Genomic DNA, 115343 nt, shown 5'->3' on the forward strand with positions numbered 1-115343 from the left:
ACGCTCGTAAGCAGGCAGCGGCAGCGGAGTCTCCAGCGCCAGCAGCTGCTGCGCTTCTTTCTCATACTGCTCGAAGCAGGTGAACAGGAAGTCCACGTCCGCGTATTCGAAGTTATAGGTGGATTGCTCCACTTCGTTCTGATGGAACACGTCGCCGTAGGTGGTTTTACCCAGCGGGCCGTCGCTCCAGACCAGGTCGTAAACGCTGTCTACGCCCTGAATGTACATCGCCAGACGTTCCAGACCGTAGGTGATTTCACCGGTGATCGGCTTACATTCCAGACCACCCACCTGCTGGAAGTAAGTGAACTGGGTCACTTCCATGCCGTTCAGCCACACTTCCCAACCCAGACCCCAGGCACCCAGCGTTGGGTTTTCCCAGTTATCTTCCACGAAACGGATGTCGTGGATGGTTGGATCCATACCCAGCTCTTTCAGCGACCCGAGGTACAGTTCCTGAATGTTGTCGGGTGATGGCTTAATCACCACCTGGAACTGATAGTAATGCTGCAGACGGTTCGGGTTTTCACCGTAACGACCATCGGTCGGACGACGAGAAGGCTGCACATACGCGGTCGCCATTGGCTCAGGCCCCAACGCGCGCAGGCTGGTCATCGGGTGTGAAGTGCCGGCGCCGACTTCCATGTCCAAAGGTTGAACAATGGTACAGCCCTGACGAGCCCAGTAATCCTGTAAGGTCAGGATCAGGCCCTGGAAGGTCTTGGTATCAAACTTTTGCATAGTATTTCGTGCTGGATACGTGTGGTTTTAAATGGAAGGGACCAGTATACCCGCTGGCTGCAAGATATACAGTACGAAACGGGGTTGTTTAGGGAAAATTGGGAAATAAGCCTTGCGGCCAGAGCGCTGGCGGCGTCTGGCTGTTGATTATGCGAGCAGGCTAGCGCATGGAGAGGTGTAAAAACTGACCGTCCGCATCAAACGAGCAGACAAAGCCCTCTTTGCGCGACGTATGGCCCCGCAGTTCGTAGCTTCCCTGAAAACGCTCAAACCCGGTGACATCAATTTTCTGCACGTCCGAGTTATAGCGGCGAGCGGCCCGATCCTTACAGAGCGCTTCCATATCCAGTGAACGTTCCGGGCTCATTTTACCCTGCTGCGCTTTTTGCACAGGTGCTTCTTGCGGCGCACTGCATCCTGCCAGACTCAACAGCAGAAAGAGTGACGCCACACGCTTCATCATCATTTTTATTACCGCCCTGGTCAGTGGCTGTTATTTTTAGTATCAAAGCTTTTATAGATTACGGTCCGGCATTCTGCGAATCTCGCGGCCTCCCTACAAGCCTGCTGAATAAAACTCAGAATTTTCCAAGCGAAGACTTTTGGACAATGGCAGTCACACTCAATTTACAGGGAATACGAGGAACTGATGCAGTCAAAAATTAACTGGATTGATAACCTGCGAGGAATAGCGTGTCTGATGGTGGTCATGATCCACACGACGACCTGGTACGTCACAAATGCCCACAGCATCAGCCCCGTTAACTGGGATATCGCCAATATTCTCAACTCTGCGTCACGCGTCAGCGTGCCGCTGTTCTTTATGATTTCTGGCTTTCTCTTTTTTGGCGAGCGCAGCGCGCAGCCGAGGCACTTCATTCGCATTGCGGCCTGTCTGGGGTTCTACAGCGCCGTTGCCCTGCTCTATATCACCCTGTTCACCTCGATTAACGCCGGGCTTTCGCTGAAATACGTGCTGCAAAAACCGGTGTTCTATCACCTGTGGTTCTTCTTCGCCATTATCGTTATCTATCTGGTCTCCCCGCTCATCCAGGTAAAAAACGTCAGCGGTAAAATGCTGCTGGCCCTGATGGTGGTGGCTGGCATTATCGCCAACCCGAATACGCTCTCGCAGAAAATCGACGGATTTGAGTGGCTGCCGGTCAATCTCTATATCAACGGGGATACTTTTTACTACGTGCTTTACGGCATGCTGGGGCGCGCCATTGGGATGATGGACACGCAAAAACGCGGTCTGAACTGGCTCTGCGGGGCGCTGTTTATCGCTGGCGTGGCGGTGATTTCACGCGGGACGCTGCACGAATTGCAGTGGCGCGGCAATTTTGCCGATACCTGGTATCTGTACTGCGGGCCGATGGTCTTTATCTGTGCCGTTTCGCTGCTCACCCTCGCCAAAAACACCCTGAACGCGCATCCCCTGCCCGTACTGAATCTTATCTCGCGGCACTCTCTCGGGATTTACGGTTTTCACGCGCTGGTGATCCACGCGCTGCGCACGAGAGGCATTGAGCTAAAAAGCTGGCCGGTGCTGGATATCGTCTGGATTTTTGCCGCCACGCTGGCGATCAGCCTGCTGCTGTCGATGCTGCTGCAAAAAATAGACGCTCGCCGCTTCGTCAGCTAATGCTTCGCTGTCGGGCGCGATGATACTGGCGCGGGGAGGAAAACCCTGCCGCCAGTGAAGCCTGCTCCACGCCGCGCCCCTGCAATAGCCACTGCTCCGCCACCGCCAGACGCAGCTGCTCAAGATAATCGCGAACGCTAATCCCTAAATGTGACTGGAAAAGCCGGGTGAGGTGACGCGGGCTGACGTGCGCCAGGGCGGCAATGTCAGGCAAGCTCCACGTTTTTTGCGGCTCGGCGGTAAGCGCATCCTGCGCCCGATGAATCGCCGGATGAAGATGATTGCGGTAGCGTAGCCACGGAGATAGCTGGGGATCGTCACCGGAACGGCGGAACCAGACCACCATTTCACGCGCCACGGTCAACGCCTTTTCGGGGCCGCACAGGCGGTTAATCATGTGCAGCGCCAGATCGATGCCTGACGTGATCCCCGCGCTGGTCCAGATATTCTCATCTTGCACAAAGATGCGGTTTTCTTTAATCGTCGCCGTGGGGGCCGCAGTGCGTAAACGGCTAATAACGTCATGATGGGTCGTGCACTGTCGGTTGTTCAACAGGCCCGATTTCGCCGCCAGTAAAGCCCCTGAACAGACGCACATCACGGCGATCTCCTGGCGCTGGATCTGCGGCTGCAGGCGCATCAGCCAGTGCTGGATCTGCTGCGCCTGTGGCGTTGAGAACTGAAAGCGGGAGTCGCTCACCCCCGGCAGTACAAGCAGGCTGCCCGGAGGCAGGCTTTCCGGCAGCGGCTGGATACCGCTCATCGTCAGGCCTATCGACGTCGGAACCTCCGGCTGCGGGCCAATGTAATGCAGGCGAAACGCGTCGCCAGCCAGCACAAAGGTCTCCGCCGGGCCGGTCATGTCTAATGACAGCACCCCGGGCAACATCACGAACCAGACGTCGATGCTCATTACAGGGACTCCAGCGTCTCCGCTACCGTTTTAATCTCGGCAAAACGCCCGGACAGTACCGTCTCGGTACGATGGCGAATTTCCGCTGCGCTCAGGGTAATGCCCTTGTACGTCATGGGAAACGTCAGCGTTGCCTCACTGACAAAGGTCACAGCATAACCCAGATCGGATGCCACCCGGGCGGTGGTTTCGCAGCACTGTTCAGTGCGAATACCGCAGATAATCACACTGTTGATATCACGCTCGCGCAGCCAGCGGTCAAGCCCGGTATCCGTAAATGCATTATGGACGTGTTTCTGGAAAACCACATCCGGCTGATGACGCAAAAAGGCCATCGGTTTGACATAGCCGCTTTCCAGGGTGAAAGGTCCATCTTCATCCACATGAAAAATATCAACGACCGGAATATTGCGCGCCTGGCAGCCTTCAATCAGCCCCAGCATCGCCTGCTGAAACGCAGGGATCTCGCCTTCCTGCCAGTAATTGCGGTGGTGAAATGACTGCTGCGTATCGATGTTGATTAATGCAGTGCGTGACATGATGGATCTCCTCGCCAGTGGGTGTAACACCATACTGGCAAGGAAAGGAAGCCACGCACAGACCAAAAAAGGACATCCTCGTGCCTCTCCCGGACAAGCGTATTTACGACATCAGCGGCAGCAGCTGCTGGTAGATTTTGCGGAACACATCGCGCCTTTCCGTGTAGCGCGCATGGCGCACCGCGTCAGGCACATGCGCCTGTTCAAGCGTAAGCTGCGGCAACAGCTGCGAAAGCGGTTGTTCCGGATGAATAGCTATCTGCGCCAGACGCGCGGCGCCGAGCGCGGGCCCGACATCCCCGCCGGTGCGGAAATCCAGCTGCAACCCGCTGATATCCGACAGCATCTGTCGCCAGTAAGGGCTTCGCGCACCGCCGCCAATCAGGGTGACGCTCGTCGGTTTCAGGCCGCAGTCGTGCACCACGTCCATCCCGTCGGCCAGGGCATAGCCCACGCCTTCCAGAACCGCACGGGCCAGTTCTGCCGGGCCATGCTGATGGGTTAAGCCAAAGAACACCCCTTTCGCTTCCGGGTTGTTGTGCGGCGTACGCTCGCCGGAAAGATACGGTAAAAACCAGACGGTACCCGCAGCTTCATCCGCCTGCTGGGCTGCGGAAATGAGCGCCGGAACGTCGGCCATGCCGGTGAGTTTTGCCGCCCAGTCCAGGCAGGACGCCGCGCTGAGCATCACCGACATCAAATGCCATTTCCCGGGAAGGGCATGACAGAAGCTGTGCACGGCGCTTTCTGGATTACTGCGATACCCGTCGCTGACGGCAAAATAGACGCCAGACGTTCCCAGCGACAGCATCGCCTGGCCCGCCTCAACCATGCCAACGCCGACAGCGCCCGCCGCGTTATCGCCGCCCCCGGCCACCACCGGTACGGCAGGCATATTCCAGCGCTCAGCAACAGCTGGCAGCAGCGCGCCTGTTACCTCACAGCCTTCGTACAGCGCGGGCATATGCTCCCGGGTCAGATGGCAGGCATCCAGCATCGCCTCGCTCCAGTCGCGCTTCGCCACGTCGAGCCACATCGTGCCGGCGGCATCGGACATGTCGCTGGCGAAATCGCCCGTCATGCGAAAACGGAGATAATCTTTCGGCAGCAGGACTTTCGCCACCTGACGGAAAATCTCCGGTTCGTGGCGCTGCACCCACAGTAATTTAGGCGCAGTAAAGCCGGGCATCATCAGGTTGCCGGTAATCTTGCGGGAGGCAGGTACGCGCGCCTCGAGAAGCGCACACTCTTCAGCACAGCGGCCGTCGTTCCAGAGGATCGCAGGACGCAGCACGCGATGCTGGCTATCGAGCAGCGTAGCGCCGTGCATTTGTCCGGCAATCCCCAGCGCTTTCACGTCACGCAGGCGGTGCTGCTCACCTAAAGCTTTGATTGCGCGATCCGTCGCCTGCCACCACTGCTCCGGATCCTGTTCCGACCACAGCGGATGCGGACGTGAAACCTGCAGCGTTTCCGTCTGCGTGGCTAACACGTCGCCCTGCTCGCTCAACAGGATGGCTTTCACACCCGATGTGCCAAGATCGATCCCGATATACATTGTGGTGACTCCTTTGACAGAAATGCCCGGTGGCGCTGCGCTTACCGGGCCTACGTGCATCTTCAGCTAAATCACTTATCAAACAGATAGTGGTTTACGAGGTTTTCCAGCAGTTCCTGGTGCCCGCTCTGATGCTGCGGCGCCAGCTGATGTTGTTCAGCGTACTTCGCGATTTCCGCAAGCGATAACTGCCCTTTCAAAATTTGCTGGCCCAGCTCACTGTTCCAGCCGCTGTAACGCTTCGCTACGCGTTTATCCAGCTCGCCGTCTTCAATCATTCGAGCCGCCACTTTCAGCGCCAGCGCCATGGTGTCCATCGCGCCAATGTGGCCGTAGAACAGATCGTATTTGTCGGTGCTCTGACGACGCACCTTGGCGTCAAAGTTCAGGCCGCCGGTGGTGAAACCACCCGCTTTGACGATCTCGTACATCACCAGCGCATTCTCTTCCACGCTGTTCGGGAACTGGTCGGTGTCCCAGCCCAGCTGTGCATCGCCGCGGTTCGCATCGACAGAGCCGAAGATACCCAGCGCAATCGCAGACGCGATCTCGTGATGGAAAGAGTGGCCCGCCAGCGTGGCGTGGTTGGCCTCAATGTTCACTTTAATCTCTTTTTCCAGGCCGAACTGCTTCAGGAAGCCATACACCGTCGCCACGTCGTAGTCATACTGATGTTTGGTTGGTTCCTGCGGTTTCGGCTCGATCAGCAGCGTGCCGCGGAAGCCGATTTTGTGCTTATGGTCGACAACCATCTGCATAAAGCGGCCAATTTGTTCGCGCTCCTGGCGCAGGTCGGTGTTGAGCAGGGTTTCATAGCCTTCACGGCCCCCCCACAGGACATAGTTTTCACCGCCCAGCTGATGCGTGGCGTTCATTGCCGTCACCACCTGCGTGGCCGCCCAGCTAAACACGTCCGGATCCGGGTTAGTTGCCGCGCCCGCGCCGTAGCGAGGGTTGGTGAAGCAGTTTGCCGTGCCCCAGAGCAGCTTCACGCCGCTTTGCTGCTGTTTCGCCGCCAGCACATCCACCATCTGCGCGAAGTTGTTCAGATACTCTTTCAGCGACGCGCCTTCCGGCGATACGTCCACGTCATGGAAGCAGTAGTACGGCACGTTCAGCTTGTGGAAGAACTCAAACGCCACATCGGCTTTGCGTTTTGCCAGCTCGATGGCCTCACCCGGCTGCTGCCACGGGCGGTCAAATGACCCCACGCCGAACATATCGGCGCCGTTCCAGCAGAAGGTATGCCAGTAACAGGCGGCAAAGCGCAGATGATCTTCCATGCGCTTACCCAGCACCAGCTCATCCGGGTTGTAGTGACGAAATGCTAAAGGATTGGTCGTTTTTGGGCCTTCGTAACGAACACGATCGAGTTGGTCGAAATAAGCTTGCATATTGAGCTCCATAATCAGGGTATGCGGCGAGTCGTTGATACAGGAGTAATAGTGAATAGACATTTTGGGTTGCTCAATTACGTTATTTCACACTGCTATTGAGAGAATGCACAACTGTGCGCTGGCTCGCAAAATAATGCGCAGACAAACTATTTTTCGGCGCGTATTCCAGAATCAAATGTAATTAAGACGTTACGTATTTTAAAATCCGATCGCGGTCATAAATTCAGAAATAAACCAAATATCATAATGAGAAGATAAAAATCTGTAATTGCCAGCCCGCCTTTCCGCGTTAAAAATTTGCTGCGTCTCAGCAGTGAATGTTTCTTTTATCTCAGCAACACATACCCCTACAAAAAGGCCTAATAATTATGAAGATAAAGAACCTGACTCTAACGCTTTGCACTACGCTCCTCCTTGCAAGCTTTGCAGGACATGCCAAAGAGGTCAAAATTGGCATGGCGATTGACGACCTGCGTCTGGAGCGCTGGCAAAAAGATCGCGATATTTTTGTTAAAAAAGCAGAATCCCTCGGCGCCAGCGTGTTTGTTCAGTCGGCTAACGGCAACGAAGAAACACAAATGTCGCAGATCGAGAATATGATCAACCGTGGCGTCGATGTCCTGGTCATTATCCCCTATAACGGCCAGGTATTAAGTAACGTGGTGAAAGAAGCCAAACAGGAAGGCATAAAAGTCCTGGCCTATGACCGTATGATTAATAATGCGGACATTGATTATTATATTTCGTTCGACAATGAAAAAGTCGGGGAATTACAGGCGCAAAGCCTGATCGATAAAGTGCCTCAGGGCAATTATTTCCTGATGGGCGGCTCTCCGGTGGATAACAACGCCAAACTGTTCCGCGAAGGGCAAATGAAAGTCCTTAAGCCGTACATCGACAACGGGAAAATTAAAGTGGTTGGCGATCAGTGGGCCGACGGCTGGCTGCCAGAAAACGCGCTGAAGATTATGGAAAACGCGCTGACGGCCAACAACAACAAAATTGATGCGGTTGTGGCCTCTAACGATGCCACCGCAGGCGGCGCTATCCAGGCCCTGAGTGCCCAGGGTCTGGCCGGTAAAGTCGCCATTTCAGGACAGGATGCCGATCTGGCTGGCGTAAAACGCATTATCGCAGGCACCCAAACCATGACGGTCTACAAACCGATTACCCAGCTGGCCAATACGGCGGCGGAAATCGCCGTGGAGCTTGGTAATGGCCAACAACCTAAAGCAGACGCGACCCTGAATAACGGGCTGAAAGACGTTCCGGCTCGCCTGCTCACACCGATTGAAGTCAACAAAGAGAACATTGACGCAACCGTGGTTAAAGACGGTTTCCACAAGAAGAGCGAACTGTAATCCAGCGCGGCCCCTGCTCTGCGGGGGCGCATCACGTTGTACTGTTCTTCCCTCGGGTTATGTGGAGCGGTTATGCCTTATTTACTTGAAATGAAAAGCATCACCAAACGCTTCGGCACGGTGAAAGCCGTCGACAACGTCAGCCTCCGGTTGAACCCCGGCGAAGTGGTTTCGCTGTGCGGTGAGAACGGTTCGGGCAAGTCGACGCTGATGAAAGTGTTGTGCGGGATCTACCCGCACGGCAGCTACGAAGGCGAAATCGTCTTTGCCGGTGAAGTTATTCAGGCGACACACATCCGCGATACCGAACGCAAAGGCATCGCCATCATCCACCAGGAGCTGGCGCTGGTGAAGCATCTCACCGTGCTGGAGAACATCTTCCTCGGGGCCGAAATTTCCCGCCACGGCGTGCTGGATTACGACACCATGACGCTCCGCTGCGAAAAGCTGCTGGCGCAGGTGAGCCTCAACATTTCACCGGATACCCGCGTGGGGGATCTGGGCCTCGGGCAACAGCAGCTGGTCGAAATAGCGAAAGCGCTAAATAAACAGGTCAGGCTGCTGATCCTTGATGAGCCCACGGCCTCGCTCACCGAACAGGAAACCGCGGTTCTGCTCAATATCATCCGCGATCTGCAAAACCACGGCATCGCCTGTATCTACATCTCGCACAAGCTGAACGAGGTCAAAGCTATTTCGGACACCATCTGCGTGATCCGCGACGGGCAACACATCGGCACGCGTGAAGCCGCCGGGATGAGCGAAGATGACATCATCACCATGATGGTGGGCCGCGAGCTAACGGCACTTTACCCGAATGAACCCCACGCAACGGGCGATGAAGTGCTGCGCGTGGAAAACCTGACCGCGTGGCACCCCGTTAACCGCCACATTAAGCGCGTCAATAACGTCTCGTTTTCCCTTCGCCGTGGCGAAATTCTTGGGATTGCGGGCCTCGTCGGTGCCGGGCGCACCGAAGCCGTACAGTGTCTGTTTGGCGTGTGGCCGGGGCGCTGGGAGGGCACGATTTATATCGACGGTCAGCCGGTGAAAATCGACAACTGCCAGCAGGCGATTGCCCGCGGCATTGCCATGGTCCCGGAAGACCGTAAAAAAGACGGCATCGTGCCGGTCATGGCGGTGGGTAAAAACATTACGCTTGCGGCGCTCGATCGGTTCTCCGGCGCGCTGAGCAGCCTGGACGATGCCGCCGAGCAGCAGTGCATCCTCCAGTCGCTTGCCCGGCTGAAGGTCAAAACCTCCTCGCCAGAACTGGCGATTGGCCGCCTGAGCGGCGGCAACCAGCAGAAGGCGATTCTGGCGCGCTGCCTGCTTCTCAATCCACGCATATTAATCCTTGATGAGCCCACGCGCGGGATTGATATCGGTGCCAAATATGAAATCTACAAACTGATTAATCAGCTTGTACAGCAAGGGATTGCCGTCATTGTCATTTCGTCTGAGTTACCCGAAGTGCTCGGCCTGAGCGACCGCGTGCTGGTCATGCACGAGGGAAAACTGAAAGCCAACCTGATTAACCAGAACCTGACGCAGGAGCAGGTGATGGAAGCCGCTTTAAGGAGCGAACGTCATGTCGAAAAGCAATCCGTCTGATATCAAAGTCGCTGTTCCGACGCCCGGTGCGTTTGCGGGGCTAAAAGCGCTTAACCTGCAGGTTTTCGTGATGATCGCGGCAATTATCGTCATCATGCTGTTCTTTACCTGGATGACCGATGGCTCGTACTTAAGCGCGCGTAACGTCTCCAACCTGCTCCGCCAGACCGCCATCACCGGTATTCTGGCCGTGGGCATGGTGTTCGTGATTATCTCCGCGGAAATCGACCTGTCGGTCGGTTCGATGATGGGGCTCCTCGGCGGCGTGGCGGCGATTTTTGACGTCTGGCTCGGCTGGCCGCTGCCGCTGACCGTGGCGGTCACGCTGGTGCTGGGTCTGGTTCTGGGAGCCTGGAACGGCTGGTGGGTTGCCTACCGTAAGGTGCCATCGTTCATTGTCACCCTGGCGGGGATGCTGGCCTTCCGCGGGATCTTAATCGGCATCACCAACGGCACCACCGTCTCCCCCACCAGTGCGGCCATGTCGCAGATTGGCCAGAGTTACCTCTCAGACAGCATAGGCTTTACGATCGGTGTGATTGGGTTGCTGGCGTTTGTCGCGTGGCAGTGGCGTGGACGCATGCGTCGTCAGGCGCTGGGGCTGGCTTCTCCAGCGTCAACGTCGGTGGTGGGGCGTCAGGCGCTCACGGCGGTCATTGTGCTGGGCGCCATCTGGCTTTTAAACGATTATCGCGGTGTCCCGACACCCGTCCTGCTGCTGGCGCTTTTACTGCTGGGCGGCATGTTTATGGCCACGCGCACCGCGTTTGGCCGCCGTATTTATGCCATCGGCGGCAACCTTGAAGCTGCCCGCCTCTCGGGTATCAATGTTGAGCGCACCAAGCTGGCGGTCTTCGCCATTAACGGCCTGATGGTCGCTATCGCCGGGCTGATCCTCAGCTCGCGTCTCGGAGCTGGATCGCCCTCCGCCGGTAACATTGCCGAACTGGATGCTATCGCCGCCTGCGTCATTGGCGGCACCAGCCTCGCAGGGGGTATCGGTAGCGTGGCGGGCGCGGTCATGGGGGCATTTATCATGGCGTCGTTGGATAACGGGATGAGTATGATGGACGTCCCGACGTTTTGGCAGTATATCGTCAAGGGGGCCATTCTTTTACTGGCAGTCTGGATGGACTCGGCCACCAAGCGACGGGCCTGATAACCGTATTGTGACTTAATTGGGAAGTGAGCCATGTTTGAAAAGCGTCACCGCATTACGTTGTTATTCAATGCCAATAAAGCCTACGACCGTCAGGTGGTGGAAGGTGTTGGTGAATATTTGCAGGCGTCGCAATCCGAATGGGATATTTTTATTGAAGAAGATTTTCGCACCCGTCTGGAGAACATCAAAGACTGGCTGGGCGATGGCGTCATCGCCGACTATGACGATCCCGTCATCGAGCAACTGCTGACCGACGTCGACGTCCCGATTGTGGGCGTCGGCGGCTCCTACCATGCGCCCGAACACTATCCGCCGGTCCACTATATTGCCACCGATAACCATGCCCTGGTCGAGGCCGCCTTTCTTCATTTAAAAGAGAAAGGCGTCCATCGCTTCGCGTTTTATGGGTTACCGGCCACCAGCGGCAAGCGCTGGGCCGTTGAACGCGAACACGCGTTTTGCCAGCTGGTCGCGAAGGAAAAGTATCGCGGTGTGGTGTACCAGGGGCTGGAGACCGCGCCGGAAAACTGGCAGCACGCGCAAAACCGCCTGGCGGACTGGCTGCAAACGCTGCCGCCGCAAACCGGTATTATTGCCGTGACGGACGCCCGCGCGCGGCACGTGCTGCAGGTCTGCGAACACTTACACATTCCGGTGCCCGAAAAGCTGTGCGTGATTGGCATTGATAATGAAGAACTGACCCGCTATCTGTCTCGCGTGGCGCTCTCCTCCGTTGCACAGGGCACGCGTCAGATGGGTTATCAGGCGGCGAAGCTGCTGCATCGTCTGCTAGATAAAGAATCTCTGCCGCTTCAGCGCTTGCTCGTGCCTCCTGTCCGCGTCGTGGAACGTCGCTCAACCGATTATCGCTCCTTAAGCGACCCGGCCGTCATTCAGGCCATGCACTATATTCGCAACCACGCCTGCAAAGGGATTAAGGTCGATCAGGTGCTGGATTCGGTGGGTATTTCGCGCTCGAATCTGGAGAAGCGTTTTAAAGAAGAGGTGGGCGAAACCATTCATGCCGTCATCCATGCTGAAAAGCTGGAGAAAGCACGCAGCCTGCTCGTTTCCACGTCGCTGTCGATCAACGAAATCTCGCAGATGTGCGGTTACCCGTCTCTGCAATATTTCTATTCGGTGTTCCGCAAAGAGTATGACACCACGCCGAAAGAGTATCGGGATCGCCACAGCGAGGTGCTGATATAGAAAAGAAAACGCCTTCCAGTGGAAGGCGTTTTTTTTGAGATTACATATGAGCGGCGATTAAGCGCTGGTTATCCTGGTACATGGCGAACAGATAGTTGTTATAGCTCTGTCCCTTTGTCGAATAACCTTTCAGCTTGTGGATCATCGTACTGGCCGTCACTTCCTGGTCCGCTTTACGCAGCTGAGCGCGTGATTTACGGAACGATGAGTAGGCCGGGTGCGTGTTCAGATTTACCACGTAGGCGCTGACGGAATCTTTCACAGATTCAAACTGCGAATAGCCTTTCACCTTGCCAGGGGCATTGTTACAACGACCTTTCACACATTTCATGCCGAAAAGGTTGTTGTTGCTACGCGCAAGCTTAGACGTTCCCCAGCCGCTTTCGGCAGCAGCCATGGTCGCAACCATGCTGCCCGGGATGATATCTACACGCTCAAGGAGAGCATTCCACGGCACACGGCGGGTGTTACCGTTCCAGCTCAGCTTGTAGCGCTTCGTGATATCTTTCAGACGCGCGCGTTCAGACGGCGACCAGCGGCTATCGTACTGTTTGGAAATCAGCCAGTTACGATCCGCAGTAATCGCGGCATTTTGACTCGTGATGTAAGGCATTACCGTCCGGAGAAACGCTTTTTTCCTTGGTGTTCCGGAAGGGTATTTTCGCAAATCAGGAAGTGAACTACTCTTTGCACTATTGCGAGAATACTCTTGTTTACTGCTAACCTTACTACTTGTCGTCTTTATTACGTGGGCTTTCTTACTCGTTGTATCCGTGTGCGTCTTCGCAAGCACCTCACCCGAAAATGCCGTGGTGAGTAACATGAGTATCGCAGCCCCATATCGTCGAATGGGAGTCGATATCATTAGGTCTCCTGGTCGGATGTAATCATCCCAACACCTTATTTTTTTCACAAATTTGAGAGCGGAATCTCAAATCATATCAAAAATAGACTTCAAGAGCACGTATAGAAATAGTCCAATTCCGAAACTATGTCACCTGAAACTTGCTCATAAAAAAATCATTCCGCAGAAACTGTGTGCGCTATCGCAGATAACTGCCTAATTTTGCGCGAGATCACTCATCCTCACGCATCCTCCTGGCAGAAAGCGGCAGGGGATGAGTTTCAGCTCCCCGCCTGATGGCACACTGGTCAAAAATGCCGCGACAGGAAAAAGGAATGAAACGTACCGCATTAGCCTTTCTGATGTTACCCGCACTGGCGCATGCCGACTGGTCATCGCCGGGGTTTAGCGCGTTTAGCGCCGAAGGCACCGGGGTCTTCACCAGCCAGGCAAAGCTTGCGAAGGGTACGCGTCCTCTGACGCTGAGTTTTGACAAGACGTGCTGGCAGCCTGCGGACGCGATAAAACTCAATGAGATGCTATCGCTCAAGCCCTGTGACGGCGCACCGCCGCAGTGGCGCCTTTTCCGCGACGGTGACTACCAGATGCGGATTGATACCCGCTCCGGCACGCCCACCCTGCTGCTGACGATTCAGAGTGCCGCAGAACAGCCGGTTGCAAACGTCATCCGCCAGTGTCCGAAGTGGGACGGCAAACCACTGACGCTGGACGTCAGCAATACCTTCCCGGAAGGCTCCGTGGTGCGCGACTTCTACAGTAAACAGACGGCGACGGTGCAGAATGGAAAAATCACCCTGCAGCCAGCCGCCAACAGCAACGGCCTGCTGCTGCTTGAGCGCGCCGAAACCGACAAGCCTGCGCCGTTTAGCTGGCAAAACGCCACCGTCTATTTTGTACTGACCGACCGCTATGTGAATGGTGACCCGGGCAACGACAACAGTTACGGTCGCCATAAAGACGGCATGCAGGAGATTGGCACCTTCCACGGCGGTGACCTCAAGGGACTCGCCGGCAAGCTCGACTACTTACAGCAGCTGGGGGTGAATGCGCTCTGGATAAGCTCTCCGCTTGAGCAGATCCACGGCTGGGTTGGCGGTGGCACCAAAGGTGATTTCCCGCATTACGCCTATCACGGCTACTACACCCAGGATTGGACAAAGCTCGACGCCAATATGGGCACTGAGGATGACCTGCGCCAGCTTGTCGACGAAGCGCATAAGCGCGGGATCCGCATTCTGTTCGATATCGTCATGAACCACGTTGGCTATGCCACGCTGGCAGACATGCAGGAGTATCAGTTTGGAGCCCTGTACCTGCAGGGTGATGAGCTGAAAAAGACGCTGGGAGAACGCTGGACGGACTGGAAGCCGGGCGCGGGCCAAAGCTGGCACAGCTTTAACGACTACATCAACTTTAGCGACAAAGCCGCATGGGAAAAATGGTGGGGTAAAAAGTGGATCCGCACCGATATCGGCGATTACGACAATCCTGGCTTCGATGATTTGACCATGTCGCTGGCATTTCTGCCGGATCTGAAAACGGAATCCACGACGCCTTCCGGATTGCCAAACTTTTACCAACACAAGTCCGATACCCACGCGAAGGCCATCCCGGGATATACCCCGCGCGATTATCTGACCCACTGGCTCAGCCAGTGGGTCCGCGACTACGGCATCGACGGTTTCCGGGTGGATACGGCTAAACACGTTGAGCTTGCGGCCTGGCAACAGCTGAAAGACCAGGCAAGCCAGGCGCTGGCCGCCTGGAAAGGGGCGAACCCGGACAAAAAGCTCGACAACGCACCGTTCTGGATGACCGGGGAATCCTGGGGCCACGGGGTGATGCAAAGCGATTATTACCGCCACGGTTTTGATGCGATGATCAACTTTGATTATCAGGAGCAGGCGGCAAAAGCGGTGGATTGCCTGGCCGACATGGATCTCACCTGGCAGCAAATGGCGGAGAAGCTGCAAAGCTTCAACGTGCTGAGCTATCTCTCATCACACGATACGCGTCTGTTCCGCGAAGGGGGCCAGCGCGCGGCGGAGCTGCTTCTGCTGGCGCCGGGCAGCGTACAAATCTATTACGGGGATGAATCCGAACGTCCGTTTGGGCCAACAGGCTCCGACCCGCTGCAGGGCACCCGTTCGGATATGAACTGGCAGGACGTCACGGGCAAGCAGGCCCTAACCGTCGCCCACTGGCAAACGCTGGGCCAGTTCCGCGCCCGCCATCCGGCGATCGGTGAAGGCAAGCAAACCACGCTGTCGCTGAAAGAGGGGTACGGCTTCGTGCGCGAGCACAATGGCGATAAGGTGATGGTGGTATGGGCAGGTAATCAGTAGACCACACCCCTCACCCTAACCCTAACCCTCTCCCCACAGGGGAGAGGGAATTGCACTGTGCGGTCTTTCCCCCTCGCCCCTTTGGGGAGAGGGCCGGGGTGAGGGGCGCTCACCAGAACTATTCACTACCCAAATCAAACTCTGCCATACAAAACAACAAATCCGACCACATCACCCGATTTGCACCAGCACGGTGCTAGCGTTATGGTTACCCACTTTCAAAATAAGCTCGACAGATCACCTGCTATGACGTTTTCACTTTTCGGCGACAAATTTACCCGCCATTCAGGCATTACTCGCCTGATGGAGGACCTCAACGACGGGCTGCGCACACCGGGCGCAATCATGCTCGGCGGCGGAAACCCGGCTCAAATCCCGGAGATGACGACCTATTTCCAGACGCTGCTCGCTCAGATGCTGGAAAGCGGCAAAGCAACCGATGCGCTTTGCAATTACGACGGCCCGCAGGGTAAAACCGAGCTGCTGGCACTCCTCGCCGAAATGCTGCGTGACGAGCTGGGTTGGGATATCGAACCACAGAATATTGCACTAACAAACGGCAGCCAGAGCGCGTTTTTCTACTTGTTTAACCTGTTCGCAGGGCGTCGCGCCGACGGCACCACCAAAAAAGTGCTGTTCCCGCTGGCACCGGAGTATATCGGCTACGCTGATTCCGGCCTGGAAGAGGATCTGTTCGTCTCCGCGCGCCCGAATATTGAGCTGCTGCCGGAAGGCCAGTTCAAATATCACGTCGATTTTGAACACCTGCATATTGGTGAAGAGACGGGCATGATCTGCGTATCGCGTCCGACTAACCCAACGGGCAACGTGATCACCGACGACGAACTGATGAAGCTGGATGCGCTCGCAAATCAGCACGGCATTCCGCTGGTGATCGATAACGCCTACGGCGTGCCGTTCCCGGGCATTATCTTCAGCGAAGCACGTCCGCTGTGGAACCCGAACATTGTCCTGTGCATGAGCCTCTCTAAGCTGGGTCTGCCGGGCAGCCGCTGCGGCATCATCATCGCTAACGAGAAAATCATCACCGCCATTACCAATATGAACGGCATTATCAGCCTTTCACCGGGCGGCATTGGCCCGGCGATGATGTGCGAAATGATTAAGCGCAACGACCTGCTGCGTCTGTCCAATGACGTGATCAAACCGTTCTACTACCAGCGCGTTCAGGAGACAATTGCGACAATTCGCCGCTATTTGCCGGAAGAACGCTGCCTGATCCACAAGCCTGAAGGGGCGATTTTCCTGTGGCTGTGGTTTAAGGATTTGCCGATCACCACCGAGCTGCTTTACCAGCGCCTGAAAAAGCGCGGCGTGCTGATGGTACCAGGCGATTATTTCTTCCCGGGGCTCGATAAGCCGTGGCCGCATACTCACCAGTGCATGCGCATGAACTATGTGCCCGACCCGGAAAAAATCGAAGCGGGGGTTAAGATCCTCGCCGAAGAAATCGAAAAAGCCTGGCGCGAAGACGGTTAGTAAAACCCTACGCCAGATAACGTTGCCGCTCGGCGCGTAATCTGGCGGGATCGACACAGCTTAACGCGTGGGTTGGACAGGCCTCCACGCAGGCCGGTCCGCCTTCGCGATGCACACATAAATCGCATTTCAGCGCCTGCGCCCTATTTCCCTCCTGACGAACCTGCATCGCCCCAAACGGACACGCCACCACACAGCTTTTGCACCCAATGCAGCGCGTCTGTTCAACAAGCCAGGCTCCCGTCGTGCGGCTGATGGCATGGGTTGGACAGACGTTAGCACAGGGCGCGTCCTCGCACTGATGGCAACCCACGGCCGTAGTGTAGGCGCTCCCCTTAACCACCCGAAGGCGGGGGGTAAAGGCATGAGCGGAGACAGTGCTCTGATGCGACACCGCGCAGGCCACTTCGCAGGTGCGACACCCAATGCATTTTTCCGCATCCGCCATGATAAATCGGTTCATCTGTTACGCCTCGCGCACGTTAAAACCCAGCTCTTTTGAAATAGCCTCTGCCGTTTCGCGCAGCGGCTTGAGCAGGTTCTTCTCACCCACCTGCTTCATGCGCGACGTTGATAGCGAAATGGAGATCGCATACGGGACGCGGCCGTGGATATCAAATACCGGCACGGCAATGCAGGAAACGCCCAGCTCGTTCTCTTCTTTGTCCATCGCCATGCTGCGATCGCGAATTTCCGCCAGCTCATCATACATCGCACTCAGCTCAGTGATGGTGTTGCGCGTCAAAGGTTGGATCTGTTCCTGATGGCTTTCCCAGTAGCTCGCCACGTAATCCTGATGACCAAACGCCATGTAGATCTTGCCCATTGCGGAGCAGTAGAGCGGCATATGCTGACCGATATAGGCGCGCGTGCGCAGCATACCGGTTGTCGGTTCGAGCTTGTAAATCAGGATCGCGTGGTCATCTTCCCGGCTGGAGAAGTTCACCGTCTCGCCGGTCGCAATGTTCAGCGCTTCGAGGTGCGGAGCGGCCACGTGGATGATATTCAGCGACGACAGCGCCTTTTGCCCGACGGCGATAAATTTGGTGGTCAGGCGATAGCTGCCCGCCGCGGGTGCCGGGGTCACGTACCCGCACGACTGTAGTCCCTGCAGCAAGCGGTGCACGGTGCTCTTATTCAGCCCCGCCAGTTCCGATAAATGCGCAAGCGGACATCCGTTCGGATAGTTGCTGAGGATCTCAATCAGCATCAGGCCGCGAAACAAGCTCTGGCTGCCTGCTGGCCTCTCTTTTTCTTGCGTCATTTCGCTCTCTTTCATGCTCATTAAATGGCTCCTTTTTGTCGCGCCCTGATGGTAGCGCAAAGTGTGGCTCAGTTCACGATCTCAACAGAAAAAACACAACCTTTTGATTTTAATCGATTTTGAAAAACATGAATGTCGTTGATCTGACAAAATTTGATCGCTATATTTGAAATCAGATTTCGCATAGTGAAATTTAGCGATAAAAAAGCACTCGCACTTGCCCCTTAAAAGAACAGGAGAACAGGGATGAAAGTGACCTTTGAAGAGTTGAAAGCGGCGTTCAATCGGGTCCTGCTCGATCGCGGCGTGAAAGCGGAAACCGCAGACGCCTGCGCCGAGATGTTCGCCCGCACCACGGAGTCCGGCGTCTATTCACACGGCGTTAACCGCTTCCCGCGCTTTATTCAGCAGCTTGATGCAGGCGATATCATTCCCGACGCACAGCCAAAACGGGTGATGACATTAGGGGCTATCGAACAGTGGGACGCCCAGCGCGCCATCGGCAACCTGACGGCGAAAAAGATGATGGATCGCGCCACCGAGTTGGCGTCCGACCACGGCATCGGTCTGGTGGCACTGCGCAACGCGAACCACTGGATGCGCGGCGGCAGCTATGGCTGGCAGGCGGCGGAGAAAGGCTATATCGGCATTTGCTGGACCAACTCTATCGCCGTGATGCCCGCATGGGGATCAAAAGAATGCTGCATCGGCACCAACCCGCTGATCGTGGCTATTCCTTCTAACCCGATCACCATGGTCGATATGTCGATGTCGATGTTCTCCTACGGCATGCTGGAAGTGAATCGCCTGGCCGGGCGCGAGCTGCCGGTCGATGGCGGCTTCGACGACGAGGGCAATCTCACCCGAGAGCCGGGCGTGATTGAGAAAAACCGCCGTATTCTGCCGATGGGCTACTGGAAAGGGTCCGGCTTATCCATCGTGCTCGATATGATCGCCACCCTGCTCTCCAACGGATCCTCCGTCGCGGAAGTGACCCAGGACAACAGCGACGAGTATGGCGTGTCGCAGATCTTTATCGCCATCGAGGTTGATCGCCTGGTCGACGGCCCAACCCGCGATGCCAAACTGCAGCGCATCATGGACTTCGTCACCACCGCAGAACGCGCTGATGAAAACGTCGCCGTCCGTCTCCCGGGGCATGAGTTTACGCGCCTGCTGGAAGAGAACCGCCGCGACGGCATCACCATCGACGACAGCGTGTGGGCGAAAATCCAGTCTCTGTAAGGAGTGGACCATGATATTCGGACATATTTCCCAGCCAAATCCGTGTCGCCTGCCGCGGGCGATTGAAAAAGCACTTAATTTTCTGCGCACTACGGATTTCACCACCCTGGCGCCAGGCGTGGTGGAAATTGAAGGCCGCACTATTTTTGCCCAGGTTCTCGACCTGACGACAAAGGAACCGCACGAGAACCGTCCTGAAGTGCACCGCCGCTATCTGGATATTCAGTTTTTGGCATGGGGTGAAGAGAAAATCGGTATCGCTATTGATACCGGCAATAACGAAATAAGCGAATCATTACTGGAACAGCGGGATATTATTTTTTATCACGACAGCGAAAATGAATCCTTTATCGAAATGACACCTGGCAGCTATGCCCTATTTTTCCCGCAGGATGTGCATCGTCCTGCCTGTATTAAAAACAAGGGATCCGCAATTCGTAAAATTGTGGTGAAAGTGGCAATCAGCGAATTAGATTAATTTTCTGATATACCCTAAATAATTCGAGTTGCAGGAAGGCGGCAAGAGAGTGAATCACCAGGAGCTTACATAAGTAAGTGACTGGGGTGAACGAGCGCAGCCAACGCACATGCAACTTGAAGTATGACGGGTATAAATACAGGAACGCGAAATGACCAATACCGGTTTTATTATTGGTGCGTACCCCTGCGCACCCTCGTTTCACCAGAAAGGGGAACAAGAAGAACAAACTTTCTGGCGGGAACTTTCCGACACGCCGAATATCCGCGGGCTGGAACAGCCGTGCCTTGAACATCTCCATCCGTTTGGGGATGAATGGCTGTTCCGCCATACGCCGGGTGACTGGCAAATCGTCGTTACAGCAGTGATGGAAACCATGCGCCGCCGCGGCAGCAGCAACGGCGCGTTTGGCCTGGCCTCAGCCGACGAAGCGCAGCGTAAAGCTTGCGTCGAGTTCTACCGCCACCTGCACCAGAAAGTTAACGCCGTGAACGCCCGTTTTCCTGGCAAAGTGATTGCCATGGAAATGCAGGCAGCCCCGCAGGCGGGCAATGCTTCCGTCGAACAGGCCACCGAGGCGTTTTCCCGCTCGATTCGGGAAATCGCGGGCTGGGACTGGGACTGCGATCTGGTGCTGGAACACTGCGATGCCATGAACGGTCCTGTACCGCGCAAGGGCTTCCTGCCCTTAGAGCAGGTGCTGGAGGTGGTGAAAGAGACGGATATCAGCGTCTGCATCAACTGGGCGCGGTCGGCCATCGAAGGTCGTAATACGACGCTCCCGCTGGAACATGTTCAGGCCGCGCTCAAAGCCGGAAAGCTGGGGGCACTGATGTTTTCGGGCACGACTACCAGCGGTGAATATGGTGAATGGCAGGATCTGCACGCGCCGTTTTCTTCATTCTGCGCCGACAGTTTGATGTCAACTGAACACGCAAAATCACTCTTTACTGCGGCGAGCGCCGCAACGTTGAAATTCTCCGGTATTAAATTACTGGAAATAAATGCTAATGCTGACGTCAGCCATCGCATCGCTATTTTGCGTGACGGTATTAGCGAAATGAATAAAGCAACGCAATAACAATAAAAATATCCCTATTCCGGTTACATTGACTGAGACAGTAAATATGAACACTTACTCGAATACTCTACAAGCGGACATTCCGCGCCAGCGCTGGCTAAGAATCATTCCTCCCATTCTTATCGCCTGCATTATTTCATATATGGACCGCGTGAATATCGCGTTTGCGATGCCGGGTGGTATGGATGAAGAATTAGGTATTACCGCAACGATGGCAGGCCTGGCGGGCGGGATCTTCTTTATCGGCTATCTGTTCCTGCAGGTTCCCGGCGGCAAGATTGCCGTGCACGGCAGCGGCAAGAAGTTTATCGGCTGGTCGCTGGTTGCCTGGGCGGTGATCTCGGTGCTCACGGGCCTCGTGACGAATCAGTATCAGCTTCTGGTGCTGCGCTTCTTACTCGGCGTGGCGGAAGGCGGGATGCTGCCCGTTGTGCTCACCATGATCAGCAACTGGTTCCCGGACGCCGAGCGCGGTCGCGCCAACGCCATTGTGATCATGTTCGTGCCCATCGCCGGGATTATCACCGCCCCGCTGTCGGGCTGGATTATTACCGCACTCGACTGGCGCTGGCTGTTCATCATTGAAGGTCTGATGTCCGTCGTTGTGCTGGTGCTGTGGGCGTTCACCGTGTACGACCGACCGCAGGAAGCCCGCTGGATTTCAGAGGCGGAGAAAAACTATCTGGTGCAAACGCTGGCGGCGGAGCAGCAGGCCATCGCCGGAAAAGAGGTAAAAAACGCCTCGCTCAGCGCCGTACTGTCCGACAAAACCATGTGGCAACTGATCGCCCTGAACTTCTTCTACCAGACTGGGATTTACGGCTACACCCTCTGGCTGCCGACCATTCTAAAAGAGCTGACGCACACCAGCATTGGTCAGGTGGGCATGCTCGCCATCCTGCCTTACATCGGGGCCATTGCGGGCATGTTCCTGTTCTCTACGCTCTCTGACCGCACCGGCAAGCGCAAGCTGTTTGTCTCCCTGCCGTTGATTGGCTTCGCGCTCTGCATGTTCCTCTCCGTGGCGCTGAAAGAGAGTACCTGGCTGGCGTATTCCGCGCTGGTGGGCTGCGGGTTCTTCCTGCAATCCGCCGCAGGCGTGTTCTGGACCATTCCGGCGCGACTGTTCAGCGCAGAGATGGCGGGCGGCGCGCGCGGCGTGATCAACGCCCTGGGCAACCTTGGCGGGTTCTGCGGCCCGTATGCGGTTGGCGTGCTGATCACCCTCTATAGCAAAGATGCGGGCGTTTACTGCCTGGCGGTGTCGCTGGCGCTGGCGTCACTGCTGGCCCTGCTGTTACCGGCGAAATGCGATGCCGGCGCAGAGCCTAATCCCACGGTGACTCCGCATAAGCGTGCGGCCTGATGCCCTCACCCCAGCCCTCTCCCACGGGGAGAGGGAGAAAACCGAACCGTAGGCCGGGTAAGCAACGCGCCACCCGGCAAGTAAGCGCACCGAACCGTAGGCCGGGTAAGCGAAGCGCCACCCGGCGAATAAGTGAGATGAAGATGAGTGAAAAAGAGCCCTTCTGGCTGGGTATCGATTGTGGCGGTACTTATCTGAAAGCCGGTTTATACAACAGCCAGGGCAAGGAAGTTTGTATCGAGCGTCGCTCCGTTGCCACGCTAAGCCCGCGTGCTGGCTATGCGGAGCGGGATATGCCCCTGCTCTGGCAGCACTGCCACGCAACCATCGCCGCGTTGCTTAAGAATTCAGGTGTAAACGGCAACCAGATTAAAGGGGTCGGCATTTCTGCACAGGGTAAGGGACTGTTTCTGCTCGATAAACAGGACCAGCCGCTGGGCAACGCCATACTCTCCTCTGACCGCCGGGCGCTGGATATTGTTCAGCGCTGGCAGCAGGACGGCATTCCCGAAAAGCTCTACCCGCATACGCGCCAGACGCTGTGGACCGGGCACCCGGCCTCGCTCCTGCGCTGGGTGAAAGAGAACGAACCGCAGCGGTACCAGCAGATTGGCAGCGTGATGATGGCGCACGACTATCTTCGCTGGTGTCTGACCGGCGTGAAGGGCTGCGAGGAGAGCAATATCTCCGAGTCCAATCTCTACAACATGAATACCGGGAAATACGACCCACAGCTTACGCGCTGGCTCGGTATCAGCGAAATTGACGGCGCCCTGCCGCCGATTGTCGGTTCAGCAGAAATTTGCGGGGAAATCACCGCTCAGGCAGCCGCACTTACCGGTCTCGCGGCGGGCACGCCCGTCGTTGGTGGACTGTTTGATGTGGTTTCCACCGCAGTCTGCGCCGGGCTGCAAGACCAGCACACGCTGAATGCCGTGATGGGCACCTGGGCCGTCACCAGCGGGATCGCCAGTGCGCTTCGCGATAACGAACCCTTCCCGTACGTCTATGGCCGCTACGTTCACCCGCAGCAGTACATCGTTCACGAAGCCAGCCCCACCTCATCCGGCAATCTTGAGTGGCTCACTGCCCAATGGGGCGATATGTCATTCGATGAGATCAACCATGCCGTCGCCAGCCTTCCGAAAGCGGAAAGCGATGTGTACTTCCTGCCATTTCTCTACGGCAGTAACGCCGGGCTGGAGATGACCAGTGGTTTTTACGGCATGCAGGCGCTACACACCCGCGCGCACCTGCTGCAGGCGGTTTACGAAGGCGTGGTGTTCAGCCACATGACCCACCTTAACCGCATGCTCGAACGCTTTACCCAGGTGCAGGCGCTGCGCGTGACGGGTGGCCCGGCCCATTCGGACGTGTGGATGCAAATGCTCGCCGACGTCAGCGGGCTGGCCATTGAGCTGCCGCAAGTGGAAGAGACGGGGTGCTCCGGCGCGGCGCTGGCGGCGATGGTGGGTACCGGTGCGTTCACCGACTTCCACTCAGCGCAGCGCGCGCTCAAACATGACATCCGGGTGATTGAACCGGACATGCGCGCCCATGCGGCCTACCAGCGCAAATATCACCGTTACCAGTTACTGATTTCAGCACTACAGGGCTATCACGCCCGTGTTAAGGAGTACGACCTATGAGCCGACCATTACTGCAGCTGGCGCTCGACCACACTTCACTGCAGGCCGCGCAGCGCGACGTCGCGACGCTTTCAGATCACGTCGATATCGTCGAAGCGGGCACCATTTTGTGCCTGACAGAAGGGCTGAACGCCGTGCGCGCCCTGCGCGAGCAGTGCCTGGATAAGATCGTCGTTGCGGACTGGAAAGTGGCCGACGCCGGAGAAACGCTGGCAGAACAGGCGTTTGGCGCGGGCGCGAACTGGATGACCATCATCTGCGCCGCGCCGCTGGCCACCGTTGAACGAGGCCACGAGGTGGCGCTGCGCTGCGGAGGTGAAATCCAGATGGAACTCTTTGGCAACTGGACGCTGGACGACGCGCGCGCATGGCATCGCGTCGGCGTGAAGCAGGCAATCTATCACCGCGGGCGCGACGCACAGGCGAGCGGTCAGCAGTGGGGCGAAGCGGATCTCGCGAAAATGAAAGCGCTCTCCGACATCGGTTTACAGCTTTCGATTACCGGCGGCATTACCCCCGCCGATCTGCCGCTCTTTAAGCAGATCAACGTCAAAGCCTTTATTGCCGGGCGCGCGCTGGCAGGCGCCGTCAATCCACCGCAGGTGGCGCAGGCATTCCATTCGCAAATTCGCGACATCTGGGGAGCATAACTATGCGTCAGCATCCGTTAGGGATTTACGAAAAAGCGCTGCCGAAAGATCTCTCCTGGCCGGAACGCCTGGTACTGGCGAAAAGCTGCGGGTTCGATTTTGTTGAGATGTCTGTCGACGAGACCGACGAACGATTATCACGCCTCGACTGGAGCACCACGCAGCGTGCCTCTCTGGTTGAAGCGATGCTGGAAACCGGCGTGGCGATCCCGTCGATGTGTCTTTCTGCCCACCGTCGTTTTCCCTTTGGCAGCCGGGATGAAACCGTGCGCCAACGCGCCCGCGAGATCATGACCAAGGCCATCAGGCTGGCGCGCGATCTGGGCATTCGCACCATCCAGCTTGCCGGGTATGACGTCTATTACGAAGAGCACGATGAGGGCACGCAGCAGCGCTTTGCCGAAGGGCTGGCGTGGGCGGTAGAGCAGGCCGCCGCCGCGCAGGTGATGCTGGCGGTGGAGATCATGGATACCGCTTTTATGAACTCCATCAGCAAATGGAAAAAGTGGGACGACATGCTCGCCTCGCCGTGGTTCAGCGTTTACCCGGACGTTGGCAACCTGAGCGCGTGGGGCAACGACGTCACCGCCGAGCTGACGCTGGGCATTGACCGCATTGCAGCTATTCACCTGAAAGATACCCAACCCGTCACCGCGCAAAGCCCCGGACAGTTCCGCGACGTGCCGTTTGGTGAAGGCTGCGTGGATTTTGTTGGCGTGTTTAACACGCTGAATAAGCTGAACTATCGCGGCGCGTTTCTGATTGAAATGTGGACTGAAAAAGCAAAAGAGCCGGTGCTGGAGATTATCCAGGCGCGCCGCTGGATTGAAGCCCGTATGCAGGAAGGAGGCATGACATGTTAGAACAACTCAAAGCCGAAGTGCTGGCAGCAAACCTGGCGCTGCCCTCCCACCAGCTGGTGACCTTCACCTGGGGCAACGTCAGCGCGGTTGACCGCGAAAGCGGCCTAATGGTGATCAAGCCCTCCGGCGTAGAGTACGACGTGATGACGGCGGAGGATATGGTGGTGGTGAATATCGCCACGGGTCAGGTTGTCGAGGGTAATAAAAAACCCTCTTCAGACACGCCCACCCATCTTGCGCTGTACCGTCGTTACCCGGAGATTGGCGGCATCGTGCATACCCACTCTCGCCACGCCACCATCTGGTCGCAGGCGGGGCAGGATTTACCCGCCTGGGGCACAACGCACGCGGACTATTTCTACGGAACCATTCCCTGCACGCGCCTGATGACCTCGGCAGAAATTGCCGGGGAATACGAATACCAGACGGGTGAAGTGATCATCAAAACCTTCGAGGAGCGCGATCTCAGCCCGATGCAGATCCCGGCGGTGCTGGTCCACTCCCACGGCCCGTTCGCCTGGGGTAAAGACGCTGCCGATGCGGTTCACAATGCCGTAGTTCTGGAAGAGTGCGCGTACATGGGCCTGTTCTCGCGCCAGCTCGCACCGCAGCTACCGGTTATGCAGCAGGAGCTACTCGACAAGCACTATCTGCGCAAGCACGGGGTGAATGCCTATTACGGCCAGTGATCAGCCGGAATTGATATGCTCTTTACAGTACCGCCGTTTCCAGACGGCGGGTGTTAGCCACGTTTGTTTGAAAAGGCCTACCGGAGTTGGGCAAATCGTGGAGAAGAGGCAATGTGGACCTGGTGGAAATAAAGCATAAACAAGAAAAATAAAACATAACGATATATATAATATACTTAATAATCCCGACAGCATCGGCCTTATTTATCTGTTTTCAGTTTAACGAGTCTGTGATCTAAACCTCGGAAATATTTTTTTGCTGCTAATTAATTCTGGCTAGCATTGAATGACATGCATTTTAATGCTATTCCATCAAGACACACAGTAGAAAAATAAGGGTATCCAATGGAATTTACAGAAAGATTAAATGCATTATCTACTAAAATCAGACAACAAATTGAAGTAATCAATACCGAAGAAGCAACAAAAACTGCGTTTGTGATGCCTTTTATTCATAATGTTTTAGGTTACGATGTTTTTGATCCCTCTGAAGTCACACCCGAATTTGTATGTGATATAGGCACTAAAAAGGGCGAGAAAATTGACTATGCAATAATGAAAAATAATGATGTACAGATACTGATTGAATGTAAAAAAATTGGTGAGCCGTTAAATATAAACCATGCATCGCAGCTTTTTAGATACTTTCACGTTACAAATGCACGGATATCAATCTTAACAAACGGGCAAATATATAGATTTTATACCGATCTTGATGCACCTAATAAGATGGATGAGAAACCATTTTTGGAAGTCGACCTACTTGATATTGATGAAAATGTTGTCCCTGAATTAAAAAAATTGACAAAATCATCATTTGATCTTGAGTCAATTATTAATGCTGCTGGAGAATTGAAATACGTCAGTCAGATTAAAAGAATACTACATTCACAACTTAACAATCCTGAGGACGACTTCGTTAAATTCTTTGCATCCAGAGTATATGACGGGATGCTAACCCAAAAAGTAAGAGAATCTTTTCTAAATCTTACGAAAAAGGCCGCAAGCCAGTACATAAATGATCAAGTTAATGAGAGGCTTAAATCAGCTATTACTGGTATTGCTCCAACCCCCATCGAACCTCCAATGGAAACACAGCCTCTCGAAGAAGATGATCATAAAGATGAAAATGATATCATTACAACTTTAGAAGAGTTAGAAGGTTTTCATATTGTAAAAGCAATTACTCGGACTGTACTGGAGGCTCCTCGCATTACCCATAGAGACACAAAGAGTTATTGTGGAATCCTTGTAGACGATAACAACCGCAAACCCCTTTGCCGATTGCATTTTAATCGCTCACAAAAATACATCGGTCTTTTCGATATAGAAAAAACGAAACGCGCCACCCCATAGCGACAGTAGATGATATTTATTCCTTTGCCGATATTCTGAAAGCAACCGCAGCTCTCTATAGTTAATCTTTACCCAGGCAGCACGCGACGTGCTGCCTCGGCCAGAAATGCGCTTCGATTACCGAACTGAGGATGCTCGCTGACAAAGGAATCAATTTTTACCAGCAAACGTCGAGGCATCGTGATGTTGATACGCTCGGCCCTGCCGTCGAACTGCTTCATATTAATATCTACCAACAGCCATTGCCCGCCTGTGAAATCCTCTGGACGACTTTCCAGATGCGCTTCCACATTACCCGGAAGAGGCAGTGCATTATCCATTTCAAATAGCGCTTCGAAGTGTGCTGTGAGCGCATCACGCGCATCCTGAAAAGCGTCGTCCAGGGAATCACCTGCAAAAAAACAGCCTGGAACGTCAGGGAAAAAGCCGCTGGCGCTACCGTCGGAGTCAGAATGAATGTAAGCCGGATAAAACATAACTACTCCTGATATCAGTGTTTAATTCCCGCCTGTCGCCAGATCTGGGCGAGAGTGCCCGGTTTAATATCCTTCTTGGGATGTGGGACAGTAACCAGCCCTTTCTGTTCGGGATGGCGAAACTGATGATGGCTTCCTTTCGTTCTGACACATTTCCAGCCATGGCTGATCAGAACAGTAATGACATCCGCACTTTTCACATCCCAATCCTTCCATGATTATACACATGATACACACTATTGCTATCGGGTCGAATCACATTAGCGCATAAAGAACATCAGTGCAGCCGTGTTTTGGCGGAACAGGAAGAAGCATCGATAAATGAAAAAGGAATACGTTGTATTGCAGATAAAAATGCAGGCACGATCGTAGGCCGGGTAAGGCGAAGCCGCCACCCGGCTTTACCGCATCAGAAACGCCAGGTCAGGCCGGTCATCAGCGCGAAGCTGTCGTCGCGGTCGATCATTGGGCTGTTCTTCACGTCGTCAGGCAACACGGTGTAGACCGCGCTGGCGTTGAGGTATAGCTTCTGCGTTAACTGGTATTTAGCTGCCAGGCCAACGTATGGCGTCCAGCTGTCACCGGCGGTGTATTGCTCCAGACCTGAGCGGCGAGACTCGCTGCCGGATACGCCGTAGTAGTAGTCGTTATAGCTTTCGTCGCTGTAGAACACACCAACAGAAGGCGTCAGGGTCAGGCGCTCCATTCGGATCGGACGGAAGTACGATACCTCACCGATCACGCCGCCGCTTTCATCCGTGGCATCACCTGAGACCGCCACTTTCAGCGAGCCCCAGCTTTCATGGCGGTAGTACGCGCCGCCGAGGAAGGCTGACGCTTTGCGCTCATCAAGCTGCTTCATCTGATGGTCGTCGTTGTCATCAGGATCGAAATGCAGTGGCATCCACGACGCGGTCAGGCTGAATTCATTTTTTGCGTCTTTCCACAGGATCCATCCTCCGGTGGTCTGGCGAACGTAAAAGCGATCGCCTTCGTAGCTAATTAACGGTACTGCGGTCGTATTTTCGTTATAGCCTTTGTAAGGAGACTCATTAAATACAGCCCCCGCTCCAAGTGAAAAGTCTCCGGCCATTGCTGAGGATGTTGCAAATAACGTGGCAGCGATGAGTAAATTGTATTTAATAGTCATTACATGTAATCCATTAAAATGCCAAACAAGCGAGGCGCATAATAATGGTTACAAATTTGCCAATGCAACGCTGCGGTTTATATAATATTATATATAAAATCATATAGATGGGTGCGCATGATGAATAAATTACAGCTAAAGCCACGCGAATTAAAAATTATATCCGTCATCGCAGCCACCCACAGCATTGGTGATGCCGCCGCCCTGCTGGGCATGGCGCAGGCCAACGTCAGTAAATACCTGTCTGATTTTGAAACGCGGGTTGGACTGAAGGTTTTTGAGCGCACCACGCGCCAGCTGGCCCTGACCCAGTTTGGTGAAGCGTTACTCCCTTACGTTAACGCCACGCTGGATAAAAACAGTCAACTCGTTAATTTCATTGCTGATTATAAGCATGAGAAGCGAGGAAAGGTCACAATCTATGCCCCTACAGGTATCGTAACCTATCTCGCGCGCCACGTGATCCATCAGATAGAAGACATCGGTGACATTCGCATCTCCCTGAAAACCTACAACCTGGATCGGAATGAATTTTCAGAAGGCGTTTCCTTCCCGGATGATTGCGACATTTTAATTACCTATGCGCAACCGAAAGACGAAAGCCTGGTCGCCAGCGTGTTGACAAAATATTCCGTTACGGCATTCGCAACCGTTGAGTATTTAAATAAACACCCCTTAACGGGACCTGAAGATTTAATTAACCACTCCTGCATTCTCATTGACTCTATGCTGGTCGATGATGCAAACATCTGGCGTTTCCGCGTGCACGGCAGTGATAACGTGCATGACTACCGGGTGACCGGGAATTATATTTGCGACAATACGCAGACGGCCCTGGAGCTGGCAAGAAATAATCTTGGAATTGTTTTTGCGCCAAAAGAGAGTCTGAAGAAAGAATTAACAAACGGGATGCTGGTTCCCTGCTTCCCGCATCAGGAAGAGTGGTGGCTCGATCTGACGGCCATCTTCCGCAAACGTGAATACCAGCCCTGGCGCGTGCAGTACGTTCTGGATGGCGTTCTTAACTGCCTGCGCCAGCAAATTGCTCAGGCCGCCCATGGACGGCCTGAGCTGGGCGATTAGAACAGCCCCAGCGGTTTATCGGAGTAGCTGACCAGCAAGCATTTCGTCTGCTGGTAATGCTCCAGCATCATCTTGTGGGTTTCACGCCCGATGCCCGACTGCTTATAACCGCCAAAGGCCGCGTGCGCCGGATAGGCGTGGTAGCAGTTGGTCCAGACGCGCCCGGCCTGAATGCCTCTGCCCATTTTATAGGCCAGATTACCGTTGCGGCTCCAGACGCCTGCCCCCAGGCCATACGGCGTGTCGTTGGCAATCTCCAGCGCCTCCTCCATGGTTTTGAAGGTGGTCACGGCCAGCACCGGTCCGAAAATTTCCTCCTGGAAGACGCGCATGTTGTTCTGACCGAACAGGATCGTCGGTTCAAGGTAATACCCTTCCTGCAGATCCCCTCCCAGCACCTTACGGCGACCACCGGTCAGAATATCCGCCCCTTCTTTCTTGCCGATATCAATGTAGTTGAGGATAGTTTCAAGCTGTCCGTGTGAGACCTGCGCGCCCATCTGCGTGACGTTATCGAGCGGGTTACCGCTGCGGATAGACTCAACGCGACGAATAGCCCGTTCCATAAAGCGCTCGTAGATGGACTCCTGCACCAGCGCGCGGCTTGGGCAGGTGCAGACTTCGCCCTGGTTAAACGCAAACAGCGCAAACCCTTCCAGGGCTTTATCGAAGAAGGCATCCTCTTCCTCCATCACGTCCGCGAAGAAGATGTTCGGGGATTTCCCGCCCAGCTCCAGGGTCACCGGAATAATATTCTGCGTGGCGTACTGCATGATCTGCTGGCCCACTTCCGTCGACCCGGTAAACGCCACTTTGGCGATCCGTTTCGAGGTCGCCAGATATTCTCCAATCTCACCGCCCGCACCGTTGACCACGTTAATCACGCCCGGCGGCAGAAGATCGCCAACGATTTCCATCAGCAGCAGCACCGAGAGCGGGGTCAGACGCGCCGGTTTCAGCACAATGCAGTTCCCGGCCGCCAGCGCGGGCGCCATTTTCCAGCTCGCCATCAGCAGCGGGAAGTTCCACGGAATAATTTGCCCGACGACGCCCAGCGGTTCGTGGAAGTGATACGCCACGGTATCGCTGTCTACCTCGCTTATCCCGCCCTCCTGAGCGCGAATGCAGGAGGCAAAATAGCGGAAGTGGTCGATGGCCAGCGGCACGTCTGCCGCCATCGTTTCCCGGATCGGCTTGCCGTTATCCCAGGTTTCCGCCGTCGCCAGCAGCTCCAGATTCTGCTCCATCCGGTCGGCGATTTTGAACAAAATGGCCGCGCGGTCCTGAACGGAGGTATGGCCCCATTTATCTTTCGCTTTGTGCGCCGCATCCAGCGCCAGATCGATATCGCGCCTGCCGGAGCTGGCTATCTCGCACAGCGGCTGGCCGGTAACGGGGGTCAGGTTGGAATAGTATTCGCCGTCGACGGGAGCTACCCAGTCGCCGCCAATAAAGTTGTCATAACGAGGCTTCAGCTTGAGGGGAAAACCATACTCGCCGGGCTGGATACGCGATGAGGGAGGATTGTTTGTCATGACCGTCTCCTTGCTGTTGGTGTACAACAAGGGTAGTTCCGGCTGGCGATTTTCTCGCCAACCGGTAACGGCGTTTACGACGGGGGTCACGGAGTTTCAGGAAATAATAACGAATCTCGCAATAAATGATCGTTACCGCGACGGCGGGTAAAGCCGATGCGGTTGAAATACTCCAGGATCTGAATCGCCAGCTTGCGGCCCACGTTCAGCCGGTCGCGGAAATCGGCCGCGCAGGTAGAGCCCCGCTCCTGATCCAGCTCGCGGATCAGGTTGGCAAACGCCACAATACGATCGTTACGGTAATAACGATCTTTCACGATCGCGACTATCAGCCCCTGCTGCGCCGCATGGCGCAATACCTGACGCATCACCTGCTCGTCGGTGCTCGTTTCGCGGGCCAGATCGCGAACCCACCACGGCTCATCGCCAAACAGCGAGGCCACTTTTTGCCATACTGCCTCTTGCTCTGCGGTGAACCCGGCCTTGTGATCCGGCAGATGCAGCCAGCCGTGGTGGCTTTTAATCACACCGCTTTCGCGCATGTTTTCAATCAGCAGCAGCACCAGCGCATCGTCTTCCATCGGCAGCGCCATGCGTCGCAGACGCTCACGGCCCGGGCCAGGCTCGTCCTGATGCTGTTCATGGTACGTCGCCAGCGTGTTCAGTATCTTACGCTGCCATTGCGCAGCAACCGGTGCATTGAGCAGGCTGTCGCCAGCCTGTATAAAGCCCGGCTCTTGGGTGAGCTGGTGTAGGCCTTCCCCGCTCAGCTGGCGTGCCCATGCAAAATCACTCAGGCTCACCGCACCGCGATCGAGATGCACCCGCAGCGCGGCGCTATCATCGCTGGCCTGCACGAGCGCTGCCAGCCACTGCAGATATTCAGGTTTACGCTTGCCGCGTCGCGGTGGATTCAGCGCGACGACCCGTGCCCCGGCCAGCGTTTCCCGCGCGGAAATATCACGCAATACCAGACGATCGTTGTCAGCAAGCCAGAGCGGAGAATCGAATACCAGTTCGGCAAGGTCGTTTTCCAGCAGCGACACGCGCCCGGTGATATGGCTCGCCGCATGGTGAATATGCAGCGGCTGCCATTGGGTCAGGGGCACGTTTGTCTGCAGAGAGACAATGACGCGTTCAGACGGTTCAGGTGGGGCATCGGCCAGCAGCCAGTCGCCGCGGTTAAGCTGCTCTTTTTCCGCATCCCCGGCAATGTTCAGCGCGATCCGCTGCCCGGCATGAGCATGCTCTGCGGGCTGGTTTTGCGCATGCAGGCCGCGCACGCGCATCGGCTTGTTAACGCCCGTCAGCCACAGGCTATCCCCCACTTTCACTTCGCCGCTCAGCGCCGTACCGGTAACCACCAGACCCGCGCCTTTGACGGTAAACGCCCGGTCAATGGCCAGACGGAAGCGGTGGTGGCTGGCGTGGTCACGCGACGAAAGCTGCTGTAAGTGGTGGCGAAGTTCATCGATACCGCGCCCTTCTGTCGCCACGGTGACAAAAAGCGGCGCATCGGCAAAACCATATTCCCGCAGGGTCGCATGCACCGTTTCGCGCACCTCGCTGACGCGCGCGTCGTCCACGCGATCGGCTTTGGTCAGCGCCACGGTCAGCTGCGGGTTGCCGGTCAGCTGCAGGATCGCCAGGTGCTCACGGGTTTGCGCCATAACGCCGTCATCGCAGGCCACCACCAGCAGGGCATGATCGATGCCCCCCACGCCCGCCAGCATGTTGGACAGAAACTTTTCATGCCCCGGAACATCAATAAAACCCAGTACGCGGCCGTCCGGCTGGGGCCAGTAGGCATAGCCCAGATCGATGGTCATGCCGCGCTTTTTCTCTTCCGGCAGGCGGTCGGCGTTTATGCCGGTAATCGCCTGCAGTAACGTGGTTTTTCCGTGGTCGACGTGACCGGCGGTGGCAATAATCATTTCAACAACATCTCCAGAAATCGCTCTTCATCTTCAAGGCAGCGCAGATCCAGCCACATTCGGCCATCGTAAATCCGCCCGATAACCGGCGCAGGCAGGCCACGCCAGCGCGACGACAGGGCTTCAAGGTGGCTGCCGCGCCCGTCACGCGGGGTGAACGTAAGCGCTTCACTCGGCAGCCTGTCCACCGGCAGCGAACCGCTGCCAATCTGCGACTGGCAGGGTTCAATGCGAACGTCAAAATCGGGGTAGTGCGGGGCAATGCGCGGCAGCAGCAGTTCGGTCTGGGCGCGAATCGAGGCGGCATCGCGGGTTAACAGACGCAGCGTGGGCAGGCGGTCGGCCAGTTTCTCCGGATGGAGATAGAGCCGCAGCGTTGCCTCCAGCGCGGCAAGCGTCATTTTATCGGCTCGCAGGGCGCGCTTGAGCGGATGCTGCTGCAGCTTCGCAATCAGCTCGCGCTTGCCGACAATAATCCCGGCCTGCGGCCCGCCCAGCAGCTTGTCGCCGGAAAAGCTGACCAGGCTGACACCCGCGGCAATCATCTCTTGCGGCATCGGCTCCTTCGGCAGCCCGTAAAGACTCAGATCCACCAGCGAGCCGCTGCCGAGATCGGCAATCACCGGTATATTCAATTCGCGGCCGATCGCCGCCAGCTCCGCCTCTTCAACCGTTTTGGTGAAGCCTTCAATATGGTAATTGCTGGTGTGGACCTTCATCAGCAGAGCGGTATTTTCATTCACCGCCGCGCGATAATCTTTCGCATGGGTACGGTTGGTAGTGCCCACTTCATGCAGCGTGCAGCCCGCCTGGCGCATCACGTCCGGAATGCGAAACGCCCCGCCAATCTCCACCAGCTCGCCGCGTGACACCACCACCTCTTTGCCGCTGGCGGTGGCCGCCAGCATCAGCAGCACCGCTGCGGCGTTGTTATTCACAATGCAGGCATCTTCCGCGCCGGTCAGCTGGCACAGCAGGTCCGCCAGCGCCCGGTCACGATGCCCGCGCCCGGCGCCGTCCAGATCGTACTCCAGCGTCACGGGCGCTCGCATGGCCTGCGCGACCGCCGCGATAGCCTCTTCCGCCTGCTGCGCGCGGCCCAGGTTGGTATGCAGTACGGTACCGGTCAGGTTAATCACCGGGCGTAACGCGCTTTGCGCTTTCTCATCCAGCCGGCGTTCAGCTTCCTGCTCCCACGCCGCGCACCAGCCGGGCAAGGCGTTTTCTGCCTGAATTGCGCATCGGGCTTCGTCCTGAAGCAGGCGTAACATCTCCACCGTCGCGGTATGGCCGAAGCGCTCAACAACAGCATGCATGCGGGGCTCGCGAAGGAGACGGTCGGTAGCGGGGATCTGGCTGTACAGCGAATGATGAGTAGTCATGAAAGCGCCTGGCGAGTAAATATCTTCCCCCCTCCCGACGGGAGAGGGAGTTAACATGTGGAGGGATTGTAACGCCTCCGACGCCGAAGTGTTATATACCCTAAATAATTCAAGTTGCATGAAGGCGGCGACGCAGTGAATCCCCAGGAGCGTACATGAGTACGTGACTGGGGTGAACGAGGAAAGCCAACGCACATGCAGCTTGAAGTATGACGGGTATAACCCGCGTCAAGCCTTTGGCGGTTCTGTCCGGGCAAAGCTCTCGCGGCTAAAAAGCGTGTCTGCCAGTTTCACCAGCAGCGGACGGTCGACGCACCAGCCGGGGGAAACGCGGCGGAAGTTGAGATAGCCGATGGCGCAGGCGATGGCAATGGTTGCCAGGTTCAGGCTGTCGGTTTGAATCTTTCCCTCTTGGATAAGCTGCTCGCACCTGTCCAGGCTGCGGCTGATTTTTTCCCGCTGGCGTAACAGTTCCGTTTCCGACTGCTGGGCGGCGGGCCTTGCCTGTTCACGCACGGAGGTTAACGCCGCATCCATAATGCCATCGGCCAGGGCTTCGACTTGCTTCACTGCCAGCGCCGCTTTTGGGTCAGCCGGAAGCATGGCCGGGGCAACGCCCAGCAACTCGATATACTCCGCAATAATCGGGGAATCGAACCAGTATTCGCCCTCGTCCGTCACCAGCGCCGGGACTTTCCCCAGCGGGTTGTACTGCGCGACGCCGTTTTCGGCGTTGTAAGGCTGTTCATTGATGAATTCAAATTCAATCCCTTTCTCCAGCAGGAGAATCGAGATCTTTCGCACGAAGGGACTGGTGTAGCTACCGATGAGTTTCATTGCCTGATCCTTGATGCCGGAAAAAGCTCAGTATGGATCAAGCGATGAAAAAAGGGCAGGTATGCGTGTCGCATTCCTGCCCTGGAAGGATTAGTGATCGAGGTAGAGGTAGTGCATCCAGCTGGTCATGCGCAGCAATACTTTACGCATCACCGAGACGTGGGCGAAATGGTCCGAGTAGACCGCCACTTGGGCATAGATACCGTCCGGCAGCGCATCGACTTCGGCATTCGGATCCAGTTCGATAGTGCCCAACACGCCGTCCGTTCCCGGAACCACCGTCAGCGACTGCAGCGCGCCCTGCGCCTGATAGGAGCCTCCCGGCACCACCGGCAGAATCGCGGTGAGCTTCCCGGAGAATACCTGGCCCGGCAGCGCGTTAAACACCACTTCCGCTTCATCGCCCGGCTTCAGGCGCAGCAGCGAGTTCTGACGGAACTGGGCCACGATCTGACGCTTCTGTTCAGGAATAAAGACCATCACCGGACGCAACGGCAGCGCGGCGGCGTACGTCCCCGGACGGATCAGCACCTGGGTGATGTAGCCATTGCTTGGCGCACGCACCACGGTCTGATCCAGGTTGTATTTGGCTTCGGCAAGCTGAGCGCGTAAGGAGGCAATCTGCGACTGCTCGCCGTTCACCATGCTGTCCAACTGGCTTTGAATCTGGGTCTGTTCAGCAACGGAGCCTTTTACCAGCGCATCCTGCGCGAGATAGTTCTGCCGCGCGTTGTCGATATCGCTTTCAGAGAACGGATTCACCTTCGCCTGGCTGCCTTTCAGGTAGCGCTGATAATCTTTATACAGGCGGTCGCGCTCTGCTGAGACGCGCGTCGTATTAGCGACGGCCTCCACCAGCTGCGCTTTCAGATTGTCGATATTGTGCGTCGCGGTCACCAGGTCAGCCTGGAGTCTGTCAACGCGCGCCTGATAGCGGCCCGGATCCAGTTTAAATAACACTTCACCTTTTTTAATAAGCTGGTTATTTTTATCGGTCACTTCACTGACCACCCCGGTAACCTGCGGCGTAATCGGAATAGAAATAACCGCTTTTTGCGCCGTAAAGGTGTACGGATGGTTATAGTTCATTAACAGAATAAGACCGGCAACAATAAACACCCCGCCTAATGTCGCGGTGGCAAGCGTCCACTGGTTTACCGGAATACGGAATATTTTAAAAATCACCCAGGCAAATGCCACATAGGTCAAAATAATTAACAGATCCATGATTAGCGCTCCAGCGTGTTCTTATCAGCAGCAGGCTTTACCGCGGCCAGCTTTTGTTCGAGTTCCGCCACGCGTTTGGCGAGCGCATCCATGCCCGGCACCTCATCAGGCTTTGTGATGTGGTTCTGCATACCCCAGCCGCGATCTTCACGGTACAGCGTGGCCCAGATCCACAGGAACGGCCAGATGGCATGGAGCGTAAAAAGGCTAATCCAGCCTGCCGTATGAATCGCATCGGCATGGGGATGGTTACGCTTTTTGGCCATATTATAAGGGATGTCATGGATGGCGATGATTCCGTAAAAGAGAACCAGAAATACAAAAATCAATACGCCCAGCGCAAAATAGTTGAGAAACATATTCTCCTCACTTAAACAACGTCAACTCATTAAATTAATATAATGGTATGCAACCTAATTAATTTTTATAAGCACGGGGTTGTGCTTACTATTTCCGAGCCGGGGAGTATGGGTTTTTATAATATCTCCATGCAAGTTTATAAGCGTGTCAAAATATATCCTGAATAATAATAGACTTAACCTTACAATATGAGCGTAATCCACCTTTTAACTTTTTGCCATACCACAGATCAAAAGTGGTTTTTTAGCTTAACGTGTCGTGCTAAGTCATCCTGACGCCGAATCGCCAGGCAGAGTTTGCCGCCGATCGCAGCCGGAGAAATCTGCATAAAAATATTTTGTGAAATCAGTCACAATCCAGAAACAAACACACAAAACCAAAACGTGAACAACATCACAGAAAAGGGTGGTTTTTGCTTTATTTCTCGCCATCGTATTTTTTTTGCACATCCATTTTGTGATTCAGATCACCTCATTAATATCCACACCCCCTACATTTACGTGACATGCGTCACACAAATTTTCGCTGTCTGGACAGTTGAACGATTCAGTGCCAGATTTCACAGCATCAGAACAGGGTCCGGCTACCTCTGCCGCCTCATTAACAATAAACCTCGGGCCGCAAGCCTAAGCGCAAACAGAAGAAGGGGTGTTTTATGTCATCCGATTTCAAGATCAAAGTTCAAAGCTTTGGTCGTTTCCTCAGCAACATGGTGATGCCAAATATCGGCGCGTTTATCGCGTGGGGTATCATCACTGCATTGTTCATTCCGACAGGGTGGTTGCCTAACGAAACGCTGGCGAAACTTGTTGGCCCAATGATTACCTATCTCCTGCCGCTGCTCATCGGTTTCACCGGTGGTCGTCTGGTGGGCGGTGACCGTGGTGGCGTAGTGGGTGCCATCACGACCATGGGTGTTATCGTCGGCGCGGATATGCCGATGTTCCTCGGTGCAATGATTGCCGGTCCTCTGGGCGGCTGGGCGATTAAGAAATTCGACGTCTGGGTTGATGGTAAGATCAAATCCGGCTTCGAAATGCTGGTGAACAACTTCTCTGCGGGCATCATCGGGATGATCCTCGCGATTCTGGCGTTCCTCGGCATTGGCCCTGCGGTTGAAGTACTGTCCAAAATTCTGGCGGCAGGCGTTAACTTCATGGTTGCGCACGACATGCTGCCGCTGGCGTCTATCTTCGTAGAACCGGCGAAAATCCTGTTCCTGAACAACGCCATCAACCACGGTATCTTCTCGCCGCTGGGTATTCAGCAGTCTCACGATCTCGGCAAGTCCATCTTCTTCCTGATTGAAGCGAACCCAGGTCCGGGTATGGGCGTTCTGCTGGCGTACATGTTCTTTGGTCGCGGCAGCGCGAAGCAGTCTGCTGGCGGTGCGGCAATCATTCACTTCCTGGGCGGTATTCACGAAATTTACTTCCCGTACGTGCTGATGAACCCACGTCTGATCCTGGCCGTTATCCTTGGCGGTATGACCGGCGTGTTCACCCTGAGCGTGCTGGGCGGCGGTCTGGTTTCTCCTGCTTCTCCGGGTTCTATCCTGGCGGTGCTGGCGATGACGCCAAAAGGGGCTTACTTCGCGAACATTGCGGCCATCTGTGCGGCCATGGCCGTCTCCTTCGTGGTCTCTTCCATCCTGCTGAAAACCAGCAAAGTGAAAGAAGACGATGATATTGAAGCGGCGACCCGTCGTATGCACGACATGAAAGCTGAGTCCAAAGGCGCTACCCCACTGACGGCGGGCGACGTGTCTAACGACCTGAGCCACGTGCGTAAAATCATCGTTGCCTGTGATGCCGGTATGGGTTCCAGCGCAATGGGTGCAGGCGTGCTGCGTAAGAAAGTGCATGATGCGGGCCTGACCAACATCTCCGTGACCAACAGCGCGATTAACAGCCTGCCGCCGGATGTTGACCTTGTCATCACGCACCGCGACCTGACCGAACGCGCCATGCGTCAGGTACCGCAGGCACAGCACATCTCGCTGACCAACTTCCTCGACAGCGGCCTGTACACCAGCCTGACCGAACGTCTGGTTGCGGCGCAGCGTCACGAAGACAACGAAGTGAAAGTGCGCTCCAGCCTGCAGGACAGCTTTGACGAGAGCAACGCCCACCTGTTCAAACTGGGTGCGGAAAACATCTTCCTCGGTCGTACAGCGGCAACCAAAGAAGAAGCGATTCGCTTTGCCGGTGAGCAGCTGGTGAAAGGCGGTTACGTCCAGCCTGAATACGTTGACGCGATGCTGGAACGCGAAAAACTGACGCCAACCTACCTGGGCGAATCCATCGCGGTGCCGCACGGTACGGTTGAAGCGAAAGATCGCGTGCTGAAAACCGGCGTCGTATTCTGTCAGTATCCTGACGGCGTTCGCTTCGGTGAAGAAGAGGACGACATCGCCCGTCTGGTGATTGGTATCGCCGCTCGCAACAACGAGCATATTCAGGTGATTACCAGCCTGACCAACGCGCTGGATGACGAAACGGTTATTGAGCGTCTGGCCAACACCACCAGCGTTGAAGAAGTGCTTGCACTGCTCAACAAATAGCAGCGACTCTTCCCTCTCCCCCCCGGGGAGAGGGCTAGGGTGAGGGGAAACGTTCCTCACCCCAGCCCTCTCGGGTAAAAACATTGATGAAGGTTAATACTATGAAAGCATTACATTTTGGCGCAGGTAATATCGGTCGTGGTTTTATCGGTAAACTGCTGGCAGACGCGGGCATTACGCTGACATTCGCCGATGTGAATCAGGTTGTCCTGGATGCCCTGAATGCGCGTCATAGCTATCAGGTACACGTGGTCGGTGAAAACGAGCAGGTTGAGACGGTATCCGGCGTCAACGCGGTCAGCAGCATCGGTGAAGACGTTATCGACCTGATCGCCAGCGTCGATCTGGTGACCACGGCGGTCGGTCCGGTTGTCCTTGAGCGTATCGCTCCTGCGGTCGCGAAAGGCCTGGCAAAACGTAAAGCGCAGGGCATCGACACCCCGCTGAACATCATCGCCTGCGAAAACATGGTGCGCGGCACCACGCAGCTGAAAGGCCACGTTCTTAACGCTGTAGCAGATGAAGACAAAGCCTGGGTTGAAGCGCACGTCGGGTTTGTGGATTCCGCCGTGGACCGCATCGTTCCGCCGTCTGAATCCGCCACCAACGACCCGCTGGAAGTGACCGTGGAAACCTTCAGCGAGTGGATCGTGGATAAAACCCAGTTTAAAGGCGCCCTGCCGACCATTCCGGGAATGGAATTAACCGATAACCTGATGGCATTTGTCGAACGCAAACTCTTCACGCTGAACACCGGGCATGCTATAACCGCGTACCTCGGAAAATTGGCCGGTCATCAGACCATTCGTGACGCGATCCTCGATGAGAAGATCCGCGCGGTGGTAAAAGGGGCAATGGAAGAGAGCGGCGCGGTGCTGATCAAACGCTACGGTTTTGATGCTGATAAACACGCAGCATACATCCAGAAAATCCTCGGTCGCTTTGAAAACCCGTATCTGAAAGATGACGTTGAGCGCGTGGGCCGTCAGCCTCTTCGCAAACTGAGCGCGGGCGATCGCCTGATTAAGCCGCTGCTGGGCACGCTGGAATACGGCCTGCCGCACGCCAACCTGGTGAAAGGGATTGCCGCTGCGATGCACTACCGCAGCGAGCAGGACCCGCAGGCGCAGGAACTGGCTCAGCTGATTGATAACAAAGGCGCGCAGGCTGCGCTGGCGCAGATTTCCGGTCTGGACGCCAACAGCGACGTGGTTGTGGAGGCGGTTAACGCATACAACGCAACCAAATGATGCACAGTGAGGCGCAGGTTAACCTGCGCCCAGATAATAGATTGTCAGATATGCAGGCAATAATGGAACAAACCCAGGCCTTTGAAAATCGTGTGCTTGAGCGTCTGAATGCTGGCAAAACCGTACGAAGTTTCCTGATTGCCGCCGTCGAGCTGTTAACCGAGGCGGTGAATATCCTGGTGCTTCAGGTGTTTCGCAAAGACGACTACGCGGTAAAATATGCTGTAGAACCGTTACTGGACGGAGACGGACCGCTGGGCGATTTATCCGTGCGTCTGAAGCTGATTTATGGTCTTGGCGTGCTGAACCGGCAAGAGTATGAAGATGCGGAGCTGTTAATGGCGCTGCGCGAAGAACTCAATCATGACGGTAATGAGTATACCTTTACCGATGATGAGATCCTGGGGCCCTTCGGCGAGCTGCACTGCGTCACCGCGCTGCCCCCTGCTCCCCATTTTGATAACAGCGACCCTGAACTCTACGCGATGCAAAAGCTGCGTTATCAACAGGTTGTCCGTTCCACGATGGTTCTCTCCCTGACTGAGCTGATTTCCCGAATCAGCTTAAAAAAAGCGTTTCAGAAGTAAGCCTGCTCACATTGGTGTATCCTTCCCTGTAAATTCCCCGTTTTCAGAGTTATTTGTCATGAAAGAAGTCGAAAAGAACGAAATTAAACGCCTGAGCGACCGCCTGGATCTGATCCGCCACCAGATGGCTGGCCTGTCACTGGTTGATTCCGCCGAGAAGTACGCCGAGCTGGAAAAAGAAGCCGCCACGCTGGAAACAGAAATCGAGCGCCTGCGCGAAGTGAAAGGCCAGAAGCTGAGCAAAGAAGCGCAGAAGCTGATGAACATGCCTCACCGTCGCGCGATCACCAAAAAAGAGCAGGCCGACATGGGCAAGCTGAAGAAAAGCGTCCGTGGTCTGGTGGTAGTACACCCGATGACCGAACTTGGCCGCGAAATGGGCCTGAAAGAGATGACGGGTTTTTGTAAGACGGCGTTCTGATACTTTTCCCCTCACCCTAACCCTCTCCCCATAGGGGCGAGGGGACTGTACGGTACTGTTTTCTCCCTCTCCCCGTGGGAGAGGGTCGGGGTGAGGGCACCAGGCCCCACCCCGCTTCAAATTGGCCCAACCAATCCCCCTTTTCTTTCTTCCCCGGTTCACAATTCCATTAATTCCGCTCACAAAACCATTGCTAGCTTATAACATCTGGTTAACCATTCATTGTCATTAACCCTACAACACAACATTGGCAGGACCACTTTTACACAACCTGTGACGCAGAGTTGAGCGGAGACTCACCCGCAGCGCAGGCTGTCTGGTCCCCAGGAGACCTGCATGAGCCTCTGGCAACAAAACTACGACCCGGCCGGTAATATCTGGCTGTCGAGCCTGATCGCATCGCTTCCGATCCTGTTCTTCTTCTTTGCGCTGATTAAGCTCAAGCTGAAGGGCTACCTCGCCGCGACGTATACCGTTGCTATCGCCCTGATGGTGGCGCTGTTCTTCTATAAAATGCCGGTCGATCGCGCGCTGGCCTCCGTCGTCTACGGTTTCTTCTACGGCCTGTGGCCGATTGCGTGGATCATCATCGCGGCGGTCTTTGTCTATAAAATCTCGGTAAAAACCGGGCAGTTCGACATTATCCGCTCGTCGATTCTCTCCATCACGCCGGACCAGCGCCTGCAGATGCTGATTGTCGGCTTCTCCTTCGGGGCGTTTCTGGAAGGTGCGGCAGGCTTTGGCGCACCGGTGGCGATCACCGCCGCGCTGCTGGTCGGTCTGGGCTTTAACCCGCTGTATGCCGCGGGACTGTGCCTGATTGTGAACACCGCGCCGGTGGCGTTTGGCGCGATGGGTATTCCGATTCTGGTAGCCGGACAGGTTACCGGGCTGGACAGCTTTGAGATCGGCCAGATGGTTGGCCGCCAGCTGCCCTTCCTGACCATTATCGTCCTGTTCTGGATCATGGCGATTATGGACGGCTGGCGCGGCGTGAAGGAGACCTGGCCTGCGGTGATGGTGGCGGGCGGTTCGTTCGCTATCGCCCAGTACCTCAGCTCGAATTTCCTTGGCCCGGAGCTGCCGGATATCATCTCTTCCCTGGTGTCCCTGGTCTGTCTGACGCTGTTCCTGAAGCGCTGGCAGCCGGTACGTATTTTCCGCTTCGCCGACATGGGCGCCTCGCAGGTTGATCAAACCCTGGCCCGCACAGGCTATACGGCAGGACAGGTGATCCGCGCCTGGTCGCCGTTCCTGTTCCTGACCGCAACGGTCACCCTGTGGAGCATCCCGCCGTTTAAAGCCCTGTTCGCGCCGGGCGGGGCGCTGTACGACATGGTGATTAATATTTCCGTGCCGTTCCTCGACAAGATGGTCGCCCGTATGCCGCCGGTGGTGCACGCCGCCACGCCGTATGCCGCGGTCTATAAATTCGACTGGTTCTCCGCCACCGGTACCGCCATCCTGTTTGCCGCACTCCTTTCCGTGGTGTGGCTGCGCATGAAGCCTGCGGCCGCGGTGCAGACCTTTGCGGCGACCATTAAAGAGCTGATGCTGCCGATTTACTCCATCGGCATGGTGCTGGCGTTCGCGTTTATCTCGAACTACTCCGGCCTCTCATCAACGCTGGCACTGGCGCTGGCCCATACCAGCCACGCCTTCACCTTCTTCTCGCCGTTCCTCGGCTGGCTGGGGGTGTTCCTGACCGGTTCCGATACCTCGTCTAACGCCCTGTTTGCCGCGCTGCAGGCAACGGCAGCCCAGCAGATTGGCGTATCGGACGTCCTGCTGGTGGCCGCGAATACCACCGGCGGCGTGACCGGGAAAATGATCTCTCCACAATCCATCGCCATTGCCTGTGCGGCGGTGGGACTGGTCGGTAAAGAGTCGGATCTGTTCCGCTTTACCGTGAAACACAGCCTGATATTCACCTGCATGGTGGGGGTGATCACCACCCTGCAGGCCTATGTCTTAACCTGGATGATCCCATGATAGTGATGCCCAGACGCCTGTCCGACGAGATTGCCTCTCGCGTGCGGGCGCTGATTGAAGAACAACAGCTGGAAGCGGGCATGAAGCTGCCCGCCGAACGCCAGCTCGCCGCCCAGCTTGGCGTGTCGCGCAATTCACTGCGCGAGGCGCTGGCGACGCTGGTCAGCGAAGGGGTGCTGCTGAGCCGTCGCGGCGGCGGCACCTTTGTGCGCTGGCAGCATGACGGCTGGTCCGAGCAAAACATCGTTCAGCCGCTAAAGACGCTGATGGAGAACGACCCGGACTACAGCTTCGACATCCTTGAAGCGCGTCACGCCATCGAAACCAGTACCGCCTGGCACGCGGCCATGCGGGCAACCGACGCCGACAAAGAGAAACTCATCGCCTGCTTTGAGGCCACGCAAAGCAGCGACCCGGATATCGCCTCCCAGGCGGACGTCCGTTTTCACCTGGCGATTGCCGAGGCGTCGCACAACGTGGTGCTGCTCCAGACCATGCGCGGGTTCTTCGACCTGCTGCAATCCTCCGTTAAACAGAGCCGCCAGCGCATGTATCTGGTTCCGCCGGTGTTTGCCCAGCTGACCGAACAGCACGAGGCGGTGCTCAACGCCATTCTGGCCGGTGATGCCGAGGCCGCTCGTAAAGCGATGATGGCGCATCTCGGCTTCGTGCACACCACCATTAAACGATTCGATGAAGACCAGGCCCGACAGGCGCGTATTACCCGTCTGCCTGGCGACAGTGATATTTCCAGGGAGAACAAAGCATGATTATTTCAGCAGCCAGTGACTATCGCGCCGCGGCGCAGCGCATTTTGCCCCCGTTCCTGTTCCACTATATCGACGGCGGGGCGTATGCCGAATACACCCTGCGCCGCAACGTGGAAGATCTGTCGGAGGTGGCTCTGCGCCAGCGCGTGCTGAAGAATATGTCTGACCTGAGCCTTGAGACGAAGCTGTTCAACGAAACGCTCTCCATGCCGGTGGCGCTCGCGCCTGTAGGCTTATGCGGGATGTATGCCCGCCGTGGCGAAGTGCAGGCCGCCGCTGCGGCGGATGCCAAAGGCATTCCGTTTACCCTTTCCACCGTGTCCGTCTGCCCGATTGAAGAGGTCGCCCCGACCATCAAGCGCCCGATGTGGTTCCAGCTGTACGTCCTGCGGGATCGCGGCTTTATGCGTAACGCGCTCGAGCGCGCGAAAGCGGCGGGCTGCTCCACGCTGGTCTTTACCGTCGATATGCCGACCCCCGGCGCGCGCTACCGCGATGCGCACTCCGGCATGAGCGGCCCGAACGCTGCGCTCCGTCGTTACTTGCAGGCCGTGACCCACCCGCAGTGGGCGTGGGATGTCGGGCTGAACGGTCGTCCGCACGATCTCGGGAATATCTCGGCTTACCTCGGCAAACCGACCGGGCTGGAGGATTACATCGGCTGGCTGGCGAACAACTTCGATCCGTCGATCTCGTGGAAGGACCTTGAGTGGATCCGCGAGTTCTGGGACGGCCCGATGGTGATCAAAGGGATCCTAGATCCGGAAGATGCCCGCGACGCGGTACGCTTTGGCGCAGACGGGATTGTGGTTTCTAACCACGGCGGACGCCAGCTCGACGGGGTGCTCTCCTCCGCACGCGCCCTGCCGGCCATCGCCGATGCGGTGAAAGGCGATATCGCCATCCTGGCCGACAGCGGCATCCGCAACGGGCTGGACGTGGTGCGAATGATTGCGCTGGGCGCCGACAGCGTACTGCTGGGGCGTGCGTATCTGTATGCGCTGGCGACGGCGGGCCAGGCGGGCGTGGCGAATCTGCTCAACCTGATCGAAAAAGAGATGAAGGTGGCGATGACGCTGACCGGCGCGAAAACGATCGGTGAAATCAGTAAGGATTCCCTGGTGCAGGAGTTAAGCAAATTACCGGCGGCGCTGGCTCCCCTTGCTCAGGGAAACGCGGCCTGACCTTCTCCGGTTAACCCCCCCTTTCTCATGCGCCCGATTTTCCCCTCGGGCGCTTTTTTATGCCAAAAATAACATCCAGATAACATATTGGATAAGAAAATTTGACATCCACCCGCCGTCAGCAATTGTATAGACAAGCAAATACAAGAACACAAAAACAACATCAGATCGGAGTGGAGCGTATGGCGTATTCAGGTAAGGTGGATATTCAGCAGGTGATCGATGAGAGTCCCTTTTCAGGGTTTCACTGGCTGCTCATTGTGCTGGGCTTTCTGGTTCTGGCGATCGATGGTTTTGATACGGCAGCGATGGGTTACATCGCGCCTACGCTGTCGGCAGAATGGGGGATACACAAACAGGATCTGGGGCCGGTGCTGAGCGCAGCGCTGCTGGGGCTGTCGCTGGGCGCGCTGATTGCCGGTCCGGTATCTGACCGGATGGGGCGCAAGCGGGTGCTGGTCTTTTCGTGTCTGTTCTTCGGCCTTGCGAGCCTGGGGACGGCCTGGGCGCAAAGTCTGAATACGCTCACGCTGTGGCGCTTTCTGACGGGCCTGGGCCTCGGCGCCGCAATGCCTAACGCCATCACGCTTATCTCCGAGTTTGCCCCCCAGCGCTGTCGCGCCATGGCGATCAATACCATGTACTGCGGCTTCCCTCTGGGCGCGGCGGGCGGCGGCGCGATCTCTTCCTGGCTAATCCCCCACCACGGCTGGCGAAGCGTGCTGCTGACCGGGGCGATTGCTCCGCTGGTTTTAACCCTGCTGCTGGCGCTGTTTTTACCGGAGTCCGTGAAGTTTCTGGTGCAGCGCGGAAAGGACGTCATGCAGGTCCGCCGCATCGCCAGCCGGTTTGCCCGCAGCACGCTGGATAGCGTCACGGGCTTTTTCCTCGCGGAGGAGAAAGTCGCGTCTAAAAAAGGGAGCGTGTCGCAGCTGTTTTCCATGCCCTGGCTGCCCGGCACCCTGATGCTGTGGGTGACCTATTTTATGGGCCTGGTCATTTACTATGTCCTGCTGAGCTGGATGCCAACGCTGATGCAGGGGATGGGTTATGCTCTGGCGGAATCCGCCTGGCTCACCTCGCTGTTCACCTTCGGCGGCACCGCAGGCATTCTGCTCGCGGGCTGGATGATGGACCGCTGGGAAGCGCACCGGGTGGTTGCGGGTGGTTTCGTGCTGACAATGGGCCTTATTCTTTTGCTTGGCATTGAGCATAACCATATCGCCCTGTTTGGCGGGTTGATTTTCCTGATGGGGATCGCGATGAACGGCGCGCAATCGGGCATGCAAACCCTGGCCGCCACCTTTTACCCTACCGAGTGCCGCGCGACGGGCATCGCCTGGATGCAGGGGATCGGCCGCTTTGGCGGCGTGGCGGGAACCATGACCAGCGCCCAGCTTCTTTCTATGCAGTGGCAGGCAGACAGTATTTTAATGATCCTCAGCGTGCCCGCTCTGGTGGCCGCTGCGGCAACCGTCTACAAAATGCTGTACAGCCGCTCGCAGGAACCCGGCGTCGCGTAGTTCCTCTCTTTTCTGCTATTCTGCCCCCGCAATTAAGGGGGCAGCATGCTTAACATCGTTTTATTCGAACCAGAAATTCCGCCGAATACCGGCAATATCATCCGCCTGTGTGCAAACACCGGTTTTCGTCTGCATATCATTGAGCCGATGGGCTTTACGTGGGACGACAAACGTCTGCGTCGCGCAGGGCTGGATTATCATGAATTTACCGCCGTCGTTCGCCATCACGATTACGCCGCGTTTCTGGAAGCAGAGAAGCCGCAGCGCATGTTCGCCCTGACCACCAAAGGCACGCCAGCGCATAGCGCCGTGAGCTATCAGGCAGGTGACTATCTGATGTTTGGCCCGGAAACCCGCGGCCTGCCAGCCACGATCCTGGATGCCCTGCCCGCCGAGCAGAAAATCCGTATTCCGATGATGCCGGACAGCCGCAGCATGAACCTGTCGAACGCGGTGTCGGTGGTGGTGTATGAAGCCTGGCGCCAACTGGGGTATGCGGGCGCCATATTACGGTAGGCCCGGTAAGCGCAGCGCCACCGGGCAAAATATCAGATACCGTCACCATACTCGAACGTATGGTGAATGCCGTTGAAGTGCTGATCCATGTCCATGGACGGCTTATCGCTGTCTGGTTTACCGACGATGCGCGCCGGTACGCCAGCGGCGGTGGTATGCGGAGGCACGGGCTGGAGCACCACGGAGCCTGCGCCGATCTTCGCACCGCGCCCGACTTCGATATTGCCGAGGATTTTGGCACCCGCGCCAATCATCACCCCTTCACGAATTTTCGGATGGCGATCGCCGCTGGTTTTACCGGTACCGCCCAGGGTGACAGACTGCAGGATCGAGACGTCATCTTCAATCACCGCCGTTTCCCCGACGACAATCCCGGTGGCGTGGTCGAGCATGATCCCGCGGCCAATTTTTGCTGCCGGGTGAATATCGACCTGGAAGGTCACGGAAACCTGGTTTTGCAGGAAGATCGCCAGCGCGCGGCGGCCTTCATTCCACAACCAGTGGCCGATGCGGTAAGCCTGCAGGGCGTGGAAGCCTTTCAGGTACAGCAGCGGCGTAGAATATTTATCGACCGCCGGGTCACGCGTGCGCACGGCCTGGATATCGCAGGCGGCAGAGGCGATCATTTCCGGGTCAGCGGCGTAAGCCTCTTCCACCACTTCACGAATGGCGATAGCTGGCATGATCGAGGAAGCCAGCTTGTTGGCGAGCATATAGCTCAGCGCGCTGCCGAGATTTTCGTGCTTGAGTAGCGTCGCGTGGTAGAAACTGGCCAGCATAGGCTCGCAGTCGGCCAGCGCCCGGGCTTCGGCTTTAATATTGTTCCAGACGATATCCAGTTCTTCACACGGCATTGCTTACTCCAGACGATAGTTAATGACCAGCCAGTTCTGCGCTGGCTGGGTCATTCAGGTGACAACGGTTCCGACTAGTTACTGCTGCGCTCGTCCTTGCGCGCACGACCTAATAAGGTCAATGCTGCCTCGCGCGCATTTTTTCCGCAATACAATACCTGATAAATTTCCTCGGTTATTGGCATTTCGACACCGAAACGGTGCGCCAACTCGCGGACTTCTTTGGTATTGCGGTAGCCTTCAACCACCTGACCAATCTTCTCCTGCGCGCCTTTTACATCGCTGCCCTGTCCGAGCATCATGCCAAAGCGGCGGTTACGAGACTGGTTGTCGGTACAGGTCAGCACCAGGTCGCCCAGGCCAGCCATCCCCATAAAGGTGGCCGGATCGGCACCCAGCGCTTCGCCCAGGCGGGACATTTCGGTCAGCCCTCGGGTGATCAGCGCCGTACGCGCATTGGCACCAAAACCAATGCCGTCTGACATCCCGGCACCAATCGCAATCACGTTCTTCACCGCACCGCCCAGCTGCACGCCGATAAAATCGGGGTTGCTGTAGACGCGGAAGCTCTTGCCGCAGTGCAGCAGCTGTTGAAGATCGTCGGAGAAGGCCTGATCGGTGGAGGCCAGCGAAATCGCCGTCGGCAGGCCAGCGGCCAGCTCTTTGGCAAAGGTCGGGCCGGAGATGACCGCCAGCGGGATCGCATCACCCAGCGCTTCGCGGGCAACGTCCTGCAGCAGGCGTCCGGTTTCGGCTTCCAGTCCTTTTGTCGCCCAGACAATGCGCGCATCCGGGCGCATCAGCGGCTTAATCTGACGGAGCACGTCGCCAAAGACATGGCTCGGGACCACAATCAGAATGTTGCGGCTGGCCGCCAGCGCGGTCGCAAGGTCGCTTTCAAGGTGCAGGGAGTCAGGGAACGGAACGTCCGGGAGAAACGCGACGTTACAACGATCGCGTTGCAGCGTTGCGATATGTTTTGGGTCGTGGCCCCAGAGAACCACTTCGTGACCATTTCTTGCCAGCGTGATGGCAAGAGCGGTGCCGTATGAGCCGGCACCGATCACAGTCATTGACGCATTAACAGTGCTCATCAGGCATCCTGATGTTGTTCAGCACCTTCGCCAGCTTGCTGCTGCAGATAGTTCATGAACAGCGCATCAAAGTTAACTGGCGCAAGGTTCAGTTGCGGGAATGTACCGCGGGAAACCAGGCTGGTGATGCATTCACGCGCATACGGGAACAGAATGTTCGGGCAGTACGCACCCAGGCAATGCGCCATCTGGTTGCCTTCGATACCGCCGATAGAGAAGATGCCGCCCTGCTGTACTTCACACAGGAATGCAGTTTCTTCGCCCAGAGACGCGGTAACGGTCACACGCAGCACGACTTCATACACGTCATCTGCCAGTTGGGTAGATGCGGTATCCAGATCAAGTTTAACCTCTGGCTGCCAATCTTTCTGGAAAACATGTGGCGCATTTGGCGCTTCGAAAGAGACGTCCTTGGTGTAGATACGCTGGATCTGGAAAGTCATTTCGGTGTTGTTTTGTTCTGACATGGAAATACCCTTTTTAATTGTCCTAAAGTCTCTTAGCTCAGCAGCGGATCGAGTCCACCACGGGCGTCGAGCGCATACAAGTCATCACAGCCGCCAATGTGCTGCGCATCAATAAAAATCTGCGGAACCGTCGTACGACCACTACGTTTGATCATCTCTTCGCGTTTAATCGCGTCACCGTCAATCGGCAGTTCCTGAAACGTGACGCCTTTGCTGTTCAGCAGCGCTTTCGCACGATGACAGAACGGGCACGTCGCTTTGGTATAGATCTCAATATTGGCCATGACTGAACTCCTTATTTACCGCGTACCAAAGGAAGATTTTCCCCGCTCCAGCCGGAAATACCTTCTTTCAGCACCGTTACGTTTTCGAAGCCTGCTTTATGAAGCGCGCTGGCAGATTCCTGTGCCTGCATGCCGGTCGCATCGACAACGATAATCGGCTGGGCTTTGTGTTTCTCAAGCTCACCGACGTTGTTCGCTTTGATTTCAGCTGGCAACAGGTTGATTGCGCCCGCAATGTGACCTTTACGGAAATCGTCACGCTGACGCAGATCGACTACGACGGCATCTTCTTTGTTAATCAGACGCGTCGCTTCACCACGGGTGATAACCTTAATTTTAGACGTCAGGCTCTTAAATGTGGTGAACAGCACAGCAGCCAGCAGGCCAATCCACGCGATGCTCAGAACCGGATGGCGGCTAACGAATTGCATAATTTCTTGCATGGAGGGTAACTACTCCCGACTAAGTGATAAAAAAAACCAGGACAGGAGTATACCTGTGCGTTCTGGCAAATACAGCCAGCGACCATAACCTAATCCATTTTCTGCGGCATGCCACCTAAAAAAATGCCTCAAAATGGTCTGGTCAGCACCTTGCCCCTGCGCTTTCTTTGATCTTCTGCGGCTATTTGATCGATTCAGCTGTAGTAAAATTACGCAAATTTTGACTCTTGAGCATGAGGTTGTCGCAATGTCGGTTTCTAAAAAACCTATGGTACTGGTGATTCTGGATGGCTATGGCTACCGTGAAGACAGCCAGGATAACGCTATTTTCAACGCCAAAACCCCGGTCATGGATGCGCTGTGGGCAAAACGTCCGCATACGCTGATTGACGCGTCTGGCCTGGAAGTGGGCCTGCCGGACCGCCAGATGGGCAACTCCGAAGTCGGTCACGTAAACCTGGGCGCCGGGCGTATTGTGTATCAGGATCTGACGCGCCTGGACGTTGAAATCAAAGAACGCACCTTCTTCTCCAACCCAACGCTGTCTGGCGCGGTCGATAAAGCCGTTGCCGCTGGCAAGGCCGTACACATCATGGGCCTGCTCTCTGCAGGCGGCGTTCACAGCCACGAAGATCACATCATGGCGATGGTTGAACTGGCCGCCGAGCGCGGTGCGGAAAAAATCTATCTGCACGCCTTCCTGGACGGTCGCGATACGCCACCACGCAGCGCAAAAGGCTCTCTGCAAGCCTTCGAAGAGAAATTTGCCGCGCTGGGTAAAGGCCGCGTAGCGTCCATCATCGGCCGTTACTACGCCATGGACCGCGACAACCGCTGGGATCGCGTTGAACAGGCCTATGACCTGATGACCCTGGCAAAAGGTGAGTTCCAGTTCGCGACCGCCGTTGAAGCCCTGGAAGCGGCTTATGCTCGTGATGAAAACGACGAATTCGTGAAAGCGTCCGTGATCCGTGCTGACGGCCAGGCTGATGCCGCCATGGAAGATGGCGACGCGTTGATCTTCATGAACTTCCGCGCTGACCGCGCGCGCGAAATCACCCGTGCGTTCGTCAACAGCGACTTCGACGGTTTCGCCCGCAAGAAAGTGGTAAAACTGGACTTCATCCAGCTGACTGAATACGCCGCAGACATCAAAGCGCCTTGCGCGTATCCACCAGCATCGCTGGCAAACACCTTCGGCGAGTGGATGGCGAAGAACGACAAAACGCAGCTGCGTATTTCCGAAACTGAAAAATATGCACACGTGACCTTCTTCTTTAACGGCGGCGTTGAAGAGCCGTTCAAAGGCGAAGACCGCATTCTGATCAACTCCCCGAAAGTGGCCACCTACGATCTGCAGCCAGAAATGAGCTCTGCAGAATTGACTGAAAAACTGGTTGCGGCCATCAACAGCGGTAAGTACGACACCATCATCTGTAACTACCCGAACGGCGACATGGTGGGGCATACCGGGGTGATGGAAGCGGCAGTGAAAGCGGTTGAAGCGCTGGACAACTGCGTTGAGAAGGTAGCGAAAGCGGTTGAATCCGTTGGCGGCCAGCTGCTGATCACCGCTGACCACGGTAACGCTGAACAGATGCGCGACCCGGCGACCGGCCAGGCGCACACGGCTCATACCAACCTGCCTGTTCCGCTAATTTATGTGGGTGATAAATCACTGAAAGCAGTGGAAGGCGGCAAGCTTTCTGACATCGCGCCAACCATGTTGTCGCTGATGGGTATGCCGATCCCTGAAGAGATGACTGGTAAGCCGCTGTTCATCGTGGAATAATCGCTCCCCATGAGGGGAAAGGCGATTTTTTCAATCACATGGGTCGTGAAGCCGCTTAGGTTATCAGTCAGACCTCTGTTTTACGCCAGCGCACTCAGCGCTGGCGTATTGCTGTGCGCCGCATCCGCCCACGCGGATGACCGCGACCAGCTGAAATCCATTCAGGCCGATATCGCCGCCAAAGAGCGTGCGGTACGCCAGCAGCAGCAGCAGCGCTCCGCCCTGCTCGCCCAGCTTAAGCAGCAGGAAGAGGCGATCTCCGCCGCCACGCGTAAACTCCGAGAAACGCAAAACACCCTCGCCCAGTTGAATAAACAGATCGACGAGATGAACGCGTCGATTGCCAAACTGGAGCGCCAGCGTGATGCGCAGGAGCGCAATCTTGCCGCACAGCTTGATGCCGCATTCCGCCAGGGCGAACATACCGGACTCCAGCTGATCCTCAGCGGCGAGGAGAGCCAGCGCGGCCAGCGCCTGCAGGCCTACTTTGGCTATCTCAACCAGGCGCGTCAGGAGACTATCGCGCAGCTGAAGCAGACGCGCGAAGAGGTCTCCACGCAAAAAGCCGAGCTGGAAGAGAAGCAGAGCCAGCAGCAGACGCTACTCTACGATCAGCAGGCCCAGCAGGCGAAGCTTGAGCAGGCTCGCAACGAGCGTAAGAAAACCCTTTCCGGCCTTGAATCCTCCATTCAGGAAGGTCAGAGCCAGCTGAGCGAAATGCGCGCCAACGAATCAAAACTGCGTAACAGCATCGCCCGTGCGGAAGCGGCGGCGAAAGCGCGCGCCGAAAAAGAGGCGCGCGAGGCGCAGGCCGTTCGCGACAAGCAGCAGGAAGCCTCCCGCAAAGGGACCACCTACAAGCCAAGCGAGAGCGAACGTTCTCTGATGTCGCGTACCGGCGGTTTGGGCTCTCCTCGCGGTCAGGCTTTCTGGCCCGTTCGCGGTTCAATTCTGCATCGCTATGGCGAACAGCTGCAGGGTGAGCTACGTTGGAAAGGGATCGTTATCGGTGCGTCTGAAGGTAGCGAAGTGAAAGCCATCGCCGATGGCCGCGTGATTCTGGCCGACTGGCTGCAGGGTTACGGACTGGTGGTGGTGGTCGAACACGGTAAAGGTGACATGAGCCTTTACGGCTACAACCAGAGCGCGCTGGTCAGCGTCGGCACGCAGGTGCGCGCCGGCCAACCCATCGCCCTTGTGGGCAGCAGTGGCGGTCAGGGCCGCCCGTCACTCTATTTCGAAATTCGTCGCCAGGGTCAGGCGGTCAATCCACAGCCGTGGTTGGGAAGATAAGTTTTGCTTCAATTTCGTCGAATGGTTTTCTCCGTCGTCAGCGCGCTGGCGCTGGCTGCACCGGTATATGCAGGTAAACTCGCTATCGTGATTGATGACTTCGGTTATCGTCCACACTATGAAAATCAGGTGCTGGCGATGCCGTCGGCCATCTCTGTCGCCGTCCTTCCGAATGCCCCCCACGCGCGCGAGATGGCGACCAAAGCCCATAACAGCGGTCATCAGGTGCTGATCCACCTGCCCATGGCCCCGCTCAGCAAGCAGCCGCTGGAAAAAGATACCCTGCGCCCGGATATGAGCAGCGAGGAGATCGAGCGCATTATCCGCGACGCCTACAACAAAGTGCCGTATGCCGTAGGTCTGAACAACCATATGGGCAGCGCGATGACATCAAGCCTGTACGGGATGCTCAAAGTGATGCAGGCGCTGGAACGCTACAACCTCTACTTCCTCGACAGCATGACTATCGGCAACAGCCAGGCAATGCGTGCCGCTCAGGGAACGGGCGTAAAGGTGATTAAGCGCAAGGTGTTCCTGGACGATACCCAGAACGACGCCGATATCCGCATGCAGTTTAATCGCGCGGTTCAGCTGGCCCGCCGCAACGGCTCAGCCATTGCCATCGGTCACCCGCACCCGTCTACCGTTCGCGTCCTGCAGCAAATGCTGCCGACCTTGCCTGCCGATATCACGCTGGTGCGCCCGAGCGATCTGCTGAACGAGCCGCAGGTGGATACCTCCACACCGAATTCTGCGCAGCCCGCCCCGACGGCGCCGCGTAATCCGTTCCGCGGCGTGAAGCACTGCGTACCGAAGCAACCGCTTGAACCAGTCTATGCGACCCGCTTCTTCTCCGTCATCGGAGACAGCATCAGCAACAGCACGCTGGTGAAATACGTCCAGCAGCAGTGGCAGGGATGGGGTAAGAAAGCCTGACGCTTATTTTGCAATCTGAGAGTCCGTCTGCTCGTTAGCAACGGGCTCTTTTTTTTCCTGATGCTGATACCAGGATTTGAAATACTTCAAAAAGCTATAGGCTGTGGCATACAGTCCTGTCGCCACCCCCACTTTGCCCTGACGCCAGGCACCGCTAAACAGATACCATTTGAAAAAAGCCCCGATAGCGCTGATCACGCCGCGCGCGATAGAGGGCCGTATTTTTTGATGCTGAACCAGGCGGGTTGTATAACAATTTAATTTATTAAAAAGCTCATGCAGCGTGGGAAACGTATCATGTTTTACATAACCCGGAATACGTTCACAACGGAGAAAACCTTCGACCTGATCGTCTACCGGTCGGTTATTAAATCGGGACTGTTTTCGGTTAAAAAGACGCACGGGATAATCAGGAGATGAAACAGGATAAATCGTCCGGACCTCTTCACCCAGAACAAACCAGTGGCGGCATATCCGCCATGCCATTCCGGGGTCTGGCTCATCGCCTGCTTTTAACGTTAAAACGGCATTAACCGTTTCCTGGTCAAGAATTTCGTCGCTGTCAATGCACAGGACCCAGTCATGGCTGGCTAAGGATATGGCATGGTTCATCTGATCGCCATGCCAGCCAAATTTTTTATAGACGGGTCGCAGGCCAAAACTTTCACAAATATATCGTGTTTTGTCCGTACTGCCGGAATCGACCACAACAACTTCATCCGCTATTTTTAAAAGAGGCGGGATAACATCGTGCAATAATCTTTCAGAATTAAACGTTAATAAGCAGACCGTTATTTTAAACATTTTCCCACTCTCAATAGCAGCCTAAATTAATATTATTAATACTATAGAATTGAGTTGAGACGATTAAAGTCCAGAATCACACTTTTTAAATAAGCACGCTTAAAATTTTGTCCAGTCGCGAAGCGCAATAAAATAGAAAAATCTATTTTATTTCAACAGATTCTTTATAATGCAGTCAGATGAAGGGTAGCACACGGATTCAGACATGCCGCACAAAAGTAAAATTCTCCTCCTGGATACGGGTAAAGAATGGGGGGGAGGCACCAACAGTATGCTTGAGCTCCTGAAGCGAATCAATCGCGATAAATTCGATATTACCTGTTGTTTTTACAGTGATTATAGTCGTGCTGAAGGTGAGACAATTGGCCAGGTGCTCAACGGCATCGGCATCCCGCTCATCGTGATCCCTCAACGTCCGCAGCCGGTCTGGGCCAAATTGCTGAAGGAAGCGGGACGTAGCCTGCTGTTTTTCTCACGCAGCGCCCGCAAGGCATTGACGCGTCATGTGGATATCATGTGGCGCATCAGGCCTAACGTCAGCAAAATCGAAACCCTTTTCACCCAGGGCGGTTTCGATACGCTCTATATGAATAACCAGCCGGGCTCAAATGAGGAAGGCTATCTCGCGGCGGCGAACCTGCAGGCGCGGTTGATTCAGCACTGCCGTATTGAACCTGTTTTGACCCCACCGCTGGTAAAGCTGGTGAATGCCCATGCCACAAAAATCATCGCCGTCTCGCACGGCGTTGAACGCGTGTTGCTTCAGCACGGCGTCCGGCCCGAACTGTGTACGACGGTCAATAATGCCATCGACATCCACCAGCCTTTACCTGACCGACGCGCGATGCGCCAGCGCCTGAACATCGATGACGACACGTTTGTGTTCGGCAGTATTGGGTCGTTAATCCCTCGTAAAGCCAATCACCACACGCTGGAGGCGCTGGCACAGTTCAGCCAGAAGCATCCGCAGGCGAAATGGAAAATGGTGCTGGTCGGCGAAGGTGCCGAACGCCGCGCTTTAGCGGAACAGGCCCGAGCGCTGGGAATTGAACACCATGTCATCTTCACTGGCTTTCAGAATACCCCGTTTGATTACCTCGCAACGTTTGACGCCTTTATTCTCGCCTCAAAAAGCGAAGGGCTGCCGCGCGTGGTGCTGGAAGCGATGCTTCTCAATATCCCCGTGATTGGCTCTCAGGTGACCGGCACGGCGGAGTTGATTGATCATGATTCGACAGGGCTGCTCTTCCCCTGGAGCGATGTTTCACAGCTTGCACAGCATCTGGACAATATCTGGGCAGATGCGGATCTGCGGGCTCGGCTGGCGGCGGCCGCATACCAGAACGTCTGTCATACCTATGCCATCGAAAACTATGTCAGCGGTGTCGAAGCCGTGCTTGGCGCGCACTAACCAAACGAGATAACTATGTTTAAATTTCTTAATGCTCGCTATCGTCATATCACCGGGCGACACAACATTCCTTACAGCTCTCTGCCCGTGACGGGCGCGCTTGCTGCGGTGGATTCTATTGTGATTCCGTGTACCGGTGCAGATTTCGTCGAAGAGGCATTACTCTCTGCCACCTTCGCGGAACGTTATGCCACCGGGGTGAGCGAAATCGTCATCGTCAGCGATCAGCCTGAATCGGCCTTCGGGGTACTGCCGCCGAAAACCCGCGTAGTGACGCTTAACCTTCCGGTTCGTGAGGAAGGTTACCGCTATAAGCAGATCTACCTCAGCCGTCTGGTGAAGCTTAACGCCCCGCTGCAGGCGCGCGGTGAAGGCATATTGATGATCGATTCCGATCTCAACCTGCTGAAAATGCCAGAGATCAAAATTGCGGATATGCACCTTTATTCCAGCTTCCGTCAGGGCAAAATGATTGCCAAGCTTGACGGTGCATCAGTTGAAAAAGTGCCTGCGTATTACAAAGATATGGTACGTCCGTATCTGGTTAATCATGTTAATAGTGCTTTCCTTGCCGCAACGAAAAAGACTTGGCACCGTATTTGCCCATTGTGGCTGTCACTTTTTCAGGATACCTGGGAACTGATGGACGACAGTCAGCCCCCAACCGATCAGCTGCCACTTACTGCCCTGCTGGACATGCTGGATTTAAAAACGGTTAATTTGGGGGACTGGGTAAACTGGCCGGTCTCCAAGAGGATCGGTGGTCAGGAAGCCGTTGTACCGAAAGAGGTGATTGGCGCGCACGGCGGTTTCCCTCTCTCCGAATGGCAGAAGTATCTTGAATCGCCGGATAACAAACTGCTGTTCAAAGGTCAGGACTACACCCGCAAGGTGCGTTACCTGACGGACGAAGAGAAAAAGAATCAATGAAAAAAAGGGGCCTCAGGCCCCTTTTTGATTATTTATCCCAGCTCAGGATCACTTTCCCTGACTGGCCGGAACGCATCGCGTCGAAGCCCTGCTGGAACTCATCGATGGAGAAACGGTGAGTAATAATCGGGGACAGATCCAGACCAGACTGGATCAATGCCGCCATCTTGTACCAGGTCTCGAACATCTCGCGGCCATAGATGCCCTTGATGAACAGCCCTTTGAAGATGACTTTGTTCCAGTCGATAGACATGTCTGACGGCGGAATACCCAGCATCGCGATACGGCCACCGTGGTTCATGGTGTCGAGCATGGTGCGGAACGCCGGTGGTGCGCCGGACATCTCCAGACCCACGTCAAAGCCTTCGGTCATGCCCAACTCTTCCATCACGTCGGTCAGGCTCTCTTTCGAGACATCTACCGCACGGGTGACGCCCATCTTGCGCGCCAGCGACAGACGGTATTCGTTCACGTCGGTGATCACAACGTTGCGCGCACCCACGTGCTTCGCTACGGCTGCCGCCATAATGCCGATTGGGCCCGCGCCGGAGACCAGCACGTCTTCACCGACCAGGTCGAAGGAGAGCGCCGTATGCACCGCGTTGCCGAACGGGTCGAAGATGGAGGCCAGATCGTCAGAGATATTGTCCGGGATTTTGAACGCGTTAAACGCCGGGATCACCAGGTATTCCGCGAAGCAGCCCGGCCGGTTTACGCCTACGCCAATGGTATTACGGCACAGGTGCGTACGTCCGCCGCGGCAGTTACGGCAGTGACCGCAGGTAATATGGCCTTCACCGGAGACGCGGTCGCCAATTTGGAAGCCTTTCACTTCCTGGCCGATACCCACCACTTCACCGACATATTCGTGACCGACAACCATCGGTACCGGAATGGTTTTCTGCGACCACTGGTCCCAGTTATAGATGTGAACGTCAGTACCGCAGATAGCCGTTTTACGAATTTTGATCAGCAGATCGTTATGACCGACTTCCGGCTCCGGCACGTCGGTCATCCAAATCCCTTCTTCCGCTTTCAGTTTGGATAACGCTTTCATCACACGTCCTCAGGCAATTACGCCCAGCTGTTTGCCGATGCGGGTGAAGGCTTCCACCGCACGTTCAATTTGTTCAGGCGAATGCGCCGCAGACATCTGGGTGCGGATACGCGCCTGACCTTTTGGCACCACCGGGAAGAAGAACCCGGTGACGTAAATCCCTTCTTTCTGCAGCTCGCGGGCAAATTGCTGCGCGACGACCGCATCGCCCAGCATCACCGGAATGATCGCGTGATCGGCACCGGCCAGGGTGAAGCCTGCGGCGCTCATTTTTTCACGGAACAGACGGGCGTTGGACCACAGGCGGTCGCGCAGCTCAGCGCCGGACTCCACCATCTCCAGCACTTTGATGGAGGCAGAAACAATCGCCGGCGCCAGGGAGTTGGAGAACAGATACGGACGGGAGCGCTGGCGCAGCCACTCAACCACCTCTTTACGCGCGGCGGTATAGCCGCCGGACGCGCCGCCGAGCGCTTTGCCCAGCGTACCGGTGATGATGTCCACGCGGCCCATCACGTCGCAGTATTCGTGCGAGCCACGGCCGTTTTCGCCGACAAAGCCGACCGCGTGAGAGTCATCGACCATCACCAGCGCATCGTATTTGTCCGCCAGGTCGCACACGCCCTTCAGGTTGGCGATCACGCCGTCCATGGAGAACACGCCGTCGGTGGCGATCAGCACGTGGCGAGCACCTGCTTCACGAGCCTCTTTCAGGCGCGCTTCCAGCTCAACCATATCGTTGTTGGCGTAGCGGAAACGCTTTGCTTTGCACAGGCGTACGCCGTCGATGATGGAGGCGTGGTTCAGGGCGTCGGAGATAATCGCATCTTCTGCGCCAAGCAGGGTCTCAAACAGACCGCCGTTAGCGTCGAAGCAGGAGGAGTACAGAATCGCGTCTTCCATTCCGAGGAAGCTCGCCAGCTTTTGCTCAAGCTGCTTGTGGCTGTCCTGCGTACCGCAGATAAAGCGTACGGAGGCCATGCCGAAACCGTGGGTGTCCATGCCGTTTTTTGCAGCGGCAATCAGCTCAGGGTGATTCGCAAGACCCAGGTAGTTGTTCGCACAAAAGTTGATCACATGGCTGCCGTCGGCAACGGTGATGTCCGCCTGCTGGGCAGACGTGATAATACGCTCTTCCTTGAACAACCCTTCCGCACGTGCGGTGTCGAGGTCGTTGTTTAACTGTTTGTAAAAATCACCACGCATTGCAATTCTCCAGACTCGGCAAATTTCGGGACATATTACCCAAACCTATAGTTCATGACGAGATGACACGTCATCTCTTGTCGTTTTTGCAGCATAAATCACGCGTACCCCTGCGCTGTGAAGGTGAATGGCTGAAGGGCAGCCATACTAATGATATGATAGAGACATTAGCGTCCGGGATTGTCCCCGGGCTCCATACTTCAAAGGTTACAGTTATGATCATCGTTACCGGCGGCGCGGGCTTTATCGGCAGCAATATTGTTAAGGCTCTCAATGACAAAGGCATCACCGACATCCTGGTGGTTGACAACCTGAAAGACGGCACCAAGTTCGTGAACCTGGTGGATCTGAACATCGCTGACTACATGGATAAAGAAGACTTCCTTATCCAGATTATGGCGGGTGAAGAGTTCGGCGAGATCGAAGCCATCTTCCATGAAGGTGCGTGTTCTTCCACCACCGAGTGGGACGGTAAGTACATGATGGACAACAACTATCAGTACTCTAAAGAGATCCTGCACTACTGCCTGGAGCGTGAAATTCCGTTCCTGTACGCCTCCTCCGCGGCAACCTACGGCGGCCGCACCTCGGACTTCATCGAGTCCCGCGAATATGAGCAGCCTCTGAACGTCTATGGTTACTCTAAATTCCTGTTCGACGAGTACGTGCGTCAGGTTCTGCCGGAAGCGAACTCGCAGATCGTCGGCTTCCGCTACTTCAACGTCTACGGACCTCGTGAAGGCCACAAAGGCAGCATGGCAAGCGTAGCGTTCCACCTGAATACCCAGCTGAATAACGGCGAAAGCCCGAAACTGTTCGAAGGCAGCGACGGCTTCAAGCGCGACTTCGTTTACGTGGGCGACGTTGCCGCAGTGAACCTGTGGTTCTGGGAAAACGGCGTATCCGGCATCTTCAACCTGGGGACCGGCCGCGCGGAGTCCTTCCAGGCAGTGGCTGACGCAACGCTGGCGTATCACAAAAAAGGCAGCATCGAGTACATTCCGTTCCCTGACAAGCTGAAAGGCCGTTATCAGGCGTTCACTCAGGCGGACCTGACCAACCTGCGCGCCGCAGGCTACGACAAGCCGTTCAAGACCGTTGCAGAAGGCGTAACGGAATATATGGCCTGGCTGAACCGCGACGCGTAAGTATGAAGATTCTGGTGATCGGCCCGTCATGGGTGGGCGACATGATGATGTCGCAAAGTCTCTATCGCACGCTCAAGGCGCGTTATCCCCAGGCGATAATCGACGTGATGGCACCCGCATGGTGCCGTCCGCTGTTGTCCCGTATGCCGGAAGTGAATGAAGCCATCCCGATGCCGCTCGGCCACGGGGCGCTGGAAATCGGCGAACGCCGCAAGCTCGGCCATAGCCTGCGCGAGAAGCGCTATGACCGCGCGTATGTGCTGCCAAACTCCTTTAAATCCGCCCTGGTGCCCTTTTTTGCGGGCATCCCGCACCGTACCGGCTGGCGCGGTGAAATGCGCTACGGCCTGCTGAACGACGCGCGGGTGCTGGATAAAGAGGCCTGGCCGCTGATGGTGGAGCGCTATGTGGCGCTGGCCTATGACAAAGGCGTGATGCGCAGTGCGAAAGATCTGCCGCAGCCGCTGCTCTGGCCACAGCTTCAGGTTAACGACGGGGAGAAATCCCAGACCTGCAGCGCGTTTGGTCTTTCGTCAGAACGCCCGATGATTGGCTTCTGCCCTGGCGCCGAGTTCGGCCCGGCAAAACGCTGGCCGCACTATCACTATGCGGAGCTGGCGAAACAGCTGATCGACGAAGGCTACCAGATTGTCCTGTTCGGTTCGGCAAAAGACCACGAGGCGGGCAACGAAATTCTCGCCACGCTCAGTAATGAACAGCAGGCCTGGTGCCGCAACCTGGCAGGCGAAACGCAGCTTGAGCAGGCGGTTATTCTGATTGCCGCCTGCAAGGCCGTGGTCAGCAACGACTCAGGCCTGATGCACGTCGCTGCCGCGCTCAACCGCCCGCTGGTGGCGCTGTATGGCCCAAGCAGCCCGGACTTCACGCCCCCGCTTTCTCATAAAGCGCGCGTCATCCGCCTGATCACCGGCTACCACAAAGTGCGTAAAGGCGATGCCGCAGAAGGCTACCATCAGAGCCTGATCGACATTACGCCAGAGCGCGTTCTCGAAGAGCTTAACGAACTGCTGTTGAGTGAAGAAGGATAACGAATGCGGGTACTGATCGTTAAAACTTCTTCGATGGGCGATGTTCTGCATACGCTGCCGTCGCTGACGGACGCGATGCGGGCCGTTCCCGGCATTCGTTTTGACTGGGTGGTGGAGGAAGGCTTCGCGCAGATCCCCACCTGGCATGAAGCGGTTGACCGCGCGATCCCGGTGGCGATTCGCCGCTGGCGCAAAGCGTGGTTCTCCGCGCCGATTAAAGCCGAACGCAAAGCCTTCCGCGAGGCGGTGCAGACGCAGCGTTACGACGCGATTATCGACGCCCAGGGGCTGGTGAAAAGCGCCGCGCTGGTCACGCGTCTGGCACACGGCGTAAAGCACGGTATGGACTGGCACACCGCCCGCGAACCGCTGGCGAGCCTGTTCTATAACCGCCGCCACCACATCGCAAAGCAGCAGCACGCCGTCGAACGCACCCGCGAGCTGTTTGCAAAGAGCCTGGGCTATGCGAAACCGGAAACCCAGGGCGACTACGCCATTGCGCAGCACTTTTTGCGCAATACAGATCCCTGTGCTCAGCCTTATCTTGTCTTCCTGCATGCCACAACGCGCGACGATAAACACTGGCCGGAAACGCACTGGCGAAGCCTGATCGAACTGATGCAACCCACCGGCATCCATATTAAACTCCCGTGGGGCGCTGAACATGAGCGGCAGCGCGCAGAGCGTCTGGCAGCAGGCTTTTCGCATGTCGAGGTATTGCCGAAACTCACGCTGGCACAGGTTGCAGCGCAGCTGGCGGGGGCTAATGCTGTTGTTTCCGTTGATACTGGCTTAAGCCATTTAACCGCGGCGCTGGATCGTCCGAATATTACGATTTTTGGTCCGACCGATCCTGGATTGATCGGGGGTTACGGTAAAAACCAGCATCAGATGGTTAGCCCGACCCAGCAAACGAAGGATATCAGCGCAGATGCTATTTTTTCATTTTTACAGGGCAGCCGTTGGCTTTCCAACAGGGATATCTAACGCATGAGTTACGTATTTCTGCTGATTTTACTCTTTCCGGTGAAACTCATCCGGAAGCTGTTCCGCAAAGAGACAGGTAAAAACCTGGTCATTCAGACAGCAAAAATCGGCGATTTTGTTAATGCCACGCCCCTCCTGGCATACCTGCAAAAAAGCGACGTGCTCGTCAGTCGTAGCGTGGGTGCATTGGCGAAGCATGATGAGACGATCGACGAGATTTTTTTTATCGAGCAGCATAAGCGTAACCTGTGGCGAAAGCTGGTCTTTGCCTGCCGGATCATGAACCGCTATGACAATGTCTATCTCCTGCAACCTAACAGCGTGAACCTTTTTTTCGCCTCCGTGTGTAATGCTAAAAACAAACAGTTTTTAAGTATTTACACGCGCAGATGGTATCACGGCATTTTCTATGCAACGGCAGACGGGACTGTTGAACACGGTAGAAAGACGCTGTCGGTCACGAACTATCTCAAACTGGCCGATCGCGCTCTGAGCTGGCAAGACTCGCCAAAGCACGCCACAAAGCCACTGTTTAAACCCGCAACCTATCCGGCAATCCTCGATAAACCGGGCGTTATCCGCATTGGCATTAGCGTTGCCGCCGGGAATAAAGCGAAAACCGTTCCGCCGGTCATCTGGAAGCAAATTGCCGATCGCCTCGCCGACCTGCCCTGCGAATTTTATGTGTTTGGCGCCCCAAATGAACAATCGTGGATGGACGATATCACCCGCGCCTACGGTGAACTGCCAAACTTTATTAATCTGATTGGCAAGCTCTCGCTTGAAGAGCTACCGTGGGCCATTTCTAAAATGGATTGTTATATCGCATCTGACTCAGGAAATGTCTACATCGCCGATGCGGTGGACGTGCCGGTCATCCTACTGTTCGGGCCGTGCTGCCACTACGAGCAGCGTCCGCTTGGCAACGTATTGTTGATTGGCAACGATGCCAATATTTGCTCGTATGTTTTTGAAACACGATATTATTTCTCACAGAGCCGGGAAGAACTCTTCGCGGTAACAGACGAATCGCTGGACGAACTCAAACATTTCATTTGCGGGCTGCCAACAGCAAATTCTGCCTTTGATGCTCAGGGAAACTGATTAATATGGCTTTTCTCAGCATCATTATTGCCGCACACAACGCCGAAAACACCCTTCACGCCACGCTGGAAAGTCTGCAAAACGCGATTGAGAATGCAGGTGATGATGTAGAAGTCATTATCTTTAATGACAGTTCCACTGATGCCACTCAGGATATTATTGAGACGTGGTTATCAAAGCTTCCGAATGCGCAATCCCGATACGTTGAGTACCGTAACGTAGGTCATGTTCGAAACAGCGCAGTCTCTCTGGCGTCAGGTGAATACATCACCATGCTGGATAGTGATGACCTGTTGAAACCGGGTAGCATTCGGGACGCCGTGGCATACCTCAAAACAGAGCGCCCTGATATGCTCCTGACGCGCCTGCTGGAAATTCGCGACACCAAAAAAATCACCACCGACTGGCAGGGGTTCGCTCCTGTTGCTTTGTCACAACATGAGGCAATAAAACGGTTCCTGCAGCACAAAGATTTTCAGGCACATCTCATCGGGCAATTCATTGATCGGAAATTGTACGTAAGCAACCCGATTCCTTCGATGGTCTGCTATGAAGATTTCGCCGTATTTCCCGACATGCTGATGCAATCGAGTAAAATAGACTATCAGCGTCAGGGACACTATTATTACATCAAACGTAGCGACAGTTTGTCGAGCCGTCTCGACGCCAGTAAAATCGCTACGCTTATCGAATGCACCTTACAGATGGAAAAAACATTCCCGCCATCATTTAGACATCTTGTGAATTGTCACTGGTTTGATATCTACAGTAACCACCGGCAACATCTGACCGAGATACAACTCAAACTGGTTAAACAGCGGGTAAAAGAACTTTATTCTTTCTCTTTCTTCTTCTCCAGAGATGTACGTTTCAGCTACAAAAAAAGGGTCATCGAGGCATTATGGAAAAAGTAAAACTGCGGCTTTATCAGCTTACGCTGATTTTGAGCTTTATTTCGCTTGCGCTCGCGCTGCTGAGTTCAGGTAAGCAACGAGAGTTTTTCTATATTGCGATTTATGCCAGCATTATCGGCTTAGCGTGCGAATATAAAAAAATCACATTGCGTCCTTTTTCTATTGCACTGCCGATTTTGCTCATTGGGTTGCTTAATCTTTGCTGGTACATGGTGTATGAATACCATAGCGAAGGTCTGAACGTTTATAGCGATTATCTCGGTGCAAGTAAAAAATTGATTTTGGCAAGCATTCTCATTTTTTATCTTGACCGGTTTAAATCTTATATTGATAAAACATCCTTCCAGAAATATTTCTTATACGCCGCTGGTGCAGGATTTATACTCGCCACTGGCTATGGTTTATGGCAGGCATCACAGGGTATGGGGCGTATCGAGATGGCCATAAACCGTGCGACCGTGTCGGCCTATGTTTACTCAGTATTGTCACTGGCGTTGGTATACAGCCTTTATCTACAGAAAAATATCAAACTGTATGTAGCCGCAGGACTCATCATCTTAATATCTTATTTCGTCATTCTTCTTACGGGTACCCGTGCCGCAATGGGGTTATATCTACTCCTGGCGATTGTACTCACGCTTTACCACTTCAGAAGAATACATCTTAAATCAACGCTGATTTTCTTATGTATTGTGGCAGGTATTGTTATCGTTAGCTACAAGCCATTAATTTTACCTAAGATACAACAAACACAAGCTGAAGTTGAAAGTTATCAAAAAGGATATGATGCAACCTCACTCGGCGCACGTTTTTCTATGTGGAGTGTTGGTATTCAAAATGGATTTGCCCATCCTTTGGGGCAGTCGGTTGAAGACCGCGAAGTATGGACACAGCAATATGTGAAAAATGGGCATCCACATCTCACAGCCGCACTCGAGTTTATCAGGATACATCTGCACAATGAGTTTATCGAAAAATATTCTCTGCAGGGGATCCCCGGCCTGGCGATATTATTCTTTTTCTATATATCGATGATCGCTTACGCGCTTAAAAACAGAAATGGTCTGCTGCTGACGACCATGCTCCTTTTATTACTCTATGGTCTGACGGACGTCATACTGTTGAGCTCAGAAGCCTTAATCTTCTTTGTCACCGTGTTTGCGCTGAGTACACCTTTCTCGCAAACCAGACAACGTCAATAAGTGATAATGCCCGCGTCGCGGGCATTATTTTTTCTTGTATTGATAAAACTCCGCCAGCGTCATCCCCACCGTCTTATCGGATAACCAGCTAAAGAGCGTTTCTAAATCCTGATACAGCCCTTCGATCGCCGCCTCATCTTTAAACGTAGGGCTTCCGCCAGGCATAAATTCCGACGAATGAAGCATAAACTCCACGTACTCACTTCCCTGAGACAGACATTGCTGTGCGACCTGAATCATCTGCGCCGCATTCCCACCGGACGGTCTTAGCCAGTTCACAGAGGGTGAGCGGTATTTACCGCGAAGCCTGTCGTAACCTTGTTTAATCGTGTTCAACCAGGCCGGGTGTTTATACTGGATGCTCATCGGCACTTCGAGTAATGGGCTATTGCCCGCCCGGGAAATATTATCTAAATCCATAAAATAGGCGTGGTCGGGGAAATGCTGATAATTTGTTCCGCCATTACCCTGCGGCGCACCTTTCGCATTGCGCCAGTTCACCCGCGGCGTCACGGAGCAATCAACCAGGTAACCCAGTTCAACGAGCAATTTTGCGTAGCGACTGTCAAATGCCCAACGTCCGGCACGGTGGCTTAACATTTTGGTCTGGAATGTCTCTTCCAGCAGACGGGTCATGAACAGCACTTTCTCGCGCATCACCTCATCCGAAAATTCAATCAAATAAGGCTGCCAGCGCCAGTCGTCTCCCGTGAGAGCGTGCTCCGGTGGGCTATTCCAGGCGTGAAGGTGCATTCCCACCTCGCCCTGACCGCGGGCGATCGCGTCCCTGGCGAATTCAATGAAAACGGGTTCGATCGCCATCTCGTAATTGGTCAGCCACACGGGCTTAAAACCGAAACGCTCACAAAGCGTCTGGAACCGCGCCAGATAGCGCGCATTTTCCGTTTTAATGACGCGGTGATTTTGCCAGAGATTATCGCCCTCAGTATCAATTGTGATGATAAACGCTGGTTTGTTCATAATGAGTCCGCAAGACAGGAAAGTTAGCGCTATGTTACGCACTCTCCAAAGCATGAGTAAACCCTTCCAGGGAAATTCCTGAGATTATGGAGAAAGAGTGCAAGTCGCTATCAGGTCTATTAGAATTGCCATCAGTACAACGCCGATAAGATGATGATGAATAACTTACCTGACACGCCTGATTTGCGCATTTTACTTATCAAACTCCGCCATCATGGCGACATGTTGCTGACCACTCCCGTCATTGATTCGTTACGTCAAAAATGGCCGCAGGCGCAGATTGATGTCCTGCTGTATGAAGAAACGCGCGATATGCTCGCCGCGCATCCGGCGATCGGTACAATTTATGGAATCGATCGTAAATGGAAGCAGCTGGGCACGCTGAAGCATCTTCAAAAAGAGTGGCAGCTGCTGTGTGCGTTAAGAAATCAGCATTATCATCTGGTCATTAACCTGGCCGATCAATGGCGTAGCGCTATCGTCACCCGTTTCACCGGTGCCCCCGTTCGCCTCGGATTCGCGTTTAACAAACGCAACAGTGCATTCTGGCGTTTTTGTCATACCGATCTGGTCTCTGTCGACGGCCACAAATCCCTGCATACGGTCGAACAGAATCTCTCCATTTTAACGCCATTACCGGTTGCGCCGCAGCCTGCCGTCACCATGGCCTACGCCGCAGACGACTGGGATTATGCCCGTCAAAGACTGACGCAGGCGGGCGTGGGCGAGCGCTATATCGTGATCCAGCCGACGTCCCGCTGGTTCTTTAAATGCTGGAGCGAAGACAAAATGGCGCAAACCATTACTGCACTGCAGCAGGATGGTCATACGGTTGTACTCACCGCGGGCCCGGATAAAAAAGAGCTGGCGATGATCGATCGCATTCTCGCTGCCGCACCGAAAACCGGTGTCGTTTCGCTCGCGGGCCAGTTGACGCTGCGCCAACTGGCGTCGCTTATCGACCATGCCTCGCTGTTTATTGGTGTTGACTCCGTGCCGATGCATATGGCCGCCGCGCTGCAAACGCCCTGCGTGGCGCTGTTTGGCCCTTCTAAACTGACGTTTTGGTCTCCATGGCAGGTTAAAGGGGAAGTGATCTGGGCCGGCGATTACGGCCCGCTCCCCGATCCGGATACCATTGATACCAAAACGAAAGAACGCTATCTCGACGCCATTCCCGTTGATGCTGTCGTCTCCGCCGCAAGGAGATATCTGTCATGAAACCCCATCGCCTGGCCATTGTTCGCCAAAAGTATCGCCCTGATGGAGGAGCGGAACGCTTCGTTTCGCGCGCCCTCACCGCGCTGAGCAATCAGAACCTTGAACTCAACGTCATCACGCGTGAGTGGCAGGGAGAGAAGCAAGACGACTGGCATATTCACATTTGCAACCCTCAAAAATGGGGTCGCATCAGTCGTGAACGCGGATTTGCACAGGCCGCCCGCGCGCTATGGCAGCAACAGCAGTTTGATATTGTTCAAAGCCATGAGCGCATCCCGGGTTGTGATATCTATCGCGCGGGTGATGGAGTGCATCGCCGCTGGCTGCTGCAGCGCGCGCGCATTTTACCTGCCTGGCGTGCGCAAATGCTGATGTATGACCGCTATCACCGCTACGTGATGCGTGCGGAACGGGAAATGTATCAGGCGCCTGAGTTAAAAGCCGTAATTTGTAATGCGGAGATGATCAAACGCGAAATCGTTGAAGACTTTGATATTGACGCAAATAAAATTCATGTGATTTATAATTCTATTGATTCCAGCCGCTTCATTCCGGCCCAGGAGTCACAGCGTGCGATTTTGCGCCAACAATTTGGTTTGCCAGCCGATGCCGTTGTGTTCTGTTTTGTCGGCTCAGGGTTTGAACGAAAAGGATTGGCCGGCGCCATACGCGCTATCGCGGGGACATCAGCGTGGCTGATTGTAGTTGGACAAGATAAAGCAGAAAGTCGCTATCGCGACCTCGCCCGTTCGTTAGGCTGCGAGGGGCAAATCCGTTTCCTGGGGATGCAAAAAGAAACTCTGCCTTTTTATCAGCTATCCGATGGTTTACTGTTGCCAACGCTGTATGATCCCTTTCCTAACGTCATTCTTGAAGCGATGGCCTGCGGCTTGCCCGTCATTACTTCAGAGAGTTGCGGTGGTGCAGAATTTATTCAACAAGGCCAGAACGGATTTTATTGTGACGCACTTGATATCAGTACATTGAAGGAAGCGGTAGCAGCCATCCCTTCTCTGGAAAAAAATAACAACATGGGACGAGCGGCACGTGAACGTGTAAAAGACGCCACTCCCGAAAAACTGTCAAGTCAGCTTATTACGCTTTATCAAAAATTACTGGATTAAAAATGCGCATCCTAATGATTATTGATGGTTTACCCGGTGGAGGAGCTGAAAAAACGGTTCTTACACTCTCCCACGGGCTAATAGAAATGGGGCATCAGGTCTCTCTATTCTCTCTGCGGAAAGTGTGCGACTACGCCATCCCGGAAGGCATCGATTATCAGGTTGTTCAGGACACATGTAAAAAACCGTGGCGAAAGCTGACGGAGATCCCACGCCGTGCCCAATTGCTGGATCAGGCGATTGAACGGGCTGAGCGCAGCGGCAAATTTGATGTGGTTTTCTCTCATTTGCACAAAACCGACCGCATTGTGGCGCACTGCCGCGCGCTGGAACGTGACAAAGTCTGGTTCTGCGTGCATGGCATGTTCTCGTTCTCCTATCTTCGCCATCGCAGCGGACTTTCACGCTGGTTTAAACACCTTAAAATTCGTCATACCTACGAAAACCGAAACGTTGTCGCCGTCTCAGGCGCCGTTTTGAAAGATCTTTCCGAGACGCTGGCGCTCAATCTTCGACGCAAAGCGGTTATCCACAATCCTTTCGATATTCCTGAAATTCAGCGTCTGGCGGATGCTCCCTTCGAGATGCAGGGAAAGGATTACATCATTCATGTTGGCCGCTTCCATGAGCACAAACGCCACGACCGCCTCTTACGTGCGTTCGCCCTGAGTAAAATTGACACAACGCTGGTCATGATGGGCAATGGATCCGAAGCGCAAATTCAAAAGCTCAAGCAGCTTGCTGCCGAGCTGGGTATTGAAAACAAAACGGTTTTCCGCCCGTTTGATTCCAATCCCTATCCGTGGATTAAAGGGGCACGCCTTTTAGTGTTAAGTTCTGACTGCGAAGGTTTTGGTAATGTGCTGGTTGAGGCCATTATCTGCCAGACGCCACCGGTCAGTACAAATTGCCCCGGTGGCCCCGCCGAAATCCTTACCGGAGCCTTAGCGCGCGGGCTGGCAGAGTTAAATGACGCGTCACTGGCAAAAACGCTGGCGGATATTTATACCGCCCCGCCGGTCGTTGGCGATGCAACCATCGCATCGTTCGGTATCAGTGCCATTTGCCAGCAATATATTGCTCTGGTCGACAATCAAAAATAATCAGGTTTCTTATGCAAAATTCAGCCCCATTGTTGAGCGTGGTGGTTGCCGTTTATAACGGTGAAGCTTTCCTGGATCAGTTCTTTACCTGCCTTGTGAATCAACGCATCGACAGCATGGAAGTCATCATTGTCAATGACGGCTCTATTGACCGCTCGATGGAGATCGTCGAAAACTGGCGAGAAAAACTGCCGCAGCTGCAGGTCATAGAACAGCAAAACCAGGGTGTATCCATCGCGCGTAACACCGGTCTGGCCGTTGCGACGGGTCAATATCTCTCTTTCCCGGATATTGATGATGTCTTTAAACCCGGCATGTACCAGCGTCTGCTGGAGATGGCCGTCACGCAGGATCTGGATGTCGCCACCTGTAACGGGAACTACGTCTGGGAGAACAACAAGAAGCCCTCACGCCCGATCTTCCCTGAAGACAAACTGGCTTCGACAGGGGTCATGGCTGGCCCGGCGTGGTTAAAAATGGCGTTGGATTCGCGTAAGTTCCTTCACGTCACCTGGTTGAACATCTATCGCCACGACTTTATCCGTAAACACAATTTCCATTTCGAACCCGGCCTGCGCCATCAGGATATCCCGTGGACCACCGAAGTGCTGCTCGCGGCAGAGCGGGTTCAGTACACCAGTGAGCGTTATTACGACTACTACATTCACTCCGCATCGGTGTCCCATATGCCGGACAATGACGACACGCTGATTCGCTCCGCACGCCACTACATGAAAATCCTGCAGCTGCTCGATGCCATCAATCAGCGTTACCCGGATAAAGTGAAAGGGATCCCTGCCTGCCACTGGCAAATTGCCAAAGAGGGGCTGGGAATTATTCACACCTTCGACAACATGAAGGATGAGAAGAAGAAATCAATGATTATTAAAGAGTTCTTCGAAACAGGCATCTGGAAACTCATCTGGAAAAGTGCAAAAAGTCCGCGTCTGCGCTGGCGGCTGGGTCGACGTTATTTCCGTTTGAAACGGTATCTGGCATAAGAGATAGCTTTACCTGGCCTAAATGCTTAGAATTTGCCCGCCGAAACTAAAAAAACGGATAATCGCTTGGAATTGTTGTATACCGCTCTGCTCTACATCATTCAGCCACTGGTGTGGCTGAGACTGTTGCTTCGTAGCCGGAAAGCGCCTGCGTATCGTAAACGCTGGGCTGAACGCTATGGCTTCTGCCGCAATAAAGTCGTACCGGACGGTATTTTGCTGCATTCCGTTTCTGTCGGTGAAACGCTGGCGGCGATCCCGCTGGTTCGCGCTCTGCGTCACCGCTACCCTTCGCTGCCAATCACCGTCACGACGATGACGCCGACCGGCTCCGAGCGCGCGTTATCCGCTTTCGGTAAAGACGTGCAGCACGTCTATCTGCCTTACGATCTGCCCTGCGCCATGAATCGCTTCCTCAACACCGTGCGCCCGAAGCTGGTGATCGTGATGGAAACCGAACTGTGGCCGAACATGATTTCCGCCCTGCACGCCCGTAAAATTCCGCTGGTGATTGCCAACGCGCGCCTGTCAGAGCGCTCGGCGAAAGGTTACGGCAAGCTGGGTAAATTTATGCGCCGCCTGCTCAGCAGGATCACGCTGATTGCCGCGCAGAACGAAGAGGACGCGGCGCGCTTTATCGCGCTGGGCCTGAAACGCAACCAGCTTGCGGTAACGGGCAGCCTGAAATTTGATATTTCTGTTACCCCTGAGCTCGCCGCCCGTGCGATCACACTGCGTCGCCAGTGGGCCCCACGTCGTCAGGTCTGGATTGCCACCAGTACTCATGATGGCGAAGAAGAGATCATCCTGCAGGCTCACCGCAAGCTGCTGGAAAAATTCCCTGATTTACTGCTGATCCTCGTGCCTCGTCATCCGGAGCGTTTTAAAGATGCCCGCGACATGGTGCAAAAAGGCGGCTTCAGCTACACCCTTCGCAGCAGCGGTGAAATCCCTTCCGGCAGCACCCAGGTGGTGATTGGCGATACGATGGGCGAACTGATGCTGCTTTACGGCATTGCTGACCTCGCGTTTGTCGGTGGCAGCCTGGTCGAGCGCGGCGGTCATAACCCGCTGGAGCCGGCAGCCCACGCTATTCCGGTGCTGATGGGGCCGCACACGTTTAACTTCAAAGATATCTGCGCGAAATTACAGCAGGCCGATGGTTTAATTACCGTGACCGATGCGGATTCGGTGGTCAAAGAGGTATCGACCCTTCTGACTGACGAAGATTATCGCCTGTGGTACGGGCGTCATGCCGTCGAAGTGCTGCACCAGAACCAGGGCGCACTGACCCGTCTGCTGCAGCTTCTGCAACCTTATCTGCCCCAGCGGAGCCACTAATGTCAACGCGTCTGTCGGTCGTGATGATCGCCAAAAACGCCGCCGACCTGCTTCCGGATTGCCTGGCGTCGGTTGCCTGGGCTGACGAGATAGTCATTCTTGACTCCGGAAGTACGGACAACACGGTGGACGTTGCCCGGGCAGCGGGCGCAAAAGTCTTTGTCGACGCTGACTGGCAGGGCTATGGCATCCAGCGCCAGCGCGCGCAGGGGTATGCCACAGGTGATTATGTCCTGATGCTCGATACTGACGAGCGCATTACGCCAGAACTTCAGCAGGCCATTCAGGCGGTGCTTTCCTCGCCCCAGCCTGGCGCCGTATACAGCATTGCCCGCCGCAACTACTTCCTTGGCCGTTTTATGCGCCACAGCGGCTGGTATCCCGATCGCGTGATGCGCCTCTACGAGCGCGAGCGGTATCAGTACAACGACAATCTGGTGCATGAATCCCTGAGCTGCGATAGCGCCCAGGTGATCCCCCTGACGGGCGACCTGTTGCACCTGACCTGCCGTGATTTCGCGAGCTTCCAGCGTAAACAGCTCAACTATGCCACCGCATGGGCGCAGGAGCGTCACCAGCGCGGCAAGAAGGCCTCGCTGACGGGTATCTTCACCCACACGCTGGGCGCGTTCCTGAAAACGCTGCTGCTGCGTGGTGGTGTACTGGACGGCAAACAGGGCTGGTTACTCGCGGTAGTAAATGCCCAGTATACTTTCAACAAATACACCGAGCTGTGGGCGCTCTGCCGCGGCTACTCAGAGAAAACGTGAGCCATGAGCACAAAAGCGATTTATCCGGGTACCTTCGATCCGATCACCAACGGTCATCTTGATATCATCACCCGTGCGGCGTGCATGTTCGACAAGGTGATCCTGGCCATTGCCGCCAGCCCCAGCAAAAAGCCGATGTTTGACCTCAACGAGCGCGTAAAGCTCGCCACCGATGCCATCTCGCACCTGCCGAATGTTGAGGTGGTCGGGTTTAGCGACCTGATGGCTAACTTCGCCCGCGCTCAGCAGGCAAACATTCTGATCCGGGGTTTACGCGCGGTGGCAGACTTCGAGTATGAGATGCAGCTGGCGCACATGAACCGCCACCTGATGCCTGAGCTGGAGAGCGTGTTCCTGATGCCCTCCAAAGAGTGGTCGTTTATCTCTTCTACGCTGGTAAAAGAGGTGGCGCGTCATCACGGCGACGTTACCCATTTCCTGCCGACGAACGTCCACCAGGCATTGATGGAAAAGCTAAAGTAACCCTATTTCTGGCACTGACGGCAGTAGAACGTGGCGCGCTGGGCGTGCTTCGTGGCAATAACGGGCGTGCCGCAGACTCTGCACGGTTCGCCTTTACGGCCATACACCTGAAGCTCCTGGGCAAAATAGCCCGGCTTGCCGTCACTCTGCAGGAAGTCCTTCAACGTCGTCCCGCCCTGTTCAATAGAGCGCAGCAGTACCGCCTTAATCACCCGGACCAGCAGCTCACACTCCTGCGCCGACAGCGAAGAGGCCAGCCGATCGGGATGGATCCCGGCCGCGAACAGCGATTCGCTGGCATAGATATTCCCCACGCCGACCACCAGCTTGTTATCCATCAGCCAGGGCTTAATCGGGCTTTTCTTCTTCGCACACTTCGCCTTGAGGTATTCAGCGTTAAACGCGTCTGAAAGCGGTTCCGGGCCCAGATGTGCCAGCACGTTATGTCCTTCCAGCTCCTTCGTCCACAGCCACGCACCAAAGCGCCGCGGGTCGGTGTAACGGAGCACTTTGCCGTTGCTCATCACCAGATCGACGTGGTCGTGCTTTTCCGCAGGCAGTTCTTCGGTAAGAATGCGCAGGCTCCCGGACATCCCCAGATGGATAATAATCCAGCCGTCGGGAAGCTCCAGCAGCAGGTACTTAGCGCGGCGCTGTACGCTAAGGACGGGTTTATCGCTCAGGGCATGGATCTCATCGGACACCGGCCAGCGCAGACGTCCATTGCGGACCACCGCGTGAAGAATCGTCGCGCCGACCAGATGGGGCTCAATGCCGCGACGGCTGGTTTCTACCTCAGGTAATTCAGGCATGGTTCCTCCGTTGAGATACAGAATGCAAAAAACCCCGCAGTTGCGGGGTTTTTCGATACAAGGAGACTAAAATTATTTGATTTTAGCTTCTTTGTACAGTACGTGCTGGCGTACAACTGGATCGAATTTTTTCAGTTCCAGTTTTTCCGGCTTAGTACGTTTGTTCTTCGTGGTGGTGTAGAAGTGACCTGTACCAGCAGAAGAAACCAGCTTGATTTTCTCGCGAATACCTTTAGCCATGATTTATTTCCTCTTTAAGTACTTAGTACTTTTCGCCACGGGCACGCAGTTCGGACAGAACTGTATCGATGCCTTTCTTATCGATTACACGCATACCTTTAGCAGATACGCGCAGGGTGACAAAACGCTTCTCGCTCTCAACCCAGAAACGGTGAGAGTGCAGGTTCGGCAGGAAACGGCGTTTAGTCGCGTTCAGTGCGTGGGAACGGTTGTTACCGGTCACCGGACGCTTGCCAGTAACTTGGCAGACTCGGGACATGTCTATTCTCCAAAAATCAAATTAGCTCGAGCTTCGTATGGGGTATCGGCGCCTCGTCAGGCTTTACAGCCCGGTCATCGCATAGTTCTAAGTGAACTCTCGATTGCCAGGCCCAAATGCCAAACCCGAGATTCTCAAAGGTGGCGTAGTATACGCTGACTCGGCGGTGTGCTCAAGTCCCGAACAGACAAAGATCCCGATGGATCGCGAGAAATAGCCTAAATCCAGCCATGTTCTGCGAAAGAAATGTACTCACCGCGGCCAATTATCAGATGGTCCAGCACACGAATGTCCATGAATTGACAGCATTTGATAATGCGTTCGGTGATTTCTTTGTCCGCTCTGCTCGGTTCTGCACAGCCAGAGGGGTGATTATGCGCGAGGATCACACCCGCTGCATTCACTTTTATCGCTTCCCGCACAATTTCTCGCGGATGCACCTCAACGTGGCTCAACGTGCCCGCAAAGAGACAGCTATGTTTCAGCACCCGATTTCTGTTATCGACAAAGATCACCATAAAGATCTCGCGTTCGATATCGGTTAACTGGCTTTGCAGGAATTCGCGCGTCATCGAGGGCGTCAGGATCGGATCCTCCTTCTCCATGCGGACATTGTAAAAACGGCGGGCAAGTTCAGCAATGCCCCTCAACTGGGCATATTTCGCCACGCCGATCCCCTCAACGTGCTTAAAGTGCGACAGATCGGCGGTCAGTAAACCGTATAGCGAACCGAAATGTGCTATCAGCTCTTTTGCCAGCGTAAATACCGTCTTTCCTGGCGTGCCAGTACGTAAAAAGAGCGCCAGCAGTTCATCGTCTTTTAACAGGGTGACGCCATAGCGCAGCAGTTTTTCGCGCGGCAGCAGCTGCTCATCCTCATCTTCCATGCTCTTTCTCCTTTTTTAACCTTATGCTGCCACAGGCCATTTCGTCGCTCGACGGCCACATTGCGTTCTTGCGTAGCGCCTCGCAAAGTGGTCGAAGGACAAAATCACCCCGCTTTGGGGATTGTGATAAAATGCCCGCTCTCTGGTGAAACCCAACAGGAAAGAATCATGATGAGCCTGGCCGGTAAAAAAATCGTTCTTGGCGTGAGCGGCGGCATTGCTGCCTACAAAGCGCCGGAGCTGGTGCGTCGTCTGCGCGAACGCGGGGCAGATGTGCGGGTCGCGATAACCGAAGGCGGTAAAGCCTTTATCACTCCCCTGAGCCTGCAGGCCGTTTCAGGATACCCGGTATCTGACAGCTTGCTCGATCTGGCCGCCGAAGCCGCGATGGGCCATATTGAGCTGGGTAAATGGGCTGACCTGGTCATCCTCGCCCCCGCCACGGCTGATTTAATCGCTCGGGTGGCGGCCGGTATGGCAAACGACCTGGTCTCTACCATTTGTCTGGCCACGCCTGCGCCTGTTGCCGTCGTTCCTGCCATGAACCAGCAGATGTACCGTAACGCGGCCACCCAGCATAATCTGGAGACGCTGGCCTCCCGCGGCCTGCTTATCTGGGGCCCAGACAGCGGCAGCCAGGCCTGCGGCGATGTTGGCCCGGGTCGCATGCTTGACCCGCTGACAATTGTTGATATGGCCGCAGCCCATTTTTCGCCTGTCAACGATCTGCAACATCTCAACATCATGATTACCGCGGGCCCGACGCGCGAGCCGCTGGATCCGGTGCGCTACATCACCAACCACAGCTCCGGCAAAATGGGCTTTGCGATTGCCGCCGCCGCCGCAAGGCGTGGCGCGCACGTCACGCTGGTGAGCGGCCCGGTATCGCTGCCTACCCCTGCGTTTGTGAAGCGAATTGACGTTACCACCGCGCTGGAGATGGAAGCCGCCGTGCAGGCACATGCGCAAAGCCAGCAGATTTTTATCGGCTGTGCGGCCGTCGCAGACTATCGTGCCGAGACGATCGCTGAGGCTAAAATTAAAAAGCAAGGCGATGAATTAACACTAAAAATGGTGAAAAACCCGGACATTGTTGCCGGTGTCGCCGCACTAAAAAGCCATCGTCCATACGTTGTTGGGTTTGCCGCAGAAACGAATAATGTGGAAGAATATGCCCGGCAAAAACGTACCCGCAAAAACCTCGATTTGATTTGCGCGAACGACGTATCGCTGGCCACACAAGGATTTAACAGCGACAGCAACGCACTGCACCTTTTCTGGCAGGATGGAGATAAAGTCTTACCGCTTGAGCGCAAGGAACTCCTGGGCCAACAATTACTCGACGAGATCGTTACCCGTTATGATGAAAAAAATCGACGTTAAGATTCTGGACCCGCGTGTTGGCGAGCAATTCCCGCTGCCAACCTATGCCACCTCCGGCTCTGCCGGTCTTGACCTGCGCGCCTGTCTCGATGACGCCGTAGAACTGGCCCCGGGTGCCACTACCCTGGTTCCAACTGGCCTGGCAATTCACATTGCTGACCCGTCGCTGGCTGCGGTGATCCTGCCGCGTTCTGGCCTGGGCCATAAGCACGGCGTTGTGCTGGGGAACCTGGTCGGCCTGATCGACTCCGACTACCAGGGTCAGCTGATGGTCTCCGTCTGGAACCGTGGTCAGGACAGCTTCACCATTGAACCGGGCGAGCGTATCGCACAGATGGTCTTTGTACCGGTGGTACAGGCAGAATTTAACCTAGTGGCAGACTTTGACGCCACCGACCGTGGCGAAGGCGGCTTCGGCCATTCCGGGCGCAAATAACGGCCCGAAAGACACGTATCTCACAGCGTCATAATGCAATAACAAACCGCAAACGTCAGTTTGCGGTCGCTGTGTGGATGCCAGCCTGGCAAGTGCTTATTTTCAGGGGTATTTTGTAACATGGCAGAAAAACAAACCGCGAAAAGGAATCGTCGCGAAGAAATACTTCAATCTCTGGCTCTGATGCTTGAATCCAGCGATGGCAGTCAACGCATCACCACCGCTAAACTGGCCGCCTCTGTGGGCGTGTCTGAGGCGGCGCTATACCGTCATTTTCCGAGCAAGACCCGGATGTTCGACAGCCTGATCGAGTTTATTGAAGACAGCCTGATCACGCGCATCAACCTGATTCTGAAAGACGAAAAAGACACCACCGCACGTCTGCGTCTGATTGTGCTGTTAATCCTGGGCTTCGGTGAACGCAATCCGGGCTTAACCCGTATCCTTACCGGCCACGCGCTGATGTTTGAGCAGGACAGACTGCAGGGCCGCATTAACCAGCTTTTCGAACGTATTGAAGCGCAGCTGCGCCAGGTACTGCGCGAAAAGAAAATGCGTGAAGGCGAAGGGTACACCATCGATGAGACGCTGCTGGCGAGCCAGATTCTGGCGTTTTGTGAAGGGATGCTCTCCCGCTTTGTGCGTAGCGAGTTCAAATATTGTCCAACGGACGATTTTGACGCCCGCTGGCCGTTAGTCGCTGCTCAGTTGCAGTAACACTGTTGCCGGATGGCGGCTTCGCCTTATCCGGCCTACGAAATGCGTAGGCCAGGTAAGCGTCGCGCCACCGGGCAATTTAATTACACCCCGAACTCTTCCCGGTACGCACGTACCGCCGCCAGATGGTCCGCCATCTCAGGCTTCTCTTCCAGATACGCAATCAGCTCTTTCAGGGTAATAATCGACGTCACTTTGCAGCTGTAATCGCGCTCGACTTCCTGAATAGCGGAAATTTCACCGCGACCGCGCTCCTGACGATCCAGGGAAATCAGCACGCCAGCAAGCGTCGCACCGTTGGCCTGAATAATCTCCATCGATTCGCGGATCGCCGTGCCTGCGGTAATCACATCGTCCACCAGCATGACGCGGCCCTGCAGCGCGCTGCCGACCAGATTCCCGCCTTCCCCGTGGGTTTTAGCCTCTTTGCGGTTAAAGCAGTACGGCACGTCGCGGTCATGGTGTTCCGCCAGCGCCACCGCGGTGGTGGTCGCAATCGGAATGCCTTTATAGGCCGGGCCAAACAGCAGGTCAAAATCAATCCCGGAATCAACCAGCGCTTCGGCATAGAAACGGCCTAACAATGCCAGATCGCGCCCGGTATTAAACAGCCCGGCGTTGAAGAAATAGGGGCTCTTACGCCCGGATTTCAGCGTAAATTCGCCAAACTTAAGTACCTGCTTGTTAAGCGCAAACTCAATAAACTGGCGCTGATACGATTTCATGGATTTGCTCCTTTGGTTTTTCTGTCTTACAGGCAAAAAAAAGGCGACTCATTGGTCGCCTTTAAAATCAATTTTCTAACGCCGCTTTCTGCGTCGTTACAATGGATTCGATTCCCCCTCGGGCCAGCGCCAGCAGGGAGAGAAGTTCTTCGTGGGTGAACGGCTCGCCTTCCGCCGTACCCTGTACTTCAATGATGCGACCGTCTTCAGTCATCACCACATTCATGTCGGTTTCGGCTGCGGAATCTTCAACGTATTCCAGATCGCAAAGCGCTTCGCCGTTAACGATACCGACAGAAACCGCCGCAACCATGCCTTTCATTGGGTTGGTTTTCAGCTTACCGGCAGCAACCAGCTTGCTCAGGGCATCCGCCAGCGCTACGCAGGCACCGGTAATGGACGCAGTACGCGTGCCGCCGTCTGCCTGAATCACGTCGCAGTCCAGCGTGATGGTGAATTCACCGAGGATTTTCAGGTCAACGGCGGCGCGCAGCGCACGCGCGATCAGGCGCTGAATCTCCATGGTACGACCGCCCTGCTTACCCTTTGCCGCTTCACGGGCATTACGGGTATGGGTCGCACGCGGCAGCATGCCGTATTCTGCGGTGATCCAGCCCTGGCCCTGACCTTTCAGGAAGCGCGGAACGCCTTCTTCGATGGACGCGGTGCACAGCACTTTAGTGTCACCAAACTCAACCAGCACGGAGCCTTCAGCGTGTTTTGTATAGTTACGGGTCAGGGTGACGGGACGCACCTGATTGGCGCTACGACCTGATGGACGCATGATGGATTCTCCGGCTTGAAACGAATGTGGCTGCGCATTATACGGATAAAGGACGCTTATTCCTATCCTGAGAAGCCCCCGAAAGCTATAATCCCCCCATCTCTCCTTTAAAAACGGGAATGTCTATGATCCGCAGTATGACCGCCTACGCCCGGCGTGAAATCAAGGGTAGCTGGGGCAGCGCCACATGGGAAATGCGCTCGGTAAACCAGCGTTACCTGGAAACGTATTTCCGTATGCCGGAGCAGTTCCGCAGCCTTGAGCCTGTCGTACGTGAACGTATCCGTACGCGTCTGACGCGCGGAAAAGTGGAATGTAACCTGCGCTTTGAGCCCGATGCCAGCGCACAGGGCGAGTTGATTCTTAACGAAAAACTGGCGAAACAGCTCGTGAATGCGGCGAACTGGGTCAAAATGCAGAGCGATGAAGGCGAAATCAACCCGGTTGATATTCTGCGCTGGCCTGGCGTCATGGCCGCCGGTGAGCAGGATCTGGATGCTATTGCCGCTGAAATCCTGGCAGCCCTCGACGGCACGCTGGACGACTTTATCGTTGCCCGCGAAACCGAAGGTCAGGCGCTGAAAGCGATGATTGAGCAGCGTCTTGAAGGCGTGAGCACCGAAGTAGCCAAAGTCCGCACCCATATGCCAGAAGTGCTGCAATGGCAGCGCGAGCGTCTTGTTGCCAAACTGGAAGAAGCGGAAGTTCAGCTGGAAAACACCCGTCTGGAACAAGAGCTGGTGCTAATGGCGCAGCGTATTGATGTCGCTGAAGAGCTGGACCGTCTGGAAGCTCACGTTAAAGAAACCTACAACATTCTGAAGAAGAAAGAAGCTGTGGGCCGCCGTCTGGACTTTATGATGCAGGAGTTCAACCGCGAGTCCAACACCCTGGCGTCTAAATCGATCAATGCCGAAGTGACGAATTCAGCGATTGAGCTGAAAGTGCTGATTGAGCAGATGCGCGAGCAGATCCAGAATATCGAGTAATGCCTTTTGGGTGGTGTCAACTGCACCACCCATTACTATTTCTAATCCATCTCAACACCCATTTTTGCGCCTCACCGCCTACCATCAAGCCTACTCAAGATAAATTGATAAAATTTTATAGGGCAACCTAACTCGCCTTAGAAAATCTCAATCGTGATCTTGCGCACAAATCGCTAACCTCCCCCGCGTTCACACCGGAGGGTATATGCTGCTTCACATCCTTTATCTCATTGGCATCACTGCAGAAGCCATGACCGGCGCGCTTGCCGCCGGACGTCGCCGTATGGACACCTTCGGCGTAATCATTATTGCTACCGCGACCGCGCTGGGCGGCGGTTCCGTGCGCGATATCCTGCTTGGCCATTACCCGCTCGGCTGGGTTAAACACCCTGAGTACGTGATTATCGTGGCGACGGCTGCCGTGTTAACCACCATCGTAGCGCCCGTTATGCCCCATCTTCGCCGTCTGTTCCTGGTGCTTGATGCGCTGGGGCTGATCGTCTTTTCGATCATCGGTGCGCAAATCGCGCTCGATATGGGGGAAGGACCGGTTATCGCTACCATTGCTGCCGTGGTCACGGGCGTATTCGGTGGTGTGCTGCGCGATATGTTCTGCAAACGCATCCCCCTGGTCTTTCAAAAAGAGCTGTATGCCGGCATCTCCTTTGCGGCAGCGGTGCTTTATATCGCCCTGCAGCACTACGTTTCGAACCATGATGTGGTGGTCATCTCGACGCTGTTGTTTGGCTTTACGGCCCGCATGCTGGCGCTGCGTCTGAAGCTCGGGCTGCCCGTTTTCCATTACAAACACAGCGCACACTAGCTTCAGAACCCGTTGATGTGCTGTTCAGCGAGCCATTTCGCCAGCACATCAATCTGAGGCGCGTGCATCCAGTTAACGATTTGCCTTGCCTTCTCCTCGCCTGTTCCCGGCAGGGCCTGCCAGTCCTTTGCGTTGCGCCCGCTCATCTCCTGCCACGATATGTCGCCCATCGCCTTCAGCGAAGCCTGCGTCATTGGCACACCCAATGCCATGAGCCAGCGGATTAACGGCTTCTCGCGCACCAGATTGAATCGGTGCCAGAGCGCAAGCCCGCGTGCTGAGGAAAACCCCGGTGTAGCCTGCAGCTGCGCCTGAGTTAATAGCAGCCATGAAAAGAGATGTTCAAAACGATGCGCCTGCCAGAGAGTCCGCCAGCCTGACTCGCCTAATCCTTCAATATCTAAGACCTGCTTTGAGCTGAGCCACGTCAGCCGGGCAAAGAACTGCTCCATACACTCCGGCGAAGCATAGAAACAGCTAAGCGCATGATAGCCCGGGGCCGGAGGTTCTGGTTTATGCCTGTCCGTCCCACGCCAGAGCACCTTATCAAACCGGGGGATACCCTGCCCGGCCAGGCTGACCTGTATCTGGTCCCCCGGGGCAATATCCAGCCTCTGCCAGCGCCCAACCGAGCCCAGACTCACCCGCTGCACCTGTTTATCATCCAGTTGCACGGGTTCCAGCGCTGCTACAACGGAAATTTTACCCGTTCTCCCTACGGAAAAATGAATATCTCTCACCTCAGCGGCCTGGGCTGCAGGAGGATATTTCCAAGCGACAACCCAGTTGCCTTCTCCCGGTAACCAACCTTCGCCCGCGGGTTCATCCTGCGAACGCACCACAATGCCATCCGTGGCAAAGGGTAATGCGGTCGCGTGCCAGGCCGCGCGCTGTTTCTCGACGGTATCGACAGATTCGGCGGGTAGCGTGTACCGTGCCGACAGCGTAAAACCGGCCTGAGACAGTTCAGCTAAAGAGGTCTGCATATCTTTCGGACCGTCCGGCCAGGCCCAGATGAATACGCCGATCTTGCTTAATAGCGCGTTATCCTTTTGCCGCATCATCGCCCCCGCTACCTTTGCGCGAGCGTTCATTCCGCCCATCTGGTTCTGAATGTGGTTGTCGCGTAACCAGAAAAGCTCGCCCTGTAAGACGCTATTCGCCAGCGCGCCGGTGAGCTTTTGCGGAACCGACGGGATTAAACGCACCTTCCCGGTCCAGTCTTCCCCTTTCAGGCCATCACCGCGGCTGATGGCCTGGGTTAACTTTCCGTCACGATAGACCAGCGTCACCGCCACACCGTCAACTTTCGGCTGCAGCCACAGATGCTGTCGGGCATGCATCCACTGCCTCAGCTCCTCTTTGCTGGCCACCTTATGCACACCCGTGTGGGCAACAGGATGTTTTACGCTTCCCGTCAGCGCGGGGAGTTTCTCTTCTGAAGGCTCACTGCCAAAACAGCGCTGCCACTGCGTTAACCGCCCGTGAAGCTGGTCGTAAACCTCGTCGTTGATCTCGCTCACACCCTGCTTCCAGTAGGCCTCATCCCAGCGTTTGATTTGCGCGCTTAACGACGCCATCTCTTTCTCTGCTTTTGCCTGGGACCACACCGGACATACCGCCGCGCCATAGCCACACCACAACAGCATTAACCCGCTTATCCATCGCCACATCGCTACCCCTCCTTTGCATTGCAGGAGGTATACCCGGATGCCTGAAACAACGCTAACGGCAACGTTTCACAATGCGAGACGCTATCCGGGATTTCTTTTGGTTGCTGAAAACCACAGATAAAACCTGAAAACGGCACGCAAAATTCAATAATCCAGGGGAAAAAGTGTGACAAAGGCTACGTCACGGTGCGCCGACGTGTATAATAAGCCCGTATGTAGGACTTCTTCGTTAACACATACAAAAGACTCTCATGGCTCAAGGCACGCTTTATATTGTTTCTGCCCCTAGTGGCGCGGGTAAATCCAGCCTTATTCAGGCACTGTTAAAAACCCAACCGTTGTACGACACACAGGTTTCTGTTTCTCACACCACGCGCCAGCCGCGTCCGGGTGAAGTGCACGGTGAACATTATTTCTTTGTGGATCACGACGAATTCAGAGCGATGATCGGCAGAGACGCGTTTCTTGAACACGCTGAAGTATTCGGTAATTACTACGGTACCTCGCGTGAAACCATTGAGCAGGTTCTGGCCACGGGCGTGAATGTGTTCCTGGATATCGACTGGCAGGGCGCACAGCAAATTCGCAAGAAAATGCCTGACTCGCGCAGTATCTTTATTTTACCGCCATCGAAAGATGAGTTGGATCGCCGCCTGCGTGGCCGCGGTCAGGACAGCGAAGAAGTGATCGCAAAGCGTATGGAACAGGCTGTTGCAGAAATGAGCCATTACGCGGAATATGATTACCTTATTGTGAATGATGATTTTGATGCCGCCTTGAGCGATCTCAAAACCATTCTTCGTGCAGAACGTCTGCGTATGAGCCGCCAGAAGCAGCGACATGACGCATTAATCACCAAACTGTTGGCAGACTGAACCCACTTTCAGTATCATGCCCAGTCATTTCTTCACCTGTGGAGCATTTTAAGTATGGCACGCGTAACTGTTCAGGACGCTGTAGAGAAAATTGGTAACCGTTTTGACCTGGTGCTGGTCGCCGCGCGTCGCGCTCGTCAGATGCAGGTAGGCGGTAAAGATCCGCTGGTACCGGAAGAAAACGATAAAACCACCGTTATTGCACTTCGCGAAATCGAAGAAGGTCTGATCAACAACCAGATCCTCGACGTGCGTGAGCGCCAGGAGCAGCAAGAGCAGGAAGCCGCAGAACTGCAGGCCGTAACCGCTATTGCTGAAGGTCGTCGTTAATTAAACCTGCGGGTCGCCCTTGTATCTGTTTGAAAGCCTGAATCAACTGATTCAAACCTACCTGCCTGAAGACCAGATTAAGCGTCTTCAGCAGGCGTATCTCGTTGCACGTGACGCTCACGAGGGCCAGACACGTTCAAGCGGTGAACCCTATATCACGCACCCGGTAGCGGTGGCCTGTATTCTGGCCGAGATGAAACTCGACTACGAAACGCTGATGGCCGCTCTGCTGCACGACGTGATCGAAGATACCCCTGCCACCTATCAGGACATGGAACAGCTGTTTGGCAAAAGCGTTGCCGAACTGGTGGAAGGGGTCTCTAAGCTTGATAAGCTGAATTTCCGCGACAAGAAAGAGGCGCAAGCCGAAAACTTCCGCAAGATGATTATGGCGATGGTGCAGGATATCCGCGTCATTCTCATCAAACTCGCTGACCGTACCCACAACATGCGCACGCTGGGCTCACTTCGCCCGGATAAACGTCGCCGCATTGCCCGTGAAACCCTCGAAATCTACAGCCCGCTGGCGCACCGTTTAGGTATTCATCACATTAAAACCGAGCTGGAAGAGCTGGGTTTTGAAGCGTTGTACCCGAACCGCTATCGCGTGATTAAAGAGGTGGTGAAAGCCGCACGCGGTAACCGTAAAGAGATGATTCAAAAGATCCTCTCTGAAATTGAAGGGCGCTTACAGGAAGCGGGGATCCCGTGCCGCGTCAGCGGTCGCGAGAAACATTTGTACTCCATCTACTGCAAAATGGTGCTCAAAGAGCAGCGTTTTCACTCGATCATGGATATCTACGCCTTCCGCGTCATTGTCCACGACTCGGACACCTGCTATCGCGTGCTGGGGCAGATGCACAGCCTTTACAAACCGCGTCCGGGGCGTATGAAAGATTACATCGCCATTCCAAAAGCGAACGGCTATCAATCTTTGCACACCTCGATGATCGGTCCGCACGGCGTGCCTGTTGAGGTGCAGATCCGCACCGAAGACATGGACCAGATGGCAGAGATGGGTGTTGCCGCGCACTGGGCCTATAAAGAGCACGGTGGCGAAAGCAGTACAACCGCACAAATCCGCGCCCAGCGCTGGATGCAGAGCCTGCTGGAGCTTCAGCAGAGTGCGGGCAGCTCGTTTGAATTTATCGAGAGCGTTAAATCCGATCTCTTCCCGGATGAGATTTACGTTTTCACCCCAGAAGGTCGCATTGTCGAATTGCCTGCGGGCGCAACGCCGGTCGACTTCGCTTACGCCGTGCATACCGATATCGGACATGCCTGCGTCGGCGCACGCGTCGACAGACAGCCTTACCCGCTGTCTCAGCCGCTCTCCAGCGGCCAGACGGTAGAAATAATCACCGCTCCGGGCGCACGTCCGAACGCGGCCTGGCTGAACTTTGTCGTAAGCTCCAAGGCGCGCGCCAAAATTCGCCAGCTGCTGAAAAACCTCAAGCGCGATGATTCCGTCAGCCTGGGGCGTCGTCTGCTCAACCACGCGTTGGGCGGCAGCCGTAAGCTGGCTGAAATTCCGCAGGAGAACGTCCAGCGTGAGCTGGAGCGTATGAAGCTCGCGTCGCTTGATGACCTGCTGGCAGAGATTGGCCTCGGCAACGCCATGAGCGTGGTGGTGGCGAAAAACCTGCAGCAAGGCGACACGACAGCGGTGCCAGCAACCACGCAAAGCCACGGACACCTGCCGATTAAAGGCGCGGACGGGGTGCTGATCACCTTCGCAAAATGCTGTCGTCCAATTCCTGGCGACCCGATTATTGCGCACGTCAGCCCGGGCAAAGGGCTGGTTATCCACCACGAGTCCTGTCGTAACATTCGCGGCTACCAGAAAGAAGCCGAGAAATTTATGGCGGTCGAGTGGGATAAAGAGACCGCGCAGGAATTTATCACCGAAATTAAGGTGGATATGTTCAACCACCAGGGTGCCCTGGCGAACCTGACGGCAGCGATCAACACGGCCTCTTCCAATATTCAGAGCCTGAATACGGAAGAAAAAGATGGCCGCGTGTACAGCGCCTTTATTCGTCTGACCGCCCGCGACCGCGTGCATCTGGCGAATATTATGCGCAAGATCCGCGTCATGCCGGACGTGATTAAAGTCACCCGAAACCGAAACTAGGTTTATGAATTCACAACGTTATGCACGTATCTGCGAAATGCTCGCCAGGCGTCAGCCTGACCTGACGGTCTGCATGGAGCAGGTGCATAAACCTCATAACGTCTCTGCTATCGTTCGTACCGCAGATGCCGTCGGTGTGCATGAAGTGCACGCCGTCTGGCCGGACGGCCGTATGCGAAATACGGTCTCGGCGGCGGCAGGCAGCAACAGCTGGGTGTCTGTCAAAAATCATCACACCATTGCCGAAGCCGTATCGCACCTGAAAGGGCGCGGGATGCAGATCCTGGCCACTAACCTGTCCGCTAAAGCCGTAGATTTCCGCGAGATCGACTACACCCGCCCGACCTGCATTTTGATGGGTCAGGAGAAAACCGGGATCACCCAGGAAGCGCTGGATCTGGCGGATCGGGACATCATCATTCCGATGATCGGCATGGTCCAGTCTCTCAACGTCTCCGTGGCGTCCGCGCTCATTCTGTATGAAGCGCAGCGCCAGCGTCAAAACGCCGGGATGTACGAGCGCAGCAACAGCATGCTGCCGGAAGAGGAACAGCAGCGCCTGCTGTTTGAAGGTGGTTATCCGGTGCTGGCTCGCGTTGCGAAGCAGAAAAAATTGCCTTACCCCCACGTCAACGCGCAGGGCGAAATTGAAGCCAATGCCGAGTGGTGGGCCACCATGCAGTACGCCGGGTAAGCGATGAAAGGCCGCCTGCTGGATGCTATCCCGCTTAACAGCCTGACGGGCGTGGGCGCGGCGCAAAGCAATAAGCTGGCAAAAATTGGCCTGCACACCGTGCAGGATCTCCTGCTTCACCTCCCCCTGCGTTATGAAGACCGCACCCAGCTCTACAAGATTGGCGATCTCCTTCCCGCGATTTACGCCACCGTTGAAGGCGAGGTCCTGAACTGCAACATCACCTTCGGCGGACGCCGGATGATGACCTGCCAGATCAGCGACGGCACCGGCATTCTCACCATGCGTTTTTTCAACTTCAGCGCGGCGATGAAAAACAGCCTGGCGACGGGCCGCAGGGTGCTGGCCTATGGCGAGGCCAAACGCGGGAAGTACGGCGCAGAGATGATCCACCCGGAGTACCGCGTGCAGGGCGATCTCAGCACGCCGGAAATGCAGGAGACGCTCACCCCGGTTTATCCAACGACCGAAGGCATTAAACAGGCGACGCTGCGTAAGCTCACCGATCAGGCGCTGGAGCTGCTGGATACCTGCGCCATTACCGAACTGCTGCCGCCCGAGCTGGCGCAGGGCATGATGAGCCTGCCCGAGGCGCTGCGCACCCTGCACCGCCCGCCGCCAACGCTGCAGCTAAGCGATTTAGAAAGCGGCAAACACCCCGCCCAACAGCGTCTTATCCTTGAGGAATTACTGGCCCATAACCTGAGCATGCTGGCACTTCGCGCGGGCGCGCAGCGTTTCCACGCCCAGCCCTTAAGCCCGCGCGATGAGCTCAAAGATAATCTGCTGGCCTCTCTGCCGTTTAAGCCCACCGGTGCGCAGGCGCGCGTCACCGCCGAAATCGAACGCGATATGGCGCTCGACGTGCCGATGATGCGCCTGGTGCAGGGCGACGTAGGTTCCGGTAAAACGCTGGTCGCCGCGCTGGCGGCCCTGCGCGCGATCGCCCACGGTAAACAGGTGGCGCTGATGGCGCCGACCGAGCTGCTGGCCGAGCAGCACGCCAATAATTTCCGCGCCTGGTTTGCGCCGCTGGGGATTGAAGTGGGCTGGCTTGCCGGGAAGCAAAAAGGCAAAGCGCGTCTTGCGCAACAGGAGGCTATTGCCAGCGGGCAGGTGCAGATGATTGTCGGCACGCACGCCATCTTCCAGGAGCAGGTGCAGTTTAACGGTCTTGCGCTGGTGATTATCGACGAGCAGCACCGCTTCGGCGTGCATCAGCGTCTGGCACTGTGGGAGAAAGGCCTGCAGCAGGGCTTCCACCCGCACCAGCTGATCATGACCGCCACGCCGATTCCGCGCACCCTGGCGATGACCGCCTACGCCGATCTGGATACCTCCACCATCGACGAACTGCCGCCGGGCCGTACGCCGGTCACAACGGTCGCCATTCCTGACACGCGCCGCAGCGATATCATCGACCGCGTGCGCAACGCCTGCACCCATGAAGGGCGTCAGGCCTACTGGGTCTGTACGCTGATTGAAGAGTCTGAACTGCTGGAAGCACAGGCTGCCGAAGCAACGTGGGAAGAGCTTAAGCTGGCGCTGCCGGAGCTGAACGTGGGTCTGGTTCACGGACGCATGAAGCCCGCTGAAAAACAGGCGGTGATGCAGTCGTTCAAACAGGGTGATTTGCATCTGCTGATCGCCACCACGGTGATCGAAGTCGGCGTGGACGTCCCGAATTCCAGCCTGATGATCATCGAAAACCCGGAACGTCTCGGCCTTGCCCAGCTCCACCAGCTGCGCGGGCGCGTTGGCCGTGGCGCGGTAGCGTCCCACTGCGTACTCCTCTATAAAGCCCCGCTCTCGAAAACCGCCCAGATGCGGTTGCAGGTGCTGCGCGACAGCAACGACGGTTTTGTGATTGCGCAAAAAGACCTGGAGATCCGCGGCCCGGGCGAACTGCTCGGCACACGTCAGACGGGGAACGCGGAATTCAAAGTGGCGGATTTGCTGCGCGATCAGGCTATGATCCCTGAAGTTCAGCGCCTGGCTCGCCATATTCATGAACGCTACCCCGAACAGGCGGCAGCGTTAATTGAGCGCTGGATGCCGGAAACCGAGCGCTATTCCAACGCCTGATTTCAGGCAAACATCGGCAGCATCAGGTACAGCTTAATCACCAGCGCGTTGACGATATCAATGAAGAACGCCCCGACCATCGGGACCACCAGAAACGCCATGTGCGATGGCCCGAACCGTTCGGTGATCGCCTGCATGTTGGCGATAGCCGTTGGGGTAGCCCCCAGGCCAAACCCGCAGTGACCCGCCGCCAGCACAGCCGCATCGTAGTTTTTTCCCATCATGCGCCAGGTGACAAACATGGCGTATAGCGCCATAAACAGCGCCTGCACCGCCAGAATTGCGACCATCGGCAGCGCCAGCGAGGCCAGCTCCCACAGCTTGAGGCTCATCAGCGCCATCGCCAGGAACAGCGACAGGCAGACGTTGCCGAGCACCGATACCGCCCGTTCAAACACGCGGTAGAAGCCCATCAGCGCCAGACCGTTGCTCAGGATCACCCCGATAAACAGCACGCAGACAAACGTCGGCAGTTCAAACGCTGAGCCCGCCAGCCATTGCGCAACCACTTTGCCCACGGTCAAGCAGATGGCGATCGTCGCGATGGTTTCAATCAGCACCAGCGAGGTAATGCTGCGCCCGACGTCCGGCTTTTCGAACGCGGTCGGCACCAGCTCATCGTCAGGCCTGCCGTTGGGCGTGGTGGAGTGTTTAACCAGATACCGCGCCACCGGGCCGCCAATCAGGCCACCTAGCACCAGACCAAAGGTCGCACAGGCCATCGCGACTTCAGTCGCGTTTTCAAAGCCGTAGCGCTCGATGAACAGCTTGCTCCACGCCGCGCCGGTGCCGTGACCGCCCGAAAGGGTAATCGACCCCGCCAGCAGCCCCATCAGCGGATCCAGCCCCAGCAGCGTCGCCATGCCGATGCCGATAGCGTTTTGCATCAGCAGCAGCCCCACCACCACAATCAGGAATACGCCGAGCACTTTACCGCCCGCCCGCAGGCTTGCCAGGTTGGCGTTCAGGCCGATGGTGGCAAAGAAGGCCAGCATTAGCGGGTCTTTCAGGGACATGTCAAAATCAATTTCCCAGCCCATGCTTTTTTTCAGTATCAGCAGGGCCAGCGCCACCAGCAGACCGCCGGCGACAGGTTCAGGAATGGTGTATTTCTTCAGAAGGGAAACGCTATGTACCAGCTTACGGCCAAGCAGTAAGACCAGCGTTGCGGCAACAAGGGTCGACAACGTATCGAGATGAATCATAGAAGGCTCCTGTTATGCGCGTGTTCCATACACACGCGGCGTTATCCTGGGCCGGTTTGCGCTCTTCATGAGCTCCCGGCGCGAAAAAGTGTAATTTTTTTTCCCGATGCGTTGTAGAAAACCTGCTCACAGCGGCAGATTTTCTTCCCTTTTTTTGCTGGCAATCGTTTGCTTTTACCAGGTGGTCAGATAAAATGCCCGCTTTTCCACCGTGGGATTGCCGCCGATGTCCGTTAACACCATAGAGTCGCCTGATGCGCAACCGATTGCGCAGAAGCAAAATAGCGAACTGATTTACCGCCTTGAAGACCGCCCGCCGCTGCCGCAAACGCTTTTCGCCGCCTGCCAGCATCTTCTGGCGATGTTTGTTGCGGTGATCACCCCGGCGCTGCTGATTTGCCAGGCGCTCGGTTTACCGGCGCAGGACACGCAGCACATTATCAGCATGTCTCTCTTCTCCTCCGGCGTGGCCTCGATTATTCAAATTAAAGCGTGGGGTCCGGTAGGGTCGGGATTATTGTCGATTCAGGGCACCAGCTTTAACTTCGTGGCACCGCTGATCATGGGCGGTACGGCGCTGAAAACCGGCGGTGCGGATGTCCCGACCATGATGGCGGCGCTGTTCGGCACGCTGATGCTGGCCAGCTGTACGGAGATGGTGATCTCCCGCGTTCTGCATCTGGCTCGCCGCGTCATCACCCCGCTGGTTTCCGGCGTGGTGGTGATGATTATCGGCCTGTCGCTGATCCAGGTGGGCCTGACCTCCATCGGCGGCGGCTATGCCGCAATGAGCGACCACACCTTCGGCGCGCCGAAAAACCTGCTGCTGGCGGGTGTGGTGCTGGCGATCATTATTCTGCTTAACCGTCAGCGTAACCCTTACCTGCGCGTCGCCTCGCTGGTGATCGCCATGGCGGCGGGTTACCTGCTGGCGTGGGCGTTGGGCATGCTGCCGGAGAACACCGCGCCGACCAACAGCGCGCTGATCACCGTTCCTACGCCGCTGTACTACGGACTGGGCATTGACTGGGGCCTGCTCCTGCCGCTGATGCTGGTCTTTATGATCACCTCTCTGGAGACCATCGGTGATATCACCGCCACCTCCGACGTCTCCGAGCAGCCGGTGTCCGGCCCGCTGTACATGAAGCGCCTGAAAGGCGGCGTGCTGGCGAACGGCCTGAACTCGTTTGTCTCTGCCGTATTCAACACCTTCCCGAACTCCTGCTTCGGTCAGAACAACGGCGTGATCCAGCTGACCGGCGTGGCCAGCCGCTACGTTGGTTTTGTGGTGGCGCTGATGCTGATCGTCCTCGGCCTGTTCCCGGCGGTAAGCGGCTTTGTGCAGCACATCCCTGAGCCGGTGCTGGGCGGCGCAACGCTGGTGATGTTCGGCACTATCGCGGCCTCCGGCGTGCGTATCGTTTCCCGCGAGCCGCTAAACCGCCGCGCGATCATGATTATCGCGCTGTCGCTGGCCGTCGGTCTGGGTGTTTCCCAGCAGCCGCTGATCCTGCAGTTTGCGCCTGACTGGGTGAAAAACCTGCTCTCTTCCGGCATTGCCGCGGGCGGTATCACCGCTATCATTCTGAACCTCGTTTTCCCGCCTGAGAAAAATTGATTTCTCTCACGGCAGGCAGTCAATGCCTGCCGTGACATCTAATTACACCATTCCCGCCTTGAGGATTGCGCATAAATCGTGCATAACTCCCTTATGTGCGTTTTGCGGGATGGAAGACCATGAAATTTATTGGAAAGCTCCTCATCTATCTTCTGGTAGCCCTGCTCATTGTGATGCTGGCGCTCTACATTCTGCTCCAGACCCGCTGGGGCGCGTCTCAGGTCAGCAGCTGGGTGACGGTGAATACCGACTACGAACTCAGTTTCGACAAGATGAATCATCGCTTTTCGTCGCCTTCCCACATCATTCTGGAAAACGTCACCTTCGGTCGGGACGGTAAACCCGCCACGCTGGTAGCCAAAAAAGTCGATATTGGCCTGAGCAGCCGTCAGATAACCGATCCGCTGCATATGGACACTATCACCCTGTTCGACGGCACGCTGAATCTCTCGCCCCAGACGGCGCCGCTGCCTTTCCAGGCGGATCGCCTGCAGCTGAACAACATGGCCTTTAACAGCCCGAATACCGAATGGGACCTGAGCGCGCAGAAGGTTACTGGCGGCGTCAGCCCGTGGCAGCCGGAAGCGGGCAACGTGCTGGGGAACAACGCGCAGATTCAGATGAGCGCAGGCTCGCTGACCCTGAACGGCGTACCGGCCACCAACGTGCTGATCGAGGGCCAGCTTAACGGCAAGGAGGTGGTGCTGAAAACGATTGGTGCCGATATGGCCCGCGGCTCGCTCACCGGCTCCGCCCTGCGCAACGCCGACGGGAGCTGGATTATCGACACCATGCGCCTGAACGAGATCCGCCTGCAGAGCGATAAAACGCTGATGGCGTTCTTCGCGCCGCTGGCCACCATCCCCTCTCTGCAGATTGGTCGTCTGGACGTGACAGACGCCCGGCTTCAGGGCCCGGACTGGGCGGTGACCGATCTCGACTTAAGCCTGCGCAACCTGACGTTAAGCAAAGGCGACTGGCAGAGCCAGGAAGGCCGCCTGTCCATGAACGCCAGCGAGTTAATCTACGGCTCGCTGCATCTTTTCGACCCGATCCTGAATGCGGAGTTTTCCCCACAGGGTATGGCACTGCGTCAGTTCACCTCCCGCTGGGAGGGCGGCATGGTACGCACCTCCGGCAGCTGGCTGCGCGACGGTAAAGCGCTGGTGCTGGACGATGTCGCTATCGCCGGGCTGGAATACACCCTGCCGCAGAACTGGAAAACGCTGTGGATGGAGCCTCTGCCGGAATGGCTGAACAGCGTCACGCTGCAAAAATTCGGCCTGAGCCGCAACCTGGTGATCGACATCGATCCCGCCTTCCCGTGGCAGATCACCTCTCTGGACGGTTATGGCGCAAACCTGCAGCTGGTGAAAGATCGCCAGTGGGGTATCTGGGGCGGCAGCGCAACCCTGAACGGCGCGGCGGCGACCTTTAACCGCGTGGACGTGCGTCGTCCGTCGCTGGCGCTGAATGCGAACGCCGCCACGGTGAACATTACCGACCTGAGCGCCTTTACCGAGAAAGGCATTCTGGAAGCCACGGCGACGGTTTCACAGCTGCCACAGCGGCAGACCACGGTGAGCCTGAACGGGCGCGGCGTGCCGCTCAACGTACTGCAGCAGTGGGGCTGGCCTGCGCTGCCGATTACGGGCGACGGCAATATTCAGCTCACCGCCAGCGGCAGCGTGCAGGCCAGCGCACCGTTGAAGCCAACGGTGAACGGTAAGCTGAACGCGGTGAATATGGATAAACAGCAGGTGCAGCAGACGATGACGGGCGGTGTGGTTTCACCACCGATGCAATAAACAAGCCGGGTGGCGGCTACGCCTTACCCGGCCTACGATCCCATGTAGGCCCGGTAAGCGAAGCGCCACCGGGCATTTTTACGGCTCAGAAGTGAACCACCACCTCATTCCCCTCGGCTTTCAGCACCACACCCCACTCGCTGCCCGCGTGTGAACCGCCCTTCACGCCGCTCACCTTCTGCACGTTGCGCAAGCACACCGACCAGTTTTGCGCGTCTCCCGCGCCGGTAAAGGTCACGATGTCGCCCCGACGTGACGCCTTCAGCGTAAACGCCACGGAGCCGTCCGCCGCAGGCACTTCGCTCACCGCCGTTGCGCCATCGTCCAGGTTAAACAGCTGGAAGGCCGTCCCCTCATTCCACGCGTAGTCCGGCTTCTGGTTGTTGCTGCCCAGCGCCAGCAGGGTGTTATCGCGCACGTAGACCGGCAGGCTCATAAAATCGTGCTGCTGCTTATGCCAGCGGCTGCCCTGAATTTCGTCGTTGTGCCACAGGTGCGTCCATCGGTCTTCCGGCAGGTAGAACTGCACGTCGCCCGCCTCGGAGAACACCGGCGCGACCATCACCGAATCCCCCAGCATGTACTGACGGTCAAGATAATCGCACGCCGGATCGTCCGGGAACTCCAGCATCATCGCCCGCAGCATCGGCGTGCCGAACTCGCGCGCCAGCGCCGCCTGATGATACAGATACGGCATCAGCTGACACTTCAGCTGCGTGAAGTGGCGCACCACGTCGCAGGACTCGTCATCGTACGCCCACGGCACGCGGTAGGATTTGCTGCCGTGCAGGCGGCTGTGGCTGGAGAAAAGCCCGAACGCGCACCAGCGCTTGTAGACGTGCGCCGGAGCGGTGTTTTCGAACCCGCCGATATCGTGGCTCCAGAACCCGAAGCCGGACAGGCCAATCGACAGCCCGCCGCGCAGGCTTTCGGCCATCGATTCATAGTTGGCGTAGCAGTCGCCGCCCCAGTGCACCGGGAACTGCTGCGCACCGACGGACGCGGAGCGGGCAAACAGCACCGCCTCTTCTTCCCCCACCGTCTCTTTCAGCACGTTCCACACCAGCTCGTTATAGATGTAGGCGTAGTGGTTGTGCATCTTCTGCGGATCGGACCCGTCGAACCACTGCACGTCCGTCGGGATACGCTCGCCGAAGTCGGTCTTGAAGCAGTCAACGCCGATATCCACCAGGCCTTTCAGCCTGTCGGCATACCACCGGCACGCGTCCGGGTTGGTGAAGTCATAGATCGCCAGCCCCGGCTGCCATTTGTCCCACTGCCACAGGGAGCCGTCCGGGCGCTTGAGCAGGTAACCCTTCTCTTTTAGCTCCCGGAAGATCGGGGATTTCTGGCCGATGTACGGGTTAATCCACACGCAGACCTTCAGCCCTTTCTCCTTCAGGCGGCGAATCATCCCTTCCGGGTCCGGGAAGGTCACCGGGTCCCACTCGAAATCGCACCACTGGAAGGCCTTCATCCAGAAGCAGTCGAAGTGGAAGACGTGCAGCGGCAGGTCGCGCTCGGCCATACCGTCGATAAAGCTGTTTACCGTCGCTTCGTCGTAGTTGGTGGTGAACGAGGTGGTCAGCCACAGGCCGAACGACCAGGCAGGCGGCAGCGCCGGACGCCCGGTGAACTGGGTATAGCGGTTCAGCACCTCTTTCGGCGTCGGGCCGTCGATCACGAAATACTCGAGATATTCCCCTTCCACGCTGAACTGCACTTTGGAGACCTTCTCGGAGCCGACTTCAAACGAGACGTTTTCCGGGTGATTCACCAGCACGCCGTAGCCGCGGTTGGTCAGGTAGAACGGGATGTTTTTGTAGGACTGCTCGGTGCTGGTACCGCCGTCGCGGTTCCAGGTTTCGACCGTCTGGCCGTTGCGCACCAGCGCGGTAAAGCGCTCGCCCAGACCGTAGACCGTTTCCCCCACGCCCAGATCCAGCCGTTCGAACACGTAATTGCGGTCGGCGTTGCTGTCCTGCACGTAGCCGTTGTTTTTCAGCTGGCTGCCGGTAATGCGCTGGCCGTTACGCAGGAAATCCAGCGCCCAGAACTCGCCTTTGGTGACGCGCACGCTGACGCTGCCGCTTTTCAGCTCGGCAAACTCGGCGTTATTTTCAATCTCTACCTTCACGTCTTTCAGAACGTTCAGCGGATAGTGCGGGCCGTTATTCAGCACGCCCTGGAAGTGCTCGATACGCACCCCAACGATCCCTTCCTGCGGGGCAAACAGGCGCACCGTGAACATCAACGTGTCGAGCTGCCAGGTGCGCTCGCGCACGTCGCGCGGCGCCACATACACCACCAGGTCATTGCCCTGCTGCTCCACGTCGAACACCTGCACCGGATACGTCACGTTCAGGCCCGGTTGAATAAGCCAGTTTCCATCACTGATTTTCATACTCTCGTCCTCTTAGTTCTGTAATTCTTTGCTGACCGGCAGGTTTTCAAACTCCTGCTGATTGCGGCGCGCGCCCTGCGCCAGCTCGCCCAGGATTTTGGTCAGGAAAGGGGTTTTCAGCGTGTAGTAGCGTTTGGCGATGATGGCGCTCAGCACGTAGCAGACCGCTGGGGCCAGGGTAAACAGGCCGATAATGATGCTGATGGTCGCGCTGTTCTGAGTTTTGGCTGCCGCGTCGTAGCCGCCGCCTGCCAGCATCCAGCCGATCATCGCCCCACCCAGCGCCAGGCCGAGCTTCAGCACGAACAGCGTGCCCGCAAAGCTGATGCCGGTCAGGCGCTTGCCGTTGGTCCATTCGCCGTAGTCGACGGTATCGGACATCATCACCCACTGAATCGGCGTCACCAGCTGGTGCAGCACGCCGATGACGAAGATAAAGGCGAACATCAGCACGGTGGCATGCATCGGCACGAAGAACATCGCCACGCTGACCACCGCCAGCGCGGCGTTGGTCCACCAGAAGATGCTGACCTTGCACTTCCAGTCGGTGAGCGGTTTCGCCAGCGCGGAGCCGATCAGGTTGCCGACGCAGTAGGTGGTGAGGAAGGCGACGAACACCTCCGGCGAGCCCATGATCCAGGTGCAGTAGTACATCATCGCGCCGCCGCGCACGCAGACGGCGAGGATGTTGAGGATGGTGAGCACGCCAACGATGCGCCACTGGTCGTTGTGCCAGATGTCGCGCAGGTCTTCCCGCATGGAGGTAGTGCTCGGCGGCACCTGGATGCGCTCTTTGGTGGTAAAGAAGCAGAACGCCAGCATCAGGAACGCGACTACCGACAGCACGGCGATCCCGCCCTGGAAGCCGAACGCTTTATCGTCGCCGCCAATCAGGTTCACCAGCGGCATCATCAGCACCGTGGAGAGCATGCCGCCCGCCGTTGCCAGCACAAAGCGCCAGGACTGAAGGGAGATACGCTGCGTCGGGTCGTTGGTGATCACGCCGCCCAGCGCGCAGTACGGAATGTTGACCACGGTATAGAGCAGGGTCAGCAGGGTGTAGGTAACGGCGGCGTAAACCATTTTGCCGTTGAGGCTGAGGTCCGGCGTGGTATAGGCCAGCACGCAGACGATGCCGAACGGGATGGCACCAAACAAAATCCACGGGCGGAACTTGCCCCAGCGACTGCGGGTGCGGTCGGCAATCAGCCCCATGCACGGGTCGGAGATCGCATCCAGCGCGCGCGCCAGCAGGAACATTGTGCCGACAAACCCGGCGGGAATGCCGAAAATATCGGTGTAGAAAAACATCATGTACAACATGACGTTATCAAAAATGATGTGGCTGGCGGCGTCTCCCATGCCGTAGCCAATCTTCTCTTTAACTGACAATACTTCGCTCATCTTTTTTTATCCTTCACGCTGTAGGGGGCGCTGAGACCGGTTGCATTGGTTTTAAACCATTGTTTCAAAGGCGGGTATTGCGTTTTCTGGTTAGCAGATTACGTTTCTTGTTTTTTGTGATCGCGGTAAATGTTGGGAACCCGAGCGGCTAACATGAGGATTTTCTTAGGAATTAACTGAAACAGGGGTGTACAGGTCAAAAGAGAGGTGAAAAAAGTGTGTCGGGGTATGTGGTAAATGCCTGAAAGTAGCTATAATGCGCCCCGCCTCCATGTAGCAATCGAGGCGCGGAAGATCGTCATCTCCGGTGAGGTGGCTGGACTTCAAATCCAGTTGGGGACGCCAGCGTTCCCGGGCAGGTTCGACTCCTGTGATCTTCCGCCAAAAATTAGTTGTTTTAAAAGCCTTGGAGTAATGCATCAACCCCGTTTGATTTGTCAGAGTAAATATCTTCCAGCACCCTTTCTGCAGATAAATGACGAATTATCGGTATAGTTAGCGTATGTCTGAACTGGAGAAATATACTAATTAATTCCGGAATAACATCATCGTCATAATTAGCGACTTGGCCATTCCTACAAAAAACTGGGACATTTTCAGGGATTGAAATAGACTCGACATCTGATCTTTGATAAAAATCTTTTTCTTTATAAAAATACTCGTTGTGTCTCCATTTCAATATTTCCATAACGGTATTTTTTAATGATATTGGATATGTTATATGTGTTATGTAGTCTCTAAATCCAATAAACTTATTTTCGAAATTACTTACCTGTGATTTATCTTCACAGATTAAAGAAAAATCGCTTAAATTGGTGTTGCCATATGACGTAATCATTAGTTCCACGTCTGAAAAATATGTAACACTGCTCCATATTTCTTTATCAATGTCATTAATATTTGCGTTTTCAAAAAACTCAGTGTAATAAGAAAGATAATCCTCTAGGCATTTCCGCAAAACTGATCTTCTAAAAGTAGAGTAGTCTATATCAGAACAAAGTTCCAATATGTTTTTGTACTTTACTGCACTATTACTTTCATATAGCTTAAGTAATAAATCCTCTCTTTTTTCTTTGACCTCTATGCAAATAAATTCTGCGCAGAAATACTCCATAAGAGATTTATGAGCCCATCTAAACAATGCTCCTTCTTTTACAAAAATAGGCACAGCATAAATCAAATCATTTATGAAAGAAGGTGGTTTAAATGTAATCCCTTTTAGATTTGATGATATTTCCAGCATTACCATTTCAAATTCACTACGAGTAAACTCGAGCCTTCCATTATTTTTTAAACACCAGAAGGCTAATCTTCTAAGCAATATGTAAAACTCAGTAATATCCAAACCAGATTGTTTTTTTCTAACATAACCTGTTTCTTTGCTTAAATCATGAGTTTCAAATAAAGCTTCAAATACTTGGCTATAAAAAAGATCTTTGCGTCTTGGAATTACCGGCTTGAACTTATAGGAACAAAATAATAAAGACACATAAAGTGGTGTGGTTAAGAATTCCAAAATACTAATGCTGTCTTTATTCCGCATTAGTTCAATTTCTGAAATTAATTTTTTTGAAAGAGCTAAATTATTCCCAATACTATAAGAATTTGCATCATATAACTTCAAAAGATTATAAGATTGACTCAATTCAAGTGGCTTTATTTTAAATCTGGAATAAGTATTTAACTCAAGAAGGCTTTGATCGGGTCTCGACGTTATTATTATATTAGAATCAATAAAATCCTCGGAGAACTTTTTCAACCTTTTAATGATCGCATTCTTTTTATCATACTGAATTTCATCAACGCCATCAAAAAAGAATGCAAAGGGGAAGCTTTTCAATAGATCGTTAGAACCCAAATTTTCTATTCCGAACATAATTTTGATATGTTCATCAATAGGTTTATCATCTAATGATCTAAGTTCAATATAAACGGGGATATAATCTGAATGCTCTATCGTATCAATAACTATTTTCTTTAAAAGAGTTGACTTACCCATTCCTGCATTGTCAATAATTAAAGCATGCTTATATTTTTCAAGTAATAAACTTCCATCAACAATCCTCTCATTAAGGTTCTCCCCAGTATCTAAAGAACATAATGTAAGTGGCTCATAAATATCATTTATTTTTTTTTAATATATTTGGAAATGCTAAAGAATTAATTGTGGAACATTGCCCTTTAATTTTTGCCAGATATTCTGACATTAATAGTTTAATATTTACTAAATCCCGTTCTTTTAGATAAAAAGAATACCCCTTCTTATACACAAAAGGAATGAATTTTTCCTCTATTATTTTTACAGCCCATGGTTTAGCAAGGCTTATAATATTATCTATTGAAATCATTTGTTCTCTTTCTGTAAGTTATCTTATTTTAAATAAAACCGATAAAATCATAAGGGTATTATTTTTTATTTAATTTCAACTTTTCAATGCAAGCTTCCTTTACCCATTTACTAAAATTCCCTTTCCCCGCCACCGTCTCAATCTGTTCCAAAAGCTCGTCCTCAAACCGAATGTTCTTCATCGTGCTCTTAGTGCGGTCAAAATTTGGTTTCTTTTTTTCTTGCATGGTAGGTACCACTTCGGTTAATTTATCTGCATGTGGTACCTACCACATGGATTCGAAATTCTAACAACGCCCAGCAGTGTTGGAGCACTAAAGGGCGTCTAACCTCACCAACTATCAAGGAGTTGATTATGGCTGATTCGCATTCTACCCCAGACACCGACCAATCCGGAACCGAGCGTTCGTTAATTGTGGGATACCGCCCGAATGTTTTCGACAAATCCACGCCGAAAATCATCCTTTCCGGTAAGTGGCTGCGTGCGGCAGGTTTTGATACCGGACAGCAGGTCACGGTAAAGGTCATGAAAGGGTGCATCGTTCTGGTGGCGTATAACGAGCAAGAGCAGCGGTTGCAGGACGATTATAAACGGACGAAGGCAAAGCTCATTGAGATTGAGAATGCGCCTGCAGCGATCCAAACTCCCCGTCCTGGAAAGCGCCGCGCAAAATCAAATACAAGCCACCTGGCTTAGCGACTGTTTCTGGCATACAACCCGCCAGGCGCATTAGACGATGTAGATGGGAGAGGACATGCAGAGAAAGTCGCAACCCAATCTCCCTGTTCGAACCATCAATTAGCATCTCATAAATAGAATTTCTGATGGCGAAATTGATCAGCATTCAACTATCCGGAAATTCCGGATAGTTTGCCAGGAAAGGAGACATCAGATTTCCACTGAGAGATCGCTACAATCTCAAAGCAACACTCGTAGTTACGCTCAGCTCGTAGCACCCAGTTTCGCCTTTACCGGCCATACGGCTATTAAACTAATATACAACGGATCTAACGCCCTCATTCTCACGCTCATACAATATCTAAATTGATACCCAACAATTATTCACAATAAATATAATGCGAAGGTTAAAATTTATTTATTTTTTATTAAATATAAACTATTGCGATATGCATCACAGCAGAAAGCCAATATTAATAGAAACTTGTGCCTATGTTTACTGTTACAGGGTGCAATATGTATTATAGCGACTCATTAATAACATCAATAGATGCACATAAAATATTGGCTTTAAAATTAGAACACGCCTTAACAGGCGTAAAAGATGAAGTATTAAAGCAAGCGCAACTGTTAGATGATGGGGCAACACGATTAAGCTATCAGCTTTCGTGCTTTACTGAAAATTACCAGGATGTATGTTTACGATTACGCGAAGAAGACTCACGATTTTTGATAGGTATCGTTCAGTTAATAAAACACAGAGACGTTATCTATAAGTTGCTCTATATTTATATTAAAAGCTTACTAGTCAACAAAAGTGAAAAAAGAATACATAACATACAACGAAACCTTATGAATTTGGGCGTATCAATTTCATCATCAATGCTATCCAGCCAGGCTTTTATATATTCGGCAACTATTGCAATTTGTACTAGTGTTCATACCAACATTTGGATGAAAGAAAAGATCACATCGTTTTCTACTTATGCTGTTCTTGGTTTAAAAGTTTATGGCATCGTTGAGCAGGCATCAAGATGCACCAACCATCTAAAAAATTACAATGCTTATTATTATAATCTCCTTTATCAGGAGGAACTTGAAATGATGTTTTTCTTGATTGAGCCCATAATAATGAGATCCCCCATACTTAACCAAGCTTATGCTTCAGACAGCGACATTGCATATGCGATTTCAAGGATGATAAAGGGATGATTAAAGCTATTAAAGACTGGTTAAAAGGCCAACTCATATTCTTCCTGAGAGGCGCAATTCCCCTTTTATTCGTCATAATATTTGCACTATTTGCCGTAACCTGGCTACCCAAAAAAATCGCAATGAATGCAACATGGTCAATTGTAGTTATTGTAGGCCTCTATATCCTTTTACGTAAAAAAAGATAATTACTATTTAACAGGAGTAAATTATGTCAATTCCCGCTCATCTGTGGTTGTTTGATGAAAATGGTTCGCCCATAGTTGGTCCATCCTTGCTGCCAGCGAGATTAGGATCGTTTGAAATCCGTTCAGTTATCCATCAGGTATGGATCCCTGAGAGTTCGAATACTGGTCGTTTGACAGGTACGAGAGTTCATTCCCCCTTAAACTTGCATAAGGAATTTGATGCTGCAACGCCTGTTTTGTATCGTGCTATGTGTGAAGGAAGAACATTAAAAAAAGCAGAATTGAAAATGTATCGAATTCTTGACCAGGGCGTTGAGAGTGAGTATTTCAATATGATAATGGAGAACGTAAAGATCACCTCTATATCACCCCTGTTGCATCCCACCGGCTTGACGAGCACGCATCTCGAAGAGATTCAACTCCGGTACGAGAAGATTACATGGAAACATTGCGAAGGGAACATTCTCTATACTGACGAATGGAATAACCGGGCTACGTATTAGGGTATCTAAAATGAAAGTACTGTTAATTTTGGCTGCACTTCTATTCCTGGTTCAAAATACATCAGCAGCCCAAATGTCCGGCTTCGCAGCCAGGTATTATCAGGATGATGGAACAACGCCGGAAGAACCCACAAAAGTGCCCCTCTATCCCACTATTACCATCGGTAAGAAAACCGTGCAAATGGAGGTTACTCATCTGGCAGAAATCTCCAGCACACCAGTCAACAAAGACAGTTCCGCTCGTTGGGTCTGCCTTCATGACGACGATGACACGAATTACTGGTTCATTTCTGATAACGAAATGGGTGCAGGATTGCTAACTGCGCTAGTTATAGCCAAAGATGGCATCCATCACGAGTGTGCTAAAACAACGGAACCTGTCAGAGTCTCGGTCGCTAATGTTCCATTATTAAATGCGACGCATGGCAATTTAGTCGCATTGTTCGGCAAGAAAGAGATAGCCAAAAAGAAAGCGATGCTTTTTTATCAGGAGACGCCAGTACAGAATGGATTCATCCAGAGTAATACGGTCTCTTATTACTTCGATAGCGAAAAAGTGCGAGGCGTAATCATCGGGCAAATTACCAGTAACTAGCTTGCAGACTCCCTCTCCAGAGGGAGAGGGCGTTAAGCCTGCCCACCCAACCGCATATGCAGCAGCGGAAACGGATTCCCCTGCCCGTCCAGTTCCGAGCGCCCGACCTGCTCAAACCCCATATGGCGATAAAATCCCACGCCCTGCGGGTTCTGCTCATTCACGTCCACCTCGTTCGCGCCAAACTCTTCGATGGCGTGTTGCAACAGCAATTTCCCGACGCCCTTCCCCCGGCTCGCGTCGTCAACAAATAGCATTTCAATGCGGTTTTCATCCACGCCTAAAAAGCCGTGAATAACACTTGCATCATCGCGAGCTATCACGACCTTGAGGTTAGGCAGATAGGCGTTAAGCAATAGAGGGCGCAGAGCCGCAATATCGCTTTCCTGTAAAAAGTGATGGGTGGCGCGGACGGAGGATTCCCAGATCGCGACCAGACGTTCGAAGTGTGTGGGGAGTGCGGTTTCTATTTTCATGGGGGGATCATGTGCGGTTTAGGATGTTAATTCAAGTCACTCCTTGCGCTCTGTCCACCCTCACCCTAACCCTCTCCCACCGGGAGAGGGAACTGACCGTGCGGTTTTTTCATCCCCTACCCTAATCTCCATCACCGCGTACACCCCGTCCTTCGGCACCACCACGGTGACGTTTTCCACCAGCACGCCCGCCGCGAGGTGAATATCCTGCAGCTGCTGTAACGACCTCGGGTGAATATCCTCCCAGCCGATCCCCCGCAGCACAAAGTCAATCTGCGGGCTGCTGGTCAGCATGTTCGACACAATCACCGCCCCGCCGGGCTTGACCAGCCGCAGGGCGCGCTGGAGAAAAATCACCGCGTCGGTATCGTTGAAGTATTCAAAAATCCCCAGCGCGTCGACCAGTTCGGCCTGATGTTCGCCCAGCTCCAGCAGCAGGTCCTCGTTACGCACCAGCGTATGGAGGAGGTTGCGCCTGAGCAGCGTCAGCTGTTCGCCCACCACAATGCCTTCCTGCGCCGCCATGGTTTCGGCCCAACTGAGCGCCACCGGGTCTTTGTCCACCAGCGTGAGATAGACCTGTTGGCCGTCGAGCTTTGCTTCACGCAGCGCCTCCAGCACCGGGATGGCAGCGCCGCTCGCGAGGCTGACCCAGTTGTTCTCGCTCTCATTATGAATGTACTTATCCACCAGCGCGGCCAGCACCCTGGCGCGGGAACGCACGCCAACCGCATCGTTAGCGTGGATAAACCACTGGCGGCTGTCACTGTCCATTTTTGTGCCGTCGGGCAGGCGGTCTTCCAGCGGGTTTTGCACCACAAACAGCGCCAGCGCGGAGGGGACAAGCCGGGTTCGCCACGCGGCAAGCGCCGGGCGGTTACGGAAGGCCTGTTCGGAATAGCGGTTCTGGGGAACAAGCACAGCCTGCCCCCCTTCGTCATATTCCACCCTCGGCGGCCGGAGCGCTGGCTCGGCTTTCAGGGCGCGGTCAAGGGAGGCGATCTCACGGGCAGCGTCGTCTTTCATCGGCCACTGGTCGCTGACGTCGGGAAATGACGCGCTAAAAATCGTCATATTTTCCGGTGCATCGGCGCGAAAAGGCTGCCAGTTCATGTCGTCTTCCCTCCGTTGGGCTTTTAACGGAAGTCTATCCAGGCGGGCCAGTAATACCCTACGAAGAAAGCACGAAATCGGCACATCAGTTCTGCGACGTGCGCCATACTCCCGGCGTACAGCCGTACTCGATCTGAAAATGACGAATAAAGTGGGCGCAGTCGCTGAACCGCATCCGCCGCGCAATATCCGTCACGCTTTGCTGAGAGTTTTTCAGCAGCCAGCAGGCATAGCGCAACCTGGCGCTGCGGATAAATTCCCGCGCCGTTTTGCCAAACTCGGCGTGAAACAGGCGGTTGAGCTGACGTTCGCTCAGCTTGACGTCCTGAGCGAGCCTGGCGGCGTTTAGCGGGTGAGTCAGATATTGTTCGATAATCATCACCGCCCTGCGCAGCCGTGAATCAGGGATCATGGCGACATTCGCGGGCCGTGGCGTGGCGGCATCATGCGGAGGAAGAGACAGACGCCGGGAGGTAGTAGCCGCAATGTCGTCTCCCCCGTGGGCGCGGATCAGCGACGTTACCAGGGTGAGCGTTGAGATCCCGCCCGGGCAGGTCAGCACATCACCTTCGTCGATATAATCGAGGCCTTGCTCAGCATATACCTGCGGGAACCGCTGAGTGAAAACGCCATGGTGATGAGGATGAATCGAGGCGCGGCGCTCGTTCAGTAACCCTTCCTCCGCCAGAATAAAGCTGCCGGTACCAATACCTATCAGAGGAGTGCTGTTGTGATGAGCATCCGTGAGAAACGCTCTGTCGCCACGGTGTCCCTGGTGAAGATGCTCCAGACCTCCACCAATCACCGCAATGTAGTCGAAGTCACCGGGCGGTGCATGGGCAGCATCGGGCCTTACGCTTATACCAGAGCTGCTTACAACCGGTAAATCGGGGTGAATGCTTATCAGGCTGAGTTTAAAGCATATTTTCTGACTACGCTTTTGGACGCTGGATGCAATGCGTAACGCCTCTATCAATCCTGAAAATGCTAAAAGCGAGAACTGGGGCCACAGGAGTAAACCCATATGCAGGGATTTATTCCGTGCAGGCGTCATTCTGACGCTATCATCAATTAAAGTTTTCATTAACTTGCCGAAGAAGAATAATTACATTATCGCAACATTATTGTTGCTATTATATTCCCATAATGTATATCATAGCTGTTAAATCAAGCATAAATGACGCCGGCAAAACTTAAAAGAATTTCTCCCTTTCGCTATCTGTTTTTTGACGTGTGGCACACATAGGTTGGCAGCGTCCCCAGAATAAATAAATAATTCTCATTCTGCTGTTTCTTAATACGCATATAAATATTCTTGTCCGGGTAGATAAAAAATAAGGGCTCGTACTTTTCAAGCCAGCTGTCGCTGATGTTGTCGTCCGGAAATTTTATATTGCGTACGGACGTCAGGTTATAGACGCTGTCTCTACGCTCAATCTGAAAGAACACTTTGCGATTTAGCCTCTTCGTTGGATCGCTTTTCACCTTGCCATTCATGCTGAGTATTCCGCTGTTACCCTCCACGCTGTAATTCAGCCACAGAGAGAGCGTCTCATCCCGATGATGCTGAATAAAGTTCACCTGACAGGCAAAGGGCTGAATGTAATGGCGATGCCAGAGGTAATACGCCGCCACAACAGCCCCCATCAGCAGGCACAGGCAGAGCGCAAAGAGCATTTGACGGTAGCGAATCATACTAGCGATCCTCTATAAAATAATCAGACATACAGCGATTGGATTCCGTCATTGGCCTGTCACAGCGAATGACCGACGCGCGAGGTAGCAATGTGTAGCCGCTGACATATACCCAGGGATAGTTCACGCACTGATCCTTAAACGGGGTGGCATAGACCAGGGCTTTATCCCGATCGCGTTGCGTTTCAATATCGCGAGCAAAATAGAGCTGGCACTCGCCCAACTTCGTCGCGAAGCGGTATCCGTCCACAAAATAGCTGTCATGCATCAGGCGATGGCTTATCACGCTCACGCCAGCCAATACCAGCAATACTACCAGCGCGGCCGGCAGCCAGAAGCGGCGTGTCGATACCATCGGAGCGACAGTCTCTTCGCAGACATCCGGCGCAGCGTGTTCTTCCTCTTCAGCCTGCGGCTGCGTCTCTTTAATAGTGATTTGCGTATCGCTTGCGAGCGTGAGTCCAATGCGCGGGATAGTGACAATCGGATCGGTTTCGAAACCCACCTTCTTCAGCCCTTTACGCAGAATAGAAATGTTCTGGTAATAGGTATTAGGCGAAACCAACATCCCCCGGCGCTGCCAGACAATATCCATGCACTCCTGTTGAGTCACAATACTTCCGACTCTCTCTATTAATAACAACAAACAGCGGCCCGCCGGGGAATTTAATACCACTACCCGCTCGGGATTGTTCAGATCGCGTAATGTGCTGGCTGCTGGGTGAAACTCTACCAGGCCATTAATAATGTAATACTTATGCATAGAATGGGCTAAATACCTCCGGTCAACACCTGTTACTACAGTAAAATCCCTTTACGATTAACCTGCGTATCCCTCGCCTGTGTAAGGATTAATGTGACGGATAAATGCGCAACTGTATATCTTGGTACCTGGCGAAAAATCTTATTTTTCCTTTCTCTTTATCTGACCGGTCTGAAGTTTTCTTAACCGCCATTTAAAGCCGTCTTGACACTGACAAAACTCGACAAAGGCGTTCGTTGAACGCTTTAGCCACCGTTGTCTGAATTATTCAGCGTACTTAATTTGTTTTTTTGATAAAAAGCAGAGAGGACGCGCTCTGCCGACGGGTTTCGAAATTCCGACCAATTCGAAAGCTATCGTCTTAATTAACAATTTCAGCACGAAACTGTTAGTAACCGTCAGTAACAATGCGCCTCGTATGACATCACCAGACAATCCCCTTACAAAACATTTATTAAAGCCAACTTTTCAATAAAAACTACCAGTATGATTATTTACAGGCAAATAAGCAAAAGCCGGTTCAGCGAGGAGAATTGACGCCACACCTAAACTGAACTTAAAACAAATTAAGATTAATTCAGATTACCTCTTTTACGCCCTGGGTATAGTGGGCTCACACCGTGCAATGCTTAATTGCTTCGAAAATACAGGCATCGTTCTGCCAGACAGACGAGTCTCATTACAATTATAAATCGAGGGAATGACATGGCGAATAAACTCAACAACACACGTCATTTAAATATCGCGCTATTGGGTGGGGATCACTTTGCGCGCCAGGGGATCGCTGCGTTATTAAAAAATATTTCCCCGGCCATGCAGATTACAGCATCGATCGATAATTATGCGGAGATCGAAACGATACTCGCGGCCGCGCCGGTAGACGTGATTTTTTTATCCGGCACGGAGAAATATCACGCGGGATACGATTGCCTGAAATATATCAGGAAAATGAAAGTCCTCTATCCCGGCGTACTTATTTGCATGTATTCCACACCGGCGAATTCCTGGCTGTGGATACGCGGTGAAATAGACGCCTATATCTCGCTGCAGGAGCCACTTTATCACTGGCGAACCAGCGTATTAAAGCTGGTCGATAACCGTTATCGACCAAAAAAGAAACCCACGGCGTTATCGCTGACGCCGGGCGAATGGCGAGTATTGAAGGAACTGCGAAAAGGTCTGGATATGCGTTACATCGCCGAAACAGAGCAGCTTTCTTACCGTCGTGTCAGCGCGTTAAAAAGCTCAGCGATAAGAAAACTCGGGCTCAGGAACAAGACAGATTTGCTGGTCTTTTTAACCAGTTAGACCTGCTGCTTTCAGAGCAAATCTCGACATAACACCATAATGGAATCAGGACAATGAAAGCTCAATTCAATAATAAAACGCTGCTTGCGATCGCTATTGCGGCATTACTGCCAGCAGGGTCGGCGCTGGCTGCCGGCACCAGCGGCGGCACGGTGAACTTTAGCGGCAAAGTAGTGACGTCTGCCTGCGCCATCAGCGCGGGAAGCGCCAACATTGACGTGGACATGGGTGAAGTGCGTACCGCAACGCTGGCGGCTGCTGGCAGTGAAGCCAGCACGGCAAAAGCGTTTGCCATCACCCTGGAAGACTGTGAAATCGCCGACACCTCAGCCTCTACGGATGAGAACCCGATTGCCGCGACAACCGTGGCCGTCACCTTCACCGGCACGCCGGACGGTTCCGATGTTAATAGTCTGTCCGTGGGGGCAAACGGCAGCGCCAACTCTGCGCAAAACGTGGCTATCCGCCTTTATGACGAGCAGGGCAACGTGGTGAGGCTGGGTGAACCCGCTTCGGCCATTCCTCTGCGCAAGGGTGCCAACACCCTGAACTTCAGCGCGAAATATTACTCACCGAAGGGCGGCGCCACTGCGGGTGATGCCAGCGCCGTCGCGACCTACACCGTGACCTACTCGTAATCTTCAGCCCCGGTCTGCGGGCCGGGCCTGTCTTAGCTTTCAGGAGAAACACTATGCGCGTAAACACATTGATTTGCCTGGCGGGTACGTTATGTTCCTCCGCCGTCTATGCCGGCGGCGTGGGGTTGGGCGCAACGCGAATGGTCTACTCCAGCGCGACCACCCAGTCGATGATGCAGGTGAGAAACACCCATCCCGACGCCACGTTCCTGATCCAGTCATGGATGGAAAATGAGAAAGGCGAACGTACCAACGACTTCGTGATCACGCCACCGCTGTACGTCATGAAACCGGCCAGCGAAAGCGCGGTGAAAATCATGTTTAACGGTAAAGCCCTGCCAGAGGATCGGGAGACGCTCTACTGGATGACGGTCAAAGCCATCCCCCAGCAGGCGAAAAGCGGCTCCGGGAATACGCTGCAGTTTGCATCGGCTAACCGCATCAAGGTCTTTTATCGCCCGGCGGGACTCAGTGAGAGCCCAGGAGAGGCGTGGAAACGCCTGACCGGTTCCTACCGCGCCGGAAAGGTCACGCTCAGCAACCCTACGCCGTACTACCTCACCACCATCAACGTGAAAATTGACGGTATCCCGGTGCAGCCGGTGATGGTGCCCCCGAAAGGTAGCGTGACGCTGGCCGAAACCTTCAGCCATGCGGGCAGCATGAGCTTTCAGACCATTAACGATTATGGGGCATGGACCCCCGCCACGCGCGCATCGTTATCCCAATAATACAAACAGTAAGGCGTGACCACGTGAAAAGAAAAATCCTGTGCGCCACGGTGATCTCCCTGGTGATTCGGCAAGCCGTGGCTGCTGAAAGCGAGCTGCAATTTAACCCCGCGTTCCTCAACGGCGAGAGCGCAAACAGCGCCGATCTCGCCTGGGTCAACGCCGGGAGCGCGTTGCCACCGGGTGATTACAACCTCAACGTGTATATCAATACCAACTACGCGTTCACAGGTAACATCACGTTCCGCCTTGCTGAAGACAGTACGGGTGAAGCGCTGCCCTGCCTCACGCCTGAGCAATTCGACGCGCTGGGCATCGATAGTCATCAGGCAAAGGGCGGAGCGCTGCCGCTGGCGCAGCGCTGCATCTTCTTAACGAAGGCGTTTGCGGATACGCAGTTTGACCTGGACCAGAAGACGCTCACCCTGAGCTTCACCGTACCGCAAAGTGCGATGCGCAATCTGCCGCGCGGGTATGTCAGCCCGGAAAGCTGGGAGGCGGGCATTCCTGCCGCGTGGCTGAATTACGTGGTCAATGGCTCGAACAATGAGTATCGCGGCGAGACGCGCACGCGGGAACAGCAGCTTTTTGCGAGCCTCAACAGCGGCGTCAACCTGGGCGCGTGGCGGCTGCGTGATTTCACCACGTGGACCAAAGACAGCAATGAACTCACCCACGTGCAGACCTGGCTGCAGCGCGATATTCACGCCCTGCGCGCGCAGGTGTATGCCGGGGAAACGTACACCTCGGCGCAGGTCTTCGATTCCGTGGGCCTGCGCGGCATCGCCCTGAAAACCGATGACAACATGCTGCCCGCCAGCCTCAGCGGCTATGCGCCGGAAGTCCGGGGCATCGCGCGCAGCAACGCGACCGTAACGGTTCGCCAGAACGGCAACATCATCTATCAAACCTCTGTTCCACCAGGGGCGTTTGTGCTGAAAGATCTCTACCCGACCTCCTCGGGCGGCGATCTGGCGGTCACCATTCAGGAGAACGACGGCAGCAAAACGCAATACACGCTTCCTTTTGCCAGCGTGCCGAACCTGGTGCGTAACGGACAGGTGAAATATGCCCTCGGTGCCGGGAAATACCGTCCGACGGGCAATCAGGATGCGCCCTCTTTCGCGCAGGGCGAACTGTTTTATGGCTGGCAATATGGCCTGACGTTTTACGGCGGGGCACAGTTTGCCGATCGCTATAACGGCCTGGCCTTCGGGTTTGGGCAAAACCTCGGCCGCTTTGGCGCTTACTCTCTTGACCTGACCCATGCCCGCAGCCAGCTGGCGGACGATCGGCACTACAGCGGTGATTCGGTGCGCCTACGCTACAGCAAGCTGCTGAACGACATTGGCACGCGGGTGAACTTCTTCTCGCTGCGCTACTCCACGAAAGGGTTTTATACCCTCAGCGACACGACGTACAAAGGGATGTCGGGCGGATCGCCAAAGCAGACTGTGGAAGACGATGGCACCGTCACCACCCATTACGACAACGTGTACAACCTGCGCATGTCGCGCAAGGCAAAAAACCAGCTGCTGCTGTCGCAGCCGATGGGACAATACGGCTCGCTGTCACTGTCGTGGGATCAGCAGACCTACTGGAACACGTCAGACACCACACAAAGCCTGCAATTTGCGTGGAACGCCACGTTTCGCAACGTGTCGCTTGGCGTCAGCGTTCAGCGAAGTTCAAGCCTGTATGACGACAAGAAAGATAACATCCTGTCGATGTCGATTTCGGTCCCGCTGGGCAATCCGGCGCTGTCTACCCGCGCGCGCTTTACCACGACCCATGCGGACTCCACAGGTACAACCGCCAGCACGGGCGTGAGCGGCTACCTGCCGGGCCAGGAAAATCTGTTCTATAGCGTCAACCAGCGCTACAGCGCCCAGCAGCACTACGGCGGCGATGCCACCCTGCAGTACGAAGGCGCGCGGGGAGACTACAACCTGGGCTACAGCTACACCAGCAACTCCCGCAACCTCAGCTACGGCATCAGCGGCGGTGCGGTAGTGCATGAAGATGGCCTGACGCTGAGCCAGCCGCTCGGGAACACCAACATTCTGGTAAAAGCCCCGGGAGCCAGCAACGTCGCCGTGCTTAACCACAAAGGCATCAAAACGGACAGCCGTGGCTATGCGGTGATCCCATACGCCACGCCGTACCGCGTTAACCAGGTCGCGCTGGACGTGACGACCGCTGGCAACGACGTGGAGCTGGAAAACGCCATCGCCAACAAAACGCCTACCGATGGTGCCCTGGTTCGCGCCACCTTCACCACGCATCAGGGAGCAAAAGCGATGTTTATCGTGCGTCACGGCAACGACGTGCTCCCCTTCGGGACGCTGGTCTCGCTCGATAATGACAAAACCAGCGGCATCGTCGGCGATGGCGGCAGCCTGTATCTGTCCGGTTTGTCAGAGAAGGGCAAGCTGAACGCCGTGTGGGGTCGCGGCAACAGCCAGCGCTGCGCCATTACCTACGCCTTAAACAAGCAGAACTATAACGCCCGCACCGGTCTCTATTCTCAGGAGGTGGTATGTCATTAACGTTTCGGATCGGCTGCATCGCACTGCTGGCTTTCGCTCTCCCCGTTCGCGGGTATGACGTGCTGGTTTCCGTCACCGGCAATTTGATCGGCAATACCTGCGTGGTTGCACAGGACTCCGAGGAGCAAAACGTGCCGCTGGGCACCATTGGCATCAAACAATTTACGCGCGCCGGGGCCGTCAGCAATATCAAAACGCCCTTTACGCTCAGGCTTGAAGCGTGCGGGCCAACCTTTGCTGGCGTAAAAATCCGCTTCAGCGGTACGCCGGATGATGCCAACCCGCAGCTGCTGAAAATTGCCGACGGTGGCGCTACCGGCGTGGCGGTGCAGATCCTCGATAAAGAGAGCGTACTCATTCCCCTGAACACGCAAACCACCGCGTACGGAACGGCGGGGGATGACAGCGTACAGATGACCTTTTACGCACAGCTGGTTGCCACCGGCGCACCCGTGAGCGCCGGTGATGTGTCAGCCTTCGCCACCTGGACAACGGAGTATCTATGATGCGTTTAGCGTTTCTTCTCAGCGGATTACTTTTCTGCGTCAGCGCGCAGGCTCTGGACTGGAAATCGGACATTACCCTCTCCCCTCAGCCGATGACCTACAGCGGGCCAGCGGATTCGGTGGCACCGGGCAGTATTATCGGATCGACGTGGAGCGCCACCGCCAGCGTGCAGCAGGTGTTCTGGTGCGGGCTTATTTTTACCTGTAACAAAGGCACGCTGCAGCCCAGCAGCAGCGCGATTTCGAGCGGTGCGACGGTTACCGTCGACGGCGTGAACTACACCATTTTTGAGACCGGCGTGCCGGGCGTGGGGTACATCATCGGGCTGAAGGATTTTAATGGTACAAAATATATTCCCCTGCAAAACGGTATCACGCAAAGTTACCCGGCAGAGGGCACCAGTGGGTATGCCCAGGATCTGGGCTGGTCAGCAAAAGTCACCTTTATTAAAACCGGTACGGCGCTGAAATCCGGC

111 protein-coding genes and 1 tRNA gene (2 of these 112 running past the window's edge) are annotated in these 115343 nt (G+C 55.0%); 67 read left to right on the forward strand and 45 right to left on the reverse strand.

The window, feature by feature from the left end; genetic code table 11:
* Positions 1–741: the 5' portion of a glycine--tRNA ligase subunit alpha gene (gene glyQ, locus NQ230_RS22300; protein ID WP_003860141.1), read on the reverse strand. The gene continues 171 nt to the left of window position 1, outside the view; the window shows 741 of its 912 coding nt (coding positions 1–741); it begins with the start codon at positions 739–741; its stop codon lies off the left edge, out of view.
* Positions 742–901: 160 nt separating this feature from the next.
* A complete protein-coding gene (locus NQ230_RS22305; protein ID WP_096150903.1) occupies positions 902–1207 on the reverse strand; it encodes a YsaB family lipoprotein in 306 nt (101 codons plus the stop codon).
* Between the two features lie 183 nt (positions 1208–1390).
* On the opposite strand from NQ230_RS22305, the gene NQ230_RS22310 reads away from it, so the two are divergent.
* Positions 1391–2386, forward strand: coding sequence for an acyltransferase (locus NQ230_RS22310; RefSeq protein ID WP_257259243.1), 996 nt, complete (start codon positions 1391–1393; stop codon positions 2384–2386).
* Here the strand turns inward: NQ230_RS22310 and NQ230_RS22315 are convergent.
* From NQ230_RS22315 to xylA, 4 genes are all read right to left on the reverse strand, one after another.
* The gene (locus tag NQ230_RS22315; RefSeq protein ID WP_121425979.1) at positions 2379–3299 is read right to left on the reverse strand and encodes a GlxA family transcriptional regulator; all 921 of its coding nucleotides are present in this window, start codon (positions 3297–3299) and stop codon (positions 2379–2381) included. The two genes, NQ230_RS22310 and NQ230_RS22315, sit on opposite strands and share 8 nt — an antisense overlap.
* Positions 3299–3838, reverse strand: a complete 540-nt coding sequence (locus NQ230_RS22320; RefSeq protein WP_159515277.1) for an isochorismatase family protein — start codon at positions 3836–3838, stop codon at positions 3299–3301. Before NQ230_RS22320 ends, NQ230_RS22315 begins: the two co-directional genes overlap by 1 nt.
* Positions 3839–3941: 103 nt before the next feature.
* Entirely contained in the window at positions 3942–5396 is a 1455-nt protein-coding gene (gene xylB, locus NQ230_RS22325) for a xylulokinase (RefSeq protein WP_257259254.1), read from the reverse strand.
* A gap of 71 nt (positions 5397–5467) precedes the next feature.
* Complete coding sequence (xylA, locus tag NQ230_RS22330) at positions 5468–6790, reverse strand: xylose isomerase (protein WP_121426086.1); 1323 nt, start codon at positions 6788–6790, stop codon at positions 5468–5470.
* Between the two features lie 371 nt (positions 6791–7161).
* Here xylA and xylF point away from each other — a divergent pair, with 371 nt between their 5' ends.
* The 4 genes from xylF to xylR all read left to right on the forward strand — a co-directional run bounded on the left by xylF (position 7162) and on the right by xylR (position 12139).
* The gene (gene xylF / locus NQ230_RS22335) at positions 7162–8154 is read left to right on the forward strand and encodes a D-xylose ABC transporter substrate-binding protein (protein ID WP_213822159.1); all 993 of its coding nucleotides are present in this window, start codon (positions 7162–7164) and stop codon (positions 8152–8154) included.
* Between the two features lie 72 nt (positions 8155–8226).
* Positions 8227–9768 (forward strand): xylose ABC transporter ATP-binding protein, encoded by a 1542-nt coding sequence (locus NQ230_RS22340; RefSeq protein ID WP_121425982.1) that lies wholly within the window; start codon positions 8227–8229, stop codon positions 9766–9768.
* Complete coding sequence (gene xylH, locus NQ230_RS22345) at positions 9746–10927, forward strand: xylose ABC transporter permease XylH (RefSeq protein WP_025759156.1); 1182 nt, start codon at positions 9746–9748, stop codon at positions 10925–10927. Before NQ230_RS22340 ends, xylH begins: the two co-directional genes overlap by 23 nt.
* Before the next feature lie 33 nt (positions 10928–10960).
* Entirely contained in the window at positions 10961–12139 is a 1179-nt protein-coding gene (gene xylR, locus NQ230_RS22350) for a D-xylose utilization transcriptional activator XylR (protein WP_257259262.1), read from the forward strand.
* A 40-nt stretch (positions 12140–12179) separates the two neighbouring features.
* On the opposite strand, the gene NQ230_RS22355 is transcribed toward xylR, so the two are convergent.
* Positions 12180–13004, reverse strand: a complete 825-nt coding sequence (locus NQ230_RS22355; RefSeq protein WP_032661838.1) for a protein bax — start codon at positions 13002–13004, stop codon at positions 12180–12182.
* 314 nt (positions 13005–13318) lie between these two features.
* On the opposite strand from NQ230_RS22355, the gene NQ230_RS22360 reads away from it, so the two are divergent.
* Both NQ230_RS22360 and avtA read left to right on the forward strand, forming a co-directional pair.
* Positions 13319–15349, forward strand: coding sequence for an alpha-amylase (locus NQ230_RS22360; protein WP_257259274.1), 2031 nt, complete (start codon positions 13319–13321; stop codon positions 15347–15349).
* A gap of 246 nt (positions 15350–15595) precedes the next feature.
* Complete coding sequence (avtA, locus tag NQ230_RS22365; RefSeq protein WP_213822163.1) at positions 15596–16849, forward strand: valine--pyruvate transaminase; 1254 nt, start codon at positions 15596–15598, stop codon at positions 16847–16849.
* A 7-nt stretch (positions 16850–16856) separates the two neighbouring features.
* Here the strand turns inward: avtA and NQ230_RS22370 are convergent, their stop codons facing one another.
* Complete coding sequence (locus NQ230_RS22370; protein WP_219322101.1) at positions 16857–17312, reverse strand: 4Fe-4S dicluster domain-containing protein; 456 nt, start codon at positions 17310–17312, stop codon at positions 16857–16859.
* Positions 17313–17315: 3 nt separating this feature from the next.
* Positions 17316–18134 carry an IclR family transcriptional regulator YiaJ gene (gene yiaJ, locus NQ230_RS22375; protein WP_021242452.1) on the reverse strand — a complete coding sequence of 273 codons (819 nt, stop codon included), beginning with the start codon at positions 18132–18134 and terminating at the stop codon, positions 17316–17318.
* 225 nt (positions 18135–18359) lie between these two features.
* Between yiaJ and yiaK the strand changes: the two genes are divergently transcribed.
* From yiaK to NQ230_RS22420, 9 genes are all read left to right on the forward strand, one after another.
* Positions 18360–19358 (forward strand): 3-dehydro-L-gulonate 2-dehydrogenase, encoded by a 999-nt coding sequence (yiaK, locus tag NQ230_RS22380; RefSeq protein ID WP_257259281.1) that lies wholly within the window; start codon positions 18360–18362, stop codon positions 19356–19358.
* A 10-nt stretch (positions 19359–19368) separates the two neighbouring features.
* Positions 19369–19836: a YhcH/YjgK/YiaL family protein gene (locus NQ230_RS22385; protein ID WP_121425989.1), complete on the forward strand. Its 468-nt coding sequence runs from the start codon at positions 19369–19371 to the stop codon at positions 19834–19836.
* Between the two features lie 151 nt (positions 19837–19987).
* Positions 19988–20917, forward strand: a complete 930-nt coding sequence (locus NQ230_RS22390; protein WP_257259286.1) for a DUF4862 family protein — start codon at positions 19988–19990, stop codon at positions 20915–20917.
* A gap of 46 nt (positions 20918–20963) precedes the next feature.
* Positions 20964–22283, forward strand: coding sequence for an MFS transporter (locus NQ230_RS22395; protein WP_159515270.1), 1320 nt, complete (start codon positions 20964–20966; stop codon positions 22281–22283).
* A gap of 143 nt (positions 22284–22426) precedes the next feature.
* Positions 22427–23932, forward strand: a complete 1506-nt coding sequence (locus tag NQ230_RS22400; RefSeq protein ID WP_257259290.1) for an FGGY-family carbohydrate kinase — start codon at positions 22427–22429, stop codon at positions 23930–23932.
* Positions 23929–24582 (forward strand): 3-keto-L-gulonate-6-phosphate decarboxylase UlaD, encoded by a 654-nt coding sequence (gene ulaD / locus NQ230_RS22405; protein WP_257259293.1) that lies wholly within the window; start codon positions 23929–23931, stop codon positions 24580–24582. The genes NQ230_RS22400 and ulaD overlap by 4 nt, the downstream gene beginning before the upstream one ends.
* A gap of 2 nt (positions 24583–24584) precedes the next feature.
* On the forward strand, positions 24585–25445 hold the full coding sequence (locus tag NQ230_RS22410; protein WP_257259297.1) for an L-ribulose-5-phosphate 3-epimerase: 861 nt from the start codon (positions 24585–24587) through the stop codon (positions 25443–25445).
* Positions 25439–26134 carry an L-ribulose-5-phosphate 4-epimerase gene (gene araD, locus NQ230_RS22415; protein ID WP_257259301.1) on the forward strand — a complete coding sequence of 232 codons (696 nt, stop codon included), beginning with the start codon at positions 25439–25441 and terminating at the stop codon, positions 26132–26134. Before NQ230_RS22410 ends, araD begins: the two co-directional genes overlap by 7 nt.
* A gap of 345 nt (positions 26135–26479) precedes the next feature.
* On the forward strand, positions 26480–27490 hold the full coding sequence (locus tag NQ230_RS22420; RefSeq protein ID WP_371745442.1) for a type I restriction endonuclease: 1011 nt from the start codon (positions 26480–26482) through the stop codon (positions 27488–27490).
* Between the two features lie 68 nt (positions 27491–27558).
* Here NQ230_RS22420 and NQ230_RS22425 read toward each other — a convergent pair whose 3' ends face one another.
* From NQ230_RS22425 to NQ230_RS22435, 3 genes are all read right to left on the reverse strand, one after another.
* Positions 27559–27966, reverse strand: a complete 408-nt coding sequence (locus NQ230_RS22425; protein WP_032675741.1) for a type II toxin-antitoxin system HicB family antitoxin — start codon at positions 27964–27966, stop codon at positions 27559–27561.
* Between the two features lie 14 nt (positions 27967–27980).
* The gene (locus NQ230_RS22430) at positions 27981–28166 is read right to left on the reverse strand and encodes a type II toxin-antitoxin system HicA family toxin (RefSeq protein ID WP_071993467.1); all 186 of its coding nucleotides are present in this window, start codon (positions 28164–28166) and stop codon (positions 27981–27983) included.
* Between the two features lie 209 nt (positions 28167–28375).
* Positions 28376–29116 carry a MipA/OmpV family protein gene (locus NQ230_RS22435; protein ID WP_213822179.1) on the reverse strand — a complete coding sequence of 247 codons (741 nt, stop codon included), beginning with the start codon at positions 29114–29116 and terminating at the stop codon, positions 28376–28378.
* Between the two features lie 117 nt (positions 29117–29233).
* Between NQ230_RS22435 and NQ230_RS22440 the strand changes: the two genes are divergently transcribed.
* On the forward strand, positions 29234–30199 hold the full coding sequence (locus tag NQ230_RS22440; RefSeq protein WP_121425999.1) for a LysR family transcriptional regulator: 966 nt from the start codon (positions 29234–29236) through the stop codon (positions 30197–30199).
* Here NQ230_RS22440 and aldB read toward each other — a convergent pair.
* From aldB to NQ230_RS22470, 6 genes are all read right to left on the reverse strand, one after another.
* On the reverse strand, positions 30196–31734 hold the full coding sequence (gene aldB / locus NQ230_RS22445; protein ID WP_029740992.1) for an aldehyde dehydrogenase AldB: 1539 nt from the start codon (positions 31732–31734) through the stop codon (positions 30196–30198). The genes NQ230_RS22440 and aldB overlap by 4 nt on opposite strands.
* Positions 31735–31820: 86 nt before the next feature.
* Positions 31821–33668 carry a selenocysteine-specific translation elongation factor gene (gene selB, locus NQ230_RS22450; protein WP_257259314.1) on the reverse strand — a complete coding sequence of 616 codons (1848 nt, stop codon included), beginning with the start codon at positions 33666–33668 and terminating at the stop codon, positions 31821–31823.
* A complete protein-coding gene (gene selA, locus NQ230_RS22455; protein WP_257259316.1) occupies positions 33665–35050 on the reverse strand; it encodes an L-seryl-tRNA(Sec) selenium transferase in 1386 nt (461 codons plus the stop codon). The genes selB and selA overlap by 4 nt, the downstream gene beginning before the upstream one ends.
* A 228-nt stretch (positions 35051–35278) precedes the next feature.
* The gene (locus tag NQ230_RS22460) at positions 35279–35887 is read right to left on the reverse strand and encodes a glutathione S-transferase (RefSeq protein WP_213822187.1); all 609 of its coding nucleotides are present in this window, start codon (positions 35885–35887) and stop codon (positions 35279–35281) included.
* Between the two features lie 90 nt (positions 35888–35977).
* Entirely contained in the window at positions 35978–37114 is a 1137-nt protein-coding gene (locus NQ230_RS22465; RefSeq protein ID WP_121426003.1) for an HlyD family secretion protein, read from the reverse strand.
* Between the two features lie 2 nt (positions 37115–37116).
* Positions 37117–37473 (reverse strand): DUF3302 domain-containing protein, encoded by a 357-nt coding sequence (locus NQ230_RS22470; RefSeq protein WP_024906600.1) that lies wholly within the window; start codon positions 37471–37473, stop codon positions 37117–37119.
* Between the two features lie 656 nt (positions 37474–38129).
* Here NQ230_RS22470 and NQ230_RS22475 point away from each other — a divergent pair.
* The 9 genes from NQ230_RS22475 (at position 38130) to trmL (ending at position 48280) form a co-directional block, all read left to right on the forward strand.
* A complete protein-coding gene (locus NQ230_RS22475) occupies positions 38130–40037 on the forward strand; it encodes a PTS mannitol transporter subunit IICBA (protein ID WP_257259322.1) in 1908 nt (635 codons plus the stop codon).
* Positions 40038–40138: 101 nt separating this feature from the next.
* Entirely contained in the window at positions 40139–41287 is a 1149-nt protein-coding gene (gene mtlD, locus NQ230_RS22480; RefSeq protein ID WP_196350873.1) for a mannitol-1-phosphate 5-dehydrogenase, read from the forward strand.
* Positions 41284–41874 (forward strand): mannitol operon repressor MtlR, encoded by a 591-nt coding sequence (gene mtlR / locus NQ230_RS22485; protein ID WP_038417732.1) that lies wholly within the window; start codon positions 41284–41286, stop codon positions 41872–41874. The genes mtlD and mtlR overlap by 4 nt, the downstream gene beginning before the upstream one ends.
* Before the next feature lie 58 nt (positions 41875–41932).
* On the forward strand, positions 41933–42295 hold the full coding sequence (locus NQ230_RS22490) for a YibL family ribosome-associated protein (protein ID WP_010436679.1): 363 nt from the start codon (positions 41933–41935) through the stop codon (positions 42293–42295).
* Between the two features lie 336 nt (positions 42296–42631).
* Complete coding sequence (gene lldP / locus NQ230_RS22495; RefSeq protein WP_038417734.1) at positions 42632–44287, forward strand: L-lactate permease; 1656 nt, start codon at positions 42632–42634, stop codon at positions 44285–44287.
* Positions 44284–45057, forward strand: coding sequence for a transcriptional regulator LldR (lldR, locus tag NQ230_RS22500; protein WP_257259325.1), 774 nt, complete (start codon positions 44284–44286; stop codon positions 45055–45057). The genes lldP and lldR overlap by 4 nt, the downstream gene beginning before the upstream one ends.
* The gene (lldD, locus tag NQ230_RS22505) at positions 45054–46241 is read left to right on the forward strand and encodes a quinone-dependent L-lactate dehydrogenase (RefSeq protein WP_257259327.1); all 1188 of its coding nucleotides are present in this window, start codon (positions 45054–45056) and stop codon (positions 46239–46241) included. The genes lldR and lldD overlap by 4 nt, the downstream gene beginning before the upstream one ends.
* 182 nt (positions 46242–46423) lie before the next feature.
* Positions 46424–47764: an MFS transporter gene (locus NQ230_RS22510; RefSeq protein WP_193940931.1), complete on the forward strand. Its 1341-nt coding sequence runs from the start codon at positions 46424–46426 to the stop codon at positions 47762–47764.
* Between the two features lie 45 nt (positions 47765–47809).
* Positions 47810–48280, forward strand: coding sequence for a tRNA (uridine(34)/cytosine(34)/5-carboxymethylaminomethyluridine(34)-2'-O)-methyltransferase TrmL (trmL, locus tag NQ230_RS22515; RefSeq protein WP_121426009.1), 471 nt, complete (start codon positions 47810–47812; stop codon positions 48278–48280).
* 32 nt (positions 48281–48312) lie between these two features.
* On the opposite strand, the gene cysE is transcribed toward trmL, so the two are convergent.
* The 5 genes from cysE to NQ230_RS22540 form a co-directional block, all read right to left on the reverse strand.
* Positions 48313–49134, reverse strand: coding sequence for a serine O-acetyltransferase (gene cysE / locus NQ230_RS22520; RefSeq protein WP_008502718.1), 822 nt, complete (start codon positions 49132–49134; stop codon positions 48313–48315).
* Between the two features lie 74 nt (positions 49135–49208).
* Entirely contained in the window at positions 49209–50228 is a 1020-nt protein-coding gene (gpsA, locus tag NQ230_RS22525) for an NAD(P)H-dependent glycerol-3-phosphate dehydrogenase (RefSeq protein WP_023334039.1), read from the reverse strand.
* Positions 50228–50695 (reverse strand): protein-export chaperone SecB, encoded by a 468-nt coding sequence (gene secB, locus NQ230_RS22530; protein WP_003860835.1) that lies wholly within the window; start codon positions 50693–50695, stop codon positions 50228–50230. Before secB ends, gpsA begins: the two co-directional genes overlap by 1 nt.
* A 32-nt stretch (positions 50696–50727) precedes the next feature.
* The gene (gene grxC, locus NQ230_RS22535; protein WP_023309914.1) at positions 50728–50979 is read right to left on the reverse strand and encodes a glutaredoxin 3; all 252 of its coding nucleotides are present in this window, start codon (positions 50977–50979) and stop codon (positions 50728–50730) included.
* An 11-nt stretch (positions 50980–50990) separates the two neighbouring features.
* A complete protein-coding gene (locus NQ230_RS22540) occupies positions 50991–51422 on the reverse strand; it encodes a rhodanese-like domain-containing protein (protein WP_023309913.1) in 432 nt (143 codons plus the stop codon).
* A gap of 247 nt (positions 51423–51669) precedes the next feature.
* Between NQ230_RS22540 and gpmM the strand changes: the two genes are divergently transcribed.
* From gpmM to NQ230_RS22555, 3 genes are read left to right on the forward strand one after another with little or no spacing between them, the layout of a single operon-like run.
* Positions 51670–53214, forward strand: coding sequence for a 2,3-bisphosphoglycerate-independent phosphoglycerate mutase (gene gpmM / locus NQ230_RS22545; protein WP_257259337.1), 1545 nt, complete (start codon positions 51670–51672; stop codon positions 53212–53214).
* 33 nt (positions 53215–53247) lie between these two features.
* A complete protein-coding gene (gene envC, locus NQ230_RS22550; RefSeq protein ID WP_229231479.1) occupies positions 53248–54507 on the forward strand; it encodes a murein hydrolase activator EnvC in 1260 nt (419 codons plus the stop codon).
* A gap of 3 nt (positions 54508–54510) precedes the next feature.
* Positions 54511–55443, forward strand: coding sequence for a divergent polysaccharide deacetylase family protein (locus NQ230_RS22555; RefSeq protein ID WP_257259340.1), 933 nt, complete (start codon positions 54511–54513; stop codon positions 55441–55443).
* Between the two features lie 3 nt (positions 55444–55446).
* Here the strand turns inward: NQ230_RS22555 and NQ230_RS22560 are convergent, their stop codons facing one another.
* Positions 55447–56247 carry a glycosyltransferase family 2 protein gene (locus NQ230_RS22560; protein WP_121426012.1) on the reverse strand — a complete coding sequence of 267 codons (801 nt, stop codon included), beginning with the start codon at positions 56245–56247 and terminating at the stop codon, positions 55447–55449.
* A 205-nt stretch (positions 56248–56452) separates the two neighbouring features.
* Between NQ230_RS22560 and NQ230_RS22565 the strand changes: the two genes are divergently transcribed.
* On the forward strand, positions 56453–57658 hold the full coding sequence (locus tag NQ230_RS22565; RefSeq protein ID WP_257259344.1) for a glycosyltransferase: 1206 nt from the start codon (positions 56453–56455) through the stop codon (positions 57656–57658).
* 15 nt (positions 57659–57673) lie between these two features.
* Positions 57674–58588: a hypothetical protein gene (locus NQ230_RS22570; RefSeq protein ID WP_257259348.1), complete on the forward strand. Its 915-nt coding sequence runs from the start codon at positions 57674–57676 to the stop codon at positions 58586–58588.
* Between the two features lie 28 nt (positions 58589–58616).
* Here the strand turns inward: NQ230_RS22570 and tdh are convergent, their stop codons facing one another.
* Together tdh and kbl are read right to left on the reverse strand one after the other, a co-directional pair.
* A complete protein-coding gene (gene tdh / locus NQ230_RS22575) occupies positions 58617–59645 on the reverse strand; it encodes an L-threonine 3-dehydrogenase (RefSeq protein WP_023309906.1) in 1029 nt (342 codons plus the stop codon).
* A gap of 9 nt (positions 59646–59654) precedes the next feature.
* The gene (gene kbl, locus NQ230_RS22580; RefSeq protein ID WP_121426015.1) at positions 59655–60851 is read right to left on the reverse strand and encodes a glycine C-acetyltransferase; all 1197 of its coding nucleotides are present in this window, start codon (positions 60849–60851) and stop codon (positions 59655–59657) included.
* A 215-nt stretch (positions 60852–61066) separates the two neighbouring features.
* On the opposite strand from kbl, the gene rfaD reads away from it, so the two are divergent.
* The 6 genes from rfaD to NQ230_RS22610 are packed head-to-tail and all read left to right on the forward strand — an operon-like array spanning position 61067 to position 67255.
* Positions 61067–61999 (forward strand): ADP-glyceromanno-heptose 6-epimerase, encoded by a 933-nt coding sequence (rfaD, locus tag NQ230_RS22585; protein WP_008502707.1) that lies wholly within the window; start codon positions 61067–61069, stop codon positions 61997–61999.
* 2 nt (positions 62000–62001) lie between these two features.
* Complete coding sequence (gene rfaF, locus NQ230_RS22590) at positions 62002–63048, forward strand: ADP-heptose--LPS heptosyltransferase RfaF (protein WP_063438983.1); 1047 nt, start codon at positions 62002–62004, stop codon at positions 63046–63048.
* A gap of 3 nt (positions 63049–63051) precedes the next feature.
* Positions 63052–64035 (forward strand): lipopolysaccharide heptosyltransferase RfaC, encoded by a 984-nt coding sequence (gene rfaC / locus NQ230_RS22595; protein ID WP_121426016.1) that lies wholly within the window; start codon positions 63052–63054, stop codon positions 64033–64035.
* Positions 64036–64038: 3 nt separating this feature from the next.
* The gene (locus tag NQ230_RS22600) at positions 64039–65139 is read left to right on the forward strand and encodes a glycosyltransferase family 9 protein (RefSeq protein ID WP_257259355.1); all 1101 of its coding nucleotides are present in this window, start codon (positions 64039–64041) and stop codon (positions 65137–65139) included.
* A 5-nt stretch (positions 65140–65144) separates the two neighbouring features.
* Positions 65145–66053, forward strand: coding sequence for a glycosyltransferase family 2 protein (locus NQ230_RS22605; RefSeq protein WP_257259356.1), 909 nt, complete (start codon positions 65145–65147; stop codon positions 66051–66053).
* On the forward strand, positions 66041–67255 hold the full coding sequence (locus NQ230_RS22610) for an O-antigen ligase family protein (protein ID WP_257259358.1): 1215 nt from the start codon (positions 66041–66043) through the stop codon (positions 67253–67255). Before NQ230_RS22605 ends, NQ230_RS22610 begins: the two co-directional genes overlap by 13 nt.
* Before the next feature lie 24 nt (positions 67256–67279).
* Here the strand turns inward: NQ230_RS22610 and NQ230_RS22615 are convergent, their stop codons facing one another.
* The gene (locus tag NQ230_RS22615; protein WP_257259360.1) at positions 67280–68236 is read right to left on the reverse strand and encodes a polysaccharide deacetylase family protein; all 957 of its coding nucleotides are present in this window, start codon (positions 68234–68236) and stop codon (positions 67280–67282) included.
* Between the two features lie 150 nt (positions 68237–68386).
* Here NQ230_RS22615 and rfaQ point away from each other — a divergent pair, with 150 nt between their 5' ends.
* From rfaQ to coaD, 7 genes are all read left to right on the forward strand, one after another.
* Positions 68387–69457, forward strand: a complete 1071-nt coding sequence (gene rfaQ / locus NQ230_RS22620; RefSeq protein WP_257259361.1) for a putative lipopolysaccharide heptosyltransferase III — start codon at positions 68387–68389, stop codon at positions 69455–69457.
* Positions 69454–70581 carry a glycosyltransferase family 4 protein gene (locus NQ230_RS22625; protein ID WP_257259364.1) on the forward strand — a complete coding sequence of 376 codons (1128 nt, stop codon included), beginning with the start codon at positions 69454–69456 and terminating at the stop codon, positions 70579–70581. The genes rfaQ and NQ230_RS22625 overlap by 4 nt, the downstream gene beginning before the upstream one ends.
* Positions 70582–70583: 2 nt before the next feature.
* Positions 70584–71684, forward strand: coding sequence for a glycosyltransferase (locus NQ230_RS22630; protein WP_257259366.1), 1101 nt, complete (start codon positions 70584–70586; stop codon positions 71682–71684).
* Between the two features lie 11 nt (positions 71685–71695).
* Positions 71696–72685 (forward strand): glycosyltransferase, encoded by a 990-nt coding sequence (locus tag NQ230_RS22635; protein WP_257259368.1) that lies wholly within the window; start codon positions 71696–71698, stop codon positions 72683–72685.
* A 66-nt stretch (positions 72686–72751) separates the two neighbouring features.
* Positions 72752–74026: a lipid IV(A) 3-deoxy-D-manno-octulosonic acid transferase gene (waaA, locus tag NQ230_RS22640; protein WP_159515243.1), complete on the forward strand. Its 1275-nt coding sequence runs from the start codon at positions 72752–72754 to the stop codon at positions 74024–74026.
* Complete coding sequence (locus NQ230_RS22645) at positions 74026–74796, forward strand: glycosyltransferase family 2 protein (RefSeq protein ID WP_032661926.1); 771 nt, start codon at positions 74026–74028, stop codon at positions 74794–74796. Before waaA ends, NQ230_RS22645 begins: the two co-directional genes overlap by 1 nt.
* A 3-nt stretch (positions 74797–74799) precedes the next feature.
* Entirely contained in the window at positions 74800–75279 is a 480-nt protein-coding gene (coaD, locus tag NQ230_RS22650; RefSeq protein ID WP_032661930.1) for a pantetheine-phosphate adenylyltransferase, read from the forward strand.
* Between the two features lie 2 nt (positions 75280–75281).
* Here coaD and mutM read toward each other — a convergent pair whose 3' ends face one another.
* From mutM to radC, 4 genes are all read right to left on the reverse strand, one after another.
* Positions 75282–76091: a bifunctional DNA-formamidopyrimidine glycosylase/DNA-(apurinic or apyrimidinic site) lyase gene (gene mutM, locus NQ230_RS22655; RefSeq protein WP_023309890.1), complete on the reverse strand. Its 810-nt coding sequence runs from the start codon at positions 76089–76091 to the stop codon at positions 75282–75284.
* 72 nt (positions 76092–76163) lie between these two features.
* Positions 76164–76331 carry a 50S ribosomal protein L33 gene (gene rpmG, locus NQ230_RS22660; protein WP_003024094.1) on the reverse strand — a complete coding sequence of 56 codons (168 nt, stop codon included), beginning with the start codon at positions 76329–76331 and terminating at the stop codon, positions 76164–76166.
* Positions 76332–76353: 22 nt separating this feature from the next.
* Positions 76354–76590 carry a 50S ribosomal protein L28 gene (rpmB, locus tag NQ230_RS22665; RefSeq protein WP_002436699.1) on the reverse strand — a complete coding sequence of 79 codons (237 nt, stop codon included), beginning with the start codon at positions 76588–76590 and terminating at the stop codon, positions 76354–76356.
* 218 nt (positions 76591–76808) lie between these two features.
* On the reverse strand, positions 76809–77477 hold the full coding sequence (gene radC / locus NQ230_RS22670; RefSeq protein WP_257259373.1) for a RadC family protein: 669 nt from the start codon (positions 77475–77477) through the stop codon (positions 76809–76811).
* A 171-nt stretch (positions 77478–77648) separates the two neighbouring features.
* Between radC and coaBC the strand changes: the two genes are divergently transcribed.
* The 3 genes from coaBC (at position 77649) to slmA (ending at position 80013) form a co-directional block, all read left to right on the forward strand.
* Positions 77649–78860, forward strand: coding sequence for a bifunctional phosphopantothenoylcysteine decarboxylase/phosphopantothenate--cysteine ligase CoaBC (gene coaBC / locus NQ230_RS22675; RefSeq protein ID WP_257261360.1), 1212 nt, complete (start codon positions 77649–77651; stop codon positions 78858–78860).
* A complete protein-coding gene (gene dut / locus NQ230_RS22680) occupies positions 78838–79296 on the forward strand; it encodes a dUTP diphosphatase (RefSeq protein WP_008502691.1) in 459 nt (152 codons plus the stop codon). The genes coaBC and dut overlap by 23 nt, the downstream gene beginning before the upstream one ends.
* Before the next feature lie 120 nt (positions 79297–79416).
* The gene (gene slmA, locus NQ230_RS22685; protein ID WP_121426029.1) at positions 79417–80013 is read left to right on the forward strand and encodes a nucleoid occlusion factor SlmA; all 597 of its coding nucleotides are present in this window, start codon (positions 79417–79419) and stop codon (positions 80011–80013) included.
* Between the two features lie 83 nt (positions 80014–80096).
* On the opposite strand, the gene pyrE is transcribed toward slmA, so the two are convergent.
* Positions 80097–80738: an orotate phosphoribosyltransferase gene (gene pyrE, locus NQ230_RS22690; protein WP_193805431.1), complete on the reverse strand. Its 642-nt coding sequence runs from the start codon at positions 80736–80738 to the stop codon at positions 80097–80099.
* A 67-nt stretch (positions 80739–80805) separates the two neighbouring features.
* Positions 80806–81522, reverse strand: coding sequence for a ribonuclease PH (rph, locus tag NQ230_RS22695; RefSeq protein WP_121932595.1), 717 nt, complete (start codon positions 81520–81522; stop codon positions 80806–80808).
* Positions 81523–81647: 125 nt separating this feature from the next.
* Here rph and NQ230_RS22700 point away from each other — a divergent pair, with 125 nt between their 5' ends.
* Both NQ230_RS22700 and NQ230_RS22705 read left to right on the forward strand, forming a co-directional pair.
* Positions 81648–82511, forward strand: a complete 864-nt coding sequence (locus tag NQ230_RS22700) for a YicC/YloC family endoribonuclease (protein ID WP_023309886.1) — start codon at positions 81648–81650, stop codon at positions 82509–82511.
* Positions 82512–82716: 205 nt separating this feature from the next.
* Positions 82717–83334 carry a trimeric intracellular cation channel family protein gene (locus NQ230_RS22705; protein ID WP_023334014.1) on the forward strand — a complete coding sequence of 206 codons (618 nt, stop codon included), beginning with the start codon at positions 82717–82719 and terminating at the stop codon, positions 83332–83334.
* A gap of 2 nt (positions 83335–83336) precedes the next feature.
* On the opposite strand, the gene ligB is transcribed toward NQ230_RS22705, so the two are convergent.
* Positions 83337–85007 carry an NAD-dependent DNA ligase LigB gene (ligB, locus tag NQ230_RS22710; RefSeq protein ID WP_257259383.1) on the reverse strand — a complete coding sequence of 557 codons (1671 nt, stop codon included), beginning with the start codon at positions 85005–85007 and terminating at the stop codon, positions 83337–83339.
* 251 nt (positions 85008–85258) lie between these two features.
* On the opposite strand from ligB, the gene gmk reads away from it, so the two are divergent.
* From gmk to recG, 5 genes are read left to right on the forward strand one after another with little or no spacing between them, the layout of a single operon-like run.
* Positions 85259–85882, forward strand: coding sequence for a guanylate kinase (gene gmk / locus NQ230_RS22715; protein WP_008502674.1), 624 nt, complete (start codon positions 85259–85261; stop codon positions 85880–85882).
* Positions 85883–85936: 54 nt separating this feature from the next.
* Positions 85937–86212 carry a DNA-directed RNA polymerase subunit omega gene (gene rpoZ / locus NQ230_RS22720; RefSeq protein ID WP_000135058.1) on the forward strand — a complete coding sequence of 92 codons (276 nt, stop codon included), beginning with the start codon at positions 85937–85939 and terminating at the stop codon, positions 86210–86212.
* 19 nt (positions 86213–86231) lie between these two features.
* Entirely contained in the window at positions 86232–88346 is a 2115-nt protein-coding gene (spoT, locus tag NQ230_RS22725) for a bifunctional GTP diphosphokinase/guanosine-3',5'-bis pyrophosphate 3'-pyrophosphohydrolase (protein WP_023309883.1), read from the forward strand.
* Positions 88347–88350: 4 nt separating this feature from the next.
* Positions 88351–89040: a tRNA (guanosine(18)-2'-O)-methyltransferase TrmH gene (gene trmH, locus NQ230_RS22730; RefSeq protein ID WP_257259387.1), complete on the forward strand. Its 690-nt coding sequence runs from the start codon at positions 88351–88353 to the stop codon at positions 89038–89040.
* A 3-nt stretch (positions 89041–89043) separates the two neighbouring features.
* Positions 89044–91125, forward strand: a complete 2082-nt coding sequence (gene recG / locus NQ230_RS22735; RefSeq protein ID WP_257259389.1) for an ATP-dependent DNA helicase RecG — start codon at positions 89044–89046, stop codon at positions 91123–91125.
* A gap of 2 nt (positions 91126–91127) precedes the next feature.
* Here the strand turns inward: recG and gltS are convergent, their stop codons facing one another.
* Positions 91128–92330 carry a sodium/glutamate symporter gene (gltS, locus tag NQ230_RS22740; RefSeq protein ID WP_121426035.1) on the reverse strand — a complete coding sequence of 401 codons (1203 nt, stop codon included), beginning with the start codon at positions 92328–92330 and terminating at the stop codon, positions 91128–91130.
* Positions 92331–92556: 226 nt separating this feature from the next.
* Between gltS and NQ230_RS22745 the strand changes: the two genes are divergently transcribed.
* Positions 92557–93948: a nucleobase:cation symporter-2 family protein gene (locus NQ230_RS22745; RefSeq protein WP_257259394.1), complete on the forward strand. Its 1392-nt coding sequence runs from the start codon at positions 92557–92559 to the stop codon at positions 93946–93948.
* Positions 93949–94067: 119 nt separating this feature from the next.
* Positions 94068–95756, forward strand: coding sequence for an AsmA family protein (locus tag NQ230_RS22750; protein ID WP_257259395.1), 1689 nt, complete (start codon positions 94068–94070; stop codon positions 95754–95756).
* Positions 95757–95841: 85 nt separating this feature from the next.
* Here the strand turns inward: NQ230_RS22750 and yicI are convergent, their stop codons facing one another.
* Positions 95842–98160: an alpha-xylosidase gene (gene yicI / locus NQ230_RS22755; RefSeq protein WP_257259396.1), complete on the reverse strand. Its 2319-nt coding sequence runs from the start codon at positions 98158–98160 to the stop codon at positions 95842–95844.
* 12 nt (positions 98161–98172) lie between these two features.
* Complete coding sequence (locus tag NQ230_RS22760; protein WP_059310318.1) at positions 98173–99564, reverse strand: glycoside-pentoside-hexuronide family transporter; 1392 nt, start codon at positions 99562–99564, stop codon at positions 98173–98175.
* Positions 99565–99853: 289 nt separating this feature from the next.
* On the opposite strand from NQ230_RS22760, the gene NQ230_RS22765 reads away from it, so the two are divergent.
* Positions 99854–99948, forward strand: a tRNA-Sec gene (locus NQ230_RS22765).
* Positions 99949–99961: 13 nt separating this feature from the next.
* Here NQ230_RS22765 and NQ230_RS22770 read toward each other — a convergent pair.
* The 3 genes from NQ230_RS22770 to NQ230_RS22780 all read right to left on the reverse strand — a co-directional run bounded on the left by NQ230_RS22770 (position 99962) and on the right by NQ230_RS22780 (position 102138).
* A complete protein-coding gene (locus tag NQ230_RS22770) occupies positions 99962–101563 on the reverse strand; it encodes an NACHT domain-containing protein (protein WP_257259398.1) in 1602 nt (533 codons plus the stop codon).
* Positions 101564–101684: 121 nt separating this feature from the next.
* Entirely contained in the window at positions 101685–101912 is a 228-nt protein-coding gene (locus tag NQ230_RS22775; protein WP_257259399.1) for a hypothetical protein, read from the reverse strand.
* 58 nt (positions 101913–101970) lie between these two features.
* A complete protein-coding gene (locus NQ230_RS22780; RefSeq protein WP_257259401.1) occupies positions 101971–102138 on the reverse strand; it encodes a YlcI/YnfO family protein in 168 nt (55 codons plus the stop codon).
* A 128-nt stretch (positions 102139–102266) separates the two neighbouring features.
* Between NQ230_RS22780 and NQ230_RS22785 the strand changes: the two genes are divergently transcribed.
* From NQ230_RS22785 to NQ230_RS22800, 4 genes are all read left to right on the forward strand, one after another.
* A complete protein-coding gene (locus NQ230_RS22785; protein ID WP_257259403.1) occupies positions 102267–102608 on the forward strand; it encodes a SymE family type I addiction module toxin in 342 nt (113 codons plus the stop codon).
* Positions 102609–103106: 498 nt separating this feature from the next.
* Entirely contained in the window at positions 103107–103802 is a 696-nt protein-coding gene (locus NQ230_RS22790; RefSeq protein ID WP_257259404.1) for a hypothetical protein, read from the forward strand.
* A gap of 211 nt (positions 103803–104013) precedes the next feature.
* On the forward strand, positions 104014–104493 hold the full coding sequence (locus NQ230_RS22795) for an Hcp family type VI secretion system effector (RefSeq protein WP_257259405.1): 480 nt from the start codon (positions 104014–104016) through the stop codon (positions 104491–104493).
* A gap of 10 nt (positions 104494–104503) precedes the next feature.
* Positions 104504–105088: a hypothetical protein gene (locus tag NQ230_RS22800; RefSeq protein WP_257259406.1), complete on the forward strand. Its 585-nt coding sequence runs from the start codon at positions 104504–104506 to the stop codon at positions 105086–105088.
* Between the two features lie 32 nt (positions 105089–105120).
* On the opposite strand, the gene NQ230_RS22805 is transcribed toward NQ230_RS22800, so the two are convergent.
* The 5 genes from NQ230_RS22805 to NQ230_RS22825 all read right to left on the reverse strand — a co-directional run bounded on the left by NQ230_RS22805 (position 105121) and on the right by NQ230_RS22825 (position 109135).
* A complete protein-coding gene (locus tag NQ230_RS22805; RefSeq protein WP_257259407.1) occupies positions 105121–105564 on the reverse strand; it encodes an acetyltransferase in 444 nt (147 codons plus the stop codon).
* Between the two features lie 60 nt (positions 105565–105624).
* A complete protein-coding gene (locus NQ230_RS22810; RefSeq protein ID WP_257259408.1) occupies positions 105625–106677 on the reverse strand; it encodes a class I SAM-dependent methyltransferase in 1053 nt (350 codons plus the stop codon).
* Positions 106678–106762: 85 nt separating this feature from the next.
* Positions 106763–107761, reverse strand: a complete 999-nt coding sequence (locus NQ230_RS22815) for a GlxA family transcriptional regulator (protein ID WP_257259409.1) — start codon at positions 107759–107761, stop codon at positions 106763–106765.
* A 131-nt stretch (positions 107762–107892) separates the two neighbouring features.
* Positions 107893–108372: a YqeJ family protein gene (locus NQ230_RS22820; protein ID WP_121426047.1), complete on the reverse strand. Its 480-nt coding sequence runs from the start codon at positions 108370–108372 to the stop codon at positions 107893–107895.
* Position 108373: 1 nt separating this feature from the next.
* Positions 108374–109135 carry a winged helix-turn-helix domain-containing protein gene (locus NQ230_RS22825; protein ID WP_121426048.1) on the reverse strand — a complete coding sequence of 254 codons (762 nt, stop codon included), beginning with the start codon at positions 109133–109135 and terminating at the stop codon, positions 108374–108376.
* 705 nt (positions 109136–109840) lie between these two features.
* On the opposite strand from NQ230_RS22825, the gene NQ230_RS22830 reads away from it, so the two are divergent.
* The 6 genes in view from NQ230_RS22830 to NQ230_RS22855 are tightly spaced (at most 53 nt apart) and all read left to right on the forward strand, a layout consistent with a single transcriptional unit that may run on beyond the window.
* Positions 109841–110443 carry a helix-turn-helix transcriptional regulator gene (locus NQ230_RS22830; protein WP_257259411.1) on the forward strand — a complete coding sequence of 201 codons (603 nt, stop codon included), beginning with the start codon at positions 109841–109843 and terminating at the stop codon, positions 110441–110443.
* Positions 110444–110496: 53 nt separating this feature from the next.
* Positions 110497–111081: a fimbrial protein gene (locus NQ230_RS22835; protein ID WP_257259415.1), complete on the forward strand. Its 585-nt coding sequence runs from the start codon at positions 110497–110499 to the stop codon at positions 111079–111081.
* A gap of 53 nt (positions 111082–111134) precedes the next feature.
* Positions 111135–111812 carry a fimbrial biogenesis chaperone gene (locus NQ230_RS22840; protein ID WP_121426051.1) on the forward strand — a complete coding sequence of 226 codons (678 nt, stop codon included), beginning with the start codon at positions 111135–111137 and terminating at the stop codon, positions 111810–111812.
* A 23-nt stretch (positions 111813–111835) separates the two neighbouring features.
* The gene (locus NQ230_RS22845) at positions 111836–114361 is read left to right on the forward strand and encodes a fimbria/pilus outer membrane usher protein (RefSeq protein ID WP_213822255.1); all 2526 of its coding nucleotides are present in this window, start codon (positions 111836–111838) and stop codon (positions 114359–114361) included.
* Positions 114352–114867: a fimbrial protein gene (locus NQ230_RS22850; RefSeq protein WP_213822257.1), complete on the forward strand. Its 516-nt coding sequence runs from the start codon at positions 114352–114354 to the stop codon at positions 114865–114867. The genes NQ230_RS22845 and NQ230_RS22850 overlap by 10 nt, the downstream gene beginning before the upstream one ends.
* Positions 114867–115343, forward strand: the beginning of a protein-coding gene (locus NQ230_RS22855; protein ID WP_159515691.1) for a fimbrial protein. It continues 534 nt past the right edge of the window; the window shows 477 of its 1011 coding nt (coding positions 1–477); the start codon lies at positions 114867–114869; its stop codon lies off the right edge, out of view. The genes NQ230_RS22850 and NQ230_RS22855 overlap by 1 nt, the downstream gene beginning before the upstream one ends.

This window comes from Enterobacter asburiae (genome assembly GCF_024599655.1).
GTDB lineage: Bacteria > Pseudomonadota > Gammaproteobacteria > Enterobacterales > Enterobacteriaceae > Enterobacter > Enterobacter asburiae_D.

Bases quoted from the DNA above. Each gene is read 5' to 3' on its own strand.
- yiaK (WP_257259281.1), top strand. From the start codon at position 18,360: ATGAAAGTGACCTTTGAAGAGTTGAAAGCGGCGTTCAATCGGGTCCTG.
- ulaD (WP_257259293.1), top strand. From the start codon at position 23,929: ATGAGCCGACCATTACTGCAGCTGGCGCTCGACCACACTTCACTGCAG.
- grxC (WP_023309914.1), bottom strand. From the start codon at position 50,979: ATGGCCAATATTGAGATCTATACCAAAGCGACGTGCCCGTTCTGTCAT.
- secB (WP_003860835.1), bottom strand. From the start codon at position 50,695: ATGTCAGAACAAAACAACACCGAAATGACTTTCCAGATCCAGCGTATC.
- NQ230_RS22840 (WP_121426051.1), top strand. From the start codon at position 111,135: ATGCGCGTAAACACATTGATTTGCCTGGCGGGTACGTTATGTTCCTCC.
- NQ230_RS22355 (WP_032661838.1), bottom strand. From the start codon at position 13,004: ATGATATCGACTCCCATTCGACGATATGGGGCTGCGATACTCATGTTA.
- NQ230_RS22395 (WP_159515270.1), top strand. From the start codon at position 20,964: ATGAACACTTACTCGAATACTCTACAAGCGGACATTCCGCGCCAGCGC.
- rpmB (WP_002436699.1), bottom strand. From the start codon at position 76,590: ATGTCCCGAGTCTGCCAAGTTACTGGCAAGCGTCCGGTGACCGGTAAC.
- NQ230_RS22750 (WP_257259395.1), top strand. From the start codon at position 94,068: ATGAAATTTATTGGAAAGCTCCTCATCTATCTTCTGGTAGCCCTGCTC.
- NQ230_RS22565 (WP_257259344.1), top strand. From the start codon at position 56,453: ATGCCGCACAAAAGTAAAATTCTCCTCCTGGATACGGGTAAAGAATGG.
- NQ230_RS22370 (WP_219322101.1), bottom strand. From the start codon at position 17,312: ATGAACCGATTTATCATGGCGGATGCGGAAAAATGCATTGGGTGTCGC.
- coaD (WP_032661930.1), top strand. From the start codon at position 74,800: ATGAGCACAAAAGCGATTTATCCGGGTACCTTCGATCCGATCACCAAC.
- NQ230_RS22610 (WP_257259358.1), top strand. From the start codon at position 66,041: ATGGAAAAAGTAAAACTGCGGCTTTATCAGCTTACGCTGATTTTGAGC.
- NQ230_RS22540 (WP_023309913.1), bottom strand. From the start codon at position 51,422: ATGCAAGAAATTATGCAATTCGTTAGCCGCCATCCGGTTCTGAGCATC.
- gpsA (WP_023334039.1), bottom strand. From the start codon at position 50,228: ATGAGCACTGTTAATGCGTCAATGACTGTGATCGGTGCCGGCTCATAC.
- ligB (WP_257259383.1), bottom strand. From the start codon at position 85,007: ATGTGGCGATGGATAAGCGGGTTAATGCTGTTGTGGTGTGGCTATGGC.
- gpmM (WP_257259337.1), top strand. From the start codon at position 51,670: ATGTCGGTTTCTAAAAAACCTATGGTACTGGTGATTCTGGATGGCTAT.
- NQ230_RS22605 (WP_257259356.1), top strand. From the start codon at position 65,145: ATGGCTTTTCTCAGCATCATTATTGCCGCACACAACGCCGAAAACACC.
- rpoZ (WP_000135058.1), top strand. From the start codon at position 85,937: ATGGCACGCGTAACTGTTCAGGACGCTGTAGAGAAAATTGGTAACCGT.
- NQ230_RS22800 (WP_257259406.1), top strand. From the start codon at position 104,504: ATGAAAGTACTGTTAATTTTGGCTGCACTTCTATTCCTGGTTCAAAAT.
- NQ230_RS22770 (WP_257259398.1), bottom strand. From the start codon at position 101,563: ATGGGTAAGTCAACTCTTTTAAAGAAAATAGTTATTGATACGATAGAG.
- xylH (WP_025759156.1), top strand. From the start codon at position 9,746: ATGTCGAAAAGCAATCCGTCTGATATCAAAGTCGCTGTTCCGACGCCC.
- rfaF (WP_063438983.1), top strand. From the start codon at position 62,002: ATGAAGATTCTGGTGATCGGCCCGTCATGGGTGGGCGACATGATGATG.
- yicI (WP_257259396.1), bottom strand. From the start codon at position 98,160: ATGAAAATCAGTGATGGAAACTGGCTTATTCAACCGGGCCTGAACGTG.
- NQ230_RS22625 (WP_257259364.1), top strand. From the start codon at position 69,454: ATGAAACCCCATCGCCTGGCCATTGTTCGCCAAAAGTATCGCCCTGAT.
- NQ230_RS22490 (WP_010436679.1), top strand. From the start codon at position 41,933: ATGAAAGAAGTCGAAAAGAACGAAATTAAACGCCTGAGCGACCGCCTG.
- NQ230_RS22460 (WP_213822187.1), bottom strand. From the start codon at position 35,887: ATGAAACTCATCGGTAGCTACACCAGTCCCTTCGTGCGAAAGATCTCG.
- selB (WP_257259314.1), bottom strand. From the start codon at position 33,668: ATGATTATTGCCACCGCCGGTCACGTCGACCACGGAAAAACCACGTTA.
- kbl (WP_121426015.1), bottom strand. From the start codon at position 60,851: ATGCGTGGTGATTTTTACAAACAGTTAAACAACGACCTCGACACCGCA.
- pyrE (WP_193805431.1), bottom strand. From the start codon at position 80,738: ATGAAATCGTATCAGCGCCAGTTTATTGAGTTTGCGCTTAACAAGCAG.
- NQ230_RS22745 (WP_257259394.1), top strand. From the start codon at position 92,557: ATGTCCGTTAACACCATAGAGTCGCCTGATGCGCAACCGATTGCGCAG.
- NQ230_RS22420 (WP_371745442.1), top strand. From the start codon at position 26,480: ATGGAATTTACAGAAAGATTAAATGCATTATCTACTAAAATCAGACAA.
- gltS (WP_121426035.1), bottom strand. From the start codon at position 92,330: ATGATTCATCTCGATACGTTGTCGACCCTTGTTGCCGCAACGCTGGTC.
- NQ230_RS22630 (WP_257259366.1), top strand. From the start codon at position 70,584: ATGCGCATCCTAATGATTATTGATGGTTTACCCGGTGGAGGAGCTGAA.
- xylF (WP_213822159.1), top strand. From the start codon at position 7,162: ATGAAGATAAAGAACCTGACTCTAACGCTTTGCACTACGCTCCTCCTT.
- xylB (WP_257259254.1), bottom strand. From the start codon at position 5,396: ATGTATATCGGGATCGATCTTGGCACATCGGGTGTGAAAGCCATCCTG.
- NQ230_RS22705 (WP_023334014.1), top strand. From the start codon at position 82,717: ATGCTGCTTCACATCCTTTATCTCATTGGCATCACTGCAGAAGCCATG.
- NQ230_RS22425 (WP_032675741.1), bottom strand. From the start codon at position 27,966: ATGTTTTATCCGGCTTACATTCATTCTGACTCCGACGGTAGCGCCAGC.
- NQ230_RS22560 (WP_121426012.1), bottom strand. From the start codon at position 56,247: ATGTTTAAAATAACGGTCTGCTTATTAACGTTTAATTCTGAAAGATTA.
- trmH (WP_257259387.1), top strand. From the start codon at position 88,351: ATGAATTCACAACGTTATGCACGTATCTGCGAAATGCTCGCCAGGCGT.
- NQ230_RS22785 (WP_257259403.1), top strand. From the start codon at position 102,267: ATGGCTGATTCGCATTCTACCCCAGACACCGACCAATCCGGAACCGAG.
- radC (WP_257259373.1), bottom strand. From the start codon at position 77,477: ATGGAAGATGAGGATGAGCAGCTGCTGCCGCGCGAAAAACTGCTGCGC.
- NQ230_RS22645 (WP_032661926.1), top strand. From the start codon at position 74,026: ATGTCAACGCGTCTGTCGGTCGTGATGATCGCCAAAAACGCCGCCGAC.
- lldR (WP_257259325.1), top strand. From the start codon at position 44,284: ATGATAGTGATGCCCAGACGCCTGTCCGACGAGATTGCCTCTCGCGTG.
- NQ230_RS22820 (WP_121426047.1), bottom strand. From the start codon at position 108,372: ATGATTCGCTACCGTCAAATGCTCTTTGCGCTCTGCCTGTGCCTGCTG.
- slmA (WP_121426029.1), top strand. From the start codon at position 79,417: ATGGCAGAAAAACAAACCGCGAAAAGGAATCGTCGCGAAGAAATACTT.
- NQ230_RS22385 (WP_121425989.1), top strand. From the start codon at position 19,369: ATGATATTCGGACATATTTCCCAGCCAAATCCGTGTCGCCTGCCGCGG.
- NQ230_RS22795 (WP_257259405.1), top strand. From the start codon at position 104,014: ATGTCAATTCCCGCTCATCTGTGGTTGTTTGATGAAAATGGTTCGCCC.
- NQ230_RS22635 (WP_257259368.1), top strand. From the start codon at position 71,696: ATGCAAAATTCAGCCCCATTGTTGAGCGTGGTGGTTGCCGTTTATAAC.
- NQ230_RS22510 (WP_193940931.1), top strand. From the start codon at position 46,424: ATGGCGTATTCAGGTAAGGTGGATATTCAGCAGGTGATCGATGAGAGT.
- xylR (WP_257259262.1), top strand. From the start codon at position 10,961: ATGTTTGAAAAGCGTCACCGCATTACGTTGTTATTCAATGCCAATAAA.
- rph (WP_121932595.1), bottom strand. From the start codon at position 81,522: ATGCGTCCATCAGGTCGTAGCGCCAATCAGGTGCGTCCCGTCACCCTG.
- coaBC (WP_257261360.1), top strand. From the start codon at position 77,649: ATGAGCCTGGCCGGTAAAAAAATCGTTCTTGGCGTGAGCGGCGGCATT.
- gmk (WP_008502674.1), top strand. From the start codon at position 85,259: ATGGCTCAAGGCACGCTTTATATTGTTTCTGCCCCTAGTGGCGCGGGT.
- recG (WP_257259389.1), top strand. From the start codon at position 89,044: ATGAAAGGCCGCCTGCTGGATGCTATCCCGCTTAACAGCCTGACGGGC.
- mtlR (WP_038417732.1), top strand. From the start codon at position 41,284: ATGATGCACAGTGAGGCGCAGGTTAACCTGCGCCCAGATAATAGATTG.
- NQ230_RS22760 (WP_059310318.1), bottom strand. From the start codon at position 99,564: ATGAGCGAAGTATTGTCAGTTAAAGAGAAGATTGGCTACGGCATGGGA.
- NQ230_RS22790 (WP_257259404.1), top strand. From the start codon at position 103,107: ATGTATTATAGCGACTCATTAATAACATCAATAGATGCACATAAAATA.
- dut (WP_008502691.1), top strand. From the start codon at position 78,838: ATGATGAAAAAAATCGACGTTAAGATTCTGGACCCGCGTGTTGGCGAG.
- NQ230_RS22830 (WP_257259411.1), top strand. From the start codon at position 109,841: ATGGCGAATAAACTCAACAACACACGTCATTTAAATATCGCGCTATTG.
- NQ230_RS22775 (WP_257259399.1), bottom strand. From the start codon at position 101,912: ATGATTTCAATAGATAATATTATAAGCCTTGCTAAACCATGGGCTGTA.
- NQ230_RS22850 (WP_213822257.1), top strand. From the start codon at position 114,352: ATGTCATTAACGTTTCGGATCGGCTGCATCGCACTGCTGGCTTTCGCT.
- NQ230_RS22360 (WP_257259274.1), top strand. From the start codon at position 13,319: ATGAAACGTACCGCATTAGCCTTTCTGATGTTACCCGCACTGGCGCAT.
- NQ230_RS22805 (WP_257259407.1), bottom strand. From the start codon at position 105,564: ATGAAAATAGAAACCGCACTCCCCACACACTTCGAACGTCTGGTCGCG.
- selA (WP_257259316.1), bottom strand. From the start codon at position 35,050: ATGACTACTCATCATTCGCTGTACAGCCAGATCCCCGCTACCGACCGT.
- NQ230_RS22780 (WP_257259401.1), bottom strand. From the start codon at position 102,138: ATGCAAGAAAAAAAGAAACCAAATTTTGACCGCACTAAGAGCACGATG.
- NQ230_RS22700 (WP_023309886.1), top strand. From the start codon at position 81,648: ATGATCCGCAGTATGACCGCCTACGCCCGGCGTGAAATCAAGGGTAGC.
- NQ230_RS22615 (WP_257259360.1), bottom strand. From the start codon at position 68,236: ATGAACAAACCAGCGTTTATCATCACAATTGATACTGAGGGCGATAAT.
- NQ230_RS22440 (WP_121425999.1), top strand. From the start codon at position 29,234: ATGATGAATAAATTACAGCTAAAGCCACGCGAATTAAAAATTATATCC.
- xylA (WP_121426086.1), bottom strand. From the start codon at position 6,790: ATGCAAGCTTATTTCGACCAACTCGATCGTGTTCGTTACGAAGGCCCA.
- NQ230_RS22835 (WP_257259415.1), top strand. From the start codon at position 110,497: ATGAAAGCTCAATTCAATAATAAAACGCTGCTTGCGATCGCTATTGCG.
- NQ230_RS22410 (WP_257259297.1), top strand. From the start codon at position 24,585: ATGCGTCAGCATCCGTTAGGGATTTACGAAAAAGCGCTGCCGAAAGAT.
- mutM (WP_023309890.1), bottom strand. From the start codon at position 76,091: ATGCCTGAATTACCTGAGGTAGAAACCAGCCGTCGCGGCATTGAGCCC.
- lldP (WP_038417734.1), top strand. From the start codon at position 42,632: ATGAGCCTCTGGCAACAAAACTACGACCCGGCCGGTAATATCTGGCTG.
- trmL (WP_121426009.1), top strand. From the start codon at position 47,810: ATGCTTAACATCGTTTTATTCGAACCAGAAATTCCGCCGAATACCGGC.
- NQ230_RS22810 (WP_257259408.1), bottom strand. From the start codon at position 106,677: ATGAACTGGCAGCCTTTTCGCGCCGATGCACCGGAAAATATGACGATT.
- cysE (WP_008502718.1), bottom strand. From the start codon at position 49,134: ATGCCGTGTGAAGAACTGGATATCGTCTGGAACAATATTAAAGCCGAA.
- avtA (WP_213822163.1), top strand. From the start codon at position 15,596: ATGACGTTTTCACTTTTCGGCGACAAATTTACCCGCCATTCAGGCATT.
- NQ230_RS22600 (WP_257259355.1), top strand. From the start codon at position 64,039: ATGAGTTACGTATTTCTGCTGATTTTACTCTTTCCGGTGAAACTCATC.
- lldD (WP_257259327.1), top strand. From the start codon at position 45,054: ATGATTATTTCAGCAGCCAGTGACTATCGCGCCGCGGCGCAGCGCATT.
- yiaJ (WP_021242452.1), bottom strand. From the start codon at position 18,134: ATGAGCATGAAAGAGAGCGAAATGACGCAAGAAAAAGAGAGGCCAGCA.
- tdh (WP_023309906.1), bottom strand. From the start codon at position 59,645: ATGAAAGCGTTATCCAAACTGAAAGCGGAAGAAGGGATTTGGATGACC.
- NQ230_RS22390 (WP_257259286.1), top strand. From the start codon at position 19,988: ATGACCAATACCGGTTTTATTATTGGTGCGTACCCCTGCGCACCCTCG.
- NQ230_RS22310 (WP_257259243.1), top strand. From the start codon at position 1,391: ATGCAGTCAAAAATTAACTGGATTGATAACCTGCGAGGAATAGCGTGT.
- NQ230_RS22470 (WP_024906600.1), bottom strand. From the start codon at position 37,473: ATGTTTCTCAACTATTTTGCGCTGGGCGTATTGATTTTTGTATTTCTG.
- rfaQ (WP_257259361.1), top strand. From the start codon at position 68,387: ATGATGATGAATAACTTACCTGACACGCCTGATTTGCGCATTTTACTT.
- NQ230_RS22435 (WP_213822179.1), bottom strand. From the start codon at position 29,116: ATGACTATTAAATACAATTTACTCATCGCTGCCACGTTATTTGCAACA.
- NQ230_RS22315 (WP_121425979.1), bottom strand. From the start codon at position 3,299: ATGAGCATCGACGTCTGGTTCGTGATGTTGCCCGGGGTGCTGTCATTA.
- NQ230_RS22825 (WP_121426048.1), bottom strand. From the start codon at position 109,135: ATGCATAAGTATTACATTATTAATGGCCTGGTAGAGTTTCACCCAGCA.
- NQ230_RS22475 (WP_257259322.1), top strand. From the start codon at position 38,130: ATGTCATCCGATTTCAAGATCAAAGTTCAAAGCTTTGGTCGTTTCCTC.
- NQ230_RS22340 (WP_121425982.1), top strand. From the start codon at position 8,227: ATGCCTTATTTACTTGAAATGAAAAGCATCACCAAACGCTTCGGCACG.
- rfaC (WP_121426016.1), top strand. From the start codon at position 63,052: ATGCGGGTACTGATCGTTAAAACTTCTTCGATGGGCGATGTTCTGCAT.
- NQ230_RS22815 (WP_257259409.1), bottom strand. From the start codon at position 107,761: ATGAAAACTTTAATTGATGATAGCGTCAGAATGACGCCTGCACGGAAT.
- NQ230_RS22320 (WP_159515277.1), bottom strand. From the start codon at position 3,838: ATGTCACGCACTGCATTAATCAACATCGATACGCAGCAGTCATTTCAC.
- mtlD (WP_196350873.1), top strand. From the start codon at position 40,139: ATGAAAGCATTACATTTTGGCGCAGGTAATATCGGTCGTGGTTTTATC.
- NQ230_RS22400 (WP_257259290.1), top strand. From the start codon at position 22,427: ATGAGTGAAAAAGAGCCCTTCTGGCTGGGTATCGATTGTGGCGGTACT.
- aldB (WP_029740992.1), bottom strand. From the start codon at position 31,734: ATGACAAACAATCCTCCCTCATCGCGTATCCAGCCCGGCGAGTATGGT.
- NQ230_RS22465 (WP_121426003.1), bottom strand. From the start codon at position 37,114: ATGGATCTGTTAATTATTTTGACCTATGTGGCATTTGCCTGGGTGATT.
- NQ230_RS22305 (WP_096150903.1), bottom strand. From the start codon at position 1,207: ATGATGATGAAGCGTGTGGCGTCACTCTTTCTGCTGTTGAGTCTGGCA.
- NQ230_RS22570 (WP_257259348.1), top strand. From the start codon at position 57,674: ATGTTTAAATTTCTTAATGCTCGCTATCGTCATATCACCGGGCGACAC.
- rfaD (WP_008502707.1), top strand. From the start codon at position 61,067: ATGATCATCGTTACCGGCGGCGCGGGCTTTATCGGCAGCAATATTGTT.
- araD (WP_257259301.1), top strand. From the start codon at position 25,439: ATGTTAGAACAACTCAAAGCCGAAGTGCTGGCAGCAAACCTGGCGCTG.
- rpmG (WP_003024094.1), bottom strand. From the start codon at position 76,331: ATGGCTAAAGGTATTCGCGAGAAAATCAAGCTGGTTTCTTCTGCTGGT.